97 protein-coding genes and 1 pseudogene (2 of these 98 only partly in view) are annotated in these 115,343 nt (G+C 71.4%); 53 read left to right on the top strand and 45 right to left on the bottom strand.

All coding sequences use genetic code 11. The annotated features are described in order from the left end of the window. Window positions 1–328, top strand: the 3' portion of a protein-coding gene (locus ACIA77_RS12565) for an ABC-F family ATP-binding cassette domain-containing protein (RefSeq protein ID WP_395886203.1). It extends 647 nt beyond the left edge of the window; only the last 328 of its 975 coding nucleotides appear in the window; its start codon lies off the left edge, out of view; the stop codon is at window positions 326–328. Window positions 329–507: 179 nt separating this feature from the next. Then, window positions 508–717: a helix-turn-helix domain-containing protein gene (locus tag ACIA77_RS12560; protein ID WP_003071237.1), complete on the top strand. Its 210-nt coding sequence runs from the start codon at window positions 508–510 to the stop codon at window positions 715–717. Here ACIA77_RS12560 and ACIA77_RS12555 read toward each other — a convergent pair. Further along, window positions 704–2,047 carry a glycosyltransferase 87 family protein gene (locus ACIA77_RS12555; RefSeq protein ID WP_395885955.1) on the bottom strand — a complete coding sequence of 448 codons (1,344 nt, stop codon included), beginning with the start codon at window positions 2,045–2,047 and terminating at the stop codon, window positions 704–706. The two genes, ACIA77_RS12560 and ACIA77_RS12555, sit on opposite strands and share 14 nt — an antisense overlap. 250 nt (window positions 2,048–2,297) lie before the next feature. On the opposite strand from ACIA77_RS12555, the gene ACIA77_RS12550 reads away from it, so the two are divergent. Then, a complete protein-coding gene (locus tag ACIA77_RS12550) occupies window positions 2,298–4,178 on the top strand; it encodes an ABC transporter ATP-binding protein (RefSeq protein WP_395885953.1) in 1,881 nt (626 codons plus the stop codon). Window positions 4,179–4,587: 409 nt separating this feature from the next. Here ACIA77_RS12550 and ACIA77_RS12545 read toward each other — a convergent pair whose 3' ends face one another. Together ACIA77_RS12545 and ACIA77_RS12540 are read right to left on the bottom strand one after the other, a co-directional pair. Further along, window positions 4,588–5,745 (bottom strand): serine hydrolase domain-containing protein, encoded by a 1,158-nt coding sequence (locus ACIA77_RS12545; protein WP_395885951.1) that lies wholly within the window; start codon window positions 5,743–5,745, stop codon window positions 4,588–4,590. A gap of 119 nt (window positions 5,746–5,864) precedes the next feature. Further along, window positions 5,865–6,593, bottom strand: coding sequence for an SIS domain-containing protein (locus ACIA77_RS12540; RefSeq protein WP_395885950.1), 729 nt, complete (start codon window positions 6,591–6,593; stop codon window positions 5,865–5,867). Between the two features lie 111 nt (window positions 6,594–6,704). Here ACIA77_RS12540 and ACIA77_RS12535 point away from each other — a divergent pair, with 111 nt between their 5' ends. The 4 genes from ACIA77_RS12535 to ACIA77_RS12520 all read left to right on the top strand — a co-directional run bounded on the left by ACIA77_RS12535 (window position 6,705) and on the right by ACIA77_RS12520 (window position 10,657). Further along, window positions 6,705–7,397 carry an alpha/beta hydrolase gene (locus tag ACIA77_RS12535; protein WP_395885949.1) on the top strand — a complete coding sequence of 231 codons (693 nt, stop codon included), beginning with the start codon at window positions 6,705–6,707 and terminating at the stop codon, window positions 7,395–7,397. Between the two features lie 89 nt (window positions 7,398–7,486). Beyond that, window positions 7,487–8,746 (top strand): class I SAM-dependent methyltransferase, encoded by a 1,260-nt coding sequence (locus tag ACIA77_RS12530; protein ID WP_395885948.1) that lies wholly within the window; start codon window positions 7,487–7,489, stop codon window positions 8,744–8,746. A 117-nt stretch (window positions 8,747–8,863) separates the two neighbouring features. Then, window positions 8,864–10,057, top strand: a complete 1,194-nt coding sequence (locus ACIA77_RS12525) for an LCP family protein (protein ID WP_395885947.1) — start codon at window positions 8,864–8,866, stop codon at window positions 10,055–10,057. Between the two features lie 75 nt (window positions 10,058–10,132). Further along, on the top strand, window positions 10,133–10,657 hold the full coding sequence (locus tag ACIA77_RS12520) for a GNAT family N-acetyltransferase (RefSeq protein WP_395885946.1): 525 nt from the start codon (window positions 10,133–10,135) through the stop codon (window positions 10,655–10,657). Between the two features lie 3 nt (window positions 10,658–10,660). On the opposite strand, the gene ACIA77_RS12515 is transcribed toward ACIA77_RS12520, so the two are convergent. The 7 genes and pseudogenes from ACIA77_RS12515 to ACIA77_RS12485 form a co-directional block, all read right to left on the bottom strand. Beyond that, complete coding sequence (locus ACIA77_RS12515) at window positions 10,661–11,122, bottom strand: peroxiredoxin (protein WP_395885945.1); 462 nt, start codon at window positions 11,120–11,122, stop codon at window positions 10,661–10,663. Between the two features lie 75 nt (window positions 11,123–11,197). Further along, window positions 11,198–13,054 (bottom strand): EAL domain-containing protein, encoded by a 1,857-nt coding sequence (locus tag ACIA77_RS12510; protein ID WP_395885944.1) that lies wholly within the window; start codon window positions 13,052–13,054, stop codon window positions 11,198–11,200. A 243-nt stretch (window positions 13,055–13,297) separates the two neighbouring features. Further along, window positions 13,298–14,758 (bottom strand): cytochrome P450, encoded by a 1,461-nt coding sequence (locus ACIA77_RS12505; protein WP_395885943.1) that lies wholly within the window; start codon window positions 14,756–14,758, stop codon window positions 13,298–13,300. A gap of 302 nt (window positions 14,759–15,060) precedes the next feature. Further along, a complete protein-coding gene (locus ACIA77_RS12500) occupies window positions 15,061–16,131 on the bottom strand; it encodes a ribonucleotide-diphosphate reductase subunit beta (protein ID WP_395885942.1) in 1,071 nt (356 codons plus the stop codon). A 64-nt stretch (window positions 16,132–16,195) separates the two neighbouring features. Continuing rightward, window positions 16,196–19,186 carry a ribonucleoside-diphosphate reductase subunit alpha gene (locus ACIA77_RS12495; protein ID WP_395885941.1) on the bottom strand — a complete coding sequence of 997 codons (2,991 nt, stop codon included), beginning with the start codon at window positions 19,184–19,186 and terminating at the stop codon, window positions 16,196–16,198. A 248-nt stretch (window positions 19,187–19,434) separates the two neighbouring features. Next, window positions 19,435–20,041: pseudogene (locus ACIA77_RS12490) on the bottom strand (acetoacetate decarboxylase family protein). Then, on the bottom strand, window positions 20,038–20,877 hold the full coding sequence (locus ACIA77_RS12485) for an enoyl-CoA hydratase-related protein (RefSeq protein ID WP_395885940.1): 840 nt from the start codon (window positions 20,875–20,877) through the stop codon (window positions 20,038–20,040). The pseudogene ACIA77_RS12490 and the gene ACIA77_RS12485 overlap by 4 nt, the downstream one beginning before the upstream one ends. 144 nt (window positions 20,878–21,021) lie before the next feature. Between ACIA77_RS12485 and ACIA77_RS12480 the strand changes: the two genes are divergently transcribed. Genes ACIA77_RS12480 through ACIA77_RS12445 form a run of 8 tightly spaced genes read left to right on the top strand, consistent with a single transcriptional unit; the run spans window position 21,022 to window position 30,829 of the window. Beyond that, window positions 21,022–21,813 (top strand): TIGR03084 family metal-binding protein, encoded by a 792-nt coding sequence (locus tag ACIA77_RS12480; RefSeq protein WP_395885939.1) that lies wholly within the window; start codon window positions 21,022–21,024, stop codon window positions 21,811–21,813. Further along, window positions 21,810–23,504: an acyclic terpene utilization AtuA family protein gene (locus ACIA77_RS12475; RefSeq protein WP_395885938.1), complete on the top strand. Its 1,695-nt coding sequence runs from the start codon at window positions 21,810–21,812 to the stop codon at window positions 23,502–23,504. The genes ACIA77_RS12480 and ACIA77_RS12475 overlap by 4 nt, the downstream gene beginning before the upstream one ends. Then, window positions 23,504–24,652, top strand: coding sequence for an acyl-CoA dehydrogenase family protein (locus tag ACIA77_RS12470; RefSeq protein ID WP_395886202.1), 1,149 nt, complete (start codon window positions 23,504–23,506; stop codon window positions 24,650–24,652). The genes ACIA77_RS12475 and ACIA77_RS12470 overlap by 1 nt, the downstream gene beginning before the upstream one ends. Beyond that, window positions 24,649–26,250: an acyl-CoA carboxylase subunit beta gene (locus tag ACIA77_RS12465; RefSeq protein ID WP_395885937.1), complete on the top strand. Its 1,602-nt coding sequence runs from the start codon at window positions 24,649–24,651 to the stop codon at window positions 26,248–26,250. The genes ACIA77_RS12470 and ACIA77_RS12465 overlap by 4 nt, the downstream gene beginning before the upstream one ends. A 10-nt stretch (window positions 26,251–26,260) precedes the next feature. Then, window positions 26,261–28,213, top strand: a complete 1,953-nt coding sequence (locus tag ACIA77_RS12460) for an acetyl/propionyl/methylcrotonyl-CoA carboxylase subunit alpha (RefSeq protein WP_395885936.1) — start codon at window positions 26,261–26,263, stop codon at window positions 28,211–28,213. Further along, complete coding sequence (locus ACIA77_RS12455; protein WP_395885935.1) at window positions 28,210–29,376, top strand: acyl-CoA dehydrogenase family protein; 1,167 nt, start codon at window positions 28,210–28,212, stop codon at window positions 29,374–29,376. Before ACIA77_RS12460 ends, ACIA77_RS12455 begins: the two co-directional genes overlap by 4 nt. Before the next feature lie 11 nt (window positions 29,377–29,387). Beyond that, window positions 29,388–30,227: an SDR family oxidoreductase gene (locus ACIA77_RS12450; RefSeq protein WP_395885934.1), complete on the top strand. Its 840-nt coding sequence runs from the start codon at window positions 29,388–29,390 to the stop codon at window positions 30,225–30,227. After that, the gene (locus ACIA77_RS12445; RefSeq protein ID WP_395885933.1) at window positions 30,227–30,829 is read left to right on the top strand and encodes a TetR/AcrR family transcriptional regulator; all 603 of its coding nucleotides are present in this window, start codon (window positions 30,227–30,229) and stop codon (window positions 30,827–30,829) included. Before ACIA77_RS12450 ends, ACIA77_RS12445 begins: the two co-directional genes overlap by 1 nt. Here the strand turns inward: ACIA77_RS12445 and ACIA77_RS12440 are convergent, their stop codons facing one another. Next, the gene (locus tag ACIA77_RS12440) at window positions 30,830–31,729 is read right to left on the bottom strand and encodes a LysR family transcriptional regulator (protein ID WP_395885932.1); all 900 of its coding nucleotides are present in this window, start codon (window positions 31,727–31,729) and stop codon (window positions 30,830–30,832) included. A 108-nt stretch (window positions 31,730–31,837) separates the two neighbouring features. Between ACIA77_RS12440 and ACIA77_RS12435 the strand changes: the two genes are divergently transcribed. The 3 genes from ACIA77_RS12435 to ACIA77_RS12425 all read left to right on the top strand — a co-directional run bounded on the left by ACIA77_RS12435 (window position 31,838) and on the right by ACIA77_RS12425 (window position 33,785). Further along, a complete protein-coding gene (locus ACIA77_RS12435; protein ID WP_395885931.1) occupies window positions 31,838–32,593 on the top strand; it encodes an oxidoreductase in 756 nt (251 codons plus the stop codon). 30 nt (window positions 32,594–32,623) lie between these two features. Beyond that, window positions 32,624–33,367 carry an SDR family oxidoreductase gene (locus ACIA77_RS12430; RefSeq protein ID WP_395885930.1) on the top strand — a complete coding sequence of 248 codons (744 nt, stop codon included), beginning with the start codon at window positions 32,624–32,626 and terminating at the stop codon, window positions 33,365–33,367. 196 nt (window positions 33,368–33,563) lie between these two features. After that, the gene (locus ACIA77_RS12425) at window positions 33,564–33,785 is read left to right on the top strand and encodes a hypothetical protein (RefSeq protein WP_204097311.1); all 222 of its coding nucleotides are present in this window, start codon (window positions 33,564–33,566) and stop codon (window positions 33,783–33,785) included. 236 nt (window positions 33,786–34,021) lie between these two features. Here ACIA77_RS12425 and ACIA77_RS12420 read toward each other — a convergent pair whose 3' ends face one another. From ACIA77_RS12420 to ACIA77_RS12395, 6 genes are all read right to left on the bottom strand, one after another. Next, window positions 34,022–35,035 carry a HEAT repeat domain-containing protein gene (locus ACIA77_RS12420; RefSeq protein WP_395885929.1) on the bottom strand — a complete coding sequence of 338 codons (1,014 nt, stop codon included), beginning with the start codon at window positions 35,033–35,035 and terminating at the stop codon, window positions 34,022–34,024. After that, window positions 35,029–35,715, bottom strand: a complete 687-nt coding sequence (locus tag ACIA77_RS12415; RefSeq protein WP_395885928.1) for a HEAT repeat domain-containing protein — start codon at window positions 35,713–35,715, stop codon at window positions 35,029–35,031. The genes ACIA77_RS12420 and ACIA77_RS12415 overlap by 7 nt, the downstream gene beginning before the upstream one ends. Before the next feature lie 53 nt (window positions 35,716–35,768). Further along, window positions 35,769–36,653: a MarR family winged helix-turn-helix transcriptional regulator gene (locus ACIA77_RS12410; protein WP_395885927.1), complete on the bottom strand. Its 885-nt coding sequence runs from the start codon at window positions 36,651–36,653 to the stop codon at window positions 35,769–35,771. A 91-nt stretch (window positions 36,654–36,744) separates the two neighbouring features. Next, window positions 36,745–37,704 (bottom strand): chitinase, encoded by a 960-nt coding sequence (locus tag ACIA77_RS12405; RefSeq protein ID WP_395885926.1) that lies wholly within the window; start codon window positions 37,702–37,704, stop codon window positions 36,745–36,747. Window positions 37,705–38,858: 1,154 nt separating this feature from the next. After that, window positions 38,859–40,190 (bottom strand): histidine-type phosphatase, encoded by a 1,332-nt coding sequence (locus ACIA77_RS12400; RefSeq protein ID WP_395885925.1) that lies wholly within the window; start codon window positions 40,188–40,190, stop codon window positions 38,859–38,861. Between the two features lie 511 nt (window positions 40,191–40,701). Further along, entirely contained in the window at window positions 40,702–41,082 is a 381-nt protein-coding gene (locus ACIA77_RS12395; protein ID WP_395885924.1) for a hypothetical protein, read from the bottom strand. 199 nt (window positions 41,083–41,281) lie between these two features. On the opposite strand from ACIA77_RS12395, the gene ACIA77_RS12390 reads away from it, so the two are divergent. Continuing rightward, a complete protein-coding gene (locus ACIA77_RS12390) occupies window positions 41,282–42,517 on the top strand; it encodes a diguanylate cyclase (protein WP_395885923.1) in 1,236 nt (411 codons plus the stop codon). A gap of 1 nt (window position 42,518) precedes the next feature. Here ACIA77_RS12390 and ACIA77_RS12385 read toward each other — a convergent pair whose 3' ends face one another. Further along, on the bottom strand, window positions 42,519–42,980 hold the full coding sequence (locus ACIA77_RS12385; RefSeq protein WP_395885922.1) for a nucleoside deaminase: 462 nt from the start codon (window positions 42,978–42,980) through the stop codon (window positions 42,519–42,521). Between the two features lie 89 nt (window positions 42,981–43,069). Here ACIA77_RS12385 and ACIA77_RS12380 point away from each other — a divergent pair, with 89 nt between their 5' ends. Continuing rightward, complete coding sequence (locus tag ACIA77_RS12380; protein ID WP_395885921.1) at window positions 43,070–44,035, top strand: helix-turn-helix transcriptional regulator; 966 nt, start codon at window positions 43,070–43,072, stop codon at window positions 44,033–44,035. A gap of 300 nt (window positions 44,036–44,335) precedes the next feature. Here ACIA77_RS12380 and ACIA77_RS12375 read toward each other — a convergent pair whose 3' ends face one another. Continuing rightward, window positions 44,336–44,950, bottom strand: coding sequence for a TetR/AcrR family transcriptional regulator (locus ACIA77_RS12375; protein ID WP_395885920.1), 615 nt, complete (start codon window positions 44,948–44,950; stop codon window positions 44,336–44,338). A 171-nt stretch (window positions 44,951–45,121) separates the two neighbouring features. Between ACIA77_RS12375 and ACIA77_RS12370 the strand changes: the two genes are divergently transcribed. The 11 genes from ACIA77_RS12370 (at window position 45,122) to ACIA77_RS12320 (ending at window position 57,725) form a co-directional block, all read left to right on the top strand. Then, window positions 45,122–46,060: a LysR family transcriptional regulator gene (locus ACIA77_RS12370; RefSeq protein WP_395885919.1), complete on the top strand. Its 939-nt coding sequence runs from the start codon at window positions 45,122–45,124 to the stop codon at window positions 46,058–46,060. 137 nt (window positions 46,061–46,197) lie between these two features. Beyond that, window positions 46,198–47,559 carry an MFS transporter gene (locus tag ACIA77_RS12365; protein ID WP_395885918.1) on the top strand — a complete coding sequence of 454 codons (1,362 nt, stop codon included), beginning with the start codon at window positions 46,198–46,200 and terminating at the stop codon, window positions 47,557–47,559. Next, entirely contained in the window at window positions 47,556–49,289 is a 1,734-nt protein-coding gene (locus ACIA77_RS12360; RefSeq protein ID WP_395885917.1) for a dihydroxy-acid dehydratase, read from the top strand. Before ACIA77_RS12365 ends, ACIA77_RS12360 begins: the two co-directional genes overlap by 4 nt. 9 nt (window positions 49,290–49,298) lie before the next feature. Beyond that, entirely contained in the window at window positions 49,299–50,588 is a 1,290-nt protein-coding gene (locus ACIA77_RS12355; protein ID WP_395885916.1) for an FAD-dependent oxidoreductase, read from the top strand. A 3-nt stretch (window positions 50,589–50,591) separates the two neighbouring features. Further along, a complete protein-coding gene (locus tag ACIA77_RS12350) occupies window positions 50,592–51,896 on the top strand; it encodes an aconitase X (protein WP_395885915.1) in 1,305 nt (434 codons plus the stop codon). Then, complete coding sequence (locus ACIA77_RS12345; protein WP_395885914.1) at window positions 51,893–52,324, top strand: aconitase X swivel domain-containing protein; 432 nt, start codon at window positions 51,893–51,895, stop codon at window positions 52,322–52,324. Before ACIA77_RS12350 ends, ACIA77_RS12345 begins: the two co-directional genes overlap by 4 nt. 392 nt (window positions 52,325–52,716) lie before the next feature. Beyond that, on the top strand, window positions 52,717–53,469 hold the full coding sequence (locus ACIA77_RS12340; RefSeq protein WP_395885913.1) for an SDR family oxidoreductase: 753 nt from the start codon (window positions 52,717–52,719) through the stop codon (window positions 53,467–53,469). Next, a complete protein-coding gene (locus ACIA77_RS12335) occupies window positions 53,466–54,236 on the top strand; it encodes an SDR family oxidoreductase (protein WP_395885912.1) in 771 nt (256 codons plus the stop codon). The genes ACIA77_RS12340 and ACIA77_RS12335 overlap by 4 nt, the downstream gene beginning before the upstream one ends. Before the next feature lie 137 nt (window positions 54,237–54,373). Beyond that, window positions 54,374–56,029: an AMP-binding protein gene (locus tag ACIA77_RS12330; protein ID WP_395885911.1), complete on the top strand. Its 1,656-nt coding sequence runs from the start codon at window positions 54,374–54,376 to the stop codon at window positions 56,027–56,029. 8 nt (window positions 56,030–56,037) lie between these two features. Continuing rightward, window positions 56,038–57,012, top strand: coding sequence for a phosphotriesterase (locus ACIA77_RS12325; protein WP_395885910.1), 975 nt, complete (start codon window positions 56,038–56,040; stop codon window positions 57,010–57,012). A 56-nt stretch (window positions 57,013–57,068) separates the two neighbouring features. Beyond that, on the top strand, window positions 57,069–57,725 hold the full coding sequence (locus tag ACIA77_RS12320; RefSeq protein WP_395885909.1) for a TetR/AcrR family transcriptional regulator: 657 nt from the start codon (window positions 57,069–57,071) through the stop codon (window positions 57,723–57,725). A 97-nt stretch (window positions 57,726–57,822) separates the two neighbouring features. Here the strand turns inward: ACIA77_RS12320 and ACIA77_RS12315 are convergent, their stop codons facing one another. The 10 genes from ACIA77_RS12315 to fabG all read right to left on the bottom strand — a co-directional run bounded on the left by ACIA77_RS12315 (window position 57,823) and on the right by fabG (window position 67,793). Next, window positions 57,823–58,383, bottom strand: a complete 561-nt coding sequence (locus ACIA77_RS12315) for a GrpB family protein (RefSeq protein WP_395885908.1) — start codon at window positions 58,381–58,383, stop codon at window positions 57,823–57,825. Between the two features lie 69 nt (window positions 58,384–58,452). After that, on the bottom strand, window positions 58,453–58,653 hold the full coding sequence (locus tag ACIA77_RS12310; RefSeq protein WP_395885907.1) for a hypothetical protein: 201 nt from the start codon (window positions 58,651–58,653) through the stop codon (window positions 58,453–58,455). Next, the gene (locus ACIA77_RS12305; protein ID WP_395885906.1) at window positions 58,650–60,518 is read right to left on the bottom strand and encodes an amidase; all 1,869 of its coding nucleotides are present in this window, start codon (window positions 60,516–60,518) and stop codon (window positions 58,650–58,652) included. The genes ACIA77_RS12310 and ACIA77_RS12305 overlap by 4 nt, the downstream gene beginning before the upstream one ends. A gap of 401 nt (window positions 60,519–60,919) precedes the next feature. Further along, window positions 60,920–61,777 carry an alpha/beta fold hydrolase gene (locus tag ACIA77_RS12300; RefSeq protein ID WP_395885905.1) on the bottom strand — a complete coding sequence of 286 codons (858 nt, stop codon included), beginning with the start codon at window positions 61,775–61,777 and terminating at the stop codon, window positions 60,920–60,922. A 160-nt stretch (window positions 61,778–61,937) separates the two neighbouring features. After that, the gene (locus tag ACIA77_RS12295; RefSeq protein ID WP_395885904.1) at window positions 61,938–63,056 is read right to left on the bottom strand and encodes an acyl-CoA dehydrogenase family protein; all 1,119 of its coding nucleotides are present in this window, start codon (window positions 63,054–63,056) and stop codon (window positions 61,938–61,940) included. Continuing rightward, the gene (locus ACIA77_RS12290; protein ID WP_395885903.1) at window positions 63,053–64,237 is read right to left on the bottom strand and encodes an acyl-CoA dehydrogenase family protein; all 1,185 of its coding nucleotides are present in this window, start codon (window positions 64,235–64,237) and stop codon (window positions 63,053–63,055) included. Before ACIA77_RS12290 ends, ACIA77_RS12295 begins: the two co-directional genes overlap by 4 nt. Next, window positions 64,234–65,457: an acyl-CoA dehydrogenase family protein gene (locus ACIA77_RS12285; RefSeq protein WP_395885902.1), complete on the bottom strand. Its 1,224-nt coding sequence runs from the start codon at window positions 65,455–65,457 to the stop codon at window positions 64,234–64,236. The genes ACIA77_RS12290 and ACIA77_RS12285 overlap by 4 nt, the downstream gene beginning before the upstream one ends. A 2-nt stretch (window positions 65,458–65,459) precedes the next feature. After that, entirely contained in the window at window positions 65,460–66,485 is a 1,026-nt protein-coding gene (locus ACIA77_RS12280) for a phosphotransferase family protein (RefSeq protein WP_395885901.1), read from the bottom strand. 88 nt (window positions 66,486–66,573) lie between these two features. Continuing rightward, window positions 66,574–67,026 carry a MaoC family dehydratase gene (locus ACIA77_RS12275; RefSeq protein ID WP_395885900.1) on the bottom strand — a complete coding sequence of 151 codons (453 nt, stop codon included), beginning with the start codon at window positions 67,024–67,026 and terminating at the stop codon, window positions 66,574–66,576. A gap of 5 nt (window positions 67,027–67,031) precedes the next feature. Next, on the bottom strand, window positions 67,032–67,793 hold the full coding sequence (fabG, locus tag ACIA77_RS12270; protein ID WP_395886201.1) for a 3-oxoacyl-ACP reductase FabG: 762 nt from the start codon (window positions 67,791–67,793) through the stop codon (window positions 67,032–67,034). Window positions 67,794–68,027: 234 nt separating this feature from the next. Here fabG and ACIA77_RS12265 point away from each other — a divergent pair, with 234 nt between their 5' ends. The 5 genes from ACIA77_RS12265 (at window position 68,028) to ACIA77_RS12245 (ending at window position 73,227) form a co-directional block, all read left to right on the top strand. Further along, window positions 68,028–68,801, top strand: a complete 774-nt coding sequence (locus ACIA77_RS12265) for a LuxR C-terminal-related transcriptional regulator (RefSeq protein ID WP_395885899.1) — start codon at window positions 68,028–68,030, stop codon at window positions 68,799–68,801. Window positions 68,802–68,830: 29 nt separating this feature from the next. Then, window positions 68,831–69,442 (top strand): TetR/AcrR family transcriptional regulator, encoded by a 612-nt coding sequence (locus ACIA77_RS12260; protein ID WP_395885898.1) that lies wholly within the window; start codon window positions 68,831–68,833, stop codon window positions 69,440–69,442. A 108-nt stretch (window positions 69,443–69,550) separates the two neighbouring features. Further along, the gene (locus ACIA77_RS12255) at window positions 69,551–70,768 is read left to right on the top strand and encodes an acyl-CoA dehydrogenase family protein (RefSeq protein ID WP_395885897.1); all 1,218 of its coding nucleotides are present in this window, start codon (window positions 69,551–69,553) and stop codon (window positions 70,766–70,768) included. Window positions 70,769–70,830: 62 nt separating this feature from the next. After that, window positions 70,831–72,762: an AMP-binding protein gene (locus tag ACIA77_RS12250; RefSeq protein ID WP_395885896.1), complete on the top strand. Its 1,932-nt coding sequence runs from the start codon at window positions 70,831–70,833 to the stop codon at window positions 72,760–72,762. A 72-nt stretch (window positions 72,763–72,834) separates the two neighbouring features. Next, complete coding sequence (locus tag ACIA77_RS12245; protein WP_395885895.1) at window positions 72,835–73,227, top strand: hypothetical protein; 393 nt, start codon at window positions 72,835–72,837, stop codon at window positions 73,225–73,227. Between the two features lie 19 nt (window positions 73,228–73,246). Here the strand turns inward: ACIA77_RS12245 and ACIA77_RS12240 are convergent, their stop codons facing one another. Further along, window positions 73,247–73,921, bottom strand: coding sequence for a DUF998 domain-containing protein (locus ACIA77_RS12240; protein ID WP_395885894.1), 675 nt, complete (start codon window positions 73,919–73,921; stop codon window positions 73,247–73,249). 148 nt (window positions 73,922–74,069) lie between these two features. Here ACIA77_RS12240 and ACIA77_RS12235 point away from each other — a divergent pair, with 148 nt between their 5' ends. Then, window positions 74,070–76,541 (top strand): M14 family zinc carboxypeptidase, encoded by a 2,472-nt coding sequence (locus tag ACIA77_RS12235; protein WP_395885893.1) that lies wholly within the window; start codon window positions 74,070–74,072, stop codon window positions 76,539–76,541. A gap of 28 nt (window positions 76,542–76,569) precedes the next feature. On the opposite strand, the gene ACIA77_RS12230 is transcribed toward ACIA77_RS12235, so the two are convergent. Both ACIA77_RS12230 and ACIA77_RS12225 read right to left on the bottom strand, forming a co-directional pair. Further along, window positions 76,570–77,175 carry a LysE family translocator gene (locus tag ACIA77_RS12230; RefSeq protein WP_395885892.1) on the bottom strand — a complete coding sequence of 202 codons (606 nt, stop codon included), beginning with the start codon at window positions 77,173–77,175 and terminating at the stop codon, window positions 76,570–76,572. Between the two features lie 1,772 nt (window positions 77,176–78,947). After that, window positions 78,948–80,039: a DnaJ domain-containing protein gene (locus tag ACIA77_RS12225; protein WP_395885891.1), complete on the bottom strand. Its 1,092-nt coding sequence runs from the start codon at window positions 80,037–80,039 to the stop codon at window positions 78,948–78,950. Between the two features lie 224 nt (window positions 80,040–80,263). Between ACIA77_RS12225 and ACIA77_RS12220 the strand changes: the two genes are divergently transcribed. Beyond that, window positions 80,264–80,884, top strand: a complete 621-nt coding sequence (locus ACIA77_RS12220) for a TetR/AcrR family transcriptional regulator (RefSeq protein ID WP_395885890.1) — start codon at window positions 80,264–80,266, stop codon at window positions 80,882–80,884. 3 nt (window positions 80,885–80,887) lie between these two features. On the opposite strand, the gene ACIA77_RS12215 is transcribed toward ACIA77_RS12220, so the two are convergent. Further along, window positions 80,888–82,045 (bottom strand): ROK family protein, encoded by a 1,158-nt coding sequence (locus tag ACIA77_RS12215; RefSeq protein WP_395885889.1) that lies wholly within the window; start codon window positions 82,043–82,045, stop codon window positions 80,888–80,890. A 109-nt stretch (window positions 82,046–82,154) separates the two neighbouring features. Here ACIA77_RS12215 and ACIA77_RS12210 point away from each other — a divergent pair, with 109 nt between their 5' ends. Genes ACIA77_RS12210 through ACIA77_RS12200 form a run of 3 tightly spaced genes read left to right on the top strand, consistent with a single transcriptional unit; the run spans window position 82,155 to window position 87,403 of the window. Further along, the gene (locus ACIA77_RS12210; protein WP_395885888.1) at window positions 82,155–83,597 is read left to right on the top strand and encodes an APC family permease; all 1,443 of its coding nucleotides are present in this window, start codon (window positions 82,155–82,157) and stop codon (window positions 83,595–83,597) included. A gap of 3 nt (window positions 83,598–83,600) precedes the next feature. Continuing rightward, window positions 83,601–86,504, top strand: a complete 2,904-nt coding sequence (locus ACIA77_RS12205) for a glycosyl hydrolase 2 galactose-binding domain-containing protein (RefSeq protein ID WP_395885887.1) — start codon at window positions 83,601–83,603, stop codon at window positions 86,502–86,504. After that, on the top strand, window positions 86,501–87,403 hold the full coding sequence (locus ACIA77_RS12200; protein WP_395885886.1) for an ROK family protein: 903 nt from the start codon (window positions 86,501–86,503) through the stop codon (window positions 87,401–87,403). The genes ACIA77_RS12205 and ACIA77_RS12200 overlap by 4 nt, the downstream gene beginning before the upstream one ends. A 176-nt stretch (window positions 87,404–87,579) precedes the next feature. Here ACIA77_RS12200 and ACIA77_RS12195 read toward each other — a convergent pair whose 3' ends face one another. Next, entirely contained in the window at window positions 87,580–88,578 is a 999-nt protein-coding gene (locus tag ACIA77_RS12195) for a LacI family DNA-binding transcriptional regulator (protein WP_395885885.1), read from the bottom strand. 341 nt (window positions 88,579–88,919) lie between these two features. On the opposite strand from ACIA77_RS12195, the gene ACIA77_RS12190 reads away from it, so the two are divergent. Both ACIA77_RS12190 and ACIA77_RS12185 read left to right on the top strand, forming a co-directional pair. Next, the gene (locus tag ACIA77_RS12190) at window positions 88,920–90,215 is read left to right on the top strand and encodes an MFS transporter (protein ID WP_395885884.1); all 1,296 of its coding nucleotides are present in this window, start codon (window positions 88,920–88,922) and stop codon (window positions 90,213–90,215) included. 11 nt (window positions 90,216–90,226) lie between these two features. Beyond that, window positions 90,227–92,968 (top strand): family 78 glycoside hydrolase catalytic domain, encoded by a 2,742-nt coding sequence (locus ACIA77_RS12185; protein WP_395885883.1) that lies wholly within the window; start codon window positions 90,227–90,229, stop codon window positions 92,966–92,968. Between the two features lie 116 nt (window positions 92,969–93,084). On the opposite strand, the gene ACIA77_RS12180 is transcribed toward ACIA77_RS12185, so the two are convergent. Then, complete coding sequence (locus tag ACIA77_RS12180) at window positions 93,085–93,459, bottom strand: hypothetical protein (protein ID WP_395886200.1); 375 nt, start codon at window positions 93,457–93,459, stop codon at window positions 93,085–93,087. A gap of 502 nt (window positions 93,460–93,961) precedes the next feature. Here ACIA77_RS12180 and ACIA77_RS12175 point away from each other — a divergent pair. The 3 genes from ACIA77_RS12175 to ACIA77_RS12165 are packed head-to-tail and all read left to right on the top strand — an operon-like array spanning window position 93,962 to window position 96,356. Next, window positions 93,962–94,513 carry an NADPH-dependent FMN reductase gene (locus ACIA77_RS12175; protein ID WP_395885882.1) on the top strand — a complete coding sequence of 184 codons (552 nt, stop codon included), beginning with the start codon at window positions 93,962–93,964 and terminating at the stop codon, window positions 94,511–94,513. A gap of 26 nt (window positions 94,514–94,539) precedes the next feature. After that, window positions 94,540–95,514: an ATP-binding cassette domain-containing protein gene (locus tag ACIA77_RS12170; protein WP_395885881.1), complete on the top strand. Its 975-nt coding sequence runs from the start codon at window positions 94,540–94,542 to the stop codon at window positions 95,512–95,514. Further along, window positions 95,511–96,356 carry an ABC transporter permease gene (locus tag ACIA77_RS12165; protein WP_395885880.1) on the top strand — a complete coding sequence of 282 codons (846 nt, stop codon included), beginning with the start codon at window positions 95,511–95,513 and terminating at the stop codon, window positions 96,354–96,356. The genes ACIA77_RS12170 and ACIA77_RS12165 overlap by 4 nt, the downstream gene beginning before the upstream one ends. A 456-nt stretch (window positions 96,357–96,812) precedes the next feature. On the opposite strand, the gene ACIA77_RS12160 is transcribed toward ACIA77_RS12165, so the two are convergent. Continuing rightward, the gene (locus tag ACIA77_RS12160) at window positions 96,813–99,893 is read right to left on the bottom strand and encodes an ATP-binding protein (RefSeq protein ID WP_395885879.1); all 3,081 of its coding nucleotides are present in this window, start codon (window positions 99,891–99,893) and stop codon (window positions 96,813–96,815) included. 357 nt (window positions 99,894–100,250) lie between these two features. On the opposite strand from ACIA77_RS12160, the gene ACIA77_RS12155 reads away from it, so the two are divergent. Next, window positions 100,251–101,210, top strand: coding sequence for a GH25 family lysozyme (locus ACIA77_RS12155; RefSeq protein WP_395885878.1), 960 nt, complete (start codon window positions 100,251–100,253; stop codon window positions 101,208–101,210). 175 nt (window positions 101,211–101,385) lie between these two features. Further along, window positions 101,386–102,660, top strand: a complete 1,275-nt coding sequence (locus ACIA77_RS12150) for a cytochrome P450 (protein ID WP_395885877.1) — start codon at window positions 101,386–101,388, stop codon at window positions 102,658–102,660. A 22-nt stretch (window positions 102,661–102,682) separates the two neighbouring features. Here the strand turns inward: ACIA77_RS12150 and ACIA77_RS12145 are convergent, their stop codons facing one another. Next, window positions 102,683–103,312 carry an alpha-ketoglutarate-dependent dioxygenase AlkB gene (locus ACIA77_RS12145; protein WP_395885876.1) on the bottom strand — a complete coding sequence of 210 codons (630 nt, stop codon included), beginning with the start codon at window positions 103,310–103,312 and terminating at the stop codon, window positions 102,683–102,685. A 110-nt stretch (window positions 103,313–103,422) separates the two neighbouring features. On the opposite strand from ACIA77_RS12145, the gene ACIA77_RS12140 reads away from it, so the two are divergent. Then, window positions 103,423–104,469 (top strand): alcohol dehydrogenase catalytic domain-containing protein, encoded by a 1,047-nt coding sequence (locus tag ACIA77_RS12140; RefSeq protein WP_395885875.1) that lies wholly within the window; start codon window positions 103,423–103,425, stop codon window positions 104,467–104,469. Here the strand turns inward: ACIA77_RS12140 and ACIA77_RS12135 are convergent. Next, the gene (locus ACIA77_RS12135) at window positions 104,453–105,052 is read right to left on the bottom strand and encodes a helix-turn-helix domain-containing protein (RefSeq protein WP_395885874.1); all 600 of its coding nucleotides are present in this window, start codon (window positions 105,050–105,052) and stop codon (window positions 104,453–104,455) included. The two genes, ACIA77_RS12140 and ACIA77_RS12135, sit on opposite strands and share 17 nt — an antisense overlap. Window positions 105,053–105,207: 155 nt before the next feature. Here ACIA77_RS12135 and ACIA77_RS12130 point away from each other — a divergent pair, with 155 nt between their 5' ends. After that, window positions 105,208–105,813: a hypothetical protein gene (locus ACIA77_RS12130; protein WP_395886198.1), complete on the top strand. Its 606-nt coding sequence runs from the start codon at window positions 105,208–105,210 to the stop codon at window positions 105,811–105,813. A 62-nt stretch (window positions 105,814–105,875) separates the two neighbouring features. On the opposite strand, the gene ACIA77_RS12125 is transcribed toward ACIA77_RS12130, so the two are convergent. After that, a complete protein-coding gene (locus ACIA77_RS12125; protein ID WP_395885873.1) occupies window positions 105,876–106,874 on the bottom strand; it encodes an RluA family pseudouridine synthase in 999 nt (332 codons plus the stop codon). A 25-nt stretch (window positions 106,875–106,899) separates the two neighbouring features. After that, on the bottom strand, window positions 106,900–107,337 hold the full coding sequence (locus ACIA77_RS12120) for a DUF5313 domain-containing protein (RefSeq protein ID WP_395885872.1): 438 nt from the start codon (window positions 107,335–107,337) through the stop codon (window positions 106,900–106,902). 113 nt (window positions 107,338–107,450) lie between these two features. Between ACIA77_RS12120 and ACIA77_RS12115 the strand changes: the two genes are divergently transcribed. Next, a complete protein-coding gene (locus tag ACIA77_RS12115; protein WP_395885871.1) occupies window positions 107,451–107,894 on the top strand; it encodes a MarR family winged helix-turn-helix transcriptional regulator in 444 nt (147 codons plus the stop codon). Window positions 107,895–108,407: 513 nt separating this feature from the next. Here the strand turns inward: ACIA77_RS12115 and ACIA77_RS12110 are convergent. Both ACIA77_RS12110 and ACIA77_RS12105 read right to left on the bottom strand, forming a co-directional pair. Continuing rightward, window positions 108,408–108,935, bottom strand: a complete 528-nt coding sequence (locus ACIA77_RS12110; protein ID WP_395885869.1) for a YceI family protein — start codon at window positions 108,933–108,935, stop codon at window positions 108,408–108,410. Then, on the bottom strand, window positions 108,932–109,057 hold the full coding sequence (locus ACIA77_RS12105; RefSeq protein WP_395885867.1) for a hypothetical protein: 126 nt from the start codon (window positions 109,055–109,057) through the stop codon (window positions 108,932–108,934). The genes ACIA77_RS12110 and ACIA77_RS12105 overlap by 4 nt, the downstream gene beginning before the upstream one ends. On the opposite strand from ACIA77_RS12105, the gene ACIA77_RS12100 reads away from it, so the two are divergent. Beyond that, a complete protein-coding gene (locus tag ACIA77_RS12100) occupies window positions 109,047–111,800 on the top strand; it encodes an ATP-binding protein (protein ID WP_395885866.1) in 2,754 nt (917 codons plus the stop codon). The genes ACIA77_RS12105 and ACIA77_RS12100 overlap by 11 nt on opposite strands. Before the next feature lie 183 nt (window positions 111,801–111,983). Here ACIA77_RS12100 and ACIA77_RS12095 read toward each other — a convergent pair whose 3' ends face one another. From ACIA77_RS12095 to ACIA77_RS12085, 3 genes are all read right to left on the bottom strand, one after another. Next, window positions 111,984–112,943 carry an NADP-dependent oxidoreductase gene (locus ACIA77_RS12095; protein ID WP_395885865.1) on the bottom strand — a complete coding sequence of 320 codons (960 nt, stop codon included), beginning with the start codon at window positions 112,941–112,943 and terminating at the stop codon, window positions 111,984–111,986. Continuing rightward, on the bottom strand, window positions 112,940–114,055 hold the full coding sequence (locus ACIA77_RS12090; protein WP_395885864.1) for a Gfo/Idh/MocA family protein: 1,116 nt from the start codon (window positions 114,053–114,055) through the stop codon (window positions 112,940–112,942). The genes ACIA77_RS12095 and ACIA77_RS12090 overlap by 4 nt, the downstream gene beginning before the upstream one ends. 70 nt (window positions 114,056–114,125) lie before the next feature. Next, on the bottom strand, window positions 114,126–114,707 hold the full coding sequence (locus tag ACIA77_RS12085; RefSeq protein WP_395885863.1) for a TetR/AcrR family transcriptional regulator: 582 nt from the start codon (window positions 114,705–114,707) through the stop codon (window positions 114,126–114,128). A gap of 100 nt (window positions 114,708–114,807) precedes the next feature. On the opposite strand from ACIA77_RS12085, the gene ACIA77_RS12080 reads away from it, so the two are divergent. After that, window positions 114,808–115,343: the 5' portion of a TIGR03854 family LLM class F420-dependent oxidoreductase gene (locus tag ACIA77_RS12080; RefSeq protein ID WP_395885861.1), read on the top strand. It continues 355 nt past the right edge of the window; only the first 536 of its 891 coding nucleotides appear in the window; it begins with the start codon at window positions 114,808–114,810; the stop codon falls past the right edge of the window.

The following is a 115,343-nucleotide window of genomic DNA, read 5'->3' as shown; positions in this document are numbered from 1 at the left end:
CCTCCTCGGCTCGTTCCTGTTCACCGGTGAGCAGCTCGACCAGCCCGCCGGCACGCTCTCCGGCGGTGAAAAAACCAGGCTGGCGCTGGCGGGTCTGGTCTCCAGCGCGGCGAACGTGCTGCTCCTGGACGAGCCCACGAACAACCTGGACCCCGCCAGCCGTGAGCAGGTCCTGGACGCGTTGCGCAGCTTCGCCGGGGCCGTCGTGCTCGTCACGCACGACCCGGGCGCGGTAGAGGCTCTTGAGCCCGAGCGCGTGATCCTGCTGCCCGACGGCACCGAGGATCATTGGTCGGAAGATTATCTGGAACTTGTCCAGCTGGCGTGATCAGATGCGTCCATTTGGGTGCTTGCCCCGGCGCGCAGAGCACTTGAATGGCCCAATGTGATCGCAGTTTCGGTTGTTTTACGTCTGTCGTCTGGCATTCCGGCGCTCAGTGTTCGATCATTGCCCCGGCAGGGGCCGTTAAGTGGCCCAGAACTCCACTCGGCGGGAAGGCGATCGACGTGGCTGATCTCAAGAAAGGCGCGCGGATCACCGGCAACACGCGCGACAAGCTGGCCGCTGACCTGAAGAAGAAATACGAGAAGGGCTCGAGCATCCGAGCCCTTGCTGAGTCCACCGGACGTTCCTACGGGTTCGTCCACCGGGTTCTCTCGGAGTCCGGGGTCCAGCTGCGGGGGCGCGGCGGGGCCACGCGGGTCAAGAAGAAGTAGCACCAGGGTGACTGCGCGGGGGGCGCAGTCCCTGTTCGGCCGCTCGGAAAGCCAGCACTCCTCCGAGCAGCACCAAGGGATAAACCAGGTAGCCGTAGCGGGTTGCCGGGGTGAGCAGGATCAACGCGCCGAGTCCGACGACGATCCGCAAGAGCGCGGCGGATCCCGTCGCGGGGGGCCGGCGCACCAGCCACACCAGCATCGCCACGGCCGCGGCTGCCACCAGGACGAGTGAGATCACGCGGCCCGCTGAGCCGGTTTCCGCGATCAGGTGGCCCGGAAGCGGGCTCGCCGCGGGGGAGCGCACCACGCCCATCCCGAGCGGGAACCGGATCACGTGCTCCACGAACGCGTCCGGCGCGACCAGGTACACCGGCAGGTGCAGCACCACGGTCGCGGTGACCAAAGTGGTCACGAACCACGCAAGTGCCCTGCGGTCACGAGGTTTTTCACCGTGCCCGGTGTCGTCCTGCCCGGCTTGCGCGCGCCGCCGGCAGAGCACGAACACCGCGAGCACCGCCGCCGCCGGCGCGACGATCAGCTTCGCGCTGATCACCAGCGCCAGCACGAAACCGGACCAGCCCGCGCGGCCGGTCGCAGCGAGTGCGCAGGCGAGCACGAGCAGTCCCACAATGGCGAGATCGGGGCCGGCAACGGCCCAAGTCAATGCGGTGAGTGGGCACGCGATTGCCAATTGTGCCGAAAGAACCGGAATTCGCGGCCATTTCAACATTCGTAGCGAAGCGATCACACAGAGAGACGCACAAAGCGCGAACATCCACCGCGCGTCGGTGAGCGCATTGGTTAACGGTGTTCCGCCGAACAACGCACGCGGAAGGCCGAACACCGTCATCACGGGCCCGTACGGCGTGTAATCGTTCACTTCCGGTGCGCGCCCGAGAGCGTTCACGTCGATGTAGGGCGTGCCGTGCTGCAGGAGCAAACTCGCACTGCGTTCGATCACCCACACCTCGGGCTGCGCGGCCCACGAGAACGGGGTGACGAGCCAGTCCACTCCGGTCAGCCGGCGAATCACGAGCACGGCGAGCGGGACGATCATCGCCAACAACCCGATCACCGCGATGCCGCACCACCGCGAGCCGAGCGGCCCGCGCCGGGCGCGCCCGAGCCGGGCCGACACGAGCAGCCACCCGCTGTGGGCGGCGGCGAACCCGTAGGCGGCCGCGGCGAACGTGCCCCAGATGCGGTAACCGTAGAATTCGGACACCAGGGCGCTGATCAGCGCGAAGGCGAAGCAGCCGAGGTAGAAGACGACGTCCCAGGTGAGCACGAGGCTCACGCGGCCGGTGGTCGGTCGGGCGGGGGCCATCAGCACTTGCCCGGTGTCCTTCGCACGTCTTCTCCCTCGTCACCCGGCATTTCCCGTCGGGTCAGGCTACCGAGCGCGCCGCGCCCGGGCCGAGCCAGTGGCCCTACGCTGGCTGCGCTCCGCCGGCGGAGCGTGTTCACGATCGGTGAACGCGGTGGGGAAGAACTCCGGGCGAACCGGCGTTGTGCAGGTCATATCATGACAAAAGCTTGAGTAATATAGAGGTTTTCTGACCCGGGGGAGGCTCCACATGGACAACACGTGGGCGTTGCTCGGCTCCGCGATGCGCGGGGCCGACACGCCGAGGGCGCTCACGCGCGGCACCGTGAAGCGGGTCGCGCGGTTCGCCCGTCCGCACTGGGTGCGGCTGCTGGTCTTCCTGGTGCTCACGATCGTGTCCGCCGTGCTCGCCGTGACCACACCGGTGCTCGCGGGGAAGGTCGTGGACGCGATCGTCGGCGGCCACGACCTGTCGTTCGTGATCTGGCTGGCCGTGGTGATCGCCGTGCTCGCCATCCTGGACGCGGGGCTGGGGCTCGCCGAGCGGTGGCAGTCGGCGCGCATCGGGGAGGGCATCATCCTCGACCTGCGCGTCGCGGTGTTCGAGCACGTGCAGAAGCTGCCCATCGCGTTCTTCACGCGCACCCGCACCGGCGCGCTCGTCAGCCGGCTCAACAACGACGTGATCGGGGCGCAGCGCACGTTCACCGCGACGCTGTCGGGCCTGGTCACCAACGTGATCCAGCTGGTGCTGTCGCTGGTGGTCATGGTGACCCTGTCGTGGCAGGTCACCGTGGTCGCGCTGGTGCTGCTGCCGATCTTCGTGCTGCCGGCGCGCCGGCTCGGGCGCCGCATGGCGGGGCTGCAGCGCGAGGCCGCGCAGCTCAACGCCGGGATGACCACGCAGATGACCGAGCGGTTCTCCGCGCCGGGCGCCACGCTCGTGAAGCTCTTCGGCCGGCCGCGCCAGGAGGTCGACGAGTTCGGTCAGCGCGCCGGGCGGGTGCGCGACATCGGGGTGCGCACCGCGATGCTCACGCGCTGGTTCATGACGAGCCTGACGCTCGTGTCGGCGCTGGCGCAGGCGCTGGTCTACGGGCTCGGCGGGTACCTGGCCTTCACCGGGCAGATCGCGCCGGGCACCGTCGTCGCGCTCGCGCTGCTGCTGACCCGGCTGTACACGCCGCTGACGGCGCTGGCGAACGTCCGCGTGGACGTGATGACCGCGCTCGTGTCGTTCGAGCGGGTCTTCGAGGTGCTGGACCTCGAGCCGATGATCAAGGAGCCCGCCGCCCCGAAGGCGCTGCCGGCGGGCGGGGTTTCGGTGGAGTTCGAGGACGTGCGCTTCGGCTACCCCGCGGCCGACCGGTTCTCGCTCGCGTCGCTGGAGGACGTGGCCACTTTGGACAGCCGCGGTGGGGAAGAGGTGCTGCACGGCGTCAGCTTCCGCGCCGAACCGGGCCAGATGGTCGCGCTGGTCGGGTCGTCCGGCGCCGGGAAGTCGACGATCGCCTCGCTGCTGCCACGCCTGTACGACGTGGACGGCGGTGCGGTGAAGCTGTCCGATGTGGACGTGCGGGACCTGGACTTCGCGACGTTGCGCGCCACCGTCGGCGTCGTGACGCAGGACGGGCACCTCTTCCACGACACGATCCGCGCCAACCTGGCCTACGCCCGCCCCGGCGTGACCGACGACGAGATCTGGGCCGCCCTCGACCAGGCCCGGCTCGCGCCGCTCGTGCGGTCCCTGCCGGACGGCCTCGACACCACCGTCGGCGAACGCGGCTACCGCCTCTCCGGCGGCGAGCGCCAGCGCCTGACGATCGCGCGCCTCCTGCTGGCCCAGCCGAAGGTCGTCGTGCTCGACGAGGCCACCGCCCACCTGGACTCCGAATCGGAAGCCGCCGTCGGCGAGGCCCTCACCGGCGCACTGGAGGGCCGCACGGCGCTGGTCATCGCCCACCGCCTCTCGACGGTCCGCGCCGCCGACCTCATCCTCGTCGTCGAACACGGCCACATCGTCGAACGCGGCACCCACGAACAACTCCTCGCCCGCGGCGGCCGGTACGCCGAACTGCACCACACGCAGTTCGACGCAGACGAAGACGAAGAGGAGCCGGTGGTCGCCTGACCCCCGCCCGGCGCGCCACCTCGGCGCGCCGGGCGAGTTCGCGCCGGAGCCGGCGAGCGGGCCGGGTCCTTGGCCGGCCGTACTCGCGCGGCTCGTTGCCTCGGTCTGGGGCCGGGTGCGGGGTTCTTCGTGTGGGGAACTCATTTGGAGGGTTGGGGGCCGAGTTTCCGGCGGCGTCGGCGTGCCGGGCGAGTTTGTGCCCGGACCGGCGATGGGCTGGGCGGTCGGCGGCCCTGCTCCGCGGCTCGTTGCCTCGCCTTGGGGCCAGCGGGTTCTCGGTGCGGTGAAGCCGTTCGGAGGGCCTGGGGGCCGGGGTTGCGGCCGCTTCGGCGAGTGTGTGCACGAAACGGCGCTGGGTGGGGCTCGTTGGCCGCGGGCGGTCGTGAGCAGCAGGCAGCGCGCCGGCCGGTCAGTCGGCCAGGCAGGCGAACGTGGCGTTCACCAGTGCCATCTTCCGGGGGTCGTCGCGCAGGAGTGGGCCCATGCGGTTCATCACGTAGCCGAAGCCGATGCCGGTTTCGGGGTCGGCGCCGCCGGAGGAGCCGCCGAGGCCGTCGTGGCCGAAGGCGGCCGGGTTGGGGCCGAAGCCGCGGGCGTCGCTGCCGAGGTAGAAGCCCAGGGCCCACTCGTTGGGCACGCCGGCGACGACGTCGACCTCCTTGCCCTGACCGGCGCGGGCCCGGGCGAGCGCGCCCGCGGAGAGCAGCCGCCCGTCGGCCAGGGCGCCGTAGACGGTCGCCAGTGCGCGGGCCGTGCCGTGGCCGTTCAGCGCGGGCAGGACCGCGCGCCGCCACGCGGGATCGTTGGCGTGGTGGCCCTCCACGCGCGGGTTGGCCATCGCCGCGAGCGCGACCGGCCCGGCGTTCGCGAAGGCCTCCGTCAAGGCCGTGGTCAGCTCGGATGTCAGCACCGGCTCGACGAGCGTGGAGCAGCGGCCGAGCTCGGCCTCCGCGACGCCGAAGGAGAAGTCGACCCCCAGCGGCTCCGCGACCTGCGCGGCGAAGAACTCGTCGATGCCCTGCCCGGCGACGCGGCGCACCACCTCGCCGACGAGGAAGCCGAAGGACAGCGCGTGGTAGCCGCTCGCGCTGCCCGGCGGGAACAGCGGTTCCTGGGCCGCCAGCAATCCGGTGATGTGGTCCCAGTCGTAGAGCTCCTCGACCTTCACCGGTCGCTCCACGCCGACGCCGACCACCCCGGAGCGGTGCGACAGCAGCCAGCGCACCGGGATGCCGTCCTTGCCGGCGGCGGCGAACTGGGGCCAGTACCGCGCGACGGGCGCGTCCAGGTCCAGCTCACCCGCGTCGGCGAGCAGGTGGGCGCAGAGCGCGGTCATGCCCTTGGTCGTGGACCAGACGTTGGTCAGCGTGTCCGGCCGCCACGGCGTCGCCCGGTCCGGATCGGCCCAGCCCGCCCACAGGTCCACCACGACCTCGCCGCGGTGCACCACGGCGAAGGCCGCGCCCAGCTCACCGCGCTCGGAGATGTTCTCGACGAACGCGCGCTGCACCCCCTCGAAGCCGGGCTCGCACGTGCCGTGCAGGGTCACCGCGGTCTGGTCGTCCACGTCCCGCCTCCACTCGACACCGACTGGTCGGTACGCCGAAGTTAGAAGCGCGGACCCGGCCCGTCAAGACCTCCCGGGCCGGGTCCTTTTCGCTCGAAGTGCCGCGGGTTCGCGAGTCGCTACCGCAGGGCCGGCACGCGCGGGCCGTACTTGGCGAGCAGCGCCGCGTTGGCCTCGTCGCCACCCTCCACATTGGAGCTTCGCCACAGCGGGACGTCGATCCCCTCGGCGGTGCCGCGGTCGAGCACCTCCGCCAGGATCAGGTTCCACAGGAACGCGTTGACCACAGTGGACAGAGGGGCGGTGCGCGGCGCGCCGGCCGGATGGCTCGCGTCGCCGGGGACCACGAGCGAGTCGAGCACCACGGTGGCCTCTTCCACGAGCGTCGTGTCCGACCGGCGCGGCGCCGCGGCCACCGACGCGCGCGACGTCACGGCGATCACCGAGGCCCCCCGGCGCCGCGCTCCGGCGGCCAGCTCCACGGGGTAGGGGTTCACACCGGACGTCGAGAACACCACGAGCACGTCGTCCGGACCAGGAGCGCGCTCGGCCAGCACCTCCTCGGCCAGCCCGCTGCGGCGTTCGGTCTTCGTGCTCTGCTGCGCGCCGTGCAGCGGCAGCAGTTCAGGGTGGTACAGCGGGTAGACGCAGGCGAGCCCGCCGGCGCGGTAGAACGTCTCGGCGACCGCGGCGAGCGAGTGTCCGGCACCGGCGGTGAACACGAGCGCGTCGGACCGGATCACCCCCAGGACGAGGTCCGCCGCCGCCGTCAGCTGCTCGGCGTTGGCCTGCCGCGCCGCCGCGAGCTTCTCCGAGGTGCTCTTCAAGATTTCCGTGGCGCTCACCACACCTGCCCTTCGTCGCGGGTCCGGGCGCCGAATGTATCGCGTGGCCACGCTTCGTGGTGGATTAGCGTGGGCGCTGATCTTTCTCGGGCCCCGGTGACTGGGAGGCGGCAGGTGGACGGACAACCCGTCGTGTCGGTGCGGCGCGCGAGCGGCCCGGCCCGGGCGGTGGCGCTGGTGCTGCACGGCGGCGCCGAACACGGTGTGGCGCGTGTGGGCCCGTGGCGGCTCGCGTACTTGCGCATGGTGCCGCTCGCGAGGGCGCTGCACCGCGCGGGCCGCGCCCACGGGCTCGAGGTGCGCCTGGTGCGCAACCGCCGCTACGGCTGGAACGCGCCCGCCGAGGACCCCCTGGACGACGCCCGCTGGGCGCTGGAGCGCATCCGCGCCGAACACCCGGGCCTGCCGGTCGTGCTCGTCGGGCACTCGATGGGCGGGCGCGTGGTGCTGCGCGTCGCCGACGACCCCGCCGTGGTCGGCGTGTGCGCGCTCGCGCCGTGGACGCCGCCGGGCGAGCCGATCGACGCGGTGGTGGGCCGGTCCGTCGTCCTCCTGCATGGCACCCGCGACCGCATCACCTCCCCGCGCGATTCCCACGCCTTCGCCGAACGCGCCCGTGCGCTGGCCAAGCGCCTCGCGCGGTTCGAGGTCGTCGGTGACGGCCACGCGATGATCAAGCGCCCGGCGGTCTGGACCAGGTTGATGTGTGCTTTCACACTGGAAGCGATCGACGCGGGCGAAACCGACGAGACTCTCCGCCAGGCGTGGAACCGGCCCGCGGACGAGCGTTTGCGCCTTCCCGTGTGACCGGATCCGGTGCACGTGAGCAGCGCGTCCGGCGGGTGCCGGGAATACCATCACACGTGGGCCTGAAGAGCCCATCCGGAGGGAGTGTCTTGTCCACATCGAGTGTTGACCGAGCGGCGGGACCCGTCTCGCAGCCGGAGCCCGACGAATCCCGGTGGCCGGGTCTGGCCACGCCGCCGCACTCGCCGTTGCGCGCGCGGGCGGCGGAAGCGCTCTTCCGCCGTGCCGTGAAGACGCTCGACCTCCGTGTCACGTTCCCCGACGGCACCACGCTGGGCGCGGGCGGCCCGGAGTCGCCCCAGATGCGCATCCACCGGCCCGCCGCGTTCTTCCACCGCCTCGGCGCCGACGCGAAGATCGGCTTCGGCGAGTCGTACATGGTGGGGGACTGGACCGCCGACGACCTCGCGGGCGTGCTCACGCCGTTCGCCGAGAAGCTGGCCACGATCGTGCCGCCGTTCCTGCAGCGGTTCCGCCGGTTCGCCGAGCGCACGCAGCCGGCGCACGAGGAGAACACGATCGAGGGCTCGCGGTCGAACATCCACCGCCACTACGACCTGTCCAACGACCTGTTCAGCACGTTCCTCGACGAGTCGATGATGTACTCCTCGGCGCTGTTCGGCCCGGCCGACACCCTGACCCAGGCGCAGCACCGCAAGCTCGACAGCGTGCTCGACTACGCGGGTGTGCGCGCGGGCAGCCAGGTGCTCGAGATCGGCACCGGCTGGGGCGAGCTGTCGATCCGCGCGGCTTCGCGCGGCGCGAAGGTGACGTCGCTGACCATCTCGCAGGAGCAGAAGGTGCTGGCCGACGCTCGCATCGCCGAAGCGGGCCTGTCCGACCGCATCGACGTGCAGCTGTGCGACTACCGCAACGCCACCGGCGAGTACGACTCCGTGGTGAGCGTCGAGATGATCGAGGCCGTCGGCCAGTCGTACTGGCCCACGTTCTTCGCCACGATCGGCAAGCGGCTGCGCCCGGGCGGGCGGTTCGGCCTGCAGGCGATCACGATGGACCACGACCGGATGGCGGCGGCGGCCCGGTCGTACACGTGGATCCACAAGTACATCTTCCCGGGCGGCATCATCCCGTCGGTGCAGGCCATCGAGGACGGGATGCGGGACAACACCCGGCTCAAGCTCGCCGGGATGCGCGAGTTCGGCCAGGACTACGCCCGCACGCTGAAGCTGTGGCGCGAGCGGTTCCAGGCCCGGTGGGAAGACATCCGCGGGTTCGGGTTCGACGACGTGTTCCGCCGGATGTGGGAGTTCTACCTCGCTTATTCGGAGGCCGGATTCCGCTCCGGGTACCTCAAGGTTCACCAGTTCGGGTTCGCCGACCCACGCTGACCAGCACTTTTCCCCATCGGGTGAACCCACCCAGGGTGCCGCACGTCCACTCCAAGAGGGCGTGCGGTTCACTGGGCCGCACCAAATCGCCGGATTCGGGGAACGGGTGATCGACCGATGACGTACGGAGGCGACGACGGCAGGCGGCGGAGGCCGCCCCGGCCACCGCAGCCCGCCGCACGCCCGCGCCAGCACCAGCGCGCGCAGATGATGCCGCTGCCGGGAACGAGCAGCAGCCCCTACGACGACACGCGCACGAGACCGATGCGCGGTGAGGCCCCCGTGCCGCCGCCCGCGCCACCGCGGCAGGCGCCGCCCGACGTGCCACCGCAGGGCCCGTACCCCCGCCGGCGCCGCCGGTGGAGCTTCGGCAAAGTCCTGATGACGCTGATCCTGATCTTCGTGCTGTTCCTCGGCGGGATCTGGGCGTACCTGGAGTTCTCCATCAAGCGCGTCGACGCGCTGAGCGACTACGACGGCCGTCCCGCGGCCGCCTCGGGCACCAACTGGCTGATCGTCGGCTCCGACAGCCGCGACGGGCTGTCGGCCGACGACGAGGAACGGCTCGCGACGGGCGACGTCGCGGCGGCCGGCGGCGGCCAGCGGACCGACACGATCATGATCGCGCACCTCCCGGACAACGACACCAAGCCGACGCTGCTGAGCCTGCCGCGCGACTCGGAGGTCAAGATCCCGGGCCACGGCACGAGCAAGATCAACGCAGCCTTCTCGATCGGCGGGCCGTCGCTGCTGGTCAAGACCGTGGAAGGGGCCACCGGCCTGCACATCGACCACTACGCCGAGATCGGGTTCGGCGGGTTCGCCAACGTCGTCGACGCGATCGGCGGGGTCGACATGTGCGTCCCCAAGGACATGAACGACACCATGACCGGCATCGACATCAAGGCCGGCTGCCAGACGCTCGACGGCCGTGACGCCCTCGGGTTCGTCCGCATGCGCCACAGCAGCGCGACGCCGCGGTCGGACCTGGACCGGGTGGCGAACCAGCGGATGTTCATCGGCGCGCTCGTCAAGCAGATCGCGAGCCCCGGCACGTTGCTGAACCCGTTCGACTTCTTCCCGTTGCTCTCGGCGGCGCCCGACGCGCTGACGATGGACACGGGCGACCACGTGCACAACCTCGCCGGGCTGGCGATCGCGATGCGCGGTATCTCCTCCGACGGCGTGCTCACCGGCACGGTCCCGGTCACCAGCGGCTCGGCCGAGCACTGGGACAAGGCCAAGTCGGCGGCGCTGTTCGACGCGCTGAAGAACGACACCACCGTGGATCCGGCGGACGTCGTCAAGTAGCAGACAGGACCGGCCGCCGGGGCCCGCCGTGCGAAACGGCGGGCCCCGGCGCCGTTCTGCTGTCACGATGGGTGCATGGACACCCTCACCGACGGCGTGGTGACGCTCGAGCGCTGGCGTCCCGAAGACCTCGACGTGCTCGTCGCCACGGTCGCGGGGTCCCTCGAGCACGTCGGCGCGTGGCTGATCTGGGCGACGAACGGCTACGGCCCGGCCGAGGGTGAGGAGTTCCTCACCGGCGCCGCCGAGCGGTGGGCGTCGGGCGAGGGCTACGAGTACGCCATCCGCACCGCCGACGGCACGCTCGCGGGCGGCTGCGGCCTCATGCGCCGCGGCGACGGCCGGGAGATCGGCTACTGGCTCGCGCGGTCCTGCACCGGGCACGGCTACGCGACCCGCGCCACGACCCTGCTCATCGCGGAGGCCTGGCGGCTGGGCGCCCCGCACGTCACGATCTTGCACGACGAGCTCAACACCCGCAGCGGCGCCATCCCCCAGCGGCTCGGTTTCACCTTGCACCACAAGGAAGCCGCGGCCGACGCTCTCGCGCCCGCCTGCTCGGGCAACGACTGGGTGTGGCGGCTCGAGCGGCCCGCCTGAGCGTCAGGCGGCGTTCTCGCGCTCCCGCAACACCTTCAGCGCCCGGTCGGCGTGCGCGGTGAAGTTCAGCTCGCTCTTGATCACGTCCAGCACGCGCCGGTCGGTGTCGATGACGAACGTGGTGCGCTTGGTGTGCAACGGGATGAACTTGCGCCACACCCCGAACTGCTTCGCGACCACACCGTCCACATCGGACAGCAGGGGGTAGTCGAAGCCGTGGGTCTCGGAGAACAGGCGCTGCTTGACGATCTCGTCCGGGCTGATGCCGACGCGGTGGGCACCCACTTCGGCGAACTCGGCGGCCAGGTCGCGGAAGTGGCAGCTCTCGGCGGTGCACCCGCTCGTCATCGCGGCCGGGTAGAAGAACAGCACGACCGGGCCGGAGGCCAGGAAGCCGGACAGGGCGCGCTCGGCGCCCTGGTCGTCGGAGAGGGTGAAGTCGGGGGCGAGGTCGCCGGTGTCCATCGGGTCCCTTTCGGTCGGCGGGGACGGTCGGGAAGATCCTCCCCGGTCTTCGGCGCCGCCGCGCGACCGGATGGGTCAGCGCGCGTGGCGCTCGATCATTTCGTCGACTTCGTCGCCCGTCGCCGAGTCCGCGACGAACGAACCGCGCGCGGCGAGCACTCCCAGCTCCCGCAGCCGCGCGGCGTGCTCGGCGCTGCGCACGCCCTCCGCGCCGATGCGCAGCTTGAGCTCCTTGCCGCGCTCGACGAGCTGGCGGACGTGGCGCACGTCGGCTTCCGTGCCGCCGTCGGCGAGCGCGTCGATGACCGGGCCGCTGAGGATCACGTGCCGCACGGGCAGGCCGTGGCGGGGGATGAGCTCCAGGTCCGCCGAGCCGGAGATCGTGAGCACGAGCTGGGCGCCGAGGTCCGCGAGCACCGTGAACGAGTCGAGCACTTCGCCTTCGTCGGTGAACATCGACTGGCGGTCGGTGCACAGCCGCAGCGCCCGGGCCGGCAGGTCGTGGCGGTCGAGCTGTTCCTTGACCAGCATGACCAGGTCCTCGTCGGTCGCGAGGCGCTTCGGCAGCCGGATGCACACGTCCGGTGCCGCGTCGCCGTAGCGCGAGCGCCAGCGCGCCGTCGCGGCCAGCGACTCGGCGAGCAGCCACTTGCCGAGCGGGATGGTCATGCCGGTGGTCTGCGCGAGCGGGTAGAACTCGTCGGAGCCGAGCTCGCCCTTCTCCGGGTGGTTCCAGCGCAGGCCCGCGTTCACGGCCGCGATCTCGTCGGGCTTCGCGAGCTTCACGGTCGGCTGGTAGATCAGGGAGAACTCACCGTTCTCCAGCGCGCCGGCGATCACGGCGCCGAGCTGGTAGCGGCTGCGGTCCCGCGCGTCCTGGGCGGGGTCGAACAGCATCCACTGCGCCTTGCCCTGTTCCTTGGCCCGGTGCAGCGCGAGCTCCGCGGCCCGCAGCAGCTCGGCGTGACCGCCGCCGGGGCAGGCCCCCACGACGACGCCGGCGCTCGCGCTGACGCCGATGCCGTGCCCGCCGAGGTAGATCGGCTCGTTCAGGTCCTCCAGCGCGCGGTCGACGAGCGCGACCACCTTGCTGCGCGTGAGGTCTTCGCCGCGCAGCAGCACGGCGAACCCGTCGCCGGACAGCCGCGCCACGTACCCGTCGTGGTGCCCGGTGAACACGGCCGCGAGCTTGTTCGCGATCTCCTTGAGCACCTGGTCGCCGACGCCGGGGCCGAGCCCGTCGTTGATCACCTTGAAGCCGTCGATGTCGAGGTACACCAACGCGATCTCGGCGGGGTGCGGCACACCGAACGCGGCTTCGAGGCGCGTGGTGAACGCCGAGGTGTTGGGCAGGCCCGTGAGCGGGTCGTGGAGGTTCTGGTGCAGCAGCCGCTCGCCGAGCAGGTGCAGGTCGTCGGCGTCCGCGGCCATGAGCACGGGGAACTGCGTGCCGGGCCGGTCGCCGGGCAGCCACGCGAGCGTGACGTTGGTGGTGAGGCCGCCGTCCTCGCTGTGGTCGAGGTGCACGCCGCGTTCGGTGTGCCGGTCGCCGCCGGTGAGGGTCATGCGCTCGAGGCTCTCGCGCAGGCGCGTGGCGTCGTGGCCGGTGGCGGCCAGGTCGGCGAGGTGCCGGCCCTTCAACCGTTCCTGGGTGGAGCCGAGCAGCTTGGCCAGCGCGGCGTTGACCTCCACGATCTCGCCGGACGTGTCGGCGAGTGCGATCCCGATCGGCGCGGCGGAGAAGAGCGTGGTGAAGCGCAGCAAGGCGCCCTCGTGCGCCGGGGTCGCGGTGTCCACGACCTGCTGGGCGAATTCGAGCAGGAGCCGCTCCAGTTCCGCAGGCGGAAGCGTTACTCCTTTCGTGTCGGTCAGCGTCGCCGCGAACTTGCGCGCGACGTCGACCAACCCTGGCGCGGCACCAGGCTCAGGCACTCTCCACCTCTTCATGCGCGGACAAAAGCCAGCTCAGACCCGGTGCGTCGATCCACAGACCCACACTAGGTATGAGTTGGCCGTGAGTGATGCCACGGCACCACGCGCGAAACGGGGTGTCTACCGGCTGAACGAGTGATGGAACCTACACAAATGGTGACGTGATGTCACCTTGAGTGCACAAACGTGTCTTCCCCGTTCGTCCGGTTTCAGCCCCTGCTCCGCCGCCTCCCACGGCGTTGGTCAACGATATTCGAGACGCACCGGCAGTCCGTCGGCGGGGACCGGAAGCGACACGTAGTCCCAGCGTGCGGTGTAGTTTTCGGGCACGGACCAGCGGAAGGTCCGCAGCATCTCGTGCATGAGCGCCTTCACCTCGAGCGAACCGAAGTGCAGGCCGATGCACTTGTGCGCGCCGCCGCCGAAGGGCATCCACGCGAACCGGTGCGACTTGTCCTCGCGCCGCGGCTCCGCGAACCGCTCGGGGTCGAAGCGCAGCGGGTCGGTCCAGCACTCCGGCGTGAAGTGGTTGAGCGTGGGGGACACGCCGAGCAGCGTGCCCGCCGGCAGGTAGTGCCCGAGCACCTCGGTGTCCTTGGTCGTCTTGCGGGCCAGCGACGGTACCGGCGCCCGCAGCCGCAGCGACTCCTTCATCACGAGGTCGAGCGTCTCGAGGCTTTCGAGCGCCTCGATGTCCGGCACGTCGTCGCCGAGGGCGAGCGACTCCGCGCGGGCGCGCTCCTGCCACTCCGGGTGCTTGGCCAGGTAGTAGGCCATGGCGCTGCTGGTGATGGTCGTGGTGTCGTGCGCGGCCATCATCAGGAAGATCATGTGGTTGACGATGTCCGCATCGGTGAACCGGTCGCCGTCCTCGTCGGTGGCGGTGCACAGTGCCGCGAACAGGTCGTCGCCGCCCGCGCGCCGCTTCTCCGGCAGGGTTTCGCCGAAGTAGCGCTCCAGCAGCCGCCGCCCGCGCAGGCCCGCGGACCAGCGCCCGCCCGGCACCGGGTAGCGCACGATCGCCGTGCCCGCGCGGACGGTGCTGACGAACGCGCGGTTGATCCGCATCGCGTCACCGGGGGAGCGCATGTCCATGAACACGCGCGTGGCGACGTCGAGCGTCAGCTGCTTGAGCGCCCAGTACAGCCGCGGCCGCGTGCCGCCGGGCCAGGCCTCGATCCCCGCGCGCAGGGCCGGGCCCATCTGCCCGACGTAGCCCACGAGCCGCTCACGCGTGAACGCGCTCTGCATGATCCGCCGGTGCAGGTGGTGCTCGCCGAAGTCGAGCAGCATGAGGCCGCGGTCGAAGAACTTCTCGATGAAGAACTTCCAGCCCTCCTGCGAGAAGGCCTTGTCCTTGTTGACGAGCGCGATCTGCGTCGCCTCCGGGCCGGACAGCGACACGATCCGCCGGCCGAACCCGCCCATCCACGAGACGGGGCCGTACTTCTCGTAGCGGCGGAGGCTGAAGTCCAGGCCGAAGCGCATCATCTCGAGCGCGTGCCCGACCACGGGCGGGCCGTCGTCACCGAGCACGGGCTTGAGACCACTGCCGGCGGGCGGCGCCGCGAGCTCCCGGACGGGGTAGGTCGCCGACTGCCACCGGCGGTCCACCGTGCGGGGCAAGGGCATCGACGTCAGCGGTGGTACGCGCTCACGCAGGCTCTCGGCGACTTTCCCGACCTTCGTTGCCGCGCTCGTCATGGCGACCCAACCTTCGCTGGCGGAACCGGTGCACCTCCCACCGTGCTCCCTTGTTGACCGAATGACAACACCCGTGGCTCGATCCATCCGGGTGATCCTTGCCCTGCCACGGGATCTGCCGCGGATCGGTGAACGCGGTCTGATCGGAACAGCCGGCTCGCCGAGCACCACGCGAGAGCCGCATCGGTCAGGTGGGCGCGTCGTTTCCCGGTTGCCTCACCGGAGCAGAGCCGGAACGAACTCGGCCACGCACTGGCGAACCAGTGGCGTGGCCGAGTCCTGGGCGTGCCCCGGAGCGCGGGTCAGTCCCAGTCGAGGGCGCCGCCGGACTGGTACTCGATGACGCGGGTCTCGAAGAAGTTCTTCTCCTTCTTCAGGTCCATCGCCTCCGACATCCACGGGAACGGGTTCTCCGCCTCCCCGAAGATCGGCGCGAGGCCGATCTGCTGGGCGCGCCGGTCGGTGATGAAGTGCATGTACTGCTCGCACAGCTGCGCCGAGAGGCCCAGCATGCCGCGCGGCATGGTGTCGCGCGCGTAGGCGACCTCGAGCTCGCACGCCTCCTGCAGCATCCCGCGCACCTCGGCCTGGAACTCGTCCGTCCACAGGTGCGGGTTCTCGATCTTGATCTGGTTGATGCAGTCGATGCCGAAGTTCAGGTGGATCGACTCGTCGCGCAGGATGTACTGGTACTGCTCGGCGATGCCGACCATCTTGTTGCGCCGGCCGAGCGACAGGATCTGCGCGAAGCCGGTGTAGAACCACATGCCCTCGAAGATCACGTAGAACGCCACGAGGTCGCGCAGGAACGCCTGGTCGGCCTCCGGCGTGCCGGTCTCGAAGTCCGGGTCCTCCAGGTGCTGCGTGTACTTCAGCGCCCACGCGTCCTTGTCCGAAATGGACGGCACCTCGCGGTACATGTTGAACAGCTCGCCCTCGACCAGGCCGAGGCTTTCGCAGATGTACTGGAAGGTGTGCGTGTGCACGGCCTCCTCGAACGCCTGGCGCAGCAGGTACTGGCGGCACTCGGGGTTGGTGATCTGGCGGTACACCGCGAGCACGATGTTGTTGGCCACCAAGGACTCCGCCGTGGCGAAGAAGCCCAGGTTGCGCTTGAGCATCTGGCGCTCGTCTTCGGTCAGCCCGTCGGGCGACTTCCACAGCGCGATGTCGGCCTGCATGGCGACCTCGGTCGGCATCCAGTGGTTGTTGCACGCCGCGAGGTACTTGTCCCACGCCCAGCGGTACTTCATGGGCAGCAGCTGGTTCACGTCGGCGCGCGCGTTGATCATGCGCTTGTCGTCGACGTTGATCCGGGCCGCGCCGACCTCGATCTCGCCGAGGCCGGTGGCCGTGGTCTCCACGTTGGTCATCAGAAATGGCTCCAAGGAATGCCGCGGGTGGCGGTGCGCGGGAGCACCGCCACCCGCGAGGGGGTCACTGGCAGGCTTCGCAGTCCGGGTCGTCGATGCGGCAGGCCGCGCCCTCGGTGGCGACGAAGTCGACGTCCTCGACCTTCGGCAGCTCCTGGGGCTCCGGCTTCGCGGCCGGCGGGGTCGCGGGGACCGCGGCGGACGGCGAGGGCGACGCAGCCGGGACAGCTGCAGCCGGGCTCGCGGGGACAGCCGCCGACGGCGACGGCGAAGGCGAAGCAGCCGGAGCGGCCGCGGCCGGAGCGGCGGACACCGCGTTGAGCTTGCCGTCCGTGCCGCGCAGGGTGCTCTTCTCCACGTGCGTCGCGGACTGCGCCCGCAGGTAGTACGTGGTCTTGAGGCCCTTGTGCCACGCGTAGCGGTACAGGTTGTCGAGCTTGCGCCCGCTCGGCGCCGCGATGTACAGGTTCAGCGACTGCGCCTGGTCGATCCACTTCTGGCGCCGCGAACCGGCGTCCACCAGCCACTTCGACTCGATCTCGAACGCCGTGGCGTACAGCGCCTTCAGGTCGTCCGGCACGCGGTCGATCTGGCCGAGGCTGCCGTCGAAGTACTTCAGGTCGCTCACCATGACCTCGTCCCACAGGCCGCGCGCCTTGAGCGAGCGGACCAGGTGCGGGTTCACCACGGTGAAGTCGCCCGACATGTTCGACTTCACGTACAGGTTCTGGAACAGCGGCTCGATCGACTGGCCCACGCCGCAGATGTTGGAGATCGTCGCGGTCGGCGCGATCGCCATCACGTTGGAGTTGCGCATGCCGACGGTCTTCACGCGCTCGCGCAGCGGCGCCCAGTCGAGTGTGGTGGAGGTGTCGACGTCGAGGGCGTCGCCCTGGCGCGCGTCGATCAGCAGCTGCATCGAGTCGATCGGCAGCACGCCGCGGCTCCACAGCGAACCCTCGAACGACTGGTACGCGCCGCGCTCCTCGGCGAGGTCGGTCGAGGCCGAGATCGCGTAGTAGGAGATGTGCTCCATGCTCTCGTCGGCGAACTGCACGGCCGCCTCCGACGACAGCGGCAGGCCCAGCTCGAACAGCGCGTCCTGGAAACCCATCAGCCCCAGCCCGATCGGGCGGTGGCGCAGGTTGGAGCGGCGCGCCTCCGGGATCGTGTAGAAGTTGATGTCGATCACGTTGTCGAGCATCCGCACGGCGGTGCGCACGGTCTTCTCGAGCCGCTTCGTGTCGAGACCCTCGGGCGTCACGTGCTTGAGCAGGTTGACCGAGCCGAGGTTGCAGACCGCGACCTCGTCGGTGCTGGTGTTCAGCGTGATCTCGGTGCACAGGTTCGAGGAGTGCACCACGCCGCTGTGCTGCTGCGGCGAACGCAGGTTGCACGGGTCCTTGAACGTGATCCAGGGGTGGCCGGTCTCGAACAGCATGGTCAGCATGCGGCGCCACAGTTCGACCGCGCGCACGCGCCGGAACACCTTGATCTCGCCGCGGTCGGCGGCGGCCTCGTACTCGCGGTAGCGCTCGGCGAACGCGGTGCCGTAGAGGTCGTGCAGGTCCGGCGTCTCGTTCGGCGAGAACAGCGTCCACTGCGCGTCGGCCTCGACGCGGCGCAGGAACTCGTCCGGCACCCAGTTGGCCGTGTTCATGTCGTGCGTGCGGCGGCGGTCGTCACCGGTGTTCTTGCGCAGGTCGAGGAATTCCTCGATGTCCACGTGCCAGGTCTCGAGGTACGCGCACGCCGCGCCCTTGCGCTTGCCGCCCTGGTTCACGGCGACCGCGGTGTCGTTGGCGATCTTGAGGAACGGCACGACCCCCTGCGACTGGCCGTTGGTGCCCTTGATGTGGGCACCGAGGCCGCGGACCGGGGTCCAGTCGTTGCCGAGCCCGCCCGAGTACTTGGCCAGCAGCGCGTTGTTCTTGTACGCCTGGAAGATGGAGTCCAGGTCGTCGTCCACAGTGGTCAGGAAGCACGAGGACAGCTGCGGGCGCGTGGTGCCCGAGTTGAACAGCGTCGGGGTGCTGGCCATGAAGTGGAACGTGGAGAGCAGCTCGTAGAACTCGATCGCGCGGCCCTCGCGGTCGTCCTCGCGGATCGCCAGGCCCATGGCCACGCGCATGAAGAACGCCTGCGGCAGCTCGAAGCGCACGCCGTCGTGGTGCTGGAAGTACCGGTCGTACAGGGTCTGCAAGCCGAGGAAACCGAAGTCGAGGTCGCGCTCGGGGCGGATCGCGGCGGTGATCCGGTCGAGGTCGAAGGTCTGCAGCTGCCCGTCGACGAGTTCGAGCTCGATCGCGCGGCGCAGGTAGGAGCGGAAGTACCGGGGGTACTCGCCGGCCATCTCGTCCTGGCTGGCCTGGCGCGGCGAGCCGGCGAGGTAGCTCAGCGCTTCGCCGCGCAGCTTGTCCAGCAGCAGCCGGGCGCTCACGTACGAGTAGTTCGGCTCCTGCTCCACGAGCACGCGGGCGGCCATGATCTGCGCGAGGGCGAGCTCGTCGGAGCTGATGCCGTCGTAGAGGTTGCGCTTGGCCTCGGCCAGCACCGGCTCGGCGGACACGTCGTCGAGCCCGGCCACGGCCTCGCCCACGACGTGGGACACGCGGGCCCAGTCGAGGGGGCGCAGCGCGCCGTCGGCGGCCTTCACGCTGATCGCGGCCTCGGCGGGCGCGGGCGTGGTGGCCTCGCGCGCCTTGGCGCGCTCCTCGCGGTAGAGCACGTAGGCGCGGGCGACCTTGTGGTGCTCGCCGCGCATGAGGGCCAGTTCGACGAGGTCCTGGATCTGCTCGATGTGCAGTGCGGGCTCGGGGCCGGCGTGGCGCAGCAGGGATGCCTCGACCTGCTCGGTCAGCTCGGCGACGACGTGGTGCACGCGCGACGACGCGGCGGCGTCGCCGCCCTCGACGGCGAGGAAGGCCTTCGTGAGCGCCACGCTGATCTTGCCGGCGTCGAACGGCGAGACGCTGCCGTCCCGCCGGATCACGCGAACCGCGCTCGGTGCCGGGTCCGCCGACGACGGCGGACGCTGACCGGTCTCCACTGACATGCGTGTCTCCAACAGTGTCTTCGAAAAATGGGCGCGTTCGATCGGCACACGACCTGACGAGGCCGTGCGCTGCTGCTTCTCAAAACTGTCCGGCCGCCCTTCCCGAGCGGTCTCCCCGTCGCTGGGGGTGGCCGGTTCTCAGAGACTACATGTAGGGGTGTGGCCCTGCACGTGCCCCAAGGGGTGGCGTGTCGCGGCCTCACCCTCGCGGGTTAGGTGATCACTCAGAGCGCCTGCTCGGAGCGGGTTCAGCCCCCGAAGACGAGCGCGAAATCGCGCAGCTGAGCGCTCACGATCGGGCGACGGCCGGCGAGGAACCCGAGCGCGCCGGACGGGTTGATCGACCAGTCCGCGGCCGGCCGCGTGCAGCTTCGCGCGCGACGAGACGGGGCTGCGCTTGAGCCGGCCGTCGAGCGTCTGCGCGATCTCGAACCGGGTCGGCAGCGCGGCCGGCAGCCCGGCGCGGCGCGAAAACGCGGCTGTGGCGATCCAGTCGCCGGCCGTGGCCGCGGCGGCGGTGAACGTGCGGTCCCCGGTGTAGTCCAGCGTCGCCAGGTCCTTCGGGATGCCCCACAGCTCGCGCCCGCCCGTGAGCGAGGCCGGGCTGTCGACCCAGATGTCGGTGATCGACGCGGCGAGTCCGCCGCGGATCGCCGTGGCGCACAGGAGTTCGTGGTAGCTCAGCTGTCCGGGCGCGCGGTAGTCGAACCACGCGGTGACGACCGGCGTGTGCCCGCCGGCGACGAGCGGTTCGGCCCCTTCGGGCAGTTTCGGCAGTTCGGCCACGGGCAGCAGCCACACCGACAGGTACGCCTGCCCGGCGAGGTGCCACGGTTCGGGCGGGTAGTCCGTCATTCCTCGATCCAGGGCAGGTAGGGCGGCAGGTCGTCGGTGACGCGCAGGGTGAACTCCGGTGGGCGCTTCTGCAGGAACGACAGCACACCCTCGACGGAGTCGGGGTTCGTGGCCAGTCCGCCGATGAGCTTCGAATCCAGCTCGTGCACCTCGAACGGCGACGGCGCGGACGCCATGCGGTACAGCAGCTGCCGCGTGACCGCGACCGACACCGGCGCGGTCGTCTCGACGATCTCGCGCGCCAGCTCGTACGCCTTGTCCAGCACGGCTTCCGGCGGGTGGACGCTGTGGACGAGGCCGTGGCGAAGGGCTTCCCCGGGCCCGAACACGCGCCCGCTCACCATCCAGTCGATCGCGGTGCCCATCCCGACGAGCCGCGGGAGGAACCACGCGGACGCGCCCTCGGGGTAGATTCCGCGCCGCGTGAACACGAACCCGAACTTCGAGTCCTCGGACGCGAGCCGGTAGTCGCACGACAGCGTGATCGTCAGCCCGCCGCCCACCGACGCCCCGCGCAGCGCGGCGATCACGGGCTTGTTCATCGTGAAGATCCGCTTCGAGCACCGCCCGGCCGGCTCCTGCCACCCGTCGGGCGGGCCGTCGCCGAGCTTGAAGTCGAACCCGCCCTCGGACAGGTCCGCGCCGACGGAGAAGTCCTTGCCCTCGCCCGTCAGCACCACCACCCGCACGTTCTCGTCGCGGTCCGCGCGGTCCACGGCGTCGTTGAGCTCGTCGGCCATCCGCACGGTGTAGCCGTTGCGTGCCTGGGGCCGGTTGAGCTTCACCGTCGCGACGCGCTCGGCGACCTCGTAGGTGATGTCCGCGTAGGAGCTCATGGGACTGAACGGTAGGACAACCGGGGACTACTGGCAATGTGTCAATAGTGGTCCGGAACCCGTCCGGAGAAAACAATCAGGCGCGCTTGATTTTTCCGTACCGGGAGTGCCAGGCTGGGCCACAGGGACGCAAGGAGGCGCAGGATGGCTGATCTCGGCGTGATCCTCGGGGATCTGGCAGCCGAATCGCAGACGATCGACGACGTGGTGGCCGGCCTGTCGGCCGAGGGGTGGGCGCGGCCGACGCCCGCGGAGGGCTGGACGGTCGCCCACCAGATCGCCCACCTCGCGTGGACGGACGGCAAGGCGCTGATCTCCGCGGCGCACCCCGAGCAGTGGCAGGCCGAAGTGGAAAGCCTGCTGAGTGTGGGGGAGAACTACGTCGATCTCGCGGCCGAGGAAGGCGCCGCTGTGCCGAAGGACCAGCTGCTCGACCAGTGGCGCACGGGCCGCCGGGAGCTGGCCGAGGCGCTCGCCGCCGTGCCGGAGGGGCAGAAGCTGCCGTGGTACGGGCCGCCGATGAGTGCCGCGTCGATGGCGACCGCGCGGATGATGGAGACGTGGGCGCACGGCCAAGACGTGGTCGACGCGCTCGGCGTGACCCGCGAGCCCACCGCCCGGCTGTGGCACATCGCGCGCTTCGGCACGCGCACCCGCGACTTCGCCTACAAGCTCAACTCCCTCGCCCCGCCGACCGAGGAGTTCCGCGTCGAACTCGCCGCACCCGACGGCACCACGTGGGCGTTCGGCCCTGAGGATGCCGAGCAGCGCCTCACCGGCAGCGCCGTCGACTTCTGCCTCGTGATCACGCGCCGGCGTCACCACGCCGACACCGACCTCGTCGCCACCGGCGCCGACGTCGAGGAGTGGCTGGGCATCGCGCAAGCCTTCGCCGGTCCGCCCGGGGAAGGCCGGAAGCCGGGGCAGTTCGCATGACCACTCCGATCAGGATCGGCAACGCGTCGGGCTTCTACGGCGACCGCTTCTCGGCCGTGCGCGAGATGCTCACCGGCGGCCCGCTCGACGTGCTCACCGGTGACTACCTCGCCGAGCTGACCATGCTCATCCTCGGCCGCGACCGGATGAAGGATCCCGAACGCGGTTACGCCAAGACGTTCCTGCGCCAGATGGAGGAGAACCTCGCACTGGCCAAGGAAAAGGACGTGAAGATCGTCGCCAACGCCGGAGGCCTCAACCCGGCTGGGCTGGCGAAGGCGCTGCGTGAGCTGGCGCAGAAGCTGAACGTCGACGTCACCATCGCCCACGTGGAAGGCGACGATCTGATCGGGCGCGCCGGCGAGCTCGGGTTCGGAAAGCCGCTGACGGCCAACGCCTACCTCGGTGCGTGGGGCATCGTCGAATGCTTGAACGCCGGCGCCGACGTGGTCGTCACCGGCCGGGTCACCGACGCGTCGGTGATCGTCGGGCCCGCTGCCGCGCACTTCGGCTGGGGGCGCGAGGACTACGACGCGCTGGCCGGCGCCGTCGCGGCCGGGCACGTGATCGAATGCGGCGCGCAGGCGACCGGCGGCAACTACGCGTTCTTCCGCGAGCAGCCCATCGGCGTGCCGGGCTTCCCGATCGCCGAGATCCACGCCGACGGCTCCAGCGTCATCACCAAGCACCCGGGCACCGGCGGGGTCGTGAACACCGGCACCGTCACCGCGCAGCTGCTGTACGAGATCACCGGCGCGCGGTACGCGAACCCCGACGTCACCACGCGTTTCGACACGCTGCGGCTCACGCCGGACGGTCCCGACCGCGTGCGCATCAGCGGCGTCACCGGTGAAGCCCCGCCGCCGACGCTCAAGGTGGCGCTCAACCGCCTCGGCGGGTTCCGCAACGAGACGACGTTCGTCCTCACAGGACTCGACGTGGCGGAGAAGGCCGCGCTCGTGCGTGAGCAGCTGGAGACGGCTCTCGAACGCAAGCCGCCGGCGGAGGTGCGCTGGACGCTGGCGCGCACCGACCACGTCGACGCCGACACCGAAGAACAGGCCAGTGCGCTGCTGCACGTGGCGGTCAAGGACGCCGATCCGAAGATCGCGGGCCGCGCGTTCAGCGGGGCCGCGGTGGAGCTGGCGCTGGCGAGCTACCCCGGTTTCCACGTCACCGCGCCGCCTTCGGACGCTTCGCCGTATGGCGTGTACTCGGCCGCCTATGTGGATTCCGGTGAAGTACCGCACGTCGCCGTGCTGGGCGACGGTCGACGTGTCGACATCGCACCGTCCACGAAGACCCTCGCGCTGACCGAAGTGGACGAGCCCGCGCTGCCCGAGCCGCTGCCCGAGGGCCCGGTGCGGCGCGTCCCGCTCGGGCACGTGCTCGGCGCTCGCAGCGGCGACAAGGGTGGCAGCGCCAACCTCGGCGTGTGGGTGCGCTCCGAAGAGGCGTGGCGGTGGCTCGTGCACCGGCTGACGGTCGCGGAGTTCCGCCTGCTGCTGCCCGAGACGGCCGAACTGCCGGTGACGCGGTACCTGCTGCCGAACCTGTGGGCGATGAACTTCGTCGTCGAGGGCATCCTCGGTGAGGGTGTGGCGTCGCAGGCGCGGTTCGACCCGCAGGCCAAGGCCTTCGGCGAATGGCTGCGGGCGCGCGAGATCGACGTGCCGGAGGCGCTGCTGTGATCGTGGACCCGTTCGCGACGCCCGAGCGCAAAGAACTGCGCGCGACCGTGCGCCGGTTCGTCGAGAAGGACGTGCTGCCGCACCTCGACGAATGGGAACGCGCGGGTGAGCTGCCGCGCGAACTGCACCGCAAGGCCGGTGACCTCGGCCTGCTCGGCGTCGCGTTCCCCGACTCCGTGGGCGGCGGCGACGGCAACTACCTCGACGCGCTCGTGGTCGCCGAGGAGATGCACTACGCCGGCGGTTCCGGTGGGCTGTTCGCCTCGCTGTTCACGTGCGGCATCGCGGTCCCGCACCTCGCCGAGGCCGGCGATCCGGTGCAGATCGAGCGCTGGGTGCGCCCGACGCTGGCCGGTACCAAGATCGGTTCGCTCGCCGTGACCGAACCCGACGGCGGCTCCGACGTCGCGGGCCTGCGCACCACCGCCGTGCGCGAGGGCGACGAGTACGTGGTCAACGGAGCCAAGACGTTCATCACCTCCGGCTGCCGTGCCGACTTCGTGACCACTGTGGTCCGCACGGGTGGCGAGGGTGCGCACGGTCTTTCGCTGCTCGTCGTCGAACGTGGCACACCCGGGTTCACCGTGTCGCGCAAGCTGGAGAAGATGGGCTGGGCCTGCTCCGACACCGCCGAACTGTCCTACGTGGACGTCCGCGTGCCGGCCGAGAACCTCGTGGGCGCCGAGAACAGCGGCTTCGCGCAAGTGGCCACGCAGTTCGTGACCGAGCGGCTGTCGCTCGCGGTGCAGGCCTACGCGCACGCGCAGCGGGCGCTCGACCTCACGCTCGGCTGGTGCCGGCCGCGCGAGACGTTCGGCCGTCCCCTCATCTCGCGCCAGGTCGTGCAGCACAAGCTCACCGAGATGGCCCGGCGCGTGGACGTGGCGCGCACGTACGCGCGCCAGACCGCCGTGCGGCACGTCTCCGGCGAAGAGGTGATCGCCGAAGCCTGTTTCGCCAAGAACACCGCTGTCGAAGCGGCCGAATGGGTCGTGAACGAGGCCGTGCAGCTGCACGGCGGGTTCGGCTACATGCGTGAGTCCGAAGTGGAGCGGCACTACCGCGACGTCCGCATCCTCGGCATCGGCGGTGGCACCACCGAGATCCTCACCGGCCTGGCCGCGAAGCGATTGGGATACACCACATGACCACACTGAGGACCGGAGTGGACACTCGCGCGGGCGAGTTCTCCGCGAACCGGGAGGCGATGCTCGAGAAGCTCGCCGAGATCGACGCCGAGCAGGCCAAGGCCGTCGCCGGCGGCGGTGAGAAGTACGTGGAGCGCCACCGCAAGCGCGGCAAGCTCCTGGCCCGCGAGCGGATCGAGCTGCTGCTCGACGAGGACTCGCCGTTCCTGGAACTGTCACCACTGGCAGCGTGGGGCTCGGACTACCGCGTCGGCGCGAGCGTGGTCACCGGCATCGGCGTGGTCGAGGGCGTGGAGTGCCTGATCTCCGCGAGCGACCCGACGGTCAAGGGCGGCGCGAGCAACCCGTGGACCACGAAGAAGTCGTTCCGCGCGGCCGACATCGCGGCGCAGAACCGGCTGCCGGTGATCAACCTCGTCGAGTCGGGTGGCGCGGACCTGCCGACGCAGAAGGAGATCTTCATCCCCGGCGGCCGGATCTTCCGCGACCTCACGCGCTCGTCGGCGGCCAAGGTGCCGACCGTAGCTTTGGTCTTCGGCAACTCGACCGCCGGCGGCGCGTACCTGCCGGGCATGTCCGACTACGTGGTGATGGTCAAGGAACGCGCGAAGGTGTTCCTCGGCGGCCCGCCGCTGGTGAAGATGGCGACCGGCGAGGAGTCCGACGACGAATCGCTGGGCGGCGCCGAGATGCACGCCCGCACCTCGGGCCTGGCCGATTACCTCGCGGTTGACGAACAGGACGCGATCCGGCTGGGCCGCAGCATCATCAAACGGCTCAACTGGCACAAGCAGGGCCCGGCGCCGAAGCTCGATTACGCCGAGCCGCTGTTCGACCCCGACGACCTGCTCGGCGTCGTGCCGAGCGACCTCAAGGTGCCCTTCGACCCGCGCGAGGTCATCGCCCGCGTGGTCGACGGCTCCGACTTCGACGAGTTCAAGCCGCTCTACGGCTCGAGCCTGGTCACCGGCTGGGCGACCATCCACGGTTACCCGGTTGGGATCCTCGCCAACGCCCGTGGCGTGCTGTTCAGCGAGGAGTCGCAGAAGGCCGCGCAGTTCATCCAGCTGGCCAACCAGATCGACACGCCGCTGGTGTTCCTGCACAACACCACGGGTTACATGGTCGGCAAGGAGTACGAGCAGGGCGGCATCATCAAGCACGGCGCGATGATGATCAACGCGGTGTCGAACTCGAAGGTGCCGCACCTGTCCGTCCTCATGGGAGCGTCCTACGGCGCCGGGCACTACGGGATGTGCGGGCGCGCCTACGACCCGCGGTTCCTGTTCGCGTGGCCGAGCGCGAAGTCGGCCGTGATGGGCCCGGCGCAGCTGGCCGGGGTGCTGTCCATCGTGGCCCGCGCGGCGGCGGCGAGCCGCGGGCAGGAGTACAGCGAGGAGAACGACGCGGCGATGCGGGCGATGGTCGAGAACCAGATCGAGGCCGAGTCGATGCCGATGTTCCTGTCGGGCATGCTCTACGACGACGGCATCATCGACCCGCGCGACACGCGCACCGTGCTCGGGCTGAGCCTGTCGGCGATCCACAACGGACCAGTGAAGGGCGCCGACGGTGGTTTCGGCGTCTTCCGGATGTAGGGGAGCGGTCGTGATCCACAACCTGCTGGTCGCCAACCGGGGCGAGATCGCCCGCCGGGTGTTCCGCAGCTGCCGCGACGCCGGCATCGGCACGGTGGCCCTGTTCTCCGACGCCGACTCGGACGCGCCGCACGCGCGCGAAGCCGACGTCGCCGTCCGGCTGCCCGGCGACGCGCCGGGCGAAACGTACCTGCGCGCCGAGCTGATCGTGAAAGCCGCGGCCGACGCGGGCGCCGACGCCGTGCACCCGGGCTACGGGTTCCTGTCGGAGAACGCCGCGTTCGCGCGGGCCGTGGTCGACGCCGGGCTCACCTGGGTCGGCCCGCCGCCCGCGGCGATCGAGACGATGGGCTCCAAAGTGGAGTCGAAGCGGCTGATGAAGGCCGCTGGAGTGCCGGTGCTGGCCGAACTGGACAAGGACCAGGTCACGGAAGCCGATCTTCCGTTGCTGGTCAAGGCTTCCGCCGGTGGCGGCGGCCGCGGGATGCGGGTGGTGCGCGAGCTCGGTGAGCTGGCCGAGGCCGTGGAGAGCGCCCGCGCCGAGGCCGGGTCCGCGTTCGGCGATCCGACCGTGTTCTGCGAGCGCTACCTCGAAACCGGGCGGCACATCGAGGTGCAGGTGCTCGCCGACCGCCACGGCACGGTGTGGGCGGTGGGGGAGCGCGAGTGCTCCATCCAGCGCCGGCACCAGAAGGTGGTGGAGGAGGCGCCGTCGCCGTTCGTCGACGAAGCCATGCGCGCCGAACTGTTCGACGCGGCGCGCAAAGCCGCTGCGGCCATCGACTACGTCGGCGCCGGCACGGTCGAGTTCCTCGCCGGGCCCGACGGGCGGTTCTACTTCCTCGAGATGAACACGCGCCTGCAGGTCGAGCACCCGGTGACCGAGAACGTCACCGGCCTCGACCTCGTCGCGCTGCAGCTGTCCGTGGCCGAGGGCGCGCAGCTGCCGCCGGAACCGCCGGCGACGCACGGGCATTCGATCGAGGTCCGCCTCTACGCCGAGGATCCCGGCGCGGGCTGGCAGCCGCAGAGCGGCACGTTGCACGCGTTCGAGGTGCCGGGTGTCGACCGCGAGTTCACCACCGGCGCCGGGCTGCGGCTGGATTCCGGCGTGGAGAGCGGTTCGGTCGTCGGCGTGCACTACGACCCCATGCTGGCCAAGGTGATCACGTGGGCACCGACTCGCGACGAGGCCGCGCGCCGGCTCGCCGCCGCGCTGGCGGGCGCGAAGATCCACGGCGTGGTCACCAACCGCGACCTGCTCGTGAACACCCTGCGCCACGAAGCGTTCCTCGCCGGCGAAACCGACACGGCGTTCTTCGACCGCCACGGCCTCGACACGCTCGCCAAGCCCCTGGCCGGTGCCGACGCCGAACGGCTGTCCGCGCTCGCCGCCGCGCTGGCCGGAGCCGCGGAGAACCGCGCGGGTGCGACCACGCTCGCCCGGTTGCCCAGCGGCTGGCGCAACGTGCGTTCGGGCGGGCAGCGCAAGGTCTTCGCGCGCGGCGACACGACGTACGAGGTCTCGTACTCGCTCACGCGCGACGGCCTGCGCGCCGAGGGCTACGAAGACGTGCGCCTCGTCAGCGCGGAGCCCGGCCGGGTCGTGCTGGACGTGGCGGGGGTGCGGCGCACCTTCGCCGTCGCGCGGCACGGGGAAAAGTCCTTTGTCGACTCCGCGCTCGGCCCGGTGACGTTGACCGCGGTGCCGCGCTTCGCCGACCCGTCGGCGGCGCTGGCGGCCGGCTCGCTGATCGCGCCGATGCCCGGCACGGTCGTGCGGCTCGCGGTGGGCGTGGGCGATGCCGTGGCGGCGGGTGATCCGCTGCTGTGGCTGGAGGCGATGAAGATGGAACACCGGATCTCGGCGCCCGCCGACGGCGTGGTCACCGAGCTCCCGGTGGAGGTCGGGTTGCAGGTCGAGGTGGGCACGATTCTGGCTGTGGTGGGAGAGAACGCATGAACGCGATGAACTTCGTCGAACCCGAGGAGCGCGTCGCGCTGCGCAAGGCGGCCGGCGAACTCGGGCGCAAGTACGGGCACGAGTACTACGCGAAGAAGGCCCGGGCGGACGAGAAGACCGTCGAGCTGTGGACCGAGGCGGGCCGGCTGGGCTACCTCGGCGTGAACCTGCCCGAGGAGTACGGCGGCGGGGGCGCGGGGATCGCGGACCTCGCCGCGGTGCTGGAGGAGTTCGCGGCCGCGGGCTCGCCGCTGCTGCTCATGGTCGTCTCTCCGGCGATCTGCGGCACGGTGATCTCGCGCTTCGGCACCGACGAGCAGAAGAAGCAGTGGCTGCCCGGGATCGCCGACGGCAGCAAGAAGATGGTCTTCGCGATCACCGAGCCCGACGCCGGGTCCAACTCGCACAAGATCACCACGACCGCGCGCCGCGACGGCGGCGACTGGGTCCTGAGTGGACGCAAAGTCTTCATCTCCGGAGTGGACGAAGCCGACGCCGTGCTCGTCGTCGGCCGCACCGAGGACGCCAAAACGGGCCGGCTCAAGCCCGCGCTCTACATCGTGCCCACCGACGCGCCGGGCTTCGAGCGGCGCAAGATCGAGATGGACCTCGTCGCGCCGGAGAACCAGTTCTCCCTGTTCCTCGACGACGTCCACCTGCCGGCCGAAGCGCTGGTGGGGGAGGAGGACGCGGCGATCGCGCAGCTGTTCGCCGGCCTCAACCCCGAGCGCATCATGGGCGCTTCGTTCTCGCTCGGCACGGCGCGCTACGCGCTCGACAAGGCCGTGGCCTACGCCAACGAACGCCAGGTGTGGGGCGCGCCGATCGGCTCGCACCAGGGCCTGGCGCACCCGCTCGCGCAGATCAAGATCGAGCTGGAGCTGGCGAAGCTGATGACCCAGAAGGCGGCTTCGCTCTACGACTCGGGTGACGACTTCGCCTCGGGCGAGTCGGCGAACATGGCCAAGTACGCCGCCGCCGAGGTGGCGATCCGCGCCGTGGACCAGGCCGTGCAGACCCACGGCGGCAACGGGCTCGCGACCGAGTACGGCCTCGGCACGCTCATCGCGGCGGTGCGGCTGGGGCGGATCGCCCCGGTGAGCCGCGAGATGGTGCTCAACTTCGTCGGGCAGCACAGCCTCGGGCTGCCGAAGTCCTACTAGGAGTGTCCGGAATGGCTGAACGAACCCTCGCGGGCCGCACGATCATCATGTCCGGCGGCAGCCGCGGCATCGGCGAGGCCATCGCCCTGCGCGCGGCCGCCGACGGCGCCAACGTCGCGCTGCTGGCCAAGACCGCCGAACCGCACCCGAAGCTGCCCGGCACGATCTACACCGCCGCGGAGGCGATCGAGAAGGCGGGCGGCACGGCGCTGCCGATCATCGGCGACGTCCGCGACGACGAGGGCGTGGCGGCCGCGGTGGCCAAGACCGTCGAACAGTTCGGCGGCATCGACATCGTGGTGAACAACGCCAGCGCCATCGACCTGACCCCGACCGAGCAGGTCAGCATGAAGCGCTACGACCTGATGCAGGACATCAACGCGCGCGGCACCTTCCTGCTCTCCAAGCTCGCGATCCCGCACCTGCGCAAATCCGCCAACCCCCACGTGCTCACGCTGTCGCCGCCGATCAGCCTCGACGAGAAGTGGTTCACGGCCGGGCACCTCGCGTACAGCATCGCGAAGTACTCGATGAGCCTGGTGACCGTCGGGCTCGCGGCGGAGCTGAAGGGCGACGGCATCGCGGCGAACTCGCTGTGGCCGCGCACCACGATCGACACCGCGGCGATCCGCAACGTCGTGGGCGCGGAGCTCGCGAACCGCAGCCGCACGCCGGAGATCATGGCCGATGCCGCGTACGCGATCCTCACCCGGCCCAGCCGCGAGACCACCGGCAACTTCTTCCTCGACGACGAGGTGCTGCGCGCGGAAGGCGTCACCGACTTCGCGAAGTACCGGATCGGCCCGTCGGAAGAGGACCTGCAGCTCGACTTCTGGGTCGATCCGGCCTGATGCTCCGCGAACCGCAGCAGGAGCGCAGCCGCACGACGCGCCGGCGGCTCATCGAGGCCGCCATCGACTGCCTCGGGGAGCTCGGCTGGCACGGCGTGACCGTGGCCGTGATCGCCGAGCGGGCCGGCGTGTCGCGCGGCGCCGCGCAGCACCACTTCCCGACGCGCGAGGACCTCGTCGCGGCGGCCGTCGAGCTGCTCGGCGAAGCGCAGATCACCGAGCTGCGCGCGCAGGCGGACGGGCTGCCGACGGGGCCGTCGCGGATCGAGCGCGTGGTGGAGATGGTGCTGAACCTCTACACCGGGCCGATGTTCCGCGCCGCGCTGCAGCTGTGGGTCGTGGCGTCGACCGACGAGCAGCTGCGCGGAAGGCTGGTCCCCCTGGAGGCGCGCGTCGGGCGCGAGGCGCACCGGGTGACGGTGGAGCTGCTGGGCGTCGACGAGTCGCGGGCCGGCGTCCGCGAGCTGGTCCAAGCCACCCTGGACCTGGCCCGCGGCCTCGGCCTCGCGAACCTGCTCACCGACGACACCCGCCGCCGTCGGCAGATCGTCCGCGAATGGGCCTGCACCCTGGAGTCGCGGCTCAGCGAGCCGGCGAGCTGATCACGCCGCGCTGCCGGTGAGGGTGGCGCGGGCGGCCTGGACGAACCCGGCGACCAGCGGATTCGGATCGCCGGCCCGCGTGGCGACCACGACCTTGCTGGCGGGGACGCCGCGGACGGGGACCGTGGCCAGATCGGTGCGCAGCGAGCTGCGCCGGTCGCCGACCGGCAGGACCGCGATCGCCTGGCCGCTCGCGACGAGTTCGAGCCGGTCCTCGAAGCTCTCGTAAACCGGCCCGGCCGAGATCGGGCCCGGGTCGCTGCGGCGGTACGCGTCCGTCGGGTAGATCGCGCGGGTACCACCGTGCGGGCAGACGAGCGACTCCCCGGGCGCGAAGTCGTCCGGGGTCACCGAAGCGCGGCCCGCCAGGCGGTGCCCGGCCGGCACCACCAGCATCCGCGGTTCCTCGTAGAGCACGGTCGTGCGGGCCGCGCCGGCCGGGACGAACTGCGGGTCCCGGACGACCAGCACGTCCACCTGGCCTTCGGCGAACGCCCGCTCGTCGAAGCACTCGAGGTGGCGGGTGCCGATCTCGGCCCGGGGGTGCCGGCCGCGCAGGTCGCGCACGGCCGGGGTGATGACGAGGTCTTCGACGTACCCGATGAGGACCTTGCCGGCCGGCGCGAAGGCCCGGGCGGTGAGCGCCGCCTGCCGCGCGGCCTGCAGCAGCGCCGCCGCCTGCGGGAGGAACGCCTCGCCGGCGTCGGTGAGCCGGCTGCCCTGCGGGGTGCGCTCGAGCAGGCGCACGCCGAGCCGGCCTTCAAGGCGCTGGATCTGGCGGCTCAGCGCCGGCTGCGCCAGGTGCAGCTCGGCCGCCGCCCGGCCGAAGTTCAGGTGCTTCGCCACGACCGTGAAGTACCGCACCAGGCGCAGCTCGAGGTCGGTCCCGAGATCGTTCACCGCATCAACAGTACCGAGCGACCGGCGCCGGCCGTCATGCCGTTTCGGGATGACGGGGTGCCGACCAGGTCTTGGACAGCGGTTCCGGACTGCCGAAGAGTCGCAGGCATGACGAACATCGAAAACGGGTCGAGTGCACTGGAGCTCAAGGGGAAGCGGGCCGTGGTCACGGGTGGCTCGCGCGGAATCGGCGCGGCCGTCGTGCGCCGCCTGGTGGCCGCTGGCGCCGAAGTGCTCACCACCGCCAGGTCGGCGACGAGCGCGGTGCCGGACGGGGCCGCTTTCGTGGAGGCCGACGTGCGGACGCGGGCCGGAGTGCAGACGCTCGCCGAGGCCGCCCAGGAGGTGGACATCGTGATCCACAACGCGGGCGGGGCGCGTCCGCACCCGGGCGCGCTGGCCATCCCCGACGAGGAGTGGCTGGACGCCCTGGACCTCAACCTCCTGGCGGCGGTGCGGCTGGACTCGCTGCTGGCACCGGGGATGCGGGAGCGGCGCTCGGGGGTGATCGTGCACATCTCCTCGGCCGCGGTCCCCACGTCGGCACCGCCGTTCCTGCACTACACGGCGGCGAAGGCGGCGCTGGAGAACTACAGCCGGGGCCTGGCCGCCGAGCTGGCCCCGGCCGGGATCCGGGTCAACGCGGTGTCGCCGGGCCGGGTCGCGACCCCCGGCGGTGAAGCGACGCGGGAGCAGTGGGCCCGTCTGGACACCGGGCCGGGGCCGGACACCCCCACGCCGCTCGGCCGCGACGGTGAACCCGACGACATCGCGAACGCCGTGCTGTTCCTCGTGTCCGGCCAGGCGAGCTGGCTGACCGGCAGCACTCTCTTCGTCGACGGCGGCGAGTTCCCCCGCGGCTGACGCCGCCCCCACGAGAGGAAGAACGAAGGAATGGGCAAGTACAGCGGCAAGAACGTGGTGATCACGGGCGGCGGCAGCGGCCTGGGGTTCGCCACGGCGAAGCTACTCGCCGACGACGGCGCCCGCGTGCTGATCACCGGCCGCTCCCAGGCCACGCTCGACGCGGCGCGCGAACGGCTCGGCGAGAACGCGCTGACCGCACGGGGCAGCGTGGCCGCACTGTCCGATGTGGACGCCTTGGCCGACCGCGTGAAGCGTGAGCTCGGCTCGGTCGAGGCCCTGTTCGTCAACGCCGGCATCGCGGTGACCACGCCCTTCGAATCGACCACCGAGGAGGTCTACGACGAGCTGTTCGCGATCAACGTCAAAGGCGCGTTCTTCACCGTGCAGAAGCTCGCGCCGCTGCTGAGCCCGGGCGCCGGCGTCGTCCTCACCACCTCGATCGCGAACGTCACGGGCCTGCCGGACACCAGCGTGTACGCGGCCGGCAAGGCGGCGCTGCGCTCGCTGACCCGCAGCCTCGCCCGCGAACTGCTCCCACGCGGCGTCCGGGTCAACGCGGTCAGCCCCGGCCCCATCGACACGGGGGCGCTGGAGAAGGCGATGAGCGCGGAGGCCGCCGAGCGGTACAAGGCGGAGCGGGTCGCGGACAACCCCATGCAGCGGTTCGGCACGCCCGCCGAGATCGCCAGGGCGGCCGCGTTCCTCGCCTTCGACGCCACGTACACGACCGGCGCCGAGTTCGTCGCGGACGGAGGTGCTACCCAGCTGTGAGCCCGCGGCGGCCGGAGTCGCGACGCACCGGAACCGGCGAGGCCTCGTGAACGTCACAAGTTCGGAGTAATACGATGTGGTTGTTAACACATTCGGCCCAGCGGGCGATGACTCCGAGTAAGTGGATTCATCAGGAAGAAGGTCGGTACCGGTGTCCGGTTCAGAAGGCGCTGCAGTCGAGCTGACGCACCGCGCGATGGCGATGCTCCGGGCGGTCGCCGCCCACCGCGCGGAAATGACCACCAGCAGCGAGCCCGACCTGTTCATCGACGGTTTCGCGTGCTGCGACCAGATGACCGCCCACGCCCTCGCCCACGGCGGCTTCATCCGTCCCGCCGCCGACTCCGCCGCCGGTCGCGTGGCCGCCGAGCTGACGGAAGCCGGGCACGCCGCGCTGGAGATCACCGTCGCCGCTTGAGACGGCCCGGGTGAGTGCTCGTCGCTCGCCCGTTCGGGTGCGGGCTCGGTGATCAGGGCGTGGTTGAACCGCCCCACGCCGTGCAGAGGCCGCCGGCCGGCTCCCGGACCTGCTTCGTCCCGTGAGGCAGCTGCGACCCACCGTGGTGCTGCTCCCCTCGTGCCGGCGCACGATCCGGTGCCGCCGCTGGTCACGCGTTCCCGGGGCGTCCGTTTCGCCGATCTCCGGCCTCGGGCTCAGCCTCGAGGTCGTTCCTCGGCGATGCCCACGAGGGCCGAGGCGATGGCGGCCACCGCCCGATCTTCGTCGTGCGCGAGCTGCCGCAGGAGGCCGTGCGCGCTGGTCGCGGGCAGCTCGGCCAGCGCTTGCACCAGGCGGATTCGCACCGGGGAGTCCGCGGTGGCTGCGGCGAGCTCGCCGGCCAGCGCCGTCATGATCCGATTCGCCCGGTCGGGCTCCGCGGCGAGCGTGCCCAGGACCTCGGCCGCCTCGACGTCGTTCGTGCCCTCGACGATCATGGCGACGAGCGGGGGCACGGCGGTGGTCGAGCCACGGGCGCCCAGGGCCAGCGCGGCGTGCCGGTGCACGGCCGGGTCGGCGTCGCCGAGTGCGTCCGCCAGCGCGGCGGTCGCCTCGTCACCGGGTAGCTCGGCGAGGGCCCGGACGGCGCGCCGCCGGATCTCGGCGTGCTCCGAGCGCACGCCGGACGCCAGGCTCGCCACACCGTCGGCGCCCGCCCGCGCGAGGGCCCAGCGCAGGGCACCCGCGACGTACGGATCGGCTTCGGCGAGCACCGCCTCGGCCAGCAGCTCGGCGGGCACCGGCGCGTCCTCGGCCGGAGCCAGGACGGTCTGCTGCCGGCGCGCGGCGTCGGGTGAGCCGAGCCCGTGCAGGAGCTCGACGATGCGCAGGACGCCCTGCCAGTCGAACGGCGCCGAGGCGTCGACCGCCCGCAGCCGGTCGAGCAGCTCCTGCTCCCGCTTCAGCCGGTCCTCGGTCCGCCGGATGAGGTCACCGACCAATGTGGACGGTGCGAACGCGGGATCGGCCAGCGCCCGGCTGATCTGGCGCAGCGACAACCCCAGTGACCGCAGGCTCTCCACGTGGAAGATCCGGCGGATGTCCTCTTCCGAGTACTCGCGGTACCCGCCGACGGTGCGGCCGGTGGGGCGCACCAGCCCGAGGGAGTCGTAGTGCCTGAGCATCCGGGTGCTCACCCCCGAGCGGCGCGCCACTTCACCGATCAGCACGCGGCGCCCCCGACCCGTTCCGGACCGAGCGCGACGATCCGGTCCGCCTCGTCGACGGCCAGGTCGAACCCGGCATCCGGGTCGTGCAGGAGCCGCTCGGTGGCGCGGGCGTGCGCCCGCACCAGCGGATCGTTGCTCGCCCGGGCCTGCTCGAGAACCGGCACGACGACGTCGCCGAGGGCGACGAGCGCCCGGCTGAGGCTCAGCCGCACGGCCCGGTCACCGCGGCCGAGCTGCGCGGCCAGGTCGGTGGCCAGCTCGCGCCGGTGCCCGGCGGGCACGAGGACGACGGCGGCACGCCACGCACTGCGCGCGACCTCGTCATCGGCGTCGTGCAGCAGCGACCGCGTGATCGCCGGCCAGGCGCTCCCGTCCCCGATCTTGGACAGCGTGTGCAACGCCTGGCTCCGGGCCTGCGCGCGATCGGACCGCAGCTGTCCGAGCAGCCGGGGCACGGTGAGCTCCGCCGGGAGCCGGGTCAACGCCCACGTGAGCATGTCGCGTACGGAGAAGTCCGGCTCGATCGCGCACCGCGCCACGAGCACGTCGGTGAGGCCGGGGTCGGCCTGCGTGCCGGCGGTCAGCGCCGCCCGCAGGCGCGTCGACGAGTTGCCGGCGCCCAGCGCGTCGACGAGACGCGGGTCCGGTGGGTTGCGGTGTGGCGGGTTGATGGGAACCACCTCCTGCGCCTCAGTGAAGACCTTGTCACGGTGTCAAGGTCAAGCGCCGGCGGTCACAGCGTGGCGCGGATTTCCGCGGCGCGAGCCGTGATCGTGTCGAGCACGCGCTTCGCCGTGTCGAGGTCCTCCGGGGCGATGCCCGCGAACAGCTGGTCCCCGGCGCGGGTGGAGTCCGTGGTCAGGTGTTCGACCAGTTCGCGGGTGACGGGGGTGACGTCGACGAGGCCGGCGTCGGCGGTGAGGCGGCCCGCTTCGGTGAGCTTGGTGATCACCGAGCGCGCGGTGTCCGGGGACGCGATGGCGGTCGCGGTGATCGCCGAGACGAGGGCGTCCGCGGGGCGGGCCTGGTCGGCGACCGTGCGCAGGACGACGTAGTCGATGAAGTCCAGGCCTTCGCGCTCCAGCAGGGTGGTGAGCAGGGAACGCGCCGCCGCGGCGGCGAGGTTGAGGTCGCGGCCGCCGACGGGTCTGGCTGTGGTCATGGCTTCTCCTCTGGTGGGCTGGTCACCCAGCAGGGTCTGCAGGGTGGCGCGAAACCGGCGGGTCCCGGCGCTGCGCGGGCCGCCGATGTTCGCGGTCAGGTCCTCGTGCAGGTCGCGCACGAGCTTGATGGCCTCGGTGATCACCTCGTGGCCCCGGTCGGTGAGGTCGAGCCGCACGGCGCGCGGATCGTCCGGGTCCGGGGGACGGGTGAGCAGACCGGCCTGTTCGAGCGCCCGCGCCAGCTTCGACACGTGCAGGGGCTCGAGTCCCATGTGGTCGGCCAGTTCGCGCTGGCTCGGCCGCACCCCGCGCCGCACCAGGCCCGTGAGCGTCGCGAGGAGCGAGTACTGGGCCTGGGTGAGCCCGAGCGGTTTCACGGTCCGGTCGACGGCCGCCCGCCACTTCAGCGAGAGCCGCCAGACCAGGTGACCGGTGGTCGGGGTGGTGAGGCGCACGCCAAATACAGTACATGGACATAATGTCCATGGCTACTATTCGGGCGAAGGAGCGGGGACCCCGGGTTCCGGGATCCCCGCTTCGGCGTCGTCAGCCCTGGTAGCCGGCCACGACCTTGGTGAACGCGTACTTCTCCTGGTCGATGCCGCTGCAGTCACCGCCGCCGCTGCAGTCGCGGTTGGCGGCCCAGAACGTGAAGCGGCCGAGGTGGTGGCTGGTGGCGTAGTCGCGGATCGACGTGAAGTTGTCGACCGTGACGGTCTCGCCGGCGTTGTCGGTCTTGCCGTTCATCGACGAGAGACCGCTGTGGCGGTACGCCTCGTCGTCGCTCCAGCCGAACGCGGACTTGAGCTGGCCGGCCAGCCCGTCGACCGCCGACTTCGTCATCGCGGCCATGTCGCCGCCGTCGGAGAAGTCGAAGGGCATGACCGACCAGACGTCGACGTTCGCGCCGATCGCCTTCGCCTGCGTGATGAGGCGGCTGCCCCACTCGGTCGGGCCCTGCGGGCTCGTGCCCATGGTGATGACCACGCGCACGCCCGGGTTCTTCTGCTTCGTGATCTTGACGGCGTTCAGGATGCGGTCCTGCACCGTCGCGTTCTCGAACTCGTCGGTGTTCTCGATGTCGAGGTCGATCGCCTTGAGCTGGTAGGCGTCGATCACCTTCTGGTACGCGCCGGCCAGGTCTTCCGGCGTGCTGCAGTTCGCCCCGAGCTTCGAGCCGGACCAGCCGCCGAACGACGGGATCACGTCGCCGCCGGCCGAGCGGATCTTCTGGATGAGGTCGGAGTCGGAGCCGGTGAGGTCGCGGTTGCCGTCCCACTTGGGGTTGCAGCCGCCGTCGGACAGCATGAACGCGAGCGTGAACGCCTTGACGCCGGTGGCGTCCATCGCGGCGGCGGGGTCGGTCTGGCCGCCCCACTGGTACAGGTAGGGCGACGCGACCACGGGGTCCGGCGCGGCGAGCGCCGTCGGGGCGAGGCTGACGGTCGTGGCCAGCGCCGCGCCCGCGGCGAGCGCGAGCGTGGCCATGCGACGCAGGGGTTTCATGGGTCCTCCAACGCGGGACGCACGCCGAAACGTGCTGGTGTGGAGCACCTCCGATGCCGATGCGGCGGTATCAACTCGAAGGGGCACTCGGTGGGGATGTGTGCCTCGCCACAATGGACTAGACCATTGAGGAGTGTCAAGGTCTCCGCCCGGGAAGAAAAAAACCACCGAAAGTCGGTGGTGGCAAGAGGGAGCCCGCGACGATCATGGGTTGGGCACGGGGCTCTGTTGTGGTGCCCGGAAACCGGTCGGTTTGGCGGGAATCCCTGGGCTGGCAAGGAAAACGGCGTGGTGATCTTGCCGATGCCGCGGGTGGGTCGTGTCGCCGGAAGGAGTCCGGCCCAGCAGTGCTCGCCCGCGCGGCGTGGCCCGGTCAGCGGGAACGGCGACCGGGCCGGTGGCCGGAGTTGGTGCGGTGAACGGAACTTCGGACGTTTGCGCGCTGGGTTGCTCGCTCGCGTGATGCGGCGCGACGCACGGGAGTGGCGCGGCGCGGCGCTTCGGCCTGGTGGACGACTGCGGCCGCGTGTTGTTGCGGAGCAGTGTCCGCCTGAGGCGCGGGGGTTTCGTGGAACTTCGCGGGCGGTGCCGCTCTGCCATGGCCGCTCGCGTGATGTGGCGTGGTGAGCGGTATCGGTGATGGCGCCGCCATTTGCGGCCTGGCGCGGTGAGTGCTGCCGTCAAGCGCCGCGGACCGCTGCCGCCGGCAGCACGGGTGTTTGCGGAACTTCGCGGGCGGTGCCGCTCGGCAATGGCCGCTCGCGTGATGTGGCGCGGCCAAGGGCGTGACGCCCGGGCGGCTGATTCGGCTAGGCGCGGCGAGTGCGGCCGTGAAGCGCAGCGGACCGGCTGCCGCCGGCCGCGCGGGTGTTTGTGGAGCAGCGGGCGCCTTCGCTCAGTGCTCGCTCGTGTGGTTCGGCTTGGTGAGCAGGAGCGGTGTTCGGGGCTTGCCGCGGTCAGTGCGGCCGCGAATCACCGTACGTCGGTTTCGCCGGCAGTGCGGGTTTCGCACTGTGCTGGAGTGGTGTTTGCGGCCTGGCGCGGTGAGTGCCACAGGGAGGCGCAGCGGGCTGGTATCCGCGCGGAGCGCGAAGCGGGGCCGGCCCGGGAAATCAGGCCGGCCCCGCGGTTTCGCGTGAGTCGTCGCCGAAGGGTCAGGCGCGGCCGTAGCAGCGCTCGAGTTCGTCGAGCGAGTAGAAGTAGCTGCCGCGGTGCACGGGGGTGCACGAGGGCTTGAAGGCGGTCTGCTTTTCGGTGTAGAGCATGCGCACGAGGTACGTGTGGCCGTCGCTGTAAAGGTCCCACTGGATGTTGGCCGCCATGGGGGCCACGCGGGCGCCGCGGAACGGGTTGTTCGCGTACGTGTAGAGCGTCGACTCCGGCTGCTGCTGCGTGCTGCCCGGCAGGCCGAGCAGCGTCGCCAGCGGGAAGATTTCCTCGGCGTGCGTGAAACGCAGCTCGGCGTCGCGCGTGGTGGTGCCGGCGCGCTTGGCGTCCAGCTGCGCGAACAGGTCGTCGAGCAGGCCGCCGGCCATCTTGTACGTGATGTCGCTGCCGGCGAAAGCGGGGCCGTTCTCGTAGAACGACGTCACGTCGTCGAGGTAGCCGAACCACGCGGCCTCGTCGGGCGTGAGGTAGCGGTCGAAGTGCCAGCGGCCTTCGCCGGCGAGGTCGGCGGTCACCTGGTCCAGCGCGTACACCGCATCGGCGGCCGCGATCTCGTCCTTGAACTCCGCGTGCTTGCCGGCCACGACCTCGTCGACGAACTTCTTCGAGAAGCTGCGCTCCAGCACCGATCGCGCGACGGCGTGCGTGCGCGGCTGGTCCGTCGCGGCCTTCTCGGCGGCGGCGACGCGCGGGTCGTTGTCGACGTAGTCGTTGTACTCGACGTTCGACTTGTGGAAGTACAGCAACGTGTCGTCGGTGCGGGTCGGCGTGACCGGCAGGCCCGGCTTCGCCGTCTTCAGGCCCGCCGCGAACTCGTTCGCGCTGTCCACCGTGCGCTGCTGGCTCGACGCGACGACGTCGATCTTCGGCGCGCTGCCGGTGGCGGCGTCGGCGAACAGCGACGGCAGGCGGCGCACCATGCGCTGCGCGGTCGTGCGCATCTCGTCGCGGCCTTCCTGCGTGAGCAGGCCGTAGCCGTCGTGGGCGTTCGCGGCGAGCAGCGACTGCACGTCCGGCCCGAGCTGCCGGCCGACGCCCGTGAGCGCGCCCTCGGATTTCGCCGCGTTCCACAGCGCCAGCAAGGCGTCGCCGTCGTCGCTGTCGGACAGGGTGCGCGCGCCGTGGCGGGAGACGTTCTCGGTGAACACCGGGCGGAACGACGACGGCAGCCGCTCGTACGAGTTCAGGTTGCCTTGCGGCTCGTACGCGGTCTTGGTGGTGAACGCGTCGGTGTTGCCGGAGTCGGCGCCCGCCGGGAGGGCGAACAGCCCGGACAACGCGAGCGCGGCCCCGCCGATGCCGGCCACAACACGTCTCATCTAGTTACCCCGCAGTCTGGTCACGGTGAACGGAGCGCTCAGTAGACAGGGCATCCGTGACGCGATCCGGGCCGACGGGTGTCGCGGCGATGAATTCACGGGTTCCCGGTGACTGGGAAACTCTGTGGTCGGCTCGGCGATCCCGGGTTCCCGCCACCTGGGACGGTGGAGGGGAAACGCCGCGTCGCACAGCCGGTTGCGGCGAGCGAACGGCCACCCACTCCCTGAGACGGCGGTGGGTCACCGGCGCCCACCCGGGGGACAGCGCGGCGGGGGGGGGGGGGGGGGGGGGGGGGGCGGCCCCCCCCCCCCCCCCGCCCGGGCCCCCCCCCCCGGGGCCCCGCCCACCCCCCCGGACCAGGGGGGCCCGCGGGGGCCCCCCCCGGCGGGGCCCCCGGGGCCCCGGGGGGGGGGGGGGGCCCGGGGGGGGGGGGGGCCCCCCCCCCCCGGGGGGGGGGGGGGGGGGGGGGGGGGGGGGTGGCGGCCCCCCCCCCCCCCGCCGGTGCCCGGATCAGCGGCCCAGGAGGCCGCTCAGACCGCCGTTCTCGTGGTGACCCGAGGTGCCGGCGTTCGTGGTGCTCGAGCCGGCGCCGTCCGGGCCGGCCCAGTTCTGGCCCTGCTCGAAGCTCGCGCCGCCGTGGCCGTCGGTGCCGGCGGTGGTGTGGTCGGTGCTCACGCCGTCCGGCCCGGCCGTGGTGTTCTGTTGCCGGTAGGACGCGCTGCCACCGCCTCGGTCACCCGTGGTGGCGTGCGTGCTGCTCGTGCTCACGCCGTCGGGTCCCGCGGCCGCGTTCGCGGTGTTGTAGGTGTCCGCGGAGGCGATGCCGGCGGCCCCGAGCGTCAGCGGCACGGCGATCGCTGCGGCGGTCACGACACGGCGAATGGTCTTCATGGAAGCTCCTCTTCTCGAAGGTGCGAAGCCCCGATCGGCTTCAGGCGGCCGGTTTTCCGAGGCGGGGCCGGCCTAACCGCGCTTCTGCCGGTGATCACCGTCACCGGTTCCGCGACCCATCCGCCCGAGCCGCCGGGTACGAAAGACCTGCCCACTTAAGGTGGTGCCGACGAAGCGCGGAACCGGCTATTTTGCCGAAATGGTGGGGGATCCGGCGACGGCCGGAGGGGGTCCGCGGCGCCGGTCTCCCGGCGTCGTCGCGAACTGGGCGCTGTGGCGGGTGCGGACTCGCGCGCTGCTGGCTTTCGTGCTGTGCGTGGACGTGCTGGCGCTCGCGGCGACCGTGCTCGTGGCCGTGCTGCTGCCGCGGCCGCTGACGGGGGTCACCGGGTTCGCGGTGCTCGTCGCGGGTTTGCTGGGGTGCGCGGAATTGTGCCGGTCAGCGGAACGCGAACGCGGGGAAACGTTGCTGGGCCCGGGTTTCGGCACCCCGTGGGTGTTCGCGGGCGCGGTGGTGCTGCCGCCGGCGCCCGCTGTCGTGCTCGCGGTGGTGTCGGGCGCGCACGGGTGGCTGCGCGTGCGGCGCCGGCCGTTGTACCGGCAGGTGTTCGAGGTCGCCGCGACGGCGCTCGCCGTGCTGCTGGCCGGGGGCTTCCTCGCCGCGACGGTGCCGATGCACCCGAGTTCGCTCGGCGACCTGCGGCTCATGGGCCTGCTCGTGGTGGCCGCGCTCGTCTTCGCCGGTGCGGACGCGGCGATCACCGGCGCCGTGCGGGGCTATCGCGTCGGCATTTCGGCGGTGCTGTTCGACGTCGCGATGGCCGCGCTGGGCATCGCGCTCGCGTGGGCCGTCGTCGACTCGCCGCTCATCGTGCCGCTCCTCGCGGCGGCGCTCGTGGTGCTGCACCGCGGGAGTGCCGCGGCCAGGCCGAAAGCCGGGTCGCCGGCCGACGCGGGCACCGGTGCGCTCACGGCGTCCGCTTGGTGGGACGCCGCGCGCGTCAGTGCCGTCTCGGCGCCCGTGTTTTCCGTGCTGGTGCTCGATCTCGACCGGTTCGGCGAGGTCAACGACCACCACGGCCGTTCCGTCGGCGACGCGGTGCTGCGCGCGATCGCCGGCGCCCTGCGCGACGAAGTCCGCTCCGGCGACCTCGTCGGCCGGTCGGGTGGTGGCGAGTTCGCCGTGCTGCTGCCCGGCACCAGCCGGTTCGACGCGCTGGCGATCGCGGAGCGCATCCGCCTGCGCGTCGCTTCGACGGCCGTTGCGTTGAAAGCGCCGTACGGCAGCCCGCAGTTCGCGTGGGCGACGGTGTCCGTGGGCGTCGCCGCGCGGCCGGCCGACGGCGACGCGCTCGCCGCGGTCTTCGGGGCGGCCGCGAAGGCGGTGCGGCGCGCGAAAAGCGCGGGGCGCAACCGGACCGTCTGCGCGGAGTGAGTCAGTCCGAAGTGGACGGAACGCCGATGTCCTCGAACCACAGCTGCGGCCGCGTGGCGATGAACTCCTTCATCAGCGCGGTGCACCCGGGGTCGGCGAGCAGTTCGATCCGCACGCCGTGCTCGGCGAGCCAGCCGTGGCCGCCGTCGAACGTCTCCGCTTCGCCGATGATCACGTGCGGGATGCCGAACTGGCGCACGAGCCCGCTGCAGTACCAGCACGGCGAGAGCGTGGTGACCATGATCGTGTCGCGGTAGTGCGGGCGCCGCCCGGCGTTGCGGAACGCCGTGGTCTCGGCGTGCAGCGACGGGTCGCCGTCCTGCACGCGGCGGTTGTGGCCGCGGCCGAGCAGGGTGCCGTCGCGGTCGAAGAGGGCGGCGCCGATCGGCACCCCGCCCTCGGCCTTCCCCAGTTCGGCCTCTTCGCGGGCCACGGCGAGCAACGCGTGCGGATCGATCTGCATGCGCCCACTTCACCGGCCGGGGCGGTCGCTGGCAAGTTCTCGCGGATCGAGGACCGATCCTGTCCGCAACCTCTGGCACAGTGAGGCGCATGTACGGAACCTCGGAGCGGCTGCTGCGCCTGCTGTCCCTGCTGCAGGCCCGCCGCGACTGGCCGGGCCCCGACCTGGCCGACCGCCTCGGCGTCGACGTCCGCACGGTCCGCCGCGACGTCGAGCGCCTGCGCGGCCTCGGGTACCCGGTGCACGCGACCCCCGGGGTCGCCGGCGGGTACCGGCTCGGCGCCGGGGCCGCGCTGCCGCCACTGCTGCTGGACGACGACGAGGCCGTGGCGGTCGCCGTCGGCCTGCGCACCGCCGCGAACGGCACGGTCTCGGGCATCGAAGAGACGTCCGTGCGCGCGCTGGCCAAGCTCGAACAGGTGCTGCCCGCGCGCCTGCGGCACCGCGTGAGCGCCGTCGGCTCCGCGATGCTGCAGCTCGGCGGCGGGGGACCGGTCGTCGACGCCGAGGCGCTGACCGTCACCGCCGCCGCCTGCCGCGACCACGAGCGGCTGCGTTTCAGCTACGCGAACCACGCCGGCACGGTCACCGACCGCGACGTCGAGCCCCTGCGCCTGGTCTGCACCGGCCGCCGCTGGTATCTCGTCGCGTACGACCTGGGCCGCGAAGGCTGGCGCACCTTCCGCGTCGACCGCATCGACGGCGTCCCCCGGCCGGGGTTCCGCTTCACCCCGCGCGAGCCACCCGCGGACGACCTCGCCGCGTACGTGTCGCGCCAGATCTCGGCCGCGCCGTACGCCCACCAGCTCACCGTGCGCGTCTCCGTGCCCGCCGACGTCCTCGCCGCCCGGGTCCCCCCGACGGTCGGCGTGGTCGAACCCGTGGACGACCACACGTGCCGCCTGCGCACCGGCTCCCACCACCTCGAGGCGGTCCCCTTCTACCTCGCGCAGTGGGACTACGACTTCGTCGTGGAAGACCCCCCGCCGGGCCTGCTGGACCGCCTGGCGCGCATCGCGCAACGCTTCACCGCGGCGGCGGCCGCGAGTGGCTGACCCGGTCAGGCGTGGTCAGACGTGGTCAGACGCTGCGCGCGCCGAGGATGCGGAGCACCAGTTCGCCGCGCTGTTCGCCCCGCGCGCTGTCCGTGGGATCAGTCGTCGGCGCCGCCGAACCCGTCGAAGCTGCGGACATCGGCCTTTCGCTCGAACCGCCGCTGTCAAACGGCAGCCGGATCGGAGCGCGTCACGCGGGACAACCACGCGACCGGTCCGTGGGCGACCTGAGGCCGATCGGTGAGTGCTGCGGCCTCGAAAGCCCCCACGCCGCGGCGGCGGCGACCCGGTCAGGCGTGGTCAGGCGCTGCGCGCGCCGAGCATGCGGAGCACCAGTTCGCTGTACTCCTTGCCCAGCGCGGCGGGCGTCTGGCGAGTGCGTTCGCTGTACCAGCGGGCCACGTCGACGCCGAGGGACAGCACGGCGCGGGCCGCCGTGTGGGGGTCGGTGACGGTGAAGGCGCCGGAGGCGGCGCCGGCGGAGATGACGTCGCGGACGATGCGCTCGATGCGGCGGCGCAGTTCCGTGACGATTTCGAACTCCTTCTCGGGCAGGGCGTTGAGCTCGTACTGCACGACGCGCGCCACGGTGTGCCGCCGGGCGTGCCAGGCGACGAAGTCCTCCACGACGAGCCGGATGCGGTCCACGGGGTCCTCGACGTTGGCGACCACGTTCTCGACCAGGGCGAGCGTCTGCTCGTGCCCGCTGCGGCTGATCGCGAACAGCAGCGCCGCCTTCGAGGGGAAGTGCACGTACAGCGCGGCCGGGCTCATGCCCGCGGCGCCGGCGATGTCGCGCGTGGTCGTGGCGTGGTAGCCGCGCTTCGCGAAGGACTCCACACCCGCGAGCATGAGCCGGCGCGCGGTTTCGGGCTGCACGTCGGGCCACAGCTCGGCCGAGAGCGAAGTCGTCATCCGGCGATCCTCCCAGATCTGCGGGCCCAGCCCCGCGGGCGTGGACCGTCGGCCCATTCTAAGCGCTCGCTCAGCAGGCGTCCGGTGCTTCGGTCCGGGTGCGGTCCGAGAGGGGCTCGCCGCAGCGCCGTAAGGTGCACGAATGGCCGGGCGCAGAGGAAGTGGATCCAGGTGAGCCGCCGGACGACGCACCTGGCCGGGCTCGACCTCAACCTGCTCGTCGTGCTCCGGGAGCTGCTGCGCGAGCGCAACGTGACCCGCGCCGCGGAGCGGGTCGGCGTCAGCCAGCCGGCGTTGAGCGCGGCCTTGGCGCGGCTGCGGCGGCACTTCGAGGACGAGCTGCTGGTCCGGGCCGGGCGCGGGTACGTGCTGACTCCGCTGGCCCGGCAGCTCGTGCGCCAGGTCGAGGACGTGTGCGCGGCCGCCGAGCAGCTGTTCGCCACCGGTTCGAGCTTCGCACCCGGCACGTCGGTGCGGGAGTTCACGCTGCTGATGGCCGACTACACGCTCACCGTGATCGGCCAGCCGCTCGCCGAGCTGTTCGAGCGGGAGGCGCCCCGGGCCCGGCTGCGGATCCGGCTCGTCCGCGAGTCGCTGAGCGCCGACCTGCCCCGGATCGTCCGGTTCGTCGACGGGGTGGTCGCGCCGCCGATCGAGCTGGAGGAGCTGCCCCGGCTCCGGTCGGCCGAGCTGTTCCGCGACGAGTGGGTGTGCGTGCTGTGGGCCGGCCACGAGATCGGCGACGCCGGGCTCACCCTGACCGACCTGCGGCGGCTGGACTGGGTGGTGCCGTACCACCGTGAGCCGGGGGTGGCCCTGCCGCCGGTGTCCCGCCGGCTCGCCGCGCTGGGACTCGCGCCGCGGGTCGCGATGAGCGTCGAGAGCTACCAGGCCGTGCCCGCGCTGGTGGCCGGCACCCACCGGATCGCCCTGGTGCAGCGGCGGCTGGCCGTCGAACTCGCCAAGCGGTTCGACCTCAAGGTCCTCGAATGCCCCGGCGAGCCGGAGGGCATCGTGGAGAGCCTGTGGTGGCACGAAGATCTCGACGCTGACCCCGCACACGCCTGGCTGCGCGAGGCGCTGCGCGGCATCGGCGAGCGGTTGAGCTGACCACGTGATCATAACCTGGGTTGATGCTCGGGATCAGGATTTCTGACTTCCGGGTTTCCCCGCGGATTCTTAGACTCTTTCGCGACAAGCGATATATCGCATCGGTGCGATATTCGTGATCGGAAGGAATTCCCTGGATGTCGACGACCGCACCCGTAACAGACGAGCGACTGACTCCGGAAGCACGACGATCAGTCATCGGCGGCATCCTTTCGCTGTTCGTTGACAGCTTCGACATCTACCTGCCCGCGCTCGTGCTGCCGGCGGTGATGGACTACTTCGAACCCGACTCCATGTCGGCAACGACGAAGGTCACCCTCGTGACCGTCATCTTCGTCGTCACCCTGCTCGGACGGCCGATCGGCGGCCCGATCTTCGGCAACCTGGCCGACAAGATCGGGCGACGGCGGGTCACCCTGATCACCGGCGTCGGCTTCACCGTCGTGACGCTGCTGATCGGCCTCATGCCCGGGTACGCGACCTGGGGTTACGGGTCGATCGTCGGGTTGATCCTGCTCCGCCTCATCGGCGGCATCTTCCTCGGCGGCGGGTACGCGGGGCCGGTGCCGCTGGCCATCGAGCGCTCGCCGATGCGCCGGCGCGGCCTGGTCGGCGGGGTGATGGCCGCCGGCGCCCCCGCGGCCATCACGCTCATCAGCATCATCCAGCTCGTCGTGCTGGAGCGGTTTCCCGACGAGGAACTGAAGTCCTGGGGCTGGCGAATTCCGTTCTTCTTCGGATTCCTGCTCGGAATTGCCTACATCGCCTACTACTCGCGCGTGCCCGAGGTCGACCTCAAGGAACTCAAGAAATCGCGGGAAGGAAATCGCGCGCCGATTTTCGAGCTGTTCAGCCGCCGGAACATCCGCGGTTTCGGCCAGGTGTTCCTCCTCATGACCGGGATGTGGTTCGCCGCCCAGGTCGTGCTGTCCTTCATGCCCGGGCTGCTGGTCGGGGTGCTTCACCAGAACCCCTCCAACGTCAGCACGCTGGAGATCGTCGCCAACGTCGCGACGATCATCAGCATGATCCTCGCCGGCGTGCTGGGTCAGCGGATCGGCCGCCGCAAACTGCTGCTCGGCTGCGCCGTCGCCATCACCGTCGGCGCGAGCCTCGCCTACCTGGTCCTCGTGCTGCTCGCGCGGTCCGGGGCGGGGTTCCTGTCGATCGGGATCGTCGCGTTCGTCGCCTTCGTGCTGCCCAACGCCCCGCTCGGGTGCCTCGTCGTCTACCTCAACGAACGCTTCGGCGCCGGTGTCCGCTCCTCGGGCTACGGCAGCGTCTACACCCTGAGCCTCATCCTGCCCGCGCTCTACAGCGTCTGGATCACCGTCCTGCAGACCGTGATGCCGTACGAGTACACCGCGGTGGTCCTGATCGTCCTCGGCGGTGTGCTGTTCTTCGCCGGCGCGTGGATCGGCCCGGAGACCCGGGGCACCGTGCTGCTCGGTGCCCCGGCCGAGCCGGCGGCCTCGCGGGCGGACACCGCGTCCGAATGATCCCGCCCGAAACCCAGGAGGTCACGATCACCACGAGACCCGAGCTGCGCAGCAACCACCCGGTCGGCTCGCCCCGGTGGGCGACGACCCGGACGCAGTGGAAGTCGATGGGCTACACCGACGAGCAGATCCGGCGCCCCAAGATCGCCGTGGTCAACTCGTCGTCCGGACTGGCGCCCTGTTTCTCCCACCTCGACGCGATCGCCGCCGCGGTGCGGGATTCGATCGACGAAGCCGGCGGGCTGGCCTTCGAAATCCGGACGGTGGCCCCGACCGACTTCATCATGGCCGCCGGCCGCGGTGGTGGTTACGTCCTTTCGGGCCGGGACCTGGTGTCCTACGACATCGAAGCCGTGGTCGACGGGGCGCAGCTCGACGGGATGGTCTGCCTGGCCTCGTGCGACAAGACCACGCCGGGCCAGCTGATGGCCGCCGCGCGCACCGACGTGCCCACGCTCGTCATCGCCTGCGGCTACCACAGCTGCGGAGCCCTCGAGGGCGGCCGCCGCGTCGACATCGAGGACGTGTTCGTCGACGCCGGCAAGGTGGCGTCGGGCGCGATCAGCTTCGAAGACCTGTGCGCCGCGTCGGATCGGGCGATCACCAGCCCCGGTGTCTGCACCGGCATGGGCACGGCCAACACCATGCACATCGTCGCCGAGGCGCTCGGCATGGCACTGCCCGGCACGGCGCCGACCCGCGCCAACAGCGACACCATGTGGGCGGCGGTCCGTGCTTCGGGCGCCGCGATCATGGCTGCGGTCGAGGCCGGTCGCCGGCCCAGCACCGTGATGACGCCGGGTGCGGTCCGCAACGCGGTGGCGGCGGTGATCGCCGTCAGCGGGTCGATCAACGCGGTCAAGCACCTCGAGGCGATCGCCGCCGAACTCCCCGGAGACCTCGACGTGCACGGCCTGTTCGAGGAGCTCGGCCGCCACGTCGGCCCGCTCGCGGCGGTGCGGCCCAACGGACCGGCGTCGATCGAGGAGTTCGACGACGCCGGCGGTGCGCGCGCGGTGCTGGCCCAGCTCGGCGACGTCGTCGACGGTTCGGTCGTGACGGTGAACGGCCGGACGATGGCCGAGAACCTCGCCGGCGCGGTGGTCGACGCGAACGTGATCAGGGCCGAACCGATCCGGCCGGATTCGACGATCGTGCTGGTGCGCGGCAGCCTCTGTCCCGGCACCGGGATCGTGAAGCTGTCGGTCACCGAGACGCGCGCCCGGGCTTTCCGCGGCCCGGCGCGGGTTTACGAGTCGGCGCCGGCGGCCACCGCGGGGATCGAGGCCGGCGAGGTGCGGCCCGGTGAGGTGCTCGTGCTCCGCGGGCTCGGCGTCACCGGAACCCCGGGGATGGGCATGGCCTCCAGCGTGGTCTTCGCCCTCAGCGGCGCCGGCTTGAGCGAGCAGGTCGCCTTCGTCACCGACGGGCAGCTCTCCGGGCTCGTCAACAAGGGCATCGTCGTCGGGGAGGTCACCCCCGAAGGCGGCATCCCCGGCCCGCTCGGCGTGGTGCGCACCGGCGACGAGATCGCGATCGACGTGCCGGCCCGCACCGTCGACCTGCTCGTGGATCCCGCCGAATTCGAGCAGCGGCTCGCGGAATACCCGGCCACGCGGCCCCCGCAGACCTGGCCGGCCCGGCGCGGTTCGTGGCTCGGCGTCTACGCCGGCGCCGTGGAGCCGCTCGACAAAGGCGCGACGCTGCGCCGTTCGTCCACTTCGTCCTGAGGAGTTCTCTTGCCCCACGCACTGACCGAGCTGCGCGTCAACACCGTCACCCGTTCCACGGACCGCTCCGTGGAGCGGCTCGAAGCCGACCTCCTCGTCGTCGGCGCGGGGATCGCCGGTCTGACCGCGGCGATCGACGCGAAACGGCTCGGCCGCGACGTCGTGCTCGTCGACGCGCTTCCCGTCCTGGGTGGACAGTGCGTGAACTCCATGATCGGGCTGTTCTGCGGGATCTACGGGAACGCTCCCGAGTACCACCAGCTGACGCACGGGATCTTCGACGAGATGTTCCCGGCGCTGGAGCGCTCCGGCGACCTCGCCTACAACCGCACGCACACCCAGACCGTGCCCTACGACGAGGTGGTGCTGGGCCGGTGGTTCGAGAACCTCGTCTCGGAGCTCGGGATCAGGGTCGTGCTGGGCGCCTCGATCAGCGGGGTCCGCCTCGACGGCGGAGTGATTGAGCAGGTGGACTTCGCGAGCCGCTACGGCCCGATCGCGGTGCGCGCCAAGGGGTTCGTGGACGCCACCGGCGACGCCGCGCTGGCGTGGGAAGCCGGGCTGCCGTGCCGCGTACCGGAGCGCACGGTGTGGGGCTCGCAGCAGATCCGGCTCACCGGCCTGGTCGAATCGGCCAAGCCGGACACGGCGGAGCTCGTCGCCCGCATCGACGAGAAAGCCGACGAGTACGGCCTCCTCCGCCGTGACGGACTCGCCTTCTTCTTCCCAGGGCGCAACACCGCCGTGATGAACATGACCCACGTGGAGGCGCCGCTGACCCCGGTCGAGGCGACCGAGGCGCAGTTGCGGGGGCGGGCGCAGGCGGACCGCGTCGTCGAGTTCCTGCGCACTGAGTTCCCCGCGGCGTTCAAGGAAGCTTCCGTGCTGGCCTACGGTTTTCCGGGGCGGCGGCAGACCCGGTGGCTGGCCGCCGATCACCAGCTCACCCTCGACGAGGTCCAGCGCGGCACCGCGTTCGAGGACGCCGTGGCGCGCACGGCCTGGCCGGTCGAGCTGCACGACCGGGCGTCGGGGTACGCGTGGGAACCCTTCGGGCCGGACCACGTCCACTACGTGCCGTTGCGTAGCCTGACCTCACCGGACGCGCGGAACCTGGTCGCCGCCGGGCGGTGCGTCGACGGCGACGCGGCGGCTCTGTCGAGCGTCCGGGTGATGGGGCCGTGTTCGGCGATGGGCAGCGCCGCCGCGCACGCGCTGGACCTGACCCTCGGTGGCGATGTCCACGACGTCGATCTGACCGCCTTGCGCGACCGGATCCGCGACAACGTGGAGGGCTGAGCGGTGGTGCGGCTGACCGACGAAGAACGTCGGATGCGCGACGGTGCGGAAGGCGCCGCGGTCGCGGCGGCGATGGATCTGCTGATCCGGTACGCCGACGCGCTCGGTGCCGAGCGGCTGTGCGAGACCCGCAACGTCGCGGGCACGACGACACAGCCTTCGCCCGCCAAGGAAAAGCTGGTGGCCGAAGGCGGCTGGGCGAAGGCGTTCTCGGTCATCAGCCTCGACTGCGACGACGACCTGGAAATCCCGCCGATGCGGGTGCCGACCTGCCAGCTGCAGCACGGTTTCGGCGAAGACGCGCGCGGCATCATGCCCTATCCCGAGCACAAGATCGACCTGCAGGCCGAGGCCGAGTCGTTCGCCAGCAGCCGCGGCGTCAACGTGCTCGCCACCTGCACGCCGTACCAGGTCGGCAACCTCCCGACCTACGGCGAACACGTCGCCTGGATGGAGTCCTCGGCGGTGGTCTACGCCAACTCCGTCCTCGGCGCGCGCACCAACTGCGAGGGCGGCGCCTCGACGGGCGCCGCGAGCCTGACCGGGCGGATCCCGTGCTGGGGCAACCACCACGTGGAAAACCGCTACGGCACGCACCTCATCGAGACGACGCTCGCGCTGAACGGGTTCCAGGACTGGGGCCTGCTCGGCTACTTCGCCGGCGACGTCGTCCAAGAGGAGCGCCCGGTCGTCCTCGGCGAGCTCGGCACCCCGGATCTGGCCGACCTCAAGCACTTCGGGGCCGCCGCCGCGTCCTCGGGCGGCGTGGAGATGTACCACCTGCCGGGCCGGACCCCCGACGCGCCGACGCTCGAGGCCGCGTTCGGCGGCCGCGCGATCCCCGCGCCGATCCGGTACGGCGAGGCCGAGCGGCGCGCCGTCTACGAATCGCTCAACTCGATCGGTGACAGCGAGGACGTCGACTTCGTCCTCATCGGCTGTCCGCACGCTTCGCTCGAACAGATCGGCCGGGTCGCCCGCGCGCTCGAGGGCCGCACGATCTCGTCCGGGTGCGAACTGTGGCTGATGACCCCCCGCGCGCTGCGCACCGTCGCCGACCGCAACGGCTGGACCCGCACCATCCAGCGGGCCGGCGGGCGGGTCCTCACCGACTCCTGCCCGGCGATGTCGCGCGTCGCTCCGAACGGCACGAAGGTGTTCGCGACCGACTCCGCGAAGCAGGCCCACTACCTGCCGGCGATCCTCGGGATCGAGGCGTGGTTCGGCACGCTCGAGGAATGCGTCGACGCGGCCGTCACCGGCCGGTGGCGCGGTTCGCTCGCGCCCGCCGCGAAGGTGCTCCGATGACCGCGGCCGAGCAGGCCGGCGGCGTGGTGCTCCAAGGCCGCGGCATCGTGCCCGGCCGGGTCGTCGGCGAGGCGCTGGTCTCGCGCGAGACGATCTCGGGCTGGGGCGGGATCGACCCGGCGACGGGCACGATCATCGAACGCCGGCACGAGCTGTTCGGCGTCTGCTTCACCGGAAAAGTCCTGGTTTTCCCGGGTGCCAAGGGGTCCTCGGGGTGGTCGGGTTTCTTCCAGTCCACCCGGCTGCTCGGCACCGCGCCGCTCGCGATGGTCTTCACCCACCTCACGACGAAGGCCGCGCTCGGCGCGATCGTGACCCGCGTACCGGCGATCACGGATCTCGACGACGACCCGGTCGCGCGCATCGCGACCGGAGACCTCGTCGAGGTCGACGCCGACCAGGGTCTGGTGCGGGTGCTCTCGCGCTGACGGTCGAGCAAGGGGCGGTGACCCCGGCCGTCGGCCTCGAGCAGGACTGTCCATTGTGTCCTGCCGGTGCCGGCGGTCTCGGTGCTGCCGGGGAGGCGGCTCCCGGCGCGGAGTCTCTTGCCGGGGCGCACCTCGAGCGGCTTGCGTGATCACCAGGTGGTCCTGGAGCAGGTAGTACCCCAGCGCGGGTCCGGCGCCCTGCTGCGGTGGTGCGGTCGTCCAGTGTTCGCGAAGGGGCCGAGGCAAGTACGGAGAGTGGCCGAATTCGTCACTTCTCGTGATTTCCCGGATGAGCGCAGGGCCGGTGACTTGAGTCCGGCCGGATCGCCGTTACCCTTTCTGTCTAAGCAAGCGCTTAGCCGCCGTCCGCTGCAGAACAGGAGACCAGTGCTGTGAACTCGTTCAAGGACCGCGTGGCGATCGTGACCGGCGCCAGCCGCGGGATCGGCCTCGCCATCGCGAAGGGGCTGGTCGAGCGGGGCGCGAAGGTGTGCATCACCGCGCGGAAGCCCGAGCCGCTGGCCGAGGCCGTCGCCGAGCTGGGCGGCGAAGACCACGCGATGTTCGTCGCCGGCAAGGCCGACGACACCGCGCACCAGGACGAGGCGGTCGCGAAGACGATCGAGCGGTTCGGCCGGCTCGACATGCTCGTGAACAACACCGGCATCAACCCGGTCTACGGTCCCTCGCTCGACGTCGATCCGGCCGCCGCCGCCAAGATCCTCGCCGTGAACGTGCTGGCGCCGCTCGCGTGGACCAAGCGCGCCCGCGACGCGTGGATGGGCGAGCACGGCGGCTCGGTCGTCAACGTGGCTTCGATCGCCGGCCTGCGCGCGTCGCTCGGCATCGGCATGTACGGCGTGAGCAAAGCGGCGCTGATCCGGCTGACGCAGGAGCTGGGCGCCGAGCTCGGGCCGAAGATCCGCGTGAACGCCGTGGCCCCGGCCGTGGTCAAGACCAAGTTCGCGACGGCGCTGTACGAGGGCAAGGAAGAGGAGGTCGCGTCGGCCTACCCGATGAAACGCCTCGGGGTGCCCGAGGACATCGCGGGCGCGGTGGCGTTCCTGCTCTCCGACGACGCGGGCTGGATGACCGGCCAGACCGTGGTCCTCGACGGCGGCGTGACCCTCGGCGGTGGCCTGTGAGCGCCGGCGTCGTCATCACCGGTGGCGGCGGCGGGATCGGGCGCGCGCTGGCCCGGCGCTTCGCGGCCGACGGCGCGCGCGTGGTCGTGGCCGACCTCGACGGCGACACCGTGGCCGAGGTCGCGGCCGAGATCGGTGGCACGGCGTACGTCGGCGACGTCGCGAGCGAAGACGGCGTCACCAAGCTCCTCGCGTCGGCCCGCGAGACGCTGGGCGAGATCGACGTCTACTGCGCCAACGCCGGCATCGCCCCCTTCGGCGACGAGCAGGCCACCGAAGACGACTGGGCCCGCACCTGGGACGTCAACGTCATGGCCCACGTCCGCGCCGCGAAGCAGCTCCTGCCCGCGTGGCTCGAGCGCGGCAAGGGCCACTTCATCGCGACGGCCTCGGCCGCGGGCTTGCTGACCACGCTCGGCTCCGCGCCCTACTCCGTGACCAAACACGGTGCGCTGGCCTTCGCCGAGTGGCTGTCGGCGACCTACCGCCACCGCGGCATCACCGTGCAGGCCATCTGCCCGCAGGGCGTGCGCACGGCGATGCTCGAGAGCAGCGGCCCGCGCGGCGAGCTGCTCATGGGCGCGTCGGCGATCGAGCCCGAGCAGGTCGCGGACGCGCTGTTCGCGGCCATCGACGAGGGCCGGTTCCTCGTGCTGCCGCACCCGGAGGTCGCGGACTACTACGCGCTGCGCGCCACGCAGACCGACCGCTGGCTCGGCGGGATGAACAAGCTGCAGCGCAAGATCGAGCAGCTGCCGGAGGGCTGAACACCCGGACGGGCACCGGTTTCGCGGTGCCCGTCCGTGCCCCTCCACAGTGGACGACCGGCCCGGGGTCTTGACGGGCGACCGGGGGGTCTCTAGCGTCGTCATACCGACTGGTCGGTGTCCAAGGGAGGACTCGGATGAGCTGGTACGACGCGAAGCCGTGGGTCGCGAGCTACGACGAACGCCGTGCCGCCGCCGAGGAGTTCACGCCGACCACGCCGCTGGCCACCTTCCGCCGGAGCGTCGAGCAGGCCCCGGACACCACCGCGCTCGCGTACTTCGACGGCCGTGTCTCCTACCGTGAGCTCGACGAACTGTCCGACGCGGTCGCGCGCCACCTCACGACGTCCGGGTTCAGCCGCGGCGACCGGCTCGCGCTGGTGCTGCAGAACGTGCCGCAGTTCGTGCTCACGCTGCTCGGCGCGTGGAAGGCCGGCGGGATCGTGGTGCCGGTGAACCCGATGTACCGCACGGGGGAGCTGGCGCACGTGCTCACCGATGCCGGTGTCACGGCGATCGTCTGCTCGCAGCACGCGTGGCGCGAGTACATCGGCGCGCTCGCCGCCGAGCACGGCCTGGCCGTCGCGCTGACGACGAGCGAACTCGACCTGCAGACCCGCGACGACGAACGGGTGCTCGGCAAGATCCGGCGCGAGGCGACGCCCGGCGCCGCCGACCTGCTCGAGGTCGCGCGCTCGACGCCCGGCGACCCGCCACCCGATCCGGCGTTCGCGCTCGACGATGTCGCCCTGATCAGCTACACGTCGGGCACGAGCGGGAAACCCAAGGGCGCCACCAACACCCACGGCAACATCGGCACCAACGCGGTGATCCTCGCGCGCTCCGGCGAAGTCCGCCCCGGTGCCACGGTGTTCGCGCTCGCGCCGCTGTTCCACATCACCGGGATGGTGTGCGAGATCGCCTACGCCATCGAAATCGCGGGCACGCTGGCGCTCGCGTACCGCTTCGAGGCGGGCGTGGTGCTCGCCGCGCTGAAGGAGCACGAACCGGCGTACATGGTCGGCCCGTCGACGGCGTACATGGCCCTCATGGCGCACCCGGACGTGACGCCGGAGCACTTCGCGTCCTTCGAGGCGCTCTACTCCGGCGGTGCGGCGCTGCCGCCCGCGGTGGTGGGCGCGTTCCGCGACCGCTTCGGCCACTACATCCACAACGGGTACGGCCTCACCGAGACCACGGCCGGCTGCGTCGTCGTGCCCAGCGGCATGGAGGCACCGGTCGACCCGGCGTCGGGCACGCTGTCGATCGGGCTGCCGGTGCCCGGGGTCGTGGTGCGGATCCTGTCCGACGACGGGGAAGAACTCCCGTTCGGCGAGGCGGGGGAGATCGCCGTCGAGGGGCCGATGGTCGTGCCCGGCTACTGGAAACGGCCGGACGCGACGGCCGAGGCCCTGCCCGGCGGCCGGCTGCTCACCGGCGACGTCGGGTTCATGGACGAGCGCGGCTGGGTCTACGTGGTGGACCGCAAGAAGGACATGATCAACGCGGCCGGGTTCAAGGTGTGGCCGCGTGAGGTCGAAGACGTGCTGTACACGCACCCGGCCGTGCGGGAAGCCGCGGTGGTCGGGGTGCCGGACGCGTACCGCGGCGAGACCGTGAAGGCGTACGTGAGCCCGGCGCCCGGTGCGCAGCCGGATCCGGCCGAGCTCGTGGCGTACTGCCGGGAGCGGCTGGCCGCCTACAAGTACCCCCGATCGGTCGAGGTGCTCGCCGAGCTGCCCAAGACCACGAGCGGGAAGATCCTGAGGCGCGAGCTGCGCGCCCGAGGTTAGGGAGGACGATGGTCGAGACGGTCCGCGGCGCGGTCGAGCCGGGGGAACTGGGCAAGGCGCTGATGCACGAGCACATCTTCGTGCTGAGCCCCGAGTTCGTCGCCAACTACCCGGAGCACGAGGGGTTCGACGAGGCGGTGCACGTGCCGGAGGCGATCGCGAAGCTGCGCGCGCTGAAGGAAGCCGGGATCGACACGATCGTGGATCCGACGGTGATCGGGCTCGGGCGTTACCTCCCGCGGGTGCAGAAGGTCGCCGCCGAGGTGGACCTGAACATCGTGGTCGCGACCGGGCTGTACACCTACAACGACCTGCCGCACTACCTGTCGCTGCGCGGGCCGGGCACGCTGCTGGGCGGTGCCGAACCGCTGGTGGAGCTGTTCGTCGGGGATATCACCGACGGCATCGCCGGCACCGGTGTGAAGGCCGGTGTGCTCAAGTGCGCGACCGACGAGCCCGGCATGACGCCGGGGGTGGAGCGGGTGCTGCGCGCGGTCGCGCAGGCGCACCGGGCCACGGGCGTGCCGATCATGACCCACACGCACGCGGGCACGCGGCGGGGGCTGGAGCAGCAGGACGTGTTCGAGTCCGAGGGGGTGGATCTGTCCCGGGTGCAGATCGGGCACTGCGGCGACTCGGCCGACCTCGAGTACCTCACGGCGATCGCCGACCGCGGGTCGCTGCTCGGGATGGACCGCTTCGGCATCGACGTCTACCTGCCGTTCGAGCAGCGCGTGGCGACGGTGGCGGCGCTGTGCGAGCGCGGGTACGCGCGCAGCATGGTGCTCTCGCACGACGCGTCGTGCTACTTCGACTGGCTCGAGGCGCCGACGCGCGAGGCCGTGCTGCCCCACTGGCACTACCTGCACATCACCGACGACGTGCTGCCCGCGCTGCGGGAACGCGGCGTCAGCGAAGCCGACCTCACCACGATGCTCGTGGACAACCCGCGCCGCTTCCTCGACCACGGCGGCGCGTACTGACCGGAACGGTACGCTGGGCTTTCCCAGCGGGCCGGGAGGATGGAGGGGGTGGGGTGGTGACCCGAGCGAAAACCGCTCCCGACGAGCAGGCCGCCGTGCCCCGGCGCCTGCTGCAGCACGCGACGAAGCTCTTCGCGAAGAAGGGCTTCGACCGCACGTCGGTGCAGGAGATCGTCGAAGCGGCGGGCGTCACCAAGGGCGCGATGTACCACTACTTCGGCTCCAAGGACGACCTGCTCTACGAGATCTACGCCCGCGTGCTGCGCGAGCAGACCTCCCAGCTCGAACGCGTGGCCTCCAGCGCCGCGCCCTTGCGCGAACGCCTGACCGCCGCCGCCTCCGACGTGGTCGTCAGCAGCATCGACAACCTCGACGACAACACCATCTTCCTGCAGTCGCTGCACCAGCTCAGCGCCGAAAAGCGCAAAGCCGTGCGCGCCGAACGCCGCAAGTACCACGAACGGTTCCGCAGCCTCATCGAAGAAGGCCAGGCCACGGGCGAATTCCGCAGCGACAAACCCGCCGACCTCGTCGTGGACTTCTACTTCGGCTCCGTCCACCACCTCGGCACGTGGTACCGCCGCGGCGGCTCCCTGTCGGCTCGCGAAGTGGGCGACCACTTCGCCGACATGCTTCTGAGCATGTTGGCTGTGTCTTCTGCCTCGGCTGTGTCTTCTGCCTCGGCTTCGCCGAGGCGGCGAGATCGCCTGTGAGCCGGCTCCTGGATTCAGCGGTCTGATCGGCCGGGGGCCGATCGGACCGCCGAATCCAGAAACCGGCGCGATCTCGCGGTGTGGGTGGGTTCGCACGTCAGTCCGTGGGGAGTACCACCCCGTGGTGGGCTAGGACGTTCGTGACGAAGGTCGTTTTGCCGGCTGTGTAGCGTTCGCGGTCGGATTCCGAGGCGGCCAGGCGGTGTTTGAGGTCGGCGTAGGCCGCGGCCAGGGCGGGGTCGGCGCGCAGGGCGTCGCGGAAGGTGAGCTGGGCGTGCCAGCGCGAGTGGCCGGCGGGGAGGACGTGCAGGTGGGCCAGCCGGTGGTCGCCGGTGGTGCCGGGCAGGACGAAGAAGCGGCGGTAGGGGGCGCCGACGTCCAGGGAGGGCGGGACGTAGGACCAGCCGTCGGCCGACAGGGCCGCGCCGGCGGAGGCCACCACGTCGTCGACGTCCGAGACCGAAGCCATCACGTCCAGCACCGGTTTAGCCGCCAGCCCCGGTACGGATGTCGAGCCGACGTGCACGACGCCGTCGACCAGCCACGGCGCGAGCAGCGCTGACATGCGCGCGCACAGTGCCGCACCACGCTCCGCCCACGCGGGATCGGCGGCGACGACGTGCGGTCTCTCGTAGGCCCAGGCCGGGGGATCGGTCATGGTTCGGACGCTACCGGCGGGCACCGACATTTCCGGCCCCCGCCGGGTGCTGTCGGTGCCCGCCGGGGTTCACGGGCGAGGTGACGTGCCGCTGCCCGGCACCGTTTCGTCCGCCGGGTCGAACGGGAGGTACGTCGTGCCTATCCGCGGAGCCCAGCCGATCGTCAGCGGGGGCACGACCGGGTTCTCGGCGTGCTGGGGGAGGAACCCGATGTCCACCGGGGTCGAGAAGTCCACGGTCAGGAACCGGGTGGGTTCGGCGACGCTCACGAGAGGGCCCTCCTGATCGCTTCCTCGCCCAGGATCGGGTCGTTGGTCGGGTCCTCGAACGCCGGGACGCCGAGGGAGCGCGGCGCCGTCTTCGGGCTGAGGGTCCCGAAAACCGGGTCCGGTGGGGCCGCGGTGTGGTACTCGTGGAAGTGCGCCTGGTAGTCCAAAGCGGACTGGACCAGGGTGGGTTCCGCGAAGCGCGGTCCCCAGAACTGGGCCGAGATCGGCAGGCCCGCGGTGGAGCCGACGGGGAAGCTCACCATGGGCCAGCCCAGCGCGTTCGGCACCTGGTAGTACGCCCGGTACACCGGGAAGCCGGGGCCGCCACCGGCGCGGTTGCCGACCACGTCGCCCAGTGCGAGCACGAGCATGAAGTCGACGCCGGCGTCTTCCAGCGCCCGGGTGTAGTTGGCGATGAGCCGGCGCCGCCGTTGTTCGCCCTCGTAGCGAACGGAGGCGGGGATCCCGCCGTTGAAGCGGTCGGCGCTCGCGAAGCTCGCCGCCGTCTCGCCGGGCGCGCGCCGGCCGTACTGGCCGGTGAGGGTCGCGACGGCGTCGGCCGTCGGGATGCCGCTCGCGCAGAAGTCCGCCACCGCCGCGACGAACCGGACCTCGTACCGGTTCGCGTTCACCACCGCGGCCGAGGGCGACACGGGTGACCCGTCCACCGTCGCCAGCACGTCCGCCGACGCGAAGTACGGGTTCTGGGCGGGGTCGGTCATGTCCAGGCCGGGGAACTCCTTCACCTGCGCGCCCAGGCTCTTCAGCTGGCCCACCAGCCGGGTGAACGCCTTCAGGTGCTCCGCGCCGTAGGTGTCCTGCGGGCTGACCCCGGTCTTGATGGTGCCGCCCACGTTCATCCAGTCCGTCTGCGGGATGCCGATCGTCAGCCCCTGCAACGGAGTCCGCCCGGGCCGCGGCGCCGACGGGATCGCCGGGAACGGCAGGGGCGCCGAGAGCGTCTGCGGGTCGTTCACCGGGTCCGGACCGAGGATCGTGCTCAGGATCAGCGCGGAGTCCCGCGCGCTGCGGGAGATCGGGCCGAGGACGTCGTAACCCGGAGAGAGGGGCATGAGCCCGGCGATCGACACCGTGCCCAGCGACGGCTTGATCCCGCTCGCGCCGTTGGCGGCCGACGGCATGATGATGCTGCCGCCGGTCTCCTCGCCGATGCAGGCGGCGGCCAGTCGTGCGATGGGCGCGACCCCCGAGCCTTGGCTCGATCCCCCGGGCACGTGCGCCGGGCTCCACGCGTTGCCCGCGAACGTGCCGGTGATCGAGCCCGAGAACGCCGAGCAGATGGTGTTGCCCAGCAGCACCACGCCGGCCGCCCGCAGCCGGGCGACGACGGTGGCGTCCTGCAACGCCTTGTTGCCCGCGAACGCCGGGCTGCCGTCCTGCGCGTTCAGGCCCTTGATGCCCACGGAGTCCTTGATGCCCATGGGGATCCCGCACAGCGGCGACAGGTCGTCGCCGTGCCGGTGCCACGCCGAGATCCGCTGGTCGGCAGCGCGCGCGGCAGCGAGTGCGCCGGCGGTGTCGACGCGCACGAACGCGTTGTACGCGCCGTTGTCGCCGTACACCTCGAAGGGACCGTTGAACTTCGAGATCCGGTCGAGGTAGGCCTGGGTGATTTCGACGCTCGACGTGCGACCCGCACGCAGCAGCGCGGCCAGCTCGGTGATCTCGTAGTCCACGAGCCGGCTGCGGTGGGGGATCTGGTTCACCGACGGCAGCGACGGCCCGCCGGCCGGCGCCGCGCTCGCCGGCGCCGCACCCAAGGTGAGGGAAAGGGTGCTACCGGCGACCGCCGCCCCGGCACCGCCGAGCACGGACCGCCGGGTGAGTCTTCTGGGTCTTGCCACGTACTGCCTCGCTTCCGAGCAGGTGGAGATGGGCAGGCGCGACGCTAGAACCCGATGATTGCCGGGAAGTTCTCGGATATTACGAAGATATTTCGCGTTCGGACAAAGTTGTCTGCCTCGGCTTCGCCGAGACAGAAGTGTCTGCCTTGGCTTCGCCGAGGCGTGCGAGATCGCCTGTGAGCCGGCTTCTGGATCCAGCGGTCTGATCGGCCGGGGGCTGTAATTCTGCCTCGGCTTCGCCGAGGCGGCGAGATCGCCTTTGAGCCGGTCTCTGGATTCGGCGGTCTGATCGGCCGGGGCCGATCGGACCGCCGAATCCAGAAACCGGCGCGATCTCGCGTTGTGGTTGGGTGCGGGAACTGGTCCGCCGAGTCGAGCGAGAGGGTTGCGGTGTGAGGGACCTAATGCCGCTTCAGGTGGGCCAGGATCCGCGGCACGATGAAGTCCGCGGCCTCCTCGGGCAGCCAGTGGCTCGCGCCCTCGACCACTACGAACTCGAAAGCGCCGTCGACGTACGAGCGCGTCAGCTCGGCCGCCGTGCGGCCCAGGTACGGGTCCTCGCTGCCCCACAGGTACAGCGTGGGCACGGAGATGCGGCCGGCGGGGATGTCGAACTCGTCGGCGGCCGGGCCGCCGCGGTACCAGTTGAGGGTGGCGGTGAGCGCGCCCGGTTCGGTGAGGCGCGCGATGTTGCGTTCGACCAGCTCGGCCGGCACGCGGTCGCCGTACGCGGCGCGCAGTTCGGCGGCGTCGTCGGCCAGCAGGGACGCCTCGGCGCGGCCGTCGAGGGAGCGGAAGAAGCGCACGTAGCCGAGGTCGCGGAACTGGCGCGTGTCGTCGGTCGCCGCGCGGTGCAGGGCGGCCGGGTGCGGGGTGGTGAGCACGGTCAGCGAACGGAGCTGGTCCGGGTGCGCACTGGCGAACGCCCAGCCGACCATGCCGCCCCAATCGTGCGCGACGAGGTGGAAGCGGTCGCGGCCGAGCGCCGCGGCGAAGGCGATCACGTCGGTGATGAGGTGGCGCACCGAGTACTGGTCGACGTCCAGCGGGCGCGCGCCGGCGGCGTAGCCGCGCTGGTCGACGGCGACGGCGCGGTAACCGGCCGCGCCGAGCGCGCCGAGCTCCGCGGTCCACGAATCGGCGAACTCCGCCCAGCCGTGCAGCAACAGGACGAGCTCCCCGGATTCGGGTCCGGCCGCGAGCGCACTGTGCCGGTGCGTGCCGACGGTCAGCGTCAGCTGCTCGGGGTCCGTCACCATGATCACCAGGCTAGGAAGCCGAAGCTTCCCGCTGCCACAGGAAAAAGTGCACTCTTGCCGCCTGTTCTTACGCCCGCGCGCCCGCGCCCACCGTCCACAGTGTCCACGACGCGCGAGAGCCCCGCCAGCCGAGCGGCCGGCGGGGCTCGCGCACCACGGCTCAGGCCGGCAGGTCCACGAGATCGGCCAGGCGCGCGCGGTGGCGCCCCGGCGTGCCGAACGCGAGCTCGTCGCTCTTGGCGCGCTTGAGGAACAGGTGCGCCGGGTGTTCCCACGTCATGCCGATCCCGCCGTGCAGCTGGATCGCCTCCTCGACGGCGTGCACCGCGATCGGCGCGCACCGGGCCTGGGCGACGGCCACGGCGATCGGCACGTCGTACCCGCCGGCCAGCGCGTCGGCGGCGTACCGCGCGGTGGCGCGCGCGTTGACCAGGTCGGTGTACAGGTTCGCCAGCCGGTGCTTGAGCGACTGGAACCCGCCCACCGGACGGCCGAACTGGTAGCGGCCCTTGAGGTAGGTGACGGTGGTGGTCAGCGCCCACTCGGTGAGCCCGGTCTGCTCCGAAGCGAGCAGCCCCGCCGCCGTGCTCAACGCCGTGTCCAGCGCGGCTTCGGCCGCCGCGCCGCCCGCGATCAGCCGCGCGGGAGCGCCGGCCAGCTCGACGTCGGCGATCCGCCGTGTGAGGTCCAGCGACACCAGTTCGGTCACCTGCACAGCCGACGCTTCGACCGCGTACAGCCCCGGCCCGTCCGGACCGGTCGCCGGCACCACGAACACCTCGGCCACGGACCCGTCGGCGACCGTGCCCGCGCGCCCGCTCAGCGTGCCGTCGGCGGCCACCGAAACGGTGCCGGGGAACGGCGAACCCGGCGCGGTCGACAGCGGCACCGCCAGCGCGCCGATCAGCTCACCGGGAGCCAGGCGGCCCAGCAGCTCGGCCGCGACGTCGCCACCCGCGGCCAGCAGCGCCGAGGTCGCCAGCACCGCGCTGCCGAGGTAGGGCACCGGCGCCACGCTGCGGCCCAGTTCTTCCAGCACCACGGCGGCTTCGCGCGCCGAAGCGCCGTGGCCGCCGAGTTCCTCCGGCACCATCAGCCCGGCCGCGCCGAGGTCGGCGGCGAGCGTGCGCCACAGCTTCAGGTCGTACGGCTCGCCGGTCTCCACGCGGGCGAGCAGCGCCGCGGGCGAGGCCTGGTCGGTGAGCAGGTCGCGCACCGACGCCCGCAGGTCCTCTTCGACGTCGGAGTAGAGCAGGTCCGGGGTGGGCAGTTCGCTCATCGCGGCAGGTCCTTCCAGGCGACGTCCTTGTCCACCCGCGGCTCGGACGGCAGCCCGAGCACGCGTTCGGAGATGATGTTGCGCAGGATCTCCGAAGTCCCGCCCTCGATCGAGTTGCCCTTCGCGCGCAGGTAGCGGTAGCCCGCTTCACGCCCGAGGAAGTCGACCTTGTCCGGCCGCCGCAGCGTCCAGTCGTCGTAGCGCAGGCCTTCTTCGCCCAGCAGCTCGATCTCGAGGCCGGTGAGCTTCTGGTTCAGCTCGGAGAACGCCACCTTCATCGCGGAGCCCTCCGGCCCCGGCGCGCCCGCCGCGAGCTGCTGGCGCAGCCGCGAACCCGCCAGCCGCAACGATTCGGCCTCCACCCAGTGCTGCACGAGCCGGTCGCGCAGCTCCGGCGTGCGCAGCTCGGGCCGCTCGCGCCAGGTCTTCGCGACCATGCCGACCAGGCCGCCTTCGCGCGGCAGCGCGTTGCCGCCGATGGCCACGCGCTCGTTCATCAGCGTGGTCTGCGCGACCTTCCAGCCTTCGCCGACTGCGCCGAGCCGCTGCGAGTCGGGGATCCGCACGCCGGTGAGGAAGACCTCGTTGAACTCGGCCTCACCGGTGATCTGGCGCAACGGCCGCACCTCGACCCCCGGGGCGGTCATGTCGCACAGGAAGTACGTCATGCCCTGGTGCTTGGGCACGTCCGGGTCGGTGCGGGTGACGAGGATGGCCCACTGCGAGTGGTGCGCGCCCGAGGTCCACACCTTCTGCCCGGTCACGAGCCAGTCGTCGCCATCGCGCACCGCGCGCGTGCCCAGCGCGGCGAGGTCGGAGCCGGCACCGGGTTCGCTGAACAGCTGGCACCACACCTCCACGCCCGTCCACAGTGGACGCAGGTAGCGCCGGCGCTGCTCGTCGGTGCCGAACGCGAGGATGGTCGGCGCGGCCATGCCGAGGCCGATGCCGATGCGGCGCGGGTCGTTGTCCGGCGCGCCGGCCGCGGCGAACGCGGCGTCGACGACCGGCTGCAGCGCCCGCGGCGCGGCCTGGCCCCCGAGGCCCTCGGGGAAGTGCACCCACGCGAGCCCCGCGTCGTAGCGGGCCCGCAGGAACTCCAGCCGCTCGGTGGTCTTCGGGTCGTGCGCGGCGAGGAACTGCTGAACCTGCCCGCGCAGGTCGTCCGCGGTCACGGTCATCGGCCTGCCTCCGCCCGGTACTTCTTCAGCTCGCGGCGCGCCAGCGACCGCTTGTGCACCTCGTCCGGCCCGTCGGCCAGGCGCAGCGTGCGCACGCCCGCCCACAGCTCGGCCAGCGGGAAGTCCTGGCTCACCCCGCCGGCACCGTGGGCCTGCACGGCCTTGTCGAGGATCCACTCGACGGTGAGCGGCGTGGAGATCTTGATGGCCTGGATCTCCGTGTGCGCACCCTGGTTGCCGACGGTGTCCATCAGCCACGCGGTCTTGAGCACCAGCAGCCGCTGCTGCTCGATGCGCACGCGCGATTCGGCGATCCAGTCCTGCACCACCCCCGACTCGGCGATCGGCTTGCCGAACGTCTCGCGTGAGAGCGTGCGGCGGCACATGAGTTCCAGCGCCCGCTCGGCCATGCCGATCGCACGCATGCAGTGGTGGATGCGGCCGGGGCCGAGGCGGGCCTGGGCGATCGCGAACCCGGCGCCCTCGGTGGCGATGAGGTTCTCGGCCGGCACGCGCACGTCTTCGAAGAGCACTTCGGCGTGGCCGCCGTGGTCACCGTCGGTGTAGCCGAACACGTGCATGCCGCGCTTGATCGTCACGCCGGGGGTGTCGCGCGGGACGAGGATCATGCTCTGCTGCTGGTGCGGCTGGGCGTCCGGGTCGGTCTTGCCCATCACGATCATGATCTTGCAGTTCGGGTTCATCGCGCCGGAGATGAACCACTTGCGGCCGTTGACCACGTACTCGTCGCCGTCGCGGCGGATGCTCGTGGCGATGTTGCGCGCGTCGGACGAGGCCACGTCGGGCTCGGTCATCGCGAACGCGGAGCGGATCTCGCCGTCCAGCAACGGCTGCAGCCACTGCTTCTTCTGCTGCTCCGAACCGAACATGTGGAGCACTTCCATGTTCCCGGTGTCCGGCGCGGCGCAGTTCACGGCCGTCGGCGCGAGCCGCGGGCTGCGGCCCGTGATCTCGGCCAGCGGCGCGTACTGCAGGTTGGTCAGGCCCGCGCCGTCCTCGCCCGGCAGGAAGAAGTTCCACAGGCCGCGCTTGCGCGCCTCGGCCTTGAGCTCCTCGACGATCGGCACCGACGTCCACGGGTTCTCCCGCTGGGCCAGCTGCTCCTCGAAAACCGGTTCGGCGGGGTAGACGTGCGAGTCCATGAACTCGAGGAGCTGCCCGCGCAGCTCCTCGGTGCGGGAGTCGAACGCGAAGTCCATGACTACTTCTCCTCTTTGAGCGTCTCGTAGCCGTGCGAAACCAGCGGGGCCACGGCGTCGCCGATGCCCTCGAACCCGGCCCCCACGGTCTGGCCCTTGCTGTAGCGGAAGTAGATGCCTTCCAGGATCACCGCGAGCTTGAAGAACGCGAAACTCACGTACCAGTTGAGCGCCGACACGTCGCGCCCGGAACGTTCGGCGTAGCGGGCGATCACCTCGTCGGGGCTCGGGTAGCCGGGCGCCGAGCTGGCGTTCGACACCATCTGCAGCGAAACCTTGTCGCGCTCCGCGTAGGCCACCAGCAGCGCGAGGTCGGTTAGCGGGTCGCCGAGCGTGGACATCTCCCAGTCGAGCACGGCCGTGATGCGGTCGTCGCCGTCGACGAGCACGTTGTCGAGGCGGTAGTCGCCGTGCACGATCGTCGCCGCGGGCGAGGCAGGCAGCTTCGCGGCGAGGCTGTCGTGCAGCTCGTCCGCGCCGGGCAGGTCGCGGCTGCGGGAGCCGTCGAGCTGCTTCTTCCAGCGCCGCAGCTGGCGTTCGAGGAAGCCGTCCGGCCGCCCGAAGTCGCCGAGCCCGACGTCGGCGGGGTTCACGGCGTGCAGGTCGACGAGCGTGTCCACGAGCCGGTGGCCGATCTCGCGCGTGCGCTCGGTGCCCAGCTTCGCGAGCTCGGCATCGGTGCGGTACGGCGTGCCCGCCACGAACTCCATGACGTAGAACTGCGCGCCGAGCACGTCCGGGTCCTGGCACAGCAGGACGGTGCCGGGCACCGGGACCGCCGTGCCGGCCAGGCCGGAGATCACCTTGAACTCGCGCGCCATGTCGTGCGCGGTCGGCAGCACGTGCCCGAGCGGCGGGCGGCGCACCACCCAGCGGCTCGAGCCGTCGTCCACGATGTACGTGAGGTTCGACCGGCCGCCCTGCACCACCTCACCGGTCAGCTCGCCGGTGACCAGGCCGGGCCGCTGCTCGTCGAGGTACGCGCGCAGGCGGGCCAGGTCGAGGCCTGGCGGGTCGGACGGGGTCATCGGGCCTCCTCGGGGTTCGACGGGTCACGCTACCGACTAGTCGGTATGTCGTACAGCCACCGGCCCGGGGTGTCCCCGGGCCGGGTGTTCAGGCGATCAGCCGGGCGACGAACTCGGCGACGCAGGCCGGCTTGGCCTCGCCGTCGATTTCGACCGTCCACCGCACCACAGCTTGCTTGCCACCGGCCACGTCTGTCACCTCGAGCAGGTCCGCGCTGCCGCGCACCTTGGCGCCGACCTTCACCGGCTGCGGGAAGCGCACCTTGTTGAGGCCGTAGTTGATGCCCATCTTCAGGCCGTCCACGCGGTAGGCCTGCGAACCGAAGTGCGGCAGCAGCGACAGCGTGAGGAACCCGTGGGCGATCGTCGTGCCGAAGGGGCCCGCGGCGGCCTTCTCGGTGTCGAGGTGGATCCACTGGTAGTCGTCCGTCGCTTCGGCGAACTGCTGCACCCGCTCCTGCGTGACGGTGAGCCACTCGCTCTCGCCGAGGTGCTCACCCGCGGCGGCGGCGAACTCGTCGATGTTCGCGAACACGCGCATGGCCATCAGTCCTTCGGTCCGCCGGCGACGTAGATGACCTGGCCCGAGACGAAGCCCGCGCCTTCGCTCACGAGGAACGAGGTCACGTGCGCGATGTCGTCCGGGGTGCCCACGCGCTGCACGGGGATCTGCGACGCGGCGGCGGCCTTGAAGTCCTCGAAGTCCATGCCGAGCCGCTCCGCGGTCGCCGCGGTCATGTCGGTGGCGATGAACCCGGGGGCGATCGCGTTGGCGGTGACCCCGAACTTGCCGAGTTCGATGGCCAGCGTCTTGGTGAAGCCCTGCATGCCGGCCTTGGCGGCGGAGTAGTTGACCTGGCCGCGGTTGCCCAGCGCGGACGTGCTGGACAGGTTGACGATCCGGCCCCACTTCGCTTCGGTCTGGTACTTCTGCACCGCGCGGGTCATGAGGAACGAGCCCTTGAGGTGCACCCCGAGCACGGAGTCCCAGTCGTTCTCGGTCATCTTGAACAGCAGGTTGTCGCGGGTGATGCCCGCGTTGTTCACCAGCACGGTCGGCGCGCCGAGCTCCTCGGCGACGCGCGTGACGGCGCCCTCGACCTGGTCGGCGTCGCTGACGTCCAGCGAGACGCCGACGGCCTTGCCGCCCTCGGCGACGATCGCCTCGGCGCCGGCCTTCACCGCGGACTCGTCGAGGTCCAGCAGTCCGACGGCGAACCCGTCGGCAGCGAGGCGGCGGGCCACGGCGGCGCCGATGCCGCGGCCGGCACCGGTCACGATGGCAACTCGGGAGGGGGAATCGGTCACGAGGACCTCCTCGTCGTTCTCGTCGTTGAGCAAGAAGCGGTCGGGCACGCAGTCTGCCTGACTAAGCGCCCGCTCAGGAAGATACCGGTGCGGGCCGGCGCCACCACTGTGACCCGGTTCATGTTCGCCCGGACGGGCGCCTGAGTTTTCAAGTCACGACTAGAAAACCTAGGCATGACTCCGTAAAGTGAGCTGGGTCTCAGCTACCGGCGATCGGCGGGGAAGGAGGCGCGGATGCCGGGCGAGGAGCGGCGCCGGGTGGCCGGCGTGCTTCGGGCGGTGCGGTCCCTGGACCACGTCGACGTCGCGTTCGCCGCCTCCGTGGACGGCGGCGCCGGGACCTTCGTGCTCGACCGGTTCGACGGCGCGCGCACCGATCTGCTGCGGAACCTGGTCATCCCGATCGGCGACGGCGTCGGCGGCCGCTGCATCGCGCTCGGCCGGCCGGTGTTCGTCAAGGACTACGTGGCGGCGCGCGGCATCACGCACCGCTTCGACGGCGCGGTGGCCGGCGAGGGCCTGAGCGCGATGTTCGCCGTGCCCGTCACGAGCGGAGGTGCGGTGCGCTTCGTCGTGTACGGCGCCGCGCGCACGCCGGTGGTGTTCGGCGAACGCCTCATCGACCGCGCTGTCGACCTCGTGAAGCGGTCGGCCGCGCCGCTGCGCGAGGATCCGCCGAAGCAGCTCACGGTCCGGGAAGTCGCGTCGGAGCTCGCCGAGCTCGCCGCGGCCGTGCCGGATCCCGCGGTGGGCCGGCGGCTGCGCGAGCTGGGCGCGTGCCTGTCCGGACGGCCGGCCGAAGAAGACCTGCCGGTGCGGTTGTCGCCGCGCGAGCTGGACGTGCTCACGGCCGTGGCGATGGGGGACGGCAACGTCGACGTCGCCCGCCGGCTCGGGCTGACCGTGCAGACCGTGAAGTCCTACCTCAAGAGCGCGATGGCCAAATTGGACAGTCACACCCGCGGCGAAGCCGTCTACCGCGCGCGCAGGGCCGGCTTGCTACCGTGACGGCGCTCGCGCGGGGCAGGAGGCAGCCGATGACCGGGCGGACCGAAGACGTGCCGGTGACCCGGGCCGAGCGCAAGCGCGCCGACCGACTGGCGCGCCTCGAACGCGTCGCGGCGCGGGTGTTCGCGAAGCACGGCTACGAGGGGACGAACCTCGACCTCATCGCGGCCGAGCTCGACCTGCGGGGCGCCAGTCTCTACTACTACGTCTCCTCCAAGGAGGAGCTGTTCCTGCGCTGCCTGCGCAAGTCCGCGGCCGACGTGTCCGCGCGCCTGGGCGCGATCGCCGCGGCTGAACCCGACCCGGCGCGGCGGCTGCGCTTGCTGTTCCGCGAACAGGTGCTGATCGAGGTCCGCGACTACCCGGAGTACGTCCCGCTCTTCTTCAAGGCGCGCGTGAGCGTCGAGCGGCTGGCCGACGCGGTGCTGAGCCTGCGCCGCGAACACGCGCGGCTGTTCGAGGAGACGGCGCGCGAGCTCGGCACCGATCGGACCAAGACGCGGTTGTGCCTGGAGATCGCCTACGGCACCCTGGCCTACCTGCCGGACTGGTACGACCCGGAAGGTGGGCTCGGGCCGGGCGAGCTGGCCGACCAGCTCGCCGGGCTGCTCGTCGAGCCGTTCCTGGCCGAGCGGGACTGAGCCGCTTCACCACCCCCGCTCGTGGGTATCTGCGGGGAGCGGGCCCGACCTACCGTTGCTCCGGATGGCCCAGCGCGGCCGCAGGATCGGAAGAACGGGTGATGCCGAATGACCGCGACCACCGCGAACGCCGTGCGGGGTGGCCACGTCGTGGACCACGGGTACGAACTGCCGTGGGCGTTCACGCCGGAGCACCTGCAGTGGCGGGACACCGTACGGGAGTTCACGGCCGAGGTCGTCGCCCCGGAGGCGGGCCGGCGCAGCATCGAGTCGCGTTTCGACGCGGACCTGGTCCGGCGGGCCGGGCAGCTCGGGGTCTTCGGCCTGCTCGTGCCCGCCGAGTTCGGCGGCGCGGGTGCCGACCTGCGCACCCTGTGCCTCACGATCGAGGAACTGGCCACGGTGGACTCATCGCTGGCGGTGACGGTGCACGTCCAGGCGATCTGCGCGGCGCTGCTGGCCCACCTCGCGGCCGACCGGCCCGAGCTGTGCCGCGAGATCCTGCCGTTGGCCGCGACCGGCGAAACGTTCATCTCGATCGGTCTCACCGAGCCCTCGGGCGGATCGGACGCCGGCAACATCAGCACCGTCGCGCGCCAGGACGGCGACGGCTGGATCATCAACGGTGCCAAGCAGTTCATCACGAACTCCGGCACCCCGTTCTCGCGGTACGTGATCCTCATGGCCGCGGTGGGGGACGGCGACCGCGGCCGGCCACCGGTGTCGGCCTTCCTCGTCCCGCTGGACGCGCCGGGCGTCACCGTCGGCAAGGCGTACCCGAAGCTGGGCTGGCGCTCGTCCGACACGCACCCGCTGTTCTTCGACGACGTCCGCGTGCCGGGCGACGCGTTGCTGTCCGAACCGGGGCACGGGTACCGCGACGCGCTGGAATTCCTCACCTGGGCGCGGTTGCCCATCGCCGCGATGAGCGCCGGGCTCGCGCGCGGCTGCCTCGCCGACACGCTGCGGTTCGTCGCGGAGCGCTCGTCGTTCGGCCGGCCGCTCGGCCACCACCAGGCGGTCGCGTTCCAGACCGCGGACATCGCCGCGCTCGCCGCCACAGCCCGGACGCTGACCTACGACGGCGCGTGGAAGTACGACCACGGCCTGCCGATCCGCGAAGCCGCCGCGACCGCGAAGCTCGTGGCGTCCGAAGCGGCGAACAAAGCTGCGTACGTGGCGACGCAGCTGCAAGGTGGGTACGGCTTCATCGAAGAAACCGCGGCGACGCGGCACCACCAGGACGCCCGCATCCTCACCATCGGCGAAGGCACGTCGGAGGTGCAGCGGATGCTCATCGCCCGCTCGCTGGGGCTCGCCGTCTGACGAACCCCGGCCCGACGCAGGATCCCGACGCACCCATCCCGACACACAAAGGAGTGTGACCCGTGGCCGACAGCGTGGAACAGCTGATCTCCGTTCCGGTGCAGGAGCTTCCCGAGCGGTGGCGCTCACCGGACCGGGCCGCGGAGATCGCGCGGGCGCGGGCGCTGCACGACCGGGACCCCGACGAGTACTGGGCGTGGGTCGCGGGCCGGCAGCGGTGGACCCGGCCGTGGGACGAGGTGCGCACCGGGAACCTGCCGAACTTCCGGTACTTCACCGGCGGGCTGATCAACGTCGCGGACAACTGCGTCGACCGGTGGGCCGAGGACCCGGCGACGGCCGATCGGCCCGCCGTGGTGTGGGAGGGCGAGCCGGGGGACACCCGCACGGTGACCTACGCCGAACTCGCGCGCGAGTCGTCCTCGCTCGCCGCCGGCCTGCTCGAACTCGGCATCGGCAAGGGCGACGTCGTCGCGATCTACCTGCCGAACCTCGTCGAGGCGTTCACCGCGATCCACGCCTGCAACCGGATCGGCGCGATCTACACGGTGCTGTTCTCCGGGTTCGGCAAGGACGCCGTGGCCGCGCGGCTCAAGGTGTCCGGGGCGAAGGCGGTGGTCGTCGCCGACGCGTCCTACCGGCGCGGGAAGCTCGTGCCGCTGCTGGACACGCTGCGCGCGGCGCGGGCGGGCCTGCCTTCGCTCGAGCACGTGGTGGTGCTCGACCGCACCGGGCGCGCCGTGGAACTGGAATCCGGTGAAGTCTCGTACGCGGACCTGGTCGCGCGGCACCCCGACGGCACTCCGGCCGTGCCGCTGGAGGCGAACGACCCCGCGTTCCTGATCTTCACCAGCGGCACCGAGTCGACCCCGAAGGGCGTGGTCCACTCGGTGGCCGGGTTCCTGGTCGGCACGTGGGCCAACGCGTACTGGCAGGCGGGGCTCGAGGAGGGCGACGTCTACTGGGTCGCCGCCGACGTCGGGTGGCTGACCTTCCCGATCCAGGCCGTGATCGGCGGCCTGGCCTGCGGAACCACGATCGCGTGTTACGAGGGCGCGCTCGACACCCCGACCACCGCGCGGTTCTACGAGTTCTGCGAACGCCACGAGGTCACGAAGGTGCTGGCCGCACCGACCGTGCTGCGGATGCTGCGCTCGTTCGGCGAAGAGCTGCGCGCGGCGCACCCGCTGCCCAAGCTGCAGCTGGTGACCGTGCAGGGCGAGCCGCTCGACGCGGACACGTTCACCTGGGGCCTCACCCGGCTCGGCGTGCCGATCGTCAACGCCTACGGGCAGACCGAAACGGGCTCGACCTGGACCTACCCCGTGACGGGCGTCGACGCGCTCAAGGCCGGCTCGGCGGGGCGGCCGCTGCCGGGCCACGGCTGTGAGGTCGTGGACGACGACGGTGTGCCCGTGCCCGCCGGGACCAAGGGCAACCTGGTGATCACGCGGCCGTTCCCGACGCTCGCCCGCACCGTGTGGCACGACCACGAGCGCTACCTCTCGGCGTACTTCACGCGGTACCCGGGCAAGTACTGCACGAACGACGAAGCGGTGCTCGACGCCGACGGTCACCTGTGGGTGCTCGGGCGCGCGGACGACGTCATCAACGTCGCGGCCCACCGGATCTCCACGATGGAGATCGAGGGCGTGGTGACCGCCGACGACCGCGTCGCCGAGGCCGCCGTGGTCGGCGTGCCCGACGCGACGAAGGGCACGGTCCCGGTCGCCTTCGTGACACTGCTGCCCGGCGCGGACGCCCGCGCCGTCGCCGACGACCTGATCCGCCGGGTGGGCGCGGAACTCGGCGGGTACGCGCGGCTGGCCCGCGTCTACCCCGTCACCGCGCTGCCGAAGACCCGCACGGGCAAGACGATGCGGCGCCTGCTGCGCGACGTCCTCGTCGAGGGCGGGCCGAGCGGTGACACCAGCGCGATGGAGGACCCGGGCGCGCTCGACGCGGTGCTCGCGGCCGTCTCCACGGCGGGGTGACCTCGGGCGGGCGCCCGCTGTCGGCCGACCGATAAGCTGGCGCCCGTGTCCGAGGGGCGAGAGGTGTCGACCGTGACCATCTGGAACGACGTGACCAGTTTCGTGCGCCTGCGCTACGAGGTGCTCGAAGACCACGACGGCTGGCTGCGCTTCCGCCTCCCCACCGAGGACGGCCGCACCCAGCAGGCGACCGTGCACCTCCTGCCCGACCACAGCGGGGTCGCCTGGGCCGAGCTGTCGTCCCCCGTGGGCTGGGCCGACCGCGTCGACCTGCGCCGCCTGCTGGAGCTCGTCGGCGCCGAAGGCGTCGGCGGGGCCGCGATCGTGGACGGGGTGGCGCTGATCAAGCACACCGTGCCGCTCGCGTCGCTGGACATCGAGGACGAGCTGGGCCGGCCCCTGCGCATGCTCGTGGCTCGCGCCGACGAGCTCGAGCGCGAACTCGGCCAGGGCGACGAGTTCTGATCGCTGCTCGAGGGCCGCGTCAGGGTGTGGCGGGTGCCGGTTCGTCCGGCGCCTGAACTCTGACCGGCGCCGCCAGCGCGGCCAGCGCGACGAGTTCCGTCAATGCCATCCCGCGTTCCACGATGCCGAGCGGGATGAGCTGCCACCAGCGCTCGTCGTTCACGGCGGCGACCGCGACGGCGCCCAGGATGATCCCGAACCAGCCCAGTGACAGGACGGCGAGCAGCCGGGCGGCGAAGCGGCGGCGAGGCGAGCGCGGGAACGTCGTGCGCGCGGCGATGAGCACGGCGAGCGGAAGGCACACGAACGCGACGACGCTCGCAACGCGGTGCAGCGTGCCACCCGCGCCGGAGCCGGTGGCGCTCGCCCAGTTGGTCTTCGGGAAGGCCACGATGACGAGCAGGCCGATCGTCCACAGTGCACCGAAGACGGCCGACACCCCGGGCAGCCGGCGTTGCAGGCGCAGCACGGCGAGCGTCACGGCGGAGCCGACCGCGACCAGGACCACGGCGAGGTCGAACACCCACTTGTTGTCCGACAACCCGTACTCGCTGATCGTGCGGCTGGTCACGCTGATCTCGTCGGTCGGGGGAACGAGCTGCAGCAGCAGGACCAGGGCGGCGCCGACCGCGAACAGCGTGATGCCGGCGATCGACAGCACCACGGGGCGGCGGTCCTGGGCGAGGGTCGTCATCCTTCGAGATTAACCACCGGCCCCATGTGCCCGCTGTGAGCCGATTGGTCCAGTACTTCCGGAGGTTACCCGGGGCGATTTGCGCCGATATGGTCGTTCGCTGCCGGAGCGTCCCGGCCCCGGCTCGGCCCCTGGGAGGTCCGTGATCGTGGGGAGTTCACCTACAGCCAGAAGACGGAGACCGCTGGTCCTGCTGGCCGCGGCTGGCGTCGTGGCGGGCGCGGTCGTCGCCCTGCCGACGTCGGCCACCGCCGCGCAGAACGTGTTGCACGCCGACCGCGCCGTGACGCGGTCGTGTTTCGCCGCCCTGCAACCGCAGGGCGCACCGGGTACCGACCGCCGCGAGCTCGCGTCGACGGTCGACGGCCTGGTCCAGGCCCGCCTGACGCCGGGTGCCGGCGCCGAGGGCGACTGGGACCTCGCCGTGTTCGACAAATCCACCGGCGCACTCGTCGCCGCCTCGGCGGCGCTGCGCAGCCACGAGCTCGCCGAGAGCTTCGTGAAGAAGGGCCAGCAGCTCGTGGTCCAGGGCTGCCGCTACGCCGGCAACAGCAAGAACGTCAGCCTCGGCGTCGATTTCCTCGCCCTGACCCCGCAGGGAACGCCGACCGAAAAGGCCGAGCTCGTCCGCGTGCACACCCCGTCTCGCGCGGACAAGGACAAGCTGCTCGGCCTCGGTCTCGACGTCACCGAGAAGGGCGACGCCACGGGCATCGAGGTCGTGCTCGCCGGCGACGCCGACCGCCGCACGCTCGCCGCGAGCGGGCTCAAGTCCACCGTCGTCGAGGCGGACCTGTCGGCGAAGTCGATCCGCGACGCCAAAGCCGACCGCGAGTACGCCGCCAAGACGGCCGCGTCGGCCCTGCCCTCGGGCCGGACGAGCTACCGCCACCTCTACGACTACGAGTACGAGATGAAGGAGCTCGCGCGCAAGAACCCCAAGCTGGTCAAGGCGTTCACGCTCCCCGAGCCGACGTGGGAAGGCCGTGACGTCGTCGGCCTCGAGATCGCCACGGACGTCGCCAACACCGCCGACGGCAAGCCCGTCGACTTCACCATGGGCGTGCACCACGCGCGCGAGTGGCCGGCCGGCGAGACCGCGATGGAGTGGGCCTACCAGCTGATCAACGGCTACGCCCACGACACCGAGCTGCGCGGCCTGGTCGGCAGGACGCGCAACATCGTCGTCCCGATCGTGAACCCCGACGGCTTCTCGATCTCCCGCGAAGCCGAACCCCGTGGGGACTTCACGAGGTTCGACTACGAGATGAAGAGAAAGAACTGCAACGCCGCCGATTCCCCGCCGCAGTACGCGACGGGCGTGTGCAAGGCCAATCCCGGCGGCGCGCAGCGCGGCACCGACCCGAACCGCAACTACGCCGGCTTCTGGGGCGGCGGGGGAGCGGGCCTGACGTGGAGCAGTGAGACGTTCCGCGGTTCGGCGCCGTTCAGCGAACCGGAATCGCGCAACGTGCGTTCGATCGTGTCGTCGCGGCAGGTCACGAACCTGATCACGTTCCACACCAACGCGGCGCTCGTCCTGCGGCCGCCGGGTGTGGCCGACGTCCGGCCGCCGCTCGAAGACCCGGCGTACGAGGCGCTCGGCGCGAAGCTGGCCGCGCACAACGGGTACACGAACGAACCGAGCTGGATGCTGTACGACACCACCGGCACCACGGAGGATTGGTCCTACTGGGCCACCGGCGGCTGGGGTTTCACCATCGAGATCGGTGGCGCCGGGTTCCACACACCGTACGAAGTGGGTGTGGTGGCCGAGTACGAGGGCTTGGCCCCGTCGTCCGGCGCGGGCAAGGGCGGCAACAGCGGCGCACTGGTGGAGATGCTGCGCAACACCGCCGACCCGGCCGCGCACTCGACGCTGATCGGCACGGCGCCGAAGGGTTATCAGCTGAAGCTGCACAAGACGTTCCAGACGCCGACGTCGCCCGTGGTGCAGCCCGACGGCTCGACCAAGCCGCCGCTGTACGTCACCGACAACCTGAACTCCACGTACACCTCCGGTGGCGGGCGGTTCGCGTGGTCGGTGAACCCGTCGACGCGGCCGTACGTCGCCGGGCGCTACGGGCGCGACCCGCAGGGTCCGGCGCAGGCCGGGTACGCGGTGGCGAACCCGGCGGGCGTGCCGCCGATCAACCAGTCGTACCCGGACGACCAGGCGTCGGAGAGCTTCACGTTCCACGTCGACGGGCTGCCCCAGGTGGACAACGGGCGGTTCAGCGTGGACGTGAACTGGGCGAACCCGGACACCGACTGGGACCTGTACGTGTACGACGCCGCGGGCAACCTCGTGACGTCGTCGGCCAGCGGCGGCACGACGTCCGAGCACGCCGTGCTGTTCGACCCGCCGGCCGGCGACTACCGGGCCGTGATGGTCAACTACGCGCAGGCCGATCCGGCGCAGGTGGACGACTGGACCGGGGGCGTCTCGTTCGCGTCGCCGGTGCCGCCGACGTACGGGTCGAAGGAGGCCTACCAGCTGACCTGCACCACGGCGAAGGGCAAGCTGGCCGGCATCGCGGACGTCTACCTCGACCGCGGCCAGACCGTCGACGTCGGTGAGGTCTGCACCGACTCGGCGCGCGCGGCGAAGCGGCGCTGATCCGGTTCGCGGGGTGGGGGCTTCGCTCTCACCCCGCGACCGCCAGCGCCACCCCGAGCACGACCAGGACGGTGCCGACCACGCGGTTGAGCGCCGGCCGCGCCCGGTCGTACCAGCGCTGCGTGGCGGGGGAGGAGAACAGGAGCGCCACGGACAGGTGCCACGTCGCCGACGCCAGCACGATCAGGCCGATCGCCGCGACCTTCGTCGCGGTGGGTTCCGTCGGGGGCAACGTCGCCGTGAGGACGCTCCCGAAGAACACCGCGGCCTTCGGGTTGGTGACGTTGCTCAGCACCCCCTGCCCGAACGCGTTCCCCCGCTCCGGCGGCGGTTTTCCTTCGGGCGCCCGGGCTTTCAGCCACAGCCGCACGCCCAGCCACGCCAGGTACAGCCCGCAGACGACGCGCAGCGCCGTCGCCAGCCACGGCGTCGCCGCGAGCACCGCCCCCACCCCGAACACGGCGACCGTCGCGAGCAACCCACCGGCCACCACCACGCCCAGCGCCACCGCGAGCGCCGCCCGCCTCGACCCGGCCGCCGCCGTGTGCGCGATCAACACGAAGTTCGGCCCCGGCGTGACGGCCGCGGGTGCGTACACGAGCAGGACGGTGCCGAGCGTGGCCACGGTGTTCACGCGGTCACCGGCCCGGTGAGGTGGTGGGGGCGCACTGTGCCGAGTATGGCGGTTGCGGTGCTCGCCCGGTCTACGTGGGCGCGGGGTCCAGCCGCCGCGAGTGCGCGTCGCGGCGCTGTGAACGGCGTCTTTTCGCGGGCGCTCGGGGTGCGTTTCTCCGCAAGGTGTGTGCGAAGGTCACCGGCTCAGGTTCTCGCGCCACCACCCAGCGCGGGTGAGAGCGCGGTGTGTCCAGCTGACACAACTCTCGAATCGCCGCTGACCGGCGTGACCCGGTGACAGCGAGCGTTCGTGGCGGTGCGGGTCTCGGTCGCATCGTGGCTCGGTCGGCCGCCGCATGTGGGAAGTCGGTTCGGTGTTGTTGCTGTGGGCGCGTTCTGATGCTCGTTGGGGGACACTTGACGTGCGTCGGCTCGCACGGTCTGTGCGAAAGTCGCCAGCGCAGGTTCTTGCGCTACCACCCAGCGCGGTTGAGAACGTCGTGTGTGCGGCTGACACGGCTCTCAAGTTGCCGCTGTCCGGCGTGACTCGGTGATAGCGCGCGGTTGTGGCGGAGCGAGCCCCGGTCGCATCGGGGCCGGTCGGCCGCCGTAAGGGGATGGTCGGTTCGGTGTTGTTGTTTCGGGCGCGGTCTGGTGATCGTTGGCGGGCGCTTGAGGTGCGTTGCCCCGCATGGTCTGTGCGAAGGTCACCGGCTCAGGTTCTTGCGCCACCACCCAGCGCGGCTGAGGGCGCGGTGGGTGCGGTTGAAACAAGTGGAATCGCCGCTTTGGGCGTCACTCGGTGACAGCGCGCGCGGTTGTGGTGGAGCGAGCTCCGGTCGCATGGTGGCCGGTCGGCCGCCGCATGTGGGAGGTCGGTTCGGTGTTGTTGCTTCGGGCGTGGTCTGGCGCTCGCTCGCGGACGCTTGACGTGCATCGGCTCGCACGGTCTGTGCGAAGGTCACCGGTTCAAGTTCTCACGCCACCACCCCGCGCGGCTGAGACCGCGGTGGGTGCGGTTAAAACAACTCGGATCGCCGCTGTCCGGCGTGACTCGGTGACAGTGAGCGGTTGCGGCGGACCGGGCCCCGGTCGCATCGTGGCCAGGTCGGCCGCCGCATGTGGGGCGTCGGTTCGGTGATGTTGTTTCGGGCGCCGTCTGGTGATCGCTGGTGGACGTTCGAGGTGCATGGGCTCGCATGGGGTGTGCGAAGGTCACCGGTTCAGGTTCTTGCGCCACCACCCAGCGCGGCTGAGGGCGCGGTGGGTGCGGTTGAAACAAGTGGAATCGCCGCTTTCGACATGACCTGGTGACAGTGAGCGGTTGCGACGGAGCGGGCCCCGTTCGCATCGTGGCCCGGTCGGCCGCCGCATGTGTGGGAAGTCGGTTTGGTGCTGTTGCTTTGGGCGTGGTCTGGTGATCGCTGGTGGACGTTCGAGGTGCATGGGCTCGCATGATGTATGCGAAGGTCACCGGTTCAGGGTTCTTGCGCGACCACCCAGCGCGGTTGGTAGCGCGGTGTGTGCGACTGAACAACTCGAATTGCCGCTGTTCGGGGTGACTTGGTGATCGCGAGCGGTTGTAGTGGAGCGAGCTACGGTCGCATCGGGGCCGGTCGGCCGCCGCATGTGGGAAGTCGGTTCGGTGTTGTTGCTTCGGGCGCGGTCTGGTGATCGCGAGCGGACGCTTGACGTGCATCGGCTCGCATCGCCTGTGCGAAAGTCGCCGGTTCATGCGCTCCGGCCACCACCACCGCGCTCGTAGCACAACAACGCACCGGCTGCCGCCCGTCAGGCGGCCCGGCCGCTCCCGACGACTTGCGCGCGCATCGTCCGCAGCGCGTCGTGGTCCACAGTGGACGGTTCGGCGGACAGCCAGGTGCCGATCTCGTGCAGGAACTGCTCCGGCGTCATCGGCGGGCCGGGTTCGGGGCCCGGGTCGGCCGTGGTCAGGGCGCCCGCGCGGCTCGGGTAGACGATCATCGCGCCGCGCAGGGCCACGCCGGGGAGCAGGGTGCGGTAGGCGGTGAGGCTTTCGGCGAGGCGGGAGCCGCCGCCGCGGAAGGGGCGGCCGTTGCGGAGCAGGCGGCCGTCGTCGGCGGTTTCGTAGTGGCCGGGCAGCCACTGCTTGGACTCGATGAGCACGACGCGCTTGCCGCACAGGACGGCGTGGTCGACGTCGGCGAAGACGGAGCCCGGCCAGGCCAGGCCGTGGAAGATGCGGGCGCCGGGCAGGCGCGTCAGGTAGCGCTCGAGCAGGTCGGCGGTGAGCCGTTCGGGGAGTTCGTCGGCCTCGACGCCCGGACTGCCGAACACCGCGCCGCCGCCGAATTCGGCGGCGAACTCGCTGCGGGCGCGCCGCGCGGCGAGGTAGCCGCGGGCCAGCCGCTGCACGAGCAGCGCCGTGCCCGCCGTGAGCACCAGCCACACCACGAGCACCGGCGGCGTGAAGTCCACCCCGAACAGCAGCGGCGCGAGCACCAGCACCAGCCCGGCGACGGCCGCGACCACCGGCGTGTGCCCCGGTCCGCGGCGGCGCCCGTGCCGCATGCGCGGGTCCTGGGCCGCGAACTCCCACCACTCGAGTTCGTCCGGCACCAGGTCCAGCGGTTCCGGCACGAACCCGGGCTCTTCGCTGAACCGGCGGCGCTTCGGCTTGGCCGGCGGGCGCGTGTGCACGGCCGGGATGCCGGCGTCGTACCCGGCGCGAGCGCGGGGATCACTCAGCGTGTCGTACGCCTCGCGCAGCAGCTGGAACGTGCCGACGGTGCCGCCGGCGTCGGGGTGCAGCGTCTTCGCCAGCCGGCGGTAGGCGGCTTTGATCTCCGCGGGCGACGCCGTCTTCCCCACGCCGAGCACCGCGTAGTAGTCGACTTCGGGCACGTTCGCGTTCCACCTCCGAATGGCTGCCGCGCAACGATATGGGGTCCGTGATCGCGATGGGCAACCGCCTCCGCGGCGCGCCGGGGTGAACCGTGTTCAGCGAAGCGGCCCACCGGCCACAGTGGACGGTTGACACCACGGTCTGGCTGCGGCGTGTCCCTCGATCGGGTTCCGCTCGCCGATCTACGCTGTAGACCGGCCGGCCCGCGGGCACACTGCGCGGGGTGCGCAAGCTCAAGACCGCCCGCCGGTCCGAGATCCTGGGTGCCGCACTCGACCTGGCGGCCGAACGCGGCCTGCCCGCCCTCTCGATGCGCGGCGTCGCGGCGCGCCTGGGCCTCACCCCGATGGCGCTGTACGGCTACTTCCGCAGCAAGGACGATCTCCTCGACGGCCTCGCCGCCCACCTGCTCACGCTGCTGCCCGTGCCCGACGCGGACCTCGCACCGCTCGCCCGCCTGCGCGAGCTCGCCGGGGGAGTGCGCGCCGTCGCCCTCGCCCACCCCGCCGTCGCGAGCCTGTTGTTCACGCGCCCGGCGCCGTCCGAGCACTCCCTCGGGTACGTCGACCGCGTCTACTCCGCGCTGCTGGCCGCGGGCGTGCCCGACGCCGACGTCCCGCGCCTCGAACGCCTGCTGTCGACGTTCGTCCTCGGCTTCGTCCTCTCGGAGGTCGAGGGCCGGTTCACCGCGGGCAGCCGCCTCGCGCGCTCGCGCCGCGTCGCGCTGGGCCCCGCCGACCTGCCCGCTCACCACCGCCTCGGCCCGCTCCCGGACGTCGACGGCGACGCCGAGTTCGCGAGCGACCTCGAAGACCTGCTCACGATCGTCGCCAGGGCGAGGTGACGCTCAGGCCTCCACGGCCGTCCGGCGCTCGAACACCAGCTCCCGCGCCGTGCCCACCGCCGTCGTGACCGCACCCGCCAGCACCGCTTCCGAACCCAGCCGGCCCGGCACGATCTCGGGCGCGAACGGCGTCGCCACGGCCAGCGCGCGGCGCATCGGCTCGGCCAGCAGTGGCGCACAGCCGCCGGCCAGCACGATCAGCACCGGGTCGAGCACCGCCGTCACGGCGGCAACCACGTGCGCGAGGTGCTGCGCCTCCTGCTCGACCACGCGCAGCGCGACCGGATCGCCGTCCTGCGCGAGGCGGAAGACGTCCTTGGCGGACCTCGCGGCGGTCAAGCCGAGCGCGTGCGCGCCGGCCACGATCGCGTGCGCCGAAGCGACGTCTTCCACCGGCCCGGGACGGTGGGGCCGCACGCCCGGTACACCCGTCGGCAGATCCGCGACCTCGCCCGCCGCACCGTGCGCGCCGCGGAACAGCTTGCCGCCCACCAGCACACCCATGCCGATGCCCGTCCCGACCGTGAGGCACACGAGCACGTCCACGCCGAGCGCCGCCCCCAGCGCGTGCTCGCCGACGGCGCACAGGTTCGCGTCGTTCTCCACCACGAGCTCGGAACCGTGCGCGCACAGGCGCTGCGCCAGCCGGTGCAACAGCCCCTTGCGTTCCCAGCCGGGCAGGTTCGGCGCGCGGTGCACGGTGCCGGACGCGCGGTCCGGGATGCCGGGCGTGCCGACGACCGTTGCCACGACGTCCTCCGGGGCGAGCGCGGCCGAGGCGACCGCGTCGGGGACCGCCTGGACGAGCGCACTGCCCGAGCGGCACCGGTTCGGTTCGTCCAGCCGCGCGACGACCCCGCCGTCCAGATCCGCGATCGCCACGCGGATCGAACGCCGCCCGATGTCCACGCCCGCCACGTGGCCGGCTTCCGGCGCCGCGCGGTACACGACGGCCGCGCGCCCCGGGCCGGCCGGGCTGTGGCCGACCGCGCGGACGAGCCCGCACTGCTCCAGATCGAGCAGCGCCTGGCCGACGGTCGGTTTCGACAGCCCGGTGCCCGCGGCGATCTGCGGCCGCGTCGCCGAACCACCGGCGCGCAGCCGCTCCAGCACCAGCCGCTGGTTCTGCTCGCGCACGTTCGCCGGAGTCCCGACCCGCATGCTCCCACCCTCGCCCGGACCGTGTTTCCACAACTTTACGAACGGAGCCCTTTCGGCCCCGCAAATCTTATGTTAAGAACCTTTACTAACTATTGGACGGAGGCGCGACGTGAGCTCACCCACCCGTTCGGGGGGTTCCGGGACGGCGGATCTGCCCCGGACCGGCCTCGAACGCAGGATCGGGCCGCTGCAGGCGACCGCGATCAACATGACGCAGATGTGCGGGATCGGCCCGTTCGTGACGATCCCCGCGATGGTCGCGACCATGGGCGGCCCGCAGGCGATGTTCGGCTGGATCGTCGGCGCGATCATCGCGCTCGCGGACGGCCTCGTGTGGGCCGAGCTCGGCGCCGCGCTGCCCGGGGCGGGTGGCACCTACATCTACCTCCGCGAAGCGTTCCAGTACCGCACCGGCCGGCTGATGCCGTTCCTGTTCGCGTGGAGCGCCGTGCTGTTCATCCCGCTGATCATGTCCACCGGGATCATCGGCCTCGTCCAGTACCTCGGTTACCTCGTCCCGGGCGTGGTCGACGACGGCGCCGTCACCCCGCTCGGCAAGATCATCGGCATCGTGATCGTCGCCGTGATCGTGCTGGCCCTGTTCCGCCGGATCGGCCAGATCAGCAAGCTCACCACCGTCCTGTTCGTGATCATGCTGATCGCCGTGCTGACGGTGATCATCGCGGCCTTCTCGCACTTCAGCGGCGGCCAGGCGTTCGCCTTCACCCCCGGCGCTTTCGGTTCGGGCGGCGCGTTCTGGACCGGTCTCGGCGCCGGCCTCGTGATCGCGATCTACGACTACCTCGGGTACAACACCACCGCCTACCTCGGTGGCGAGGTGCGCAACCCGGGCCGCACGATCCCGCGCTCGATCATCTTCTCGATCCTCGGCATCATGTCGCTGTACTTCCTGCTGCAGGTCGGCGTGCTCGGCTCGATCCCGTTGGAGGAGCTGAAGAACGCGACGTCGGTCGCCTCCACCGTGCTCGAGCGGGCGTGGGGTTCGGTCACCGCCAAGGTGATCACCGTCTTGATCGTCATCGCGGCCATCGGCTCGGTGTTCGCCGGCCTGCTCGGCGGCTCGCGCGTGCCGTTCGAAGCCGCGCGCGACAAGGTGTTCCTGCCGGTGTTCGGCAAGCTGCACCCCAAGCTGAACCTGCCCACCGCCGGCGTGCTGACGATGGGCGTGATCACCGCGATCGGTTCGCTGTTCACGCTGACCGACGTGATCAACGCGGCCGTCACCGTGCTCGTCATCATCCAGTCGCTCGCGCAGGTCGCCGCGATCTGGGTGCTGCGCCGCCGCCAGCCGGGGCTGCGCCGGCCGTACCGCCAGTTCCTCTACCCGATCCCGACGATCATCGCGCTCGCCGGCTGGGTCTACATCTACATCTCGGCCACGACCCTCTCGATCATCCTGTCGGTCGTGTGGATCGTGCTCGGCGTCGTCGCATTCGGAATCTACGCGGCGGCGGAGAAGACGTGGCCGTTCGGGCCCAAGGAGATCCGCGAGGCGTTCGTCCTCGCGCAGCAGCAGACCGAAGGGGCGTGAGGGATGAGGAAACCACTCGTCGCCGGGATCGCGGCGGCCGCCGCGCTGGTCCTGGTGCCCGGGGTGGTGAGCGCCACGGCGTCCGCGCAGGCGCCCGCCGCGCAGCCGCAGCACCACCAGCCCCACGAGCAGGGGCGGTCCACGATCGGCACCGCGGGCTGGCAGGTGCTGACCACCGCGAGCGTCAAGGACGGCGGTGACCGCGTCTCCCAGCCGGGCTACTCCACGAAGGGCTGGCTGCCGGTCAAGCCGGACGACGCGGGCGCCCCGGGCACCGAGATCACCGCGCTGGTGCAGAACGGAAAGTGTCCCAACGTCTTCTACTCCGACAACCTGCGCAAGTGCTTCGGGTACGTGGACAAGCTGGGCCCGGTGACCACGAAGCCGTTCGCCGACCCGTGGTGGTACCGCGCGGACTTCGATCCCGGTTACGCCAAGGGCAAGAACGCCAAGCTCACGATCCCCGGGATCGTCGGCGAGGGTGACGTGTGGGTCAACGGCACGATGGTCGCGAGCAAGGACGTGGTGAGCGGCGCGTTCGCGGGCCACACCTTCGACGTCACGAAGCTGCTGAAGCCGGGCAAGAACACCTTGGCCGTGAAGGTGTACCCGAACAACCCGCTGACCATGTACACCCTCGACCAGGTTGACTGGGGCCAGATCCCGCCCGACAACAACACCGGCATCCAGTACCCGCCCACGCTGCAGCTGTCCGACGCGCTCAGCGGCGACAACGCCCACGTGGTGCAGGACAACGCGGCCGACCTGTCGACGTCCTCGCTCACGGTGAAGGTCGACGTCACCAACGACGCCGCGGCGGCGCAGACCGGTGACGTGAGCGCCACGATCACCCCGCCGTCCGGCGGTGCCCCGATCGCGGTGAAGCAGAGCGTGACGGTGCCCGCGCACACCAAGCAGACGGTCACGTTCACGCCGGCGAAGTTCGCCGCGCTGAAGATCCGCAAACCGCAGGTGTGGTGGCCGTACTCGATGGGTGCGCAGCCGCTGTACACAGTGGACACCGCGGTGGCGCAGGGTGGCGTGGTGTCGACGTCCTCTTCGGACACCTTCGGCATCCGCACGGTGACGTCGAAGCTGGTCGGCAAGTCGGCGCCGCTGCCGCAGGGTGCGCGGCTGTTCGCCGTGAACGGCAAGGACTTCGTGTTCCGCGGCGGCGGGTTCGCCCCGGACCTGTTCCTGCGCTACGACAAGGCCGACACCGCCCACCAGCTGGCGCTCATCAAGAACATGGGCCTCACCGGCGTGCGGCTCGAGGGCCACGACATGCCGCAGGACTTCTACGACCAGGCCGACCGCGCGGGTCTGCTGGTGATCGGCGGCTTCCTGTGCTGCGACGCCTGGCAGCCCGAGGACGCGTCGAAGCTGACCGACCGCGACTACCGGATCATGCACGACTCCGCGTACTCGATCGCGCAGCGCGAGCGCAACCACCCGAGCGTCTTCAACTACGGCTGGAGCGACAACGAGCCCGTCCCGCGGCAGGAGAGCGAGACGCTCGCCGCGTTCAAGGACGCGGACTTCCAGGTGCCGGTGATCGCTTCGGCGGAGTACAAGAGCACCCCGACACTCGGCGTCTCCGGTGAGAAGGAAGGCCCGTACGACTGGGTTCCGCCGGCGTACTGGTACGACGCGTCGCACTTCGACTCCGGTGACTCCAGCCGCACCAACGCGGGCGGTTCGTGGGGCTTCGCGAGCGAGCAGAGCGCGGGCCACACGGTGCCCACTTTGGACTCGCTGAAGCGGTTCCTCTCGCCGGAGGAGCAGGCGAAGCTCTGGCAGGATCCGGCGTACAACCAGTACCACGCGAACTTCGAGCCGGACCACGGTGGCTACGCGTTCGGCACGCTGTACACGTTGGACAACTCCATCACCCAGCGCTACGGCAAGTGGGACTCGCTGGAGTCCTACGTGGAGTCCGCGCAGATCGCGAACTACGAGAACACGCGCTCGCAGTTCGAATCGTTCATCGCGCACTCGACCGACAAGGACAACCCGTCGACCGGGGTCGTGTACTGGCAGCTGAACAAGGGCTGGCCGACGCTGCTGTGGTCGCTCTACAACGACGACGGGGACCAGCCGGGCGCGTTCTTCGGCGCCAAGAAGGCCAACGCGCCGGTGCACGCGAGCTACGGCTACGACAACGGCTCCGTGACCGTCGCGAACCTCGGCGCCGGTACGCAGTCCGGGCTTTCGGTGCGGGCCAAGGTCTACGACACCGCGGGCAAGGTGCTCGACGACCAGACGGCCGAGAACGTGTCGCTGAACTCGCAGGGTGTCGTGACCGGTCTCCTCGAGCCGAAGGTGCCCGCCGAGACGAAGCCGCCGGCCAAGGCGCAGGTGTACTTCGTGGAACTGCAGGTGAGCAGGGGCGGGCAGGTCGTGGACCGCAACGTCTACTGGCTCTCCACGCAGAAGGACGTCGTGGACTGGAACAAGACGCTGGGCGAGCCGCAGGCGACGCTCAGCCAGTACAGCGACCTGTCCGCGCTGCGGGACCTCCCGAAGGCGCAGGTCAGCGTACAGTCCTCGACGAAGCGTGTCGCGGGCCCGGACGGCGCCGACACGGCGACCACGGTGACGGTGACGAACACGTCGAAAACGCCGGCCGTCGGGTTCTTCCTGCGCGCCGACGTCCGCCGGGGCACCGCCTCCGGTGGCGTGGCCTCCGGCGACAACCAGCTCGCGGCGGCGACGTGGGACGACAACGACATCACGCTGTGGCCCGGTGAGTCGCAGACGCTGACGGTGACCTACCGCTCCGCCGACCTGCACGGCGCGCCGGCCGTGATCACCGTCGACGGGTTCAACACCGGCAGCGTGGTCGTGCCCGCCTCGCGGGGTGACCACGGCGTGCGTCCGCCGCTCGTCGAGGGGACTCGCGAGTGACGGACGGAGAGCTGATCCTGGGCATCGACTTCGGCGGCACCAAGGTGGCGTTGGGGCTCGCCGACCGCGCCGGAACCCTGCTGGCCACGCGCCGGCTGGACACCGACGCCGAGGCGGGGGCCGAGCAGGTCGTGACGCGCGCGCTCGCCGGGGCCAGGGCACTGGTGGCCGACGAAGGTGCGCGCGTCGGGGCCGTCGGTGTCGTCAGCCCCGGGATCGTCCTGCCCGACCGCATCCTGCTCGCGCCGAACGTGCCGGGCTGGGAGCAGTTGCACCTGGCCGAGCTCGTGGCCGTCGAATTCGCCGACGCGCCCATCACCACCGGCACCGACGCGAAGGCGGCGGCGCTGGCCGAGTGGACGTGGGGCACCCTCGCCGGCACCGACCCGGCGGTGTTCCTCTCGCTGGGCACCGGCATCGCCGCCGCCGCCCTCGTCGGCGGCGTGCTCCTCGGCGGCGCCAACGGGGCGGCCGGCGAGATCGGCTACAACCTCCGCGCCCCGCACGACACCGACGGCTTCGCCAGCGGCGCCGCGCCACTGGAGGAAGCCGTCGGGGGGCGCGGCCTCGCCACCCGCGCGCGCTCGGTCCTGGGCCGCGCGGTCACGGCCGCGGAACTGTTCTCCCTGGCCCGGACGAACACCCAAGCCAAGGAACTCGTCACGGCGGCTCTGGACGAACTGTCCATGCACGTGGCCAACCTGGCCATCGCGCTGGACCCCGAACGCATCGCCGTCGGCGGCGGCCTGGTGCGCTCGGCGGACGTCCTGCTGCCGGCCTTGCGCGACCGGCTCGCTGCGGCGGTGCCCTTCCCACCCGAGCTGGTGGCGGCTCGGTTCGACCAGGACGCGTCATTGCTGGGCGCGGTGGCGCTGGCGCTGGGGTCAGGTTCGGGCTGACAGACTCCCGACGGTGTGCCGGTGCCCCGACCCCCGGCACACCGCCGGGACCCCACTTCCTGCGGGGCGGTGCCGGTTTTCGGCGCCGCCCCTCTGGGCTTTTCGAGGTTGTGGCCTGGTGGCTCGGACGGGTTTTCGCCGTGCCGGCGCGTCGAAGCAGCCGACGTCGTAGTAGGTCAGGCGGGGCGGACGCGCGTCGACTCCCGGACGACGAGCTCCGGCGTGAACACCACCTGGCGGTGCGGCGCCGGCTCCTCTTCCGTTTCGGCGAGGAGCTGTTCGGCGGCCGTGCGGCCCAGGCGCAGGGCGGGCTGGCGCACGGACGTGAGCGGGACCGCCGCGGCGCCGGCGAACTCGATGTCGTCGTAGCCGACGATCGCCATTTCGTGCGGAACGCGGATGCCGGCGCCGACCATGGCCTGCAGGACGCCGAGGGCGAGCAGGTCGTTGGCGCAGAACACGGCCGTCGGACGGGGGCTCATGCCGAGCAGCCGTGCGCCGGCGTCGCGGCCGGAGGCGACGTCGAGGCCGATCGCCTCCACCACCGACAGCTGCGCGCCCGAGCCGGTGAGCGCCGAGCGCACGCCCTGGTCGCGGTCGCGGCACTGCGTGAGGATCATGGGACCGTTCACGAACCCGATGTGCCGGTGCCCGGTTTCGAGCAGGTGCCGCGCGGCGAGCGCGCCGCCCGCGACGTCGTCAACCGATACCGAGCTCGCGTCCTCCGCGGGCACCTTGCGGTCGACGAACACGTACGGGATGCCGCTGCGCCGGAACGCCTGCATCGCGTCGCCGGCCGTGTCGACCGGGCTCAGCAGCACCCCGCGCACGCGCTGCTCGGCGAGCATCGAAAGGTACGACGCCTCCGTCTCCACCCGCTGGCCGCTGTTGCACGTGATGATGTTGAGGCCCCGCGCGTGGGCGGCCTCCTCGGCGCCGCGCGCGACGTCCACGAAGAACGGGTTCCCGAGGTCCAGCACGAGCAGCGCCATGATCCGCGAGCGCCCGGCGCGCAGCTGGCGCGCGGACTCGTCGCGCACGTACCCCAGCTCTTCGATCACGGACAGCACGCGGTTGCGCGTGGCCGTCGCGACCACGTGGGGCCGGTTGACCACATTGGACACCGTGCCGATCGAGACGCCCGCCCGCTTGGCGACGTCCTTGATGCCGACCACAGCCCTCCCCTCGCCCGCGAGACGGTCGTGAGCCTATCACGCGCGTGAAACGTTTCATGGCAGCGAAACGCCCGGCTGCGACCGAATTTCCCGCCGCGAACCGCGCGCAGGTGCGGCGCCCGCGTCGGCAGCGGATCAAGTGTGCCCGACGACGATCGCGGTCCGCCCGCCGCCGTCGCCCGCACGCCTCGCGTCAGCCTAAAACGATTCACCACGTTCGGACAACCGGCTCACAAGCCTTGTTCGACGTGGTGCGACTGGGTACTCTCGCATCTACCGCATGATTGATACGTTTCAAAACGTGATCGAAATTCCTAGCTCAACGGCGACTAGGAGATGGCGTGACATCACGCGAACCGGTCCGGGTGACCAGCGCCGAAGACGGCGAGGCGGTCAGCCGGCAGCAGTGGAAGTGGTCCGTTCTGGCCGGCATGGCCTCCTACCTCGACGCCGGGTCCATCGTGGCGCTCGGCGCCGGCCTGGCGCTCTTCCAGACGTACCTCGGGCTCGGCAGCGGCGCCGTCGGGGCGCTCGCGGCGATCGGGCCCAACGCGCTGGGCTGCGCGCTCGGCGCGTTCATCGGCGGCCGGCTTGGTGACCGGCTGGGCCGCAAGCGGATCTACAAGTACGACTTGCTCGTGTACGCCGCCGGCATCGCGTGCATCATGCTGGCTGTGAACGCGCCGATGCTGTTCATCGGCACCGTCGTGGTCGGCGTCGCGGTGGGCGCGGACGTGCCGACGTCGCTGGCGCTGGTGGGGGAGTTCTCGCCGGCGAAGGCGCGCGGCAAACTGCTCGGCTTCACGCAGGTGGCGTGGAACGCCGGCCCGGTCGTGGTTCTGGTGCTCGCGCTCGCGCTGTCGCCGCTGGGCCTGCTGGGGATCCGGATCGTGTTCGCGCACCTGCTGGTGGTCGCCGTCCTCACGTGGGCGCTGCGGCGCGGGCTGGCCGAATCGGCGCGGTGGCGCACGGCGTCCACTTCGGCCGCTTCGACCGTCCACAAGCTACGGGCGCTGTTCACCGGCGGGAACCTCAAGGCTCTCGGGTGGACGGCGACGATCTACGTGTTCTGGAACGTCGCCGCCGGCACCAACGGGATCTTCACGCCCTACATCATCAAAACCCTCAACGCGGGCAGCCAGGCGGCGAGCGTCGCCCTGTCGTGCGCGGGTTTCGTGATCGGTGCGCTGGCCACGGTGCTGTGGTTCATGCGCTACGCGGACCGGGGCCACCGGACCCGCCGCACGCTGTGGGGTGTCGGGGCGGTGCTGCAGGTCGTGGCGTTCCTGCTCTACCTGCTGCTGCCGTTCACCGTGCCGGTGATCCTCGCCAACATCGTGCTGTTCGCCGTCGGCGGCGCGCTCGCCGGCGAGGCGTTCTACAAGGTGTTCAGCCAGGAGCTGTTCCCGACGATGCTGCGCGGCACCGCGCAGGGCTTCACGTTCGGCGTGGCCCGCACGGTCCTCGGCATCTGGAGCTTCTTCGTCCCGGCGCTCGCCACCGCGGGCATCGGCCCGGTGGCCGCGCTGCTGGCGCTGTTCCTGCTGATCAGCGGGGTGGCCGGGTACTTCTTCATGCCCGACACCTCCGGCAAGTCGCTGGAGCAGATCGAATCCGAACGCGCCGCTCTCGCCTGAAGGAGAATCTCTTGACCGTCACCGCCGTCCGCTTCGAACACCGCGACAGCGCGCTGGGCGTGGGCACCGCCGAGCCCCGGCTGTCGTGGCAGTTCCGCACCGACGAGCCGGGCTGGGCGCAGACCGCCTACGAAGTGCAGCGCGACGGCGGCGAGGTCGTCCGGATCGACTCGGCCGAGCAGGTGCTGGTGTCGTGGCCGTTCGCGCCGCTGGCGGCGCGGGAACGCGCGACGGTGCGGGTGCGCGTGGCGTCCGGTCCGGAGTGGAGCGACTGGAGCGAACCGGCCACTGTGGAGGCCGGGCTGCTGACCACTTCGGACTGGCGGGCGAAGTTCGTCTCCCCGCGGACGATCGGCGCCATCGGGCAGCGCGCGCCGATCGTGTCCCGCACGTGGACCGCGCGGGGTCCGGTGGCGTCGGCGCGGTTGTACGTCACGGCGCACGGGCTTTACGTGGCCACGCTCAACGGCTCGCGCGTCGGCGACGAGGTGCTCGCGCCGGGCTGGACCAGCTACCGCAATCGCTTGCGGTACCAGACCCACGACGTCACGGCGTTGCTGCGCGACGGCGAGAACTCGCTCGACGTGCTGCTCGGCAACGGCTGGTACCGCGGCCGGCTCGGCTGGACCGGGCGCCGCGGCGTCTACGGTGACCGCGCCGCGCTGCTGGCCCAGCTGGAAGTGACCTACCGCGACGGCACGACGGAGGTCGCCGCCACCGACGAGCGGTGGACGGCTCGGGAGAGCTCCATCGTGGACGACGACCTCTACGACGGCCAGCGAACGGACCTGCGGCCGCAGGAGTCCGTCGTGGACGGTGTCGAGGTGCTCGACGCGGATCTCACCACGCTCGTCGCGCCCGACGGCCCGCCGGTGCGGGTGACGGAGGTGCTGCCGGCGGTGTCCCTTTCGAAATCACCGTCCGGCAAGACGCTGGTCGACTTCGGACAGAACTTCGTCGGCTGGGTGCGGCTGCGCGTGCGCGGTGCGAAGGCCGGCCAGGAGGTGGTGCTGCGCCACGCGGAGGTGCTGGAACACGGGGAGCTGGGCACCCGGCCGTTGCGCAGCGCCCGGGCGACGGATGCGTATGTCCTCGACGACGCCGGCGAGGTGGTGCTGGAGCCCGAGTTCACGTTCCACGGGTTCCGCTACGCCGAGGTCAGCGGTGTCGACGGGCTCACCGTGTCCGATGCGGAGGGGGTGGTCGTGGGCAGCGATCTGCGTCGCACCGGGTGGTTCGGGTGCTCGGAGCCGTTGCTGGAACGCTTCCACGACAATGTGGTCTGGAGCATGCGCGGCAACTTCGTCGACCTGCCCACCGACTGCCCGCAGCGCGACGAACGGCTCGGCTGGACCGGGGACATCCAGGTGTTCTCGCCGACCGCTTCGTTCCTGTTCGACAGTGCCGGATTCCTCTCGTCGTGGCTCAAGGACCTCGCCGCCGAGCAGTTCGCGGACGGTTCGGTGCCGTTCGTGGTGCCCGACGTGCTGAACACCGAATCGCCTGCCGCCACCGCGTGGGGCGACGCCGCGACCGTCGTGCCGTGGGTGCTGTACCGGCGCTTCGGCGACGTCGAGGTGCTGCGCCGGCAGTTCGCGAGCATGCGCGGCTGGGTCGACCGCATGGCCGCGGCCACCACGGGCGGCGTGTGGTCCGGCGGCTTCCAGTTCGGCGACTGGCTCGACCCGACGGCCCCGCCCGAAAACCCGTTCGCCGCGAAGACCGACCCCGACGTGGTGGCCACGGCCTACCTCGCGCACTCCGCGGGCATCGTCGCGGACGCCGCGCGCGTGCTCGGCGTCGACGGGTCGCACTACGCGGACCTCGCGGCCCGCACGCGGGAGGCCTTCGCGCGCGAATACGTCACCGGCGCCGGCCGCGTGCTGAGCGACGCGCAGACGGCGTACGCGCTGGCCCTCGAATTCGCGCTCCTGCCCGACGCCGCCCAGCGCGAAACGGCGGGCCGCCGCCTCGCCGACCTCGTCCGCTCGACCGGTTTCCGCATCGGCACGGGGTTCGTCGGCACCCCGCTCGTGGCCGACGCCCTGACCACGTCCGGCCGCCCCGACCTCGCCTACCGGCTGCTGCTCGAGCGCGGCAACCCGTCCTGGCTGTACCCGGTGACCATGGGCGCCACCACGATCTGGGAACGCTGGGACTCCCTGCTCCCCGACGGCACCGTCAACCCCGGCGAGATGACGTCCTTCAACCACTACGCCCTGGGCGCCGTGGCCGACTTCCTGCACCGCACGGTCGCCGGCCTGGCCCCCGACGCGCCCGGCTACCGCTCCCTGCTGATCCGCCCCGTGCCCGACGCGGCCCTCACCCACGCCTGGGCCCGCCACGACACCCCGTACGGCGAAGCCTCGGTCTCCTGGCGCCGCTCCTCCGGCCGGCTCACCCTGGACCTCGTCGTGCCCCCCGGCGCGACGGCCACCGTGCACGTCCCCGGCGGCCCGATCGAACACGTCCGCCACGGCCACTTCTCGTGGTCCGTCGCCGACCCCTGCGCGCCGGCCCCCGCCAAGCCCACGACGGTCCGCTCCCTCATCGACCACCCCACGCTGTGGCCGGACTACGCCGCGATCCTCGTGAACTTCACCTTGGCCACGGACGCCACCGACCTGGCCCGCCAGGCCACCCCGTACCTCGACTTCCCCCCGGCGGACCTCCCGGTCTACCTGGCCCGCAAGGACTTCGCCGGCCTCGGCCAGGAAGCGCGCGCCGCGGTGGAGAAGCTTCTCGCCGAGTAGCCGGCCCGCCAGCCCCAGCGGACATGTCCCAGCCCTCCCCGGCGGGGTTCCGGCAAAGTCTTTGTGTTGTTTGGGTGGGTTTCCGGGCAGGGTGGGGGCTCGGGTGGGGTTGCGGGTCAGGTGGGGTGGTCCGGCGGGGATGTTGGTCCAGCCGGTGTGGCGTAGGGCGCTGGTGGTGGGGTTGCGCGGGCTGGCCGTGACGCGGGGTGCGGTGCCGGTGCGGACGCGGGAGGTGTCGTCGGTGCAGGTGAGGTCGCGGACCGAGCGGAGTTTGTTTTCGGTGTGCCAGTGGCTGCGGGCGTGGTGTCCGATGTGTGGTGGGTGGGCCCAGGTTCCGGTGAGATTGGTGAGGCCGGGTGCGGTGTGGGCGCAGTGTGTGCGGTTTGCGGCGAGGCGTCCGCGGCCCATTCCCCGATCGCGGCGAAGGACCGTGCTCCGGCCGCCACCGCCACCGCGGCCAACGCCAGGACCGACCCGACCCGGTGTCGCACACCACGCCGATGCCGCGGATCAGGGACCCGATCCAGAAACTCACGCAGGCCAGCAACCCCGCCCGAATCCCCCTCAACACCGATGAGCACGCCCAGACGATCAAACACGGCAGGGATCACGCAACGATGAGACAGCGGGCACGGCACTCACACGATCATGGGACTTCGACAATCACATGATCAACACAGACCACGCCCGCCCTGCAACCAGCTCCACCAGACATGCCCCCGCCCTCCCCAGGGGGGCGTCCCACGTCCAGTGTATCGGCGACCACCGACAGTTTCCGGAAACACCGCGCAAAGTGGCGGAGCTGTCCACAACTTGCATGCCCTGTGGACAGCCTGCCTGCGTGACCACATACGGCCCCTTCGGTTGCGGGGAGTCGGTCCTGGGTTGTCGGTGCTCAGCGTCAGCTCTGGATTGCCGGCTGCCGTGCTGTCGACGCTGGATTTGCCAGATCGAATCTGGCGGCCCACTCGCCGCGTCTGGCGCCCCCAGGGTGTGCAGGAGGACTTGAGGGTCGCGGTCGTCGTGGGGAGTACGCGCGAGGGGCGGGTCGGCGGGGACGTCGGCGGGTGGTTCGTGCGGTGTGCCGCCGCGCGGGCCGGGGTGGTGGTGGACGTGGTGGACCTCGCCGAGTTCGCGATCCCGGTGTGTTACCCGGCCGCGCCGACGGAGGCGATGGCCCGCTTCGCGCGCCGGATCGCGGCGGCGGAGGCGTATGTCGTGGTCACGCCGGAGTACAACCGCAGCTTCCCGGCGTCGCTGAAGCAGGCCATCGACTGCGCCTACGACGAGTGGCGCGCCAAACCGGTCGGGTTCGTGTCCTACGGCTACCGCGCGGCGGGGCGCTACGCGGTGGAGCAGCTGCGCGGCGTGTTCACCGAACTGCACACCGCGACGGTGCGCGACGCGGTGTGCCTCGACCTGCTCGAGTTCGACAGCACGAACACCGACCGCTACGCGCACGCCGTGAGCACGCTGCTCGACGAGCTCGTCTGGTGGGGGCTCGCCCTGCGCGACGGGCGGCGCGCCCGGCCCTACTGCGCCTGATCACGAACAATCCCGAAAGGACAGACATGAGCAGTCCCGCGATCGAGACCACCGGACTCGTCAAGGTGTTCGGCGAGACCCGCGCGGTCGACGGCATCGACCTCGTCGTCCCGGCGGGCACGGTCTACGGCGTCCTCGGCCCCAACGGCGCGGGCAAGACCACCGCGGTGCGGATGCTCGCGACGCTCACCCGGCCCGACGGCGGCGAAGCGCGCGTGTTCGGCAAGGACGTGGTGCACGACGCCGACGCCGTCCGCAGCCGCGTGAGCCTCACCGGCCAGTACGCCTCCGTCGACGAGGACCTCACCGGCACCGAGAACCTCGTGATGCTCGGCCGGCTGCTCGGGCACCGCAAACCGGCCGCACGCGAACGGGCCGCGCAGCTGCTGGCCGCGTTCGGCCTCACCGACGCGGCGGGCAAACAGGTCAAGAACTACTCCGGCGGCATGCGGCGGCGCCTCGACATCGCGTCGAGCATCGTCAACACGCCGGACCTGCTCTTCCTCGACGAACCCACCACCGGCCTGGATCCGCGCAGCCGCAACCAGGTGTGGGACATCGTGCGCGCGATCGTCGCGCAGGGGACGACCGTCCTGCTCACCACGCAGTACCTCGACGAAGCCGACCAGCTCGCGTCGCGCATCGCGGTCATCGACCACGGCAAGGTCATCGCCGAGGGGACGAAGGGGGAGCTCAAGGCGGCGGTCGGCGTCGGGGCCGTGCACCTGCGGCTGCGCGATCCGGCTCAGCGGCCGGCCGCGGCGGAGGTGCTCGCCCGGACGTTGGAGGCGAGCGTGCAGCTCGAACAAGACCCGGTGGCCGTGACGGCGCGGCTCAGCGCCGACGCGCACACCGGAGCGGCCGATCGGGCCTCGATGGCGTTGGCGGAACTGGCGAGAGAGGGAATCACCGTGGACACGTTCTCACTGGGGCAACCGAGCCTCGACGAGGTGTTCCTGGCGTTGACGGACCACCCGGCCGGCGAGGGGGTGGCGGCGTGACCACGGTTCGGGAAGCGGACGTCGAACTCGCGGCGCCGAGGACGGAGGACCTCGCGGCCGTGCTGGTGTCGGTGGAACGGCCACCGCGGCCGAGCGCGCTGTCGACGTCGATCACGTTCGGGCGCCGGGCCGTGTTGAAGATCAAACACGTGCCGGAGCAGCTGTTCGACGTGACGGCGTTCCCGATCATGATGACGTTGATGTTCACGTACCTGTTCGGTGGTGCACTGGCCGGGTCTCCTGGGGCGTACCTGCAGTTCTTCCTGCCGGGGATCCTGGCGTCGAGCGTCGTGATGATCACGATGTACACCGGGCTCGCGGTGAACACCGACATCGAGAAGGGCGTCTTTGATCGATTTCGGACATTGCCGATCTGGCGGCCGTCGGCGATGGTGGGATATTTGCTCGGCGACGCGCTGCGGTACCTGATCGCGTCCGCGGTGATCATGGTGGTGGGGCTGATCCTGGGGTTCCGGCCGGCCGGCGGGATCGTCGGTGTGGTGGCCGGGGTGGCGTTGCTGCTGGTGTTCTCCTTCGGGCTGTCGTGGGTGTGGACGATGTTCGGCTTGTTGCTGCGGTCGGAGAAGTCGGTGATGGGCGTGAGCATGATGGTGATCATGCCGCTGACGTTCCTGTCCAATGTGTACGTCGATCCGGCGACGATGCCCGGGTGGTTGCGCGGGGTGGTCGAGGTCAATCCGATCACGCAGTTGGTGAGCGGGGTGCGGTCGATGATGGGGGGATCGTGGGATCTCGGGGCGATCATGTGGACGTTGATCGCTGCGGTGGTGCTGACTGTTGTTTTCGGGACGTGGACTATGCGGTTGTACAACAGGAAATGATGGTGTTGGTGGGCGGCTCGTTGCGCTGGCGCGCAACATTGCACCCTGAGGGTGAGAGGCACCCCGATTTTTGATTGTTTCTACGGTTCTGGGCTGGTTGTCAAGGCTGGAAAGCGTGCCTTGACAACCAGCCCAGAACCGTGAAGGGCGCGGGGATCGAGGTGCGGGGGGTGGGGCTGGGTGCCTGGTGGGGTTTCGTAGAGCGGTGGCAGTGGGGTTCTGCTTTGTGGGATTGAGGAGTGGTTACAGCGGAGGCGGCTGCGTAGTGGGCGTTCGGCTTTTCGGGGGCACAGGGTGTCTTAGAGGCCCGGCGGTTGCGTGTGGTGTGCGATCACGGATTCCGCCTGGGGAGTGGTGGGCCCCGTTCGCCAGGCGGTGTGCGGTCGTTCGGCGGGGCGGTTTCGTCTGGTGCTGCCGGCAGTCAGGTGGCACGTGGTGGTTCCCGGGGGCGTGATGTCAGAGCCGCCAGGTGATCGAGTCCTGTGGTGCGTAGGAACAACTGGAGCCCGTGGTGATGGTCTCCTGAAGGTGGGCGGCGAGAGTGGGGTGCTGTTCGGCCAGTTTGCGGAGGGTGTCGCGGATCCGGGCGGTGACGGCCTTGCGCGCGCGTTCCGAGTGGTCACCCAGGCGGCGGGTGCGGCCGGCGAGACCGGAGGAGCGCCGCAGCTCCGTGAGGAGGGCGGCGCGTTCCTCGTCCAGCGCAGCGGCGCGGGTGTCGTCGGCGAGGGTGGTGGCGTGGTCGATGGCGGAGTCGAGTTCGGTGAGGCGGTGGCGGTAGGCCGCTTTGGCCGTGTCGTCCAGGACGGGGTCGCCGGTGTAGGAAGCGGCGGCGATCGTGGTGGGGCCGGCGGCCGGGTCCAGGAGGGTGGTGGCGGGGACCTCGGTGCCGGGGCGGCCGAGGAGGAAGTGGAGGTCGCGCAGGCCCTTGGTGTCGGGGACGTGGACGGCGACGCCGGCGTAGCGCAGGGACCAGACGGCATCGGTGCGGCGGAACTCGTTGGCGGGCAACGCTTCCGTCCGCGCGGAGCGAGCACGGTCGGCGATGTGGTGCATGCCGATTTCGGCCGCTTCCGCGGTCACCTCGGCGAAGAGCGTCGCGGCGCGGTCGGTGTCGCCGCGGGCGTGCAGCGCGGAGGCGAGGTGGGTGCGAGCCTCGATCGACCACGGACGGGCCCGCAGGCGGTCGGCGGACTGCGCGGCGGCCGTCAAGAGTTCGACGGCCCGGTCGTGCTCGCCCAGGGTGTGCGCGAGCAGGCCCGTCCAGAGGTCGACGGGGCCGCTCAAATCGCAGCCGTACAGGGAAACCAGCCATTCACCCGAGTACGGCGACAGTTCGGCGAGCAGGCTTTCGGCCGCGGGCCGGTCGGCCAGGACGGCGGCGGCCTGCACCTGGCAGCGCAGCCACAGCGGCGTGAACTCCCGTGAATACGGCGCTTCCGCAGCGGCGTCGGCCATCCGTTCGCGCGTGGCGGCCGCGTCGCCGGCATGGGCGGCGGCGAGGGCGCGCAGCAGGCCCGGGTGCTCGTGGCCGGCCGCGGCCATGCGCCCGGGCAGCTCGGCGAGCTCCGCGAACCGGCCCTGCAGCAGCAACGCGCTCCAGCGCAACTGATCGGCCATGAACCCGAACTCGCGTTCGTTGCCGCCGGTGTAGACGGCGAGCGATTCTTCGAGCGTGGCCTCGCCCTCGGCGAACCGGCCGTGCAAGCACTGGATGATGCTGCGGTCGATCATCGCCGCGAGCTCGGCGCCGCGCAGGCCGATTTCGGCCGTGAGGGACTGGAACGAGCGGAACTGGTCGAGGTAGCGCGGATCGCCCTGCTCCAGCAGCGCGACCCACTTCAGCGACGACGCGAAGTACTCGTTCTCGCGATCACCGGTGCGTTTCGCGATCGCCGCCAGCTCATCGGTGAGCCGCTCGCGTTCGGCGCCGCTGCCGGGACCCCAGATCGCGTCGTGCCGCGCCCACAAGGAAAACGCCAGCGCGTGGTCGTCCTTGTCGTCGCGCGCCAGCATGGCGGCGCGCGCGGTGAGCTCCAGCGTGACGCGGTCCAGCGACAGCTGTTCGCCGGGCGTGCCCCCGCACAGGCGCCGATGGGCCTCCAGCAGCAAGTCGGCGATGAGCTCATGGCGCACCCCGCCGGGGTCCGCCCGCACGAGCGTGAGGCCGGCGCGCGCGATCAGCTCCGCGTCGTCGAGCTCACGGACCTCGGCGACGGCCGCTTCGAAGTGCTCCCACGCCGCGTCCTTCTCGTCGAAGCGCCACAGGATCGTGCCGAGCTCCAGCGCCACCACGGCGCGGGTGCGGCCCGTCGGTGCGAGCTCCAGCGCGCGGCGCAGGTGCCCGACCGACTCCTCGATGGCCAGCCGCGCACTCGCGTCCCGCGCGGCGGCGAGCAGCAGTTCGACGGTGCGGGCGGCGTCCACGAGCGGTCCCGCCGCGTACGCGTGGCGCGCGCGTTCAGCGGGGCCGACGAGCGAGGGGTCCGCCCGCGAGGCAGCGGCGTGGCGCCGTTGTGCGTCTTCCGGCCGGAGATCCGCGTACCGCGACTCGCGGACCAGGTCGTGGGCGAAGGCGAAACGGCCCTCGCCGAGCGAGACCACGAGCCGCGCGGCGACGGCCTGCGCGAGCAGGTGATCGACCTGTGGCACGGGCGCGCCGGCGACGGTCGCGAGCAGCCGCAACGAGAACTCCCGCCCGAGCACCGACGCGTCCGTGAGCAGGTCCGCGACCGGCGCGGGCAGCAGCGAAAGGCGGCGCTGCAACGCGTCGGCGACACCCGGCGCGACGGCCGACACCGGGCTGCCGCTGCGCCACAGCCGCGCGGTCTGTTCGACGAAGAAGGGGTTGCCGCCGGTGCGCCGGTGGACGTCGGCGGCCAGCTCCACGCCGGGATCCGTGCCCGCCGTGCGGACCATGAGCTCGGCGACCTCCGCCGGTGCCAGGCCGGTGAGCGTGACGGTGGTGGCCTTCGCGACCAGCGGCAGCACGAGCGGGTGCAGCGGGTGGTCGGCGGCGTCGACCTCGACGTCGCGGTAGGTGCCGATGAGCAGCAGCCGCTCGAACCACGTGTGGCGGGCCGCGAAGTCCAGCAGCCGCAGCGAAGACGGGTCGGCCCAGTGCAGGTCGTCGAGCACGACCACCACCGGCCGGTCGTGCGCCAGCGTGACCAGCGCGCTCGTGACGGCGTCGTGCAGGCGGAAGACGTCCCCGGGCTCGGGAGACTCGCCGAGCAGGGCCGACAGCGTCGCCGAATCGGCGGCAGCCCACTCGTGCGGCTCGGCGGCCCGGCGCAGCGCGCGCACGACCTGCACCCACGGCCAGTAACCGGGCGCGCTGCCCGATTCCCAGCACGTGCCGGTGAGCACCAGCGCACCGCGTTCGCGAGCCTCGTCGGCCAGCCCGCTCACGAGCGTGGTCTTGCCGATGCCCGCTTCGCCGGTGACCAGCACGAGGCCGCCGTGGCTCGCCATCGCGCGCGCCAGCTCGGCGCGCAGCACCGAGGCGGGGTGCTCGCGCCCGATGAGCGCCGCCGTCATGTCCGATTCCTCCCCTTCCTGAAGTGAGCCTCTCACGTCGTCCCGTCGTTCGTCGTGCCCTTTCCGTCCGGCGGCCCGTCGACCGGAGCGAGGCCCGGGCCGGTCCCAGTCTGGCGGGCGGCACCGACAAACCAGGCGCCCCGGCGTGCATCGCGCGCGTCATCCGGCAATCCGACATTCGGGTGGGTTACTACTCATACTGGCGGTTTCTTCCGGGTGGCGAGCGTGGCACATTGCGAAGTGGCTCCGGCTCTCACAAGGCTGTCGGATGAACTGGGGGGATCGGCGCGTGGTGCACACCATTCGCGAGCCGGGCGCAAGCGCAACGGCCCCCTCCTTCACGGAAGGCGGTTGCTGATGGCGCTCGGCATCGACATCTACCGCAGGTTCCAGACCGTGACCAGCTGGCCCCGGGTCAAACAGGCCGGCGTCACGTTCGTCTACGTGAAGCTGACCGACGGTGGCGGCACGCCCCTCGGCGGCACGGGGGACAACGAGGTGAGCGGCGCCAGATCGGTCGGCATCCCGGTCGGCGGTTACCACTTCGTCCAGGCCAATCCCGGCGCGGAAGCGCAGGCCGACATCCTGCTCGGCGAGGTGGCCCGGCTCGGCGCCACCGGCTGCGTCCCGATGCTCGACCTCGAGGACAACCCGGCCGGTTCGGGGATGCCGAACATCCCCGACAGTCAGAAAGCCGCGTTCGGCAAGGCGTTCTGCCGGCGGCTCGACGCCCGCGGGTTCCGGCCCGGTGTGTACATGAACAACGCGCTCGCGACTTTGCTGCGGCCGGACAACTGGGGCATCCCCGGGCTCGTGATCTGGATCGCCCGCTACGGCGCGCGGCCCGCCGCGGCGGCCGGCCGCTACGACATCCACCAGTACAGCTCGTCCGGCTCGATCCCCGGCATCACCGCCGCCGGGGTGGACCTGGACGAGTCCTACACCAGCGCGCACCTCGGCGCGTTCAAGGCCCCGGGAGACGAGGAGGACGAAGACATGAGCAGCGACCGCGGAGAAGCGACCGAGAACGGCGAGTGGGGCAAGCTCCACATCCCGGTGAACGGCGGCCGGTACCTGAGGCTGGCGTCGAGTTACAACGACCCGATCACCATCGACGGCATCTCGCTCGTGGGGGACACCCCCGGTCTCGCGGGCCGGGACGTCGTCACGGTCCAGGCCGGCGGGAAGGTCGACCCGGACCGGCCGGGCCCGTGGGATCTGGCCGGGGCCAGCGGCGACTACGCGAACAAGTCACACGTGGTCGTCCGCTACCAGTGCGCGAGTGCGGTGAAGGGCTGGGTGAACAACCGCGGCTGACCCCGCGCGCGAAGGGACGAGCGGTGGCGCGTCCGGTCGCCGCCGCCGGCGGCCGGTCGCGCTTCCGGCACCGGTGATCACGGCCTGGTCACGGCACCTGTCGTGATCCCCAACCGCAGGTGACAGGCGTCGCCGCGCGGATCACCCGGATGCCGGGTGGGGTAGTGTCGCCGCCATGGGGAGTCTCCGCTCGCGTGTCCTCGCCTGGGCAGGCCGCCGGTACATCGCCCGGCAGCAGAAAAAGGGCTTCGACCTCGAAAAAATGGCGTTCCTGCCCGATTCCGCGCTGGAGCCGCTGCGGCGCGTGGGGCTGGACCCGGTGCCGTCGCTGGGCGAGCGCCGGGCCGAGGCGCCCATCAGCAAGCTCGACCTGCCGTTCGGCATGAACGCCTGGCTCGTGACGGGGTACGAGGAGTCCAAAGCCGTCCTCGGGAAGGTCACGGAGTTCAGCAACGACTTCACGAACCTCGTCGGCAGCGCCGGCGTGACCGAGGACCAGAACCCCGGCGGGCTGGGCTTCGCCGACCCGCCGGTGCACTCGCGGCTGCGCAAGCTGCTCACGCCGGAGTTCACGATGCGCCGCCTGTCCCGGCTGACGCCGCGGATCGACGAGATCGTGGCCGAGCAGCTCGACGCGATGGCCGCCGCCGAGGGGCCGGTGGACCTGTGGGAGTCGTTCGCGCTGCCGATCCCGTCGCTCACGATCTGCGAGCTGCTCGGTGTGTCCTATGAGGACCGCGCCGACTTCCAGCGCCTGAGCACCGCGCGTTTCGACCTGTTCGGCGGCGCGGGCGCGTCGCTGGGCGCGATCTCGGAATCGCTCACCTACTTGCTCGACATCGTCAAGAAGCAGCGCGAACAACCGGGCGACGGCCTGCTCGGCATGCTCATCAAGGAACACGGCGACGAGATCGACGACCGCGAGCTCGCCGGCCTCGCCGACGGTGTGCTCACGGGCGGCCTCGAGACCACGGCCAGCATGCTCGCCCTCGGCGCCATCGTCCTGCTGCGCGACCCGGCCGCCTTCGACGCCGTCCGCGGCGACGAGGACTCCGTGCACCGGTTCGTCGAGGAGCTGCTGCGCTACCTCACGGTGGTGCAGATGGCGTTCCCGCGCTTCGCCAAGGAGGACATGGAGGTCGCCGGCGTCTCCATCGCCAAGGGCGACATCGTGCTGGTGTCCCTCTCCGTCGCCGACCGCGACCCCGCTCTGGGTACCGGCATGGAACAGTTCGACGCCACCCGCGAGCCCACGTCGCACCTCGCGTTCGGCTACGGCATCCACCGCTGCATCGGCGCGGAACTCGCCCGCATGGAACTCCGCACGGCCTACCCGGCCCTCGTCAAGCGCTTCCCGGACCTGCGCCTGGCGGTGGCGCCGGACGAGCTGGAATTCCGCAAGGTGTCGATCGTCTACGGGCTGGATTCACTGCCGGTTCACGTGCGCTGACGGCGCGGGACCGGTCTCGGCCTCACCGGACCCCTCGCGGCCGGAACTGGATGCTGATCCGCGGCCCCACCCCCTTGCCGGTCTTGGGGATGGCGTGTTCCCACGTGCGCTGGCACGAGCCACCCATGACGATCAGGTCGCCGTGGCCCAGCGGGTAGCGGAGGGACTCGCCGCCACCGCGGGGACGGAGGGCGAGGTGGCGCGCTGTGCCCACCGAGACGATCGCGACCATGGTGTCTTCGGCGCTGCCGCGGCCGATGGTGTCGCCGTGCCACGCGACGCTGTCGCGCCCGTCGCGGTAGTAGCAGAGGCCGGCGGTGCGGAAGGGTTCGCCGAGCTCGCCGGCGTAGTGCTCGGATAGCCGGGAACGCGCCTCGGTGAGCACCGGGTGCGGCAACGCCTCGTCCTCGCGGTAGAAGCACAGCAGCCGGGGCACCGCCACCACCCGGTCGTACATCTGGCGCCGCTCGGCGTGCCACGGCACCTCCGAAACGAGCTGTGTGAACAACTCGTCGGAGCCGGACAGCCAGCCCGGCAGCACGTCGATCCACGCGCCGCGGCTCAGCTCCGTGCGCCGGGCACCGGCGAGGGAGCTCAGCGAAACCCCCGTCGACGCGGAGCCGAAGAGTGAACCCTGGAGTGCGTGACTCATGCACTCCACCGTACACGAGGATCGAACACCTGTTCGGGTGTCTGAATTTGAGACCGGCGTCCGGCCGGAGCCGTCGTAGCGTCGAGGGTCGGCCGAACCCGGAGGTGGCGATGAAGGCGCTGGTCTATCACGGTCCCGGAAGCAAGGCGTGGGAAGACGTTCCCGACGCAACCGTCCAAGAGGTGACCGACGTCGTGGTGAAGGTCGACACCACCACGATCTGCGGCACCGACCTGCACATCCTCCACGGCGACGTCGCCGCGGTCACCGACGGCCGCATCCTCGGGCACGAAGCCGTCGGCACCGTCACGGCGGTCGGCGACGCCGTGGGCAGCTTCAAGGTCGGCGACCGGGTGCTCGTCCCGGCCGTCACGCGGTGCGGGCGCTGCGACTACTGCCAGCGCGGTATGCCGTCGCACTGCCGCACGGTCGGCGGCGTCGGCTGGATCTTCGGGCACCTCATCGACGGCACGCAGGCCGAGTACGTCCGCGTGCCCTTCGCCGACACGTCGCTCTACCACGTGCCGGCCGAGGTCACCGACGAGCAGGCCATCTTCCTCGCCGACTCCCTGCCCACCGGCTACGAGGTCGGCGTGCTCGCCGGCCAGGTGCGGCCCGGCGACACCGTCGCCGTCGTGGGGTCCGGCGCGGTCGGGCTCGCCGCGATCCTCACCACCGGCCTGTGGGGCGCGTCGAAGGTGATCGCCGTCGACGCCAACAAGTTCCGCCTCGAGAAGGCCCTCGAGTTCGGGGCGACGGACACCGTCGCCGCCGGGCCCGACACCGTCGCGGAAGTCCTCGCGCACACCGACGGTCTCGGCGTCGACGTCGCCATCGAAGCTGTCGGCTTCCCGGAAACCCTGCAGACGACCGCGGCGCTCGTGCGGCCCGGCGGGCACGTCGCGAACATCGGCGTGCACGGTGTGGGGGTCGAACTCCCGATGCAGGACCTGTGGATTCGCAACATCACCATCACCATGGGGCTCGTGGACACCGTCTCGATCCCGACGCTGCTGAAGATGGTGGCGAGCGGACGCATCCCCGCGGAGAAGATGGGCACGCACACGTTCACCTTCGACCAGCTCGACCAGGCCTACGACGTGTTCGGCAACGCCGCCGACCACCAGGCCCTGAAGGTGATCATCCAGCCTGCGTAGCAGGCGGCGCCGCGGGTTTCGGGTGTGCGGACACCACCAGCCGGTGGGTTCGCGCACCTGGCGCCGTTTCGTCGTGGTAGCGGGAAACGAGGTCGGCCACCACCGTGGTGAGTTCGTCGGTGAACGCCGCCCGCTCGCGCGCCGAGCGGAACGCGATCTCGGTGTCCAAAGCCAGTGTCGGCAACGGTTTCCCGGCTTCGGCGGCGCGGCGCACGAGCCCGGCGAGCTCACGCACGGTGCGGCCCGCGACCGCGAGCAGGTACCCGGACGACAGGCGGTCGGGCTCGATCGTCGGCGTGCCGGCTTCGCCGAGCGCGGCGGGGGAGACCTGGTACGACGTGGCCGTCGCGGTGAACAGGCGCTCGGTCAGGCCGCCCCAGCGGCGTTCGCCCGCGGGCTCGACGAGGCCGTGGGACTCCAGCGCGCGCAGGTGGTAGTTGATCTTCTGCCGGGTGAGCCCGAGGCGCGTGGCGAGCGCGGCCGCCGACGCCGGTTCGGCCAGCGCCGCCAGCAGGCGCGCGCGAACCGGTTCCAGCGCGACCGCCGCGGCGGCCGGGTCCTCGATCACTTCGACGTCCCGCATCCGTCGAGCCAAGCATTGACAAAGTTTGTCGTCAAGGGTCGCGAATTCGGCTCTTGTCTGTTTTCGCCCGTGCTCGTACAGTGATCACCCAGGTTCGACGAAGTGGTCTGGACCTGTCCCACAACCGCCGCCCTGAGTTGCACGGAGGTTGGCAAGTGCGCGGAAGATTACGCATCGGTGGGGTGCTCGCCGGGGTCGTGTGCGGGCTGGCGGTTCTCGCGCCCGTCGCGAGCGCGCAGGTGGGCACGGGCCCGTGGAATTCGTGGTCGCCGGGGTACTCCGAGCAGGAACGCGGATGCGGGCAGATCAACGGGCTCACGTTCCAGCTCACCTGCTCCACGGGCAGCGGTGACCAGCGGGCTGAACGCCGGTACGACACCTACACCGGCGGCACGCACCAGTTCGAGGGTTCCTTCAAGATCACCAGCATGAGCGGCTCGCGCATCAGCGTGAAGCAGACGTTCCGCGACGGGTCGAACGCCGGCCCGTATTTCCTGCTGGCGGTGGAAAAGGGTGGCCGCATGTACGCGGTGGAAGGCGGGCAGACGCTCGCCAGCGGTGCCACCGTGGGCACGTCGGTGCGGGTGAACACCATCAACCAGGTGGGCAGTACGCACAAGGTCTACATCAACGGTTCGCTGAAACAGACCATCGACAGCCCCAGCGGTAGTTATTACGACAAGTTCGGGTCGTATCGCACCTCCAGCGGTGCGGGTCCGATCACCGTGCAGTGGAGCGGTGTGAAGTTCTGGACGAAGTGAGTTCGCGCGGCGCCCTTGCCTGTTATGAATCCGACCAAAAGTAAGCGGCACCCCATCAGAGCCTACTTCGGGTGCCGACGGTTTCCGCCGTGACTGTCGTCGGATTGGTCACGAACGGCACTGTACGGCGGGGGCGCCGCCCACTCGTCGAGGGAATCCCACGCGGTGAGGCGGAGTGCGCTGGTGAACCTTCGATGTTCGCCGGTGACCGGATCGTCGAATTCGAGCACCTTTGCCAGCAGCTGCAGCGGTTTCGTGAAGTCGTCGAGCGGCTTTTCGTTGAGCACCGGGTAGAAGTCGTCGCCGAGGATCGGGATGCCGAGGCGGCTCAGGTGCACGCGCAACTGGTGCGTGCGGCCGGTGGCGGGCAGGAGGCGGTAGCGGCCGAGACCGTCGCGGCGCTCCACGAGCTCGACGCGGGTTTCGGCGTTGGGCGGTCCGTCGACCTCCTGCGCCGCAAGAACTCCCCGTTCCTTGACGATCCGGCTGCGAACCGTTCGCGGCAGTTCGAGTGCGGGGTCGTACGGTGCGATCGCTTCGTATTCTTTCTGCACGCGTCGATCGCGGAACATCGTCTGGTACTTCCCGCGCACGTCGGGTGTGATCACGAACATCACCAGTCCTGCGGTGACGCGGTCGAGCCGGTGGGCGGGGGACAGTTGCGGGAGGTCGAGGTCGCGGCGCAACCGCACGAGTGTTGTTTCGAGAACGTGCCGACCGCGTGGGATTGTTGCCAGAAAATGGGGTTTGTCGACCACTAAGAGGTGTTCGTCGCGGTGCACGACGGTCACGTCGAACGGCACCGGCACCTCGTCGGGCAGGTCGCGGTGGAACCAGATGAACGTGCCGGGCTCGAACGCGGCGTCCACGGCCACCGGTCCGTTGAGGTTGTGGATGCGCTCCTCCCGCAGCATCTCCTCGATGCGCGACGGGTCCAGCCGGGGAAGCCGCTCGACGAGGTGCTCGAGCAGCGTTGCCCACGAACCCTCGTCGGGCAGCCTCAACCGCGCCGGGTCCAGGCCGTGGCGCTGCGGCAGCGGACCGCGAAGCTTGCGTCTCATCGGACGCCGAGTCTAGCCGCGCGGGTCAGTCGGAGCCCTGCGGCGGCGTGGTTCCCGTGGCGGGTGTGCTCTGCTCGCCCGTGTTCTGGCGGTAGATCGCGATGTAGCGGGCCTTCGCCTCGGCGTCGGCGGCTTCGGCGGCCTCGCGGCGGATGCGCTTGCCGGTGCCGGGCGGGAAACCGTTGCGCGCGAGGCGGTGCTCGATGCTCTCCTCCATGTACACGCTCGAGTAGAAGTACGCGACGAGCGCCGCCATCAGGACGATCGCCAGGCGCAGCGCGATCGGCCCCGGCAGCAGCAGCCACACCAGGCACAGCGGGATCAGGCCCACCGAGCTGCGGACCACGTGCCGTGCTTTCCAGTGCTTCGACGTCGTGTCGTGCAGGATCCAGTCGTGGTAACGCTCGGGCAGCCGGCCGCCCACCGCGTACCAGAACCAGCGGAACACCCCGGGACGATCCATCACGCCTCCTCTTCGGCTACCGATACAGTACACTAATGATTAGTACGCTAATCGATGGCGTTACCGAGGCCACAGCACTCCGATAGGGTGGCCCGGACCAGGAGGAGGACGCGGTGGCAGAGATCGACCTGGGTGAGGACCCGCTCAAGCTCGACCGCCAGGTGTGCTTCGCGCTGTCGGTCGCCTCGCGCAGCGTCATCGCGATCTACCGCCCGTTGCTCGAGCCGTACGGGCTGACGCACCCGCAGTACCTCGTGATGCTCGCCCTGTGGGAGAAGGCACCGAGGTCGGTGAAGGACCTCGGCGCCGCGCTGCGCCACGAACCCGCCACGCTGTCCCCGCTGCTGAAGCGCCTGGAAGCCATCGGCTACGTCACGCGCGGCCGCAGCCGCTCCGACGAACGGCTCCTCACGGTCGAGCTGACCGAGAAGGGCCGCGAGCTGCGGGCCGAGGCCGAGAAGATCCCGTACCGCGTGGTCGAAACGCTGGGCATGGAGGTCTCGGAACTGGAGGCCCTCCACGCCGCCCTGGGCCGCGTGATCGAGGCGACCGCCTGAGTTCGGCTGGGCTCTGGGGGCCTTCCGCGACTCCCCTGCGGATCGCCCTCGCCGGGCTGGTGGTCGCCGTCGTGCCGGCCCCTGTGCTGAGGTCTTCACTGCCGCGCCGCCGCGGTCAAGGGCTTTCGCTGGGTTGTCCACACCGGGGCCGAGTTGTGGACAGCCTGGCCCCGGATCGGCTTGCGGGCCGTTTTCGTCGGTGGTGGCCGATAGAATGGAGTCGGGACGCCCCCTGGGAGGGCGGGGGCCTGTCCGGCCGGGGGTGTGCTGCACACCGGCCAGGGCCGCCACCGAAGTGCGCCTGCTCGCCGCGATCGCCCAGGAGTGGGCGACGGTGCTCGGTGAACCGTGGGTCGCGGGCGGTGGCAGCGAAATCACCTGGCACCCTGCTCGGCATCCGCCCCGGAGCACCACCAACCACGACTTTGCCGGAACCCCCGCCCGAGGAGGGCGGGGGCCTGCCCGGCCGCGGGGGTGCCGCGCGCCGGGCAGGGCGCACCGGCCCGAGTGCGGTCAGCCGGCCGGGGGTGCGACGAGCACCGCGTCGATGGTGATTTCCACGTAGCGGCCCACCACAGCGCGTGGTGCGCGCATCCCGAGCGGGGCCCGGTCGAGCGTCGCGTGGGCTTGGACGTCGACGGAGGCGCCGGTGGGGGCGCCGGGGCAGGTGATGGTGAGGGTGAGCGGGCACGAGGTGCCGCGAAGGGACAGAAGGCCGGAGGCCTCCCAGCCGTCGGGGGTGGGGCGGAGGTCGGCGGCGGTGAAGGTCATCACCGGGGCCGACGCGCAGTCGAACCAGGTCTTGCTCTGCAGGTCGCGGTCGCGGCGGCGGTTGCCGGTGTCGACCGCGGTCAGGTCGAGTTCGGCGCGCACGGCGGCGGGCGCGCCGGCGGAGTTCACGTGCACCGTCGCGGAGCGGACGGGGATCGTGCCGTGCACGCGGTGGAAACCGAGCTTGCGCACGGTGAACGCGGCCGTCGTCCGTCCGGTGTGGACGGTCCAGGTGCCGGGACGCGGGCGGGTGGTGGTGGGCGTGCTCATCGGGTACCTCCGAGGGTGACGTGGGTGGGCAGGGTTTGGTGGACCACGCGGTGCAGGTCGATCCGGTCGGGCCCGGTGAGCAGCGCCGGATCCTCACCCGGCAGCAGCTCGGTGGCCAGCACCGCGCGCTGGATCGCTTCGATCGCGGCGACGGACTCCGCCGACCTGCGCGGCCGGTTCGCGGCCGGCGCGGCGGGCACCGGCGTGCTCGTGCTGCTCGGCGGGCCCGCCGGCATCGGCAAGACGACGCTCGCCGAAGCCGCCACCCAAGGCCTGCCCACGGTGTGGGGCCGCTGCGTCGACGACCCCGGCGCGCCGCCGTTGTGGCCGTGGCGCCGGGTGCTCGCCGCGCTGCCCGAGGTCGGCGCCGAGGTCACGCGGGCCCTCGGTGACCTCGACGAACGCGCCGGTACCGACCTCGTCGCCGCGCGGTTCCGGTTCGTCGCCACCGCGGCCGACGCCCTGGTCGCGGCCGCCGAACCCGCCGGGCTCGTCGTGGTGCTCGAAGACCTGCACTGGGCCGACGAAGCGTCGTTGCGGCTGCTGCGCCACCTCGCCGGCGAGCTGCGCCGCTCGCGGCTCGTGGTGCTCGCGACCTACCGCGACACCGGCGTGGCCCTCGACGCGGCGCTGCCCGGTCTGCTCGGCGGCCCCGCCACGCACGCCGTGACCGTCACGCCGCTGGCCGAACCCGACGTACGTCGCTACCTCACCGAGGTGGCGGGCGCGGCCGTCGGTGACAGCGAAGTGCGCGACGCGCTGCGCCGCTCCGGCGGCAACCCGCTGTACCTGCGCGCCGTCGCCCGCTCGGCGGGGTCCGGCGGCGGGCAGACCGAGCTGCGCCACCTCGTGCGCACGTCGGTGGCCGGGCTCGCGCCGCAGACCCGGGAGCTGGTCGAGGTCGCGGCGGTCCTGGGGGAAGAGGTGGACGCGGCGGTGGTCGCCGCCGTCGCGGGCCGGCCGGTCGCCGACGTCGTGCCGTTGCTGGACGACGTGGTGCGGGCCGGTGTGCTCGTGCCGGTCGCGGCCGGCCGCCGCCGCTTCGCGCACGCGGTGGTGCGTGACGGCGTGTACGAAGACCTCGACCAGGGCGTGCGGGAAGCCTGGCACGCCAAGGCTGCCTTGGCCCTCACCCCGCACGCCGAGCGCGACCCGGCGGACGCGGGCGTGGTCGCGGCCCACTGGCTGCGCGCCGCGGCCGACCCGGAGTCGCTCGCCCGCGCGGCCGGCTGGGCGGTGGTCGCCGCGCGGGAAGCGACGCGGACGCTCGCGTTCGCCGAAGCCGCGCGGTTCCTGACGTTCGCCGTCGACTCGACACGGCGCGCGGGCCGGACCGACGGGATCGCCGCGCTGCTCGTGGACCTGGCGACGGCCGAGTACCGTTCGGGCCGCTTCGCCCGCGCGCTCGACCACGCCGAGCTGGCGGCCGAGCGCGCGCCCGACCCCGCGACGGTCGCGGCCGCCGCGCTCGTCGTGCAGGACCTCTCGGCGCCGGAGTTGTTGCCGCGCCTGGGAAAGCTCGCCGAAACCGCGCTCGCGCGCGACGTGCCGGACGCCGTGCGCGTCCGGCTGCTCGCGCAGGCCGCCTCCGTGGCCGCCGACGGCGGGAACGTCGGGGAAGCCCGCGAGCGAGCCGACGAAGCCCTCGCGCTGGCCGGCCGCGCGGGCGATGACGAGGCGCTGCTCGACGCCGTCCGCGCGCGGTTCAAGATCCTTCCGATCGAGCTGCCGCTCGAAGAACGGCTGCGGCTGGGCTCGCTGGCCGTGCGGCTCGGCGACCGGCGGCCGCTTTCCGCGCTGTGGGGCCACAAGTGGCGCATCGACGCCGCGCTCGAAACCGAGGCGATGGCGGTGGTCGACCAGGAGATCGCGGCCGTGACGGCGCTCGCGGCGACCACCCGGCTGCCGCTGGTGCGCTGGCACGACCTGCGGCTGCGGACGTCGCTGCTCGCGTTCCGCGGCGCGTTCGCCGAAGCGCGCGAGCTCAACCGGCAGGCGGCCGCCCTCGCGCGGGCGGAGCTGGCCGACGACCGCTCGGCCGTCGGGATGTCGTCCGCGTTCACCCTCCAGCTCGCGTTCGTGACCGGCGACGGGAGCGACCTCGACGACTCGTACGACGCGCAGCTCGCGGCGCTGCCGACGGTGGCCATCGCCGTGGTGTCGCGCCCGCTCATCCACCTCGGGCGGGGGGAGCGCGACGCCGCGCGGTCGACCTACGAAGCGGCGCTGCACCTCACGCGCCACGACAGGTTCGCGCTCCGGGCGGGCGGGGTGGGGCCGGCCCTGGTGGTGCTGGCCGAGGCGTTCGGCGACGTCGAGACCGCCCGCTGGCTCGAGCCGGTCGTGCGCGCCGACTCACTCGTCATGAGCGGCGGTGCCGGCGTCTTCTGCTCCGACTGCGCCCCGAGCTGGCGGGCCCGGCTCGCCGTGCTCCTCGGCGAACTCGACGACGCCGCGCGGCTGTTCGAAGCCGCCATCGCGACGGACGTGCGGGTCGGCGCACGGCCGTTCGTCGTGCAGAACCGGCTGGGGCTGGCGCAAGTGCTCGCGCGACGGGGCGAGCCGGCCCGCGCGAGGCCGCTCGCGCGGCAAGCCCTCGACGAAGCCCGCCGGCTCGGGATGCCGGGCCCCGCGGGCGCCGCCGGGGCTCTGCTGGCGCAGCTGACCGAGGCGGGCCCGCTGACCCCGCGGGAACGCGAGATCGCCGCCCTGGTGGCCGACGGGCTCGCCAACCGCGCGATCGCCGGGCAGCTGGTGCTCTCGGAACGCACGGTGGAGAGCCACGTCCGCAGCATCCTCGCCAAACTCGGTCTGGCGAACCGCACGGAGATCGCCGCGTGGACCCACCGCGGCGGTGGTGGGTAACCAACCCACGGCGCCGGCCGGGGACAACGGGCACAAACGTTCATGTACGGCTCTTGTACAGCCGCGTTCCACGATGGAGCCGCTCGGCCGGGACCGGAGTGGACACCGGTCGCCCCGAGCCGAAGGCCTCCTTCCGGCCCCCATCCGGGAGGGGGCCTTCGCCGCGCGGCGACCGTTCGAAGGTCAGAACTCGATGATCAGCCGGCCGCGCACGCCGCCCGCTTCGAGCCTGCGGTGGGCTTCAGCCGCTTGCGCCGGCGGGAACCGATCGGCCACGCGCAGGGTCAGCGCGCCCGCGTCCGCCAAGCGCCGCAGCAGGTCGAGCTTGTCCGGGCGCTCGTCGTACGCGTGCACGAAGGCCACCACCAGGCCGATGCCGCGCTCGGCGGCCGCGCGCGTCAGCGTGTCCTGCTCAGGCGGGGTGCGGACCAGCGCCAGCCCGCCGCCGGGCCGGACGCCGTCGAGCAGCGGCGCGCCGATGAGCGCCGCGTCCACCACGGCATCGGCGCCGTCCGGGGCGAGTTCACGGAAGCGCAGGGCGACGTCGGCGCCCCGCTCGACGACCTCGTCCGCGCCGAGACTCCGCACGAGCTCGGTATCGCCCGGCGAAGCGTCGGCCAGCACCCGGTGGCCCGCCGCTTTGGCCAGCTGCACCGCGTATCCGCCGACGGCTCCGGCCGCACCCGTCACGGCCAGCGTGCTGCCCGGTGGAAGACGCAGCTGGTCGAGGGCGTGCAGTGCGGTGAGCCCGTTCATGGCCAGCGTGGCGGCCTCGGCGTGGTCGGCCCCGGCCGGCGCGCGCACCACCGAGGCGGCGGGCAGGACGACGCGTTCCGCGTAGCCGCCGCCCGCCGGCCGGGTCGGGTTGACCATCGCCAGCACGCGGTCGCCGACGGCGAGACCGGTCTCCGTACCCGGACCGAGCTCGTCGATCGTGCCGGCGATGTCCAGCCCGGGGATGATCGGCCGGTCGCCCCGGGGCCGGAGGGGAGAAGCGCCCACCCTGATCAGGGTGTCGGCCGGGTTGACCGCGGCGGCGCGCACCCGGACGCGGACCTCGCCCGGTCCGGCGTGGGGGTCGGGCAGCTCGACGACCGAGAGCACCTCGGGTCCGCCGAACCGCGTCAGGCCGATCGCCCTCACGCGGCCGCCTCGGTTCGCCGGTCCTGGCTGATCCCGGTCGCCGAGGCCCGTTCGACGGCGTCGATGAGCCGGTGCCGCTCCAGAGCGTGGGCGAAATCCGGGACGGTGCGGGTGTTCCCGGCCAGGTCGCCGGCAAGCGCGGCGTACAGACGGGCCACGTTCGCGGCGGGTGTGCCCGCCAGTTCAGCGGGTACGTCGCCGGTGTAGGACGCGGGCACCGCGAGCGGCGCCGCGCTCGTTTCGCCACCACGGCCGCCGGTCAGCGTCAGCCCGGCCACCTGCATGTTGCCCCAGGCCGAGGTGATGACCAGGTCGCCCTCGGTTCCGTTGATCTCCCACCGGAAGTTCTCACCGCGCGACGTGCCGCCGCGGTAGAACACCGACGCCGCGGCGCCGCCGGTCAGCGTGCCGATCACGGAGACCTGGTCCGCCACGGTCACCGGGACGATCGTGCCGTCCTCGGCCACCCGCGCTTGTTTGCGTCCGACGACGAGATTGGCGGCCACCGCGTCGAACTCGCCGAGCACGAAGTGCAGCGGGTCGAGCGCGTGCAGCGTCGGCGAGGTGAGCGGGGAGGCGCCGTTCGCCTTGTCGAACCAGTAGGCCTGGCCGTGGGTGGGCACCTCGCCGCTCCAGACCATTCCGGACCCGACCACCGTGGTGCCGAGCACGTCGCCGACGTAGCCGTCGCGGATGAGCTCGCGGGCGTAGCGGACTTCGGGCGCGTAGCGGCCTTGCAGCCCGATCACGGTGCGCACCCCGGCGCGTTCGGCCTGCGCCGCGAGGTCTTCGGCCTCCGCCGAGCCGGCGCCGAGCGGCCATTCGCTGTAGACCATCTTCCCCGCCGCGAGAGCGGCCGAGATCAGCTCGCGGTGTTCGGTGACCTTCACCGACACGACGACCAGGTCCACGCCCGGGTGGGCGATGAGGTCCTGGTGACCGGCGTACCCGGGCACGCCGTACTTCGCCGAAGCCGCCTCCGCCGAGCTGCGCCGCGTCGTGCTGATCGCGCGCAGTTCGAACGCCGGTGCCGCGGCGATGGCCGGCAGGTGCGCCAACGACGCCCAGCCGCTGGTGCTGCCGCCGATCACACCGACTCCGATGGGGTCCATGACTCTCCTCTTTCTTGGTTGACTGTTACAGAATTTTGGGACGAAAAGGCCCCAGCTCGTCGGGCCGCCATCAGCTGAGACAGGTCAGCGCGACCTCCGCCGACCTCGTGAGCGCGTCGCGGTCGGGGTCGATCGCACCCATCACGCGCAGCCCCTGCAGGCTCGTCACCAGGAACGCGGCGAGATCGGCGGGGCTGCGGTCGCCGGGGATCTGCCCGCGCAGCTGGCCTTCGGCGAGCACGTCGAACAGCGCCAGCTCCAGCGCGCGGGTGGTGGCCTTGAGCCGTTCGGCGACGCGCTTGTCGTCCCGGGCCCGCTCCATCGCCCCGGCGACGATGAGGCAGGCCAGGCGCCGGCTGTCGCCCGCGATGTCGTCGACCGTCGACAGGAAGACCTCGCGGATCACCGCGGGGGCGTCTCCGTGGGCCCGCAGCAGGTCGATCAACGGCACGGCGTAGCGCTGGCGGTAGAGATCCAGTGCTGCCAGGTAGAGCCCGTCCTTGCTGCCGAAGGCGGCGTACAGCGATCCGCTGCCGACGCCCGTCGCCTCCGCGAGGTCGCGCATCGACGTGCCTTCGTAGCCCTTGCGGCGAAACGCTTCCATCGCCGCGGCCACGGCTTGGTCGGTGTCGAACTCCCGGGTGCGTGCCATGAGCACACGCTAGCCCTATCTGGAACGTTCGTCAAAGAATTCATCGCGGCGATGGTGGCACTCTTGAACGGGAACGAGCCGATTCGAAAGGGAGCACGTGGTGGGCGAGGAAGTGAAGATCCGGCTGGGGGTCGCGCCGGCGCCGGGGACCGGGGCCGCGGAGTTCGCGGGGCTGGCGGAGACGCTCGAGGCGGCCGGGATCGACTCGCTGTGGCTGTCGGAGCTGGTGTACGCGCCGGAGGTGGATCCGGTGGTCGGGATGGCGCACGCGCTGGCGCGCACGGAGAAGCTGAAGGTGGGCACCGGGGTCGCGATCCTGCCGGGCCGCAATCCGGTGCTCGTCGCGAAGCAGCTGGTGACGTTGGCCGGGCTGGCGCCGAAACGGGTGCTGCCGGTGTTCGGGCTCCGGCCCGCCAACGCGGCGGAGCACGACCTGTTCCCGGTGCCCGGCAAGCGCGCGGCGGTGTTCGACGAGGCGCTCACCCTGCTGCGGCTGCTGCTGGAACAGGACGACGTGCACTTCGCCGGCGAGTTCTACCAGGTCGAGGGCGTGACGATCGGGCCGCGGCCCGCGAAGCGGCTCGACGTGTGGCTCGGCGGCAGCGCGCCCGCCGCGTTGCGCCGCGCCGGGCGGCT

The organism is Amycolatopsis sp. NPDC051903, assembly GCF_044452505.1.
Taxonomy (GTDB): Bacteria; Actinomycetota; Actinomycetes; order Mycobacteriales; family Pseudonocardiaceae; genus Amycolatopsis.
This window is presented reverse-complemented; position numbering and strand designations above follow the sequence as displayed.

Bases quoted from the DNA above. Each gene is read 5' to 3' on its own strand.
- ACIA77_RS12125 (WP_395885873.1), bottom strand. From the start codon at position 106,874: ATGAGACGCAAGCTTCGCGGTCCGCTGCCGCAGCGCCACGGCCTGGAC.
- ACIA77_RS12140 (WP_395885875.1), top strand. From the start codon at position 103,423: ATGAAGGCGCTGGTCTATCACGGTCCCGGAAGCAAGGCGTGGGAAGAC.
- ACIA77_RS12150 (WP_395885877.1), top strand. From the start codon at position 101,386: ATGGGGAGTCTCCGCTCGCGTGTCCTCGCCTGGGCAGGCCGCCGGTAC.
- ACIA77_RS12380 (WP_395885921.1), top strand. From the start codon at position 43,070: ATGTACGGAACCTCGGAGCGGCTGCTGCGCCTGCTGTCCCTGCTGCAG.
- ACIA77_RS12135 (WP_395885874.1), bottom strand. From the start codon at position 105,052: ATGCGGGACGTCGAAGTGATCGAGGACCCGGCCGCCGCGGCGGTCGCG.
- ACIA77_RS12465 (WP_395885937.1), top strand. From the start codon at position 24,649: ATGACCACACTGAGGACCGGAGTGGACACTCGCGCGGGCGAGTTCTCC.
- ACIA77_RS12205 (WP_395885887.1), top strand. From the start codon at position 83,601: ATGAGGAAACCACTCGTCGCCGGGATCGCGGCGGCCGCCGCGCTGGTC.
- ACIA77_RS12275 (WP_395885900.1), bottom strand. From the start codon at position 67,026: ATGCGCGTGTTCGCGAACATCGACGAGTTCGCCGCCGCCGCGGGTGAG.
- ACIA77_RS12285 (WP_395885902.1), bottom strand. From the start codon at position 65,457: ATGGACTTCGCGTTCGACTCCCGCACCGAGGAGCTGCGCGGGCAGCTC.
- ACIA77_RS12240 (WP_395885894.1), bottom strand. From the start codon at position 73,921: ATGACGACCCTCGCCCAGGACCGCCGCCCCGTGGTGCTGTCGATCGCC.
- ACIA77_RS12295 (WP_395885904.1), bottom strand. From the start codon at position 63,056: ATGAGCGAACTGCCCACCCCGGACCTGCTCTACTCCGACGTCGAAGAG.
- ACIA77_RS12110 (WP_395885869.1), bottom strand. From the start codon at position 108,935: ATGAGCACGCCCACCACCACCCGCCCGCGTCCCGGCACCTGGACCGTC.
- ACIA77_RS12520 (WP_395885946.1), top strand. From the start codon at position 10,133: ATGGACACCCTCACCGACGGCGTGGTGACGCTCGAGCGCTGGCGTCCC.
- ACIA77_RS12160 (WP_395885879.1), bottom strand. From the start codon at position 99,893: ATGACGGCGGCGCTCATCGGGCGCGAGCACCCCGCCTCGGTGCTGCGC.
- ACIA77_RS12085 (WP_395885863.1), bottom strand. From the start codon at position 114,707: ATGGCACGCACCCGGGAGTTCGACACCGACCAAGCCGTGGCCGCGGCG.
- ACIA77_RS12145 (WP_395885876.1), bottom strand. From the start codon at position 103,312: ATGAGTCACGCACTCCAGGGTTCACTCTTCGGCTCCGCGTCGACGGGG.
- ACIA77_RS12555 (WP_395885955.1), bottom strand. From the start codon at position 2,047: ATGGCCCCCGCCCGACCGACCACCGGCCGCGTGAGCCTCGTGCTCACC.
- ACIA77_RS12480 (WP_395885939.1), top strand. From the start codon at position 21,022: ATGGCTGATCTCGGCGTGATCCTCGGGGATCTGGCAGCCGAATCGCAG.
- ACIA77_RS12365 (WP_395885918.1), top strand. From the start codon at position 46,198: ATGTCGACGACCGCACCCGTAACAGACGAGCGACTGACTCCGGAAGCA.
- ACIA77_RS12090 (WP_395885864.1), bottom strand. From the start codon at position 114,055: ATGGACCCCATCGGAGTCGGTGTGATCGGCGGCAGCACCAGCGGCTGG.
- ACIA77_RS12215 (WP_395885889.1), bottom strand. From the start codon at position 82,045: ATGCGGGTCGGGACTCCGGCGAACGTGCGCGAGCAGAACCAGCGGCTG.
- ACIA77_RS12405 (WP_395885926.1), bottom strand. From the start codon at position 37,704: ATGAAACCCCTGCGTCGCATGGCCACGCTCGCGCTCGCCGCGGGCGCG.
- ACIA77_RS12395 (WP_395885924.1), bottom strand. From the start codon at position 41,082: ATGAAGACCATTCGCCGTGTCGTGACCGCCGCAGCGATCGCCGTGCCG.
- ACIA77_RS12330 (WP_395885911.1), top strand. From the start codon at position 54,374: ATGAGCTGGTACGACGCGAAGCCGTGGGTCGCGAGCTACGACGAACGC.
- ACIA77_RS12425 (WP_204097311.1), top strand. From the start codon at position 33,564: ATGGCGATGCTCCGGGCGGTCGCCGCCCACCGCGCGGAAATGACCACC.
- ACIA77_RS12300 (WP_395885905.1), bottom strand. From the start codon at position 61,777: ATGGTGACGGACCCCGAGCAGCTGACGCTGACCGTCGGCACGCACCGG.
- ACIA77_RS12435 (WP_395885931.1), top strand. From the start codon at position 31,838: ATGACGAACATCGAAAACGGGTCGAGTGCACTGGAGCTCAAGGGGAAG.
- ACIA77_RS12445 (WP_395885933.1), top strand. From the start codon at position 30,227: ATGCTCCGCGAACCGCAGCAGGAGCGCAGCCGCACGACGCGCCGGCGG.
- ACIA77_RS12430 (WP_395885930.1), top strand. From the start codon at position 32,624: ATGGGCAAGTACAGCGGCAAGAACGTGGTGATCACGGGCGGCGGCAGC.
- ACIA77_RS12525 (WP_395885947.1), top strand. From the start codon at position 8,864: ATGACGTACGGAGGCGACGACGGCAGGCGGCGGAGGCCGCCCCGGCCA.
- ACIA77_RS12475 (WP_395885938.1), top strand. From the start codon at position 21,810: ATGACCACTCCGATCAGGATCGGCAACGCGTCGGGCTTCTACGGCGAC.
- ACIA77_RS12345 (WP_395885914.1), top strand. From the start codon at position 51,893: ATGACCGCGGCCGAGCAGGCCGGCGGCGTGGTGCTCCAAGGCCGCGGC.
- ACIA77_RS12550 (WP_395885953.1), top strand. From the start codon at position 2,298: ATGGACAACACGTGGGCGTTGCTCGGCTCCGCGATGCGCGGGGCCGAC.
- ACIA77_RS12390 (WP_395885923.1), top strand. From the start codon at position 41,282: ATGGTGGGGGATCCGGCGACGGCCGGAGGGGGTCCGCGGCGCCGGTCT.
- ACIA77_RS12385 (WP_395885922.1), bottom strand. From the start codon at position 42,980: ATGCAGATCGATCCGCACGCGTTGCTCGCCGTGGCCCGCGAAGAGGCC.
- ACIA77_RS12360 (WP_395885917.1), top strand. From the start codon at position 47,556: ATGATCCCGCCCGAAACCCAGGAGGTCACGATCACCACGAGACCCGAG.
- ACIA77_RS12500 (WP_395885942.1), bottom strand. From the start codon at position 16,131: ATGACCAACGTGGAGACCACGGCCACCGGCCTCGGCGAGATCGAGGTC.
- ACIA77_RS12155 (WP_395885878.1), top strand. From the start codon at position 100,251: ATGGCGCTCGGCATCGACATCTACCGCAGGTTCCAGACCGTGACCAGC.
- ACIA77_RS12505 (WP_395885943.1), bottom strand. From the start codon at position 14,758: ATGACGAGCGCGGCAACGAAGGTCGGGAAAGTCGCCGAGAGCCTGCGT.
- ACIA77_RS12485 (WP_395885940.1), bottom strand. From the start codon at position 20,877: ATGAGCTCCTACGCGGACATCACCTACGAGGTCGCCGAGCGCGTCGCG.
- ACIA77_RS12290 (WP_395885903.1), bottom strand. From the start codon at position 64,237: ATGACCGTGACCGCGGACGACCTGCGCGGGCAGGTTCAGCAGTTCCTC.
- ACIA77_RS12280 (WP_395885901.1), bottom strand. From the start codon at position 66,485: ATGACCCCGTCCGACCCGCCAGGCCTCGACCTGGCCCGCCTGCGCGCG.
- ACIA77_RS12255 (WP_395885897.1), top strand. From the start codon at position 69,551: ATGACCGCGACCACCGCGAACGCCGTGCGGGGTGGCCACGTCGTGGAC.
- ACIA77_RS12260 (WP_395885898.1), top strand. From the start codon at position 68,831: ATGACCGGGCGGACCGAAGACGTGCCGGTGACCCGGGCCGAGCGCAAG.
- ACIA77_RS12495 (WP_395885941.1), bottom strand. From the start codon at position 19,186: ATGTCAGTGGAGACCGGTCAGCGTCCGCCGTCGTCGGCGGACCCGGCA.
- ACIA77_RS12325 (WP_395885910.1), top strand. From the start codon at position 56,038: ATGGTCGAGACGGTCCGCGGCGCGGTCGAGCCGGGGGAACTGGGCAAG.
- ACIA77_RS12455 (WP_395885935.1), top strand. From the start codon at position 28,210: ATGAACGCGATGAACTTCGTCGAACCCGAGGAGCGCGTCGCGCTGCGC.
- ACIA77_RS12170 (WP_395885881.1), top strand. From the start codon at position 94,540: ATGAGCAGTCCCGCGATCGAGACCACCGGACTCGTCAAGGTGTTCGGC.
- ACIA77_RS12515 (WP_395885945.1), bottom strand. From the start codon at position 11,122: ATGGACACCGGCGACCTCGCCCCCGACTTCACCCTCTCCGACGACCAG.
- ACIA77_RS12265 (WP_395885899.1), top strand. From the start codon at position 68,028: ATGCCGGGCGAGGAGCGGCGCCGGGTGGCCGGCGTGCTTCGGGCGGTG.
- ACIA77_RS12450 (WP_395885934.1), top strand. From the start codon at position 29,388: ATGGCTGAACGAACCCTCGCGGGCCGCACGATCATCATGTCCGGCGGC.
- ACIA77_RS12400 (WP_395885925.1), bottom strand. From the start codon at position 40,190: ATGAGACGTGTTGTGGCCGGCATCGGCGGGGCCGCGCTCGCGTTGTCC.
- ACIA77_RS12315 (WP_395885908.1), bottom strand. From the start codon at position 58,383: ATGACCGATCCCCCGGCCTGGGCCTACGAGAGACCGCACGTCGTCGCC.
- ACIA77_RS12375 (WP_395885920.1), bottom strand. From the start codon at position 44,950: ATGACGACTTCGCTCTCGGCCGAGCTGTGGCCCGACGTGCAGCCCGAA.
- ACIA77_RS12120 (WP_395885872.1), bottom strand. From the start codon at position 107,337: ATGGATCGTCCCGGGGTGTTCCGCTGGTTCTGGTACGCGGTGGGCGGC.